The organism is Reyranella sp., assembly GCF_050185545.1.
In the GTDB taxonomy this organism is placed as follows: Bacteria; Pseudomonadota; Alphaproteobacteria; order Reyranellales; family Reyranellaceae; genus Reyranella.
The window spans coordinates 16,069-99,562 of sequence record NZ_JBFWZI010000004.1 but is presented as its reverse complement, the minus strand read 5'-3'; the positions used below and the strand labels follow the sequence as shown (position 1 = coordinate 99,562).

Sequence of the window (83,494 nt, the reverse complement as noted above, 5' to 3'; positions counted from 1 at the left end):
CCCAGAACATCGAGACGCTGCGCAAGTTCCTCGATGAGCGTACCGGCGGAAAGTTCAAGATCCAGATCGGCTACGAGAGCTTCGGCCAGCCCAAGGAGCTGCTCGATCTCCTGAAGGTCGGCAGCCTGGAGATGACCAACATCTGCGCGTCCTACCATCCCGAGAAGCTGCCGGCCTTCTCGGCGCTCGACCTGCCCTTCCTGCCGATCCCCGATCTCGACGTGCAGGAAAAGGTGCACCTGGCGTTCTACAAGCATCCGGTGATCGTCAAGGAGTTCGCCGGCTGGAACGCCATCCCGTACCTGTCGGCAGTGCTGCCGACCAACGAGTTCGTCGGCCGTGGCAAGGCGCCCAGGAAGATCGAGGATTTCAAGGGCATGCGGGTGCGGGCGCTGGCCGGCATCGGAGCTGCCATGACCAAGCTCGGCGCCATTCCGACCTCGGTCGACGCGACCGAGGTCTATACCTCGCTCGAGCGTGGCACTGTCGACGCAGCGGCCTTCCCGACCACCTACGCCCACCAGTCGTACCGCACCTACGAGGTCGGCAAGTGGTACACGGAAAACATGAATCTCGGCAACGTCGCCTGCCCGACGTTGATTCATACCGAGCGCTGGGCCGCGCTGCCGCAGCAGTACAAGGACCTGATGATCGAGGCCGTGCCGCTGGCGCACAAGGCCCTCAAGGTCGCGTACAAGGCAGCGGACGACAAGAATTTCCCGCTGTTCAAGAAGAAGCTCGAGTTCCTCAAGTATTCGCCCGAGGAGCTGGCGGCCTTCCGCAAGGCCGGCGGCGAGCCGGTGTGGGAAGAATGGATCAAGCTGCGCGAGAGCCAGGGCATCCCAGGCCGTGAGCTGCTGAACTTCCTGCTGACCCAGGCCGGCGCCGCGCCGAAGTCGTGATCATGCTCCTCCCCAGCATCTTCGCTGGGGAGGTGTCCGCGTCTTCGCGGACCTGCCTTCGCCGAAGCGAAGCCGCTTCGGCTTCGCGCAGGCAGGCGGAGGGATCATGACTCATGGGACCGCGGGCGTCCCGCCCGCTCATGATTCATGGGAAGAGCGGGCGAGACGCCTGCGGTCCGGAAGACCATGACCCCTCCGCCTGCCTGCGCGAAGCCGAAGCGGCTTCGCTTCGGCGAAGGCAGGTCGCCGTAAAACGGCGACACCTCCCCAGCCGAGCTGCCAGCCTCGCTGGGGAGGAGAGCGACTAACCCGCCGCCTCGAGGATGAAGGTCACGATCTCCGGGAAGGCAGTCAGGAAGCCGATGGTGATAATGTCGGCAAAGATGAAGGGCCAGATGCCACGAAAGATGTCGGCGACCGAGATGTCGGGGCGAACGCCGTTGACCACGAACACCACCAGGCCGACCGGCGGCGACAGGGTGGCAATGCCGTTCAGCTTGACCAGGATGATGCCGAACCAGATTGGATCGTAACCCAGCGCCTCGATCACCGGAAAGACGACCGGCAGGGTCAGCAGGAACATGCCGACGCCTTCCAGGATGGTGCCGAGGATCAGATAGATCGCGTAGATCGCCAGCAGGATGGCGAGCGGCGGCACCTTGAGGCTGGTCACCCATTCGGCGAGCTGCTCGGGCAGGCCGGCGAAGCCCAGGAAGCGCACGAAGATCAGCACCCCCCACACCACGGTGAAGATCACCGCGGTGAGACGCGCTGTCTCGAGCAGCGCGCCGCGCAGCTCGCTCCATTTCATGCGATGGGCGAGGGCGATGACGAACACACAGAGCGCACCGAGCGCACCGGCCTCGGTCGGCGTCGCCCAGCCGAACAGCATGCTGTAGAAGATGATGGCGATCACGAGCACGATCGGCAGCGTTCCGGGCAGCGACTGGAAGCGTTGCGGCCAAGTGTAGCCGCGGATCGGCTTGCCATAGTCCGGGTTGCGCCAGCACATCACCAGGATAATGGCGGTGTAGACGAAAGCCGAGAAGATGCCGGGCGCGAAGCCCGCGACCAGGAGCTTGCCGACCGACTGCTCGGTGATGATGCCGTAGACCACCAGCAGCGCGCTGGGCGGGATCAGCGAATCGAGCGTGGCTCCGGCGGCGACGACGCCAGCCGCCAGGCGCTTGTTGTAGCCGGCCTTGAGCATCTCGGGGATGGCGACCTTGGCGAACACGGCGGCCGCCGCCGTGTTGGCACCCGACACGGCCGAGAAGCCCGCGACGGCATAGACGGTGGCGATCGCCAACCCGCCCGGCAGCCAGCCGAGCCAGCGTCGCGCCGCCTCGAAGGCGGCCTGGGTGATGCCGGCATAGTAGGCGAGATAGCCGATCAGGATGAACATTGGCAGCACGCTCAGCGTGTAGTTCACCACCGAGGCATGGGGCACCACGCCCGCGGTGCGCAGGCCCGGGCCGAAGCCAGAGAGCACACCGAGCCCGAAGGCGCCGATGATCGCCGCGGCAAAGGCTATTCGCACGCCCAGCACGCAGAGCAGGATGAGCAGGCCGCAGCCGATGATGCCGAGAGTCAGCGGATCGAGGCTCATGGCTGCTTCTCCTCGCGACCGATCTCTTCCCGCCCGAGGGCTTCCTCGATCTCGTGCTGCGCCTGCACCTCGATGGTCTCGATCACCGGCACGGCGATCGGCGCGGCATCGGGATGGCGGACCAGCCGGAGGTAGTCGATCGACTGGATCGCCAGGCGAACCCACAGCACGCCCAGCACCAGCGGCACCAGGAGCTTGGTCGGCCAGATCGGCAGCTTGATGTCGATGGTCGAATCGCCGAGCTGCCAGGCGCGCAGGAAGTTCTCCCAGGTCGTCTCGACCAGCACCGTAATCACCACCAGGGCGACCAGCACCGCGAACAGCTCCATGGCCCACATGAAGCGCATCGAGAAGCCGCGCAGCAGCAGGTCCATCCGGATATGGGCGCCGACCCGCTGGGCGTAGGATATGCCCAGGAAGGCGAACAGCGCGCTGGCCTGCTCCATGTAGTCGATGTAGCCGTGAATGGCGGTGTTGAAGGCGGTACGCCCTATCACCTGGAACACACCGACGAACATCAGGAAGAAGATGGCCGCCGCGGCGACGAGATTCATGCCGTCTTCCAGACGCGACCATAGCCGGTGCGCTGCCGCTATCGCGGCGGTGCCGTCTCCTTGCATTGACCCTCCCAGAGCCTGTTCGTTGTCGCCACCGGCCTTTCGCGCAGGCTAACCTCGGCCACGGTTGGGTTCAATGATTGCGGTAGGCGCTCTTCGCGCTCTCCTCCCCAGCTTCGCTGGGGGGTGTCCGCGTCTTCGCGGACGGAGGGGTCATGACTCATAGGACCGCGGGCGTCCCGCCCGATCATTATCTGGTTTGTTTGCGCGGGGGGGACGCCCGCGGTCCCAAGAGTCATGAGCCCCCCGCCTGCCTGCGCGAAGCCGAAGCGGCTTCGCTTCGGCGAAGGCAGGTCGCCGTATGACGGCGACACCTCCCCCGCGAAGCTGGGGAGGACAAGATTCACCCCGTCGGCAATTCCAGCATCGTGGCTTGCTCGCCGCCGCTCAGCAGCGTCAGCAGCGGCGGGCGACCGTGCGGGGTCTGCACGAAATGATCGGCATCGCTGCCAGCGATCGACAGGCGGATGCGGCTGCCCTGGGCGAAGCGCCACGAGGTCGGCAACAGGGCGAAGCGCACGAGCTGCGGCTCGCCGATCGGCATCGGCAGGGCATCCTTGCGGGCATGGCTGCGCCACGGCCAGGTGGCACGGTAGTTGCGCGGCGCCGGCTGCTCGGCGCGATGGATGGCGCGCAGCACGCCTTCCGTCACGTAGCGCGAAGTGCCATCGGCCTCGACCTCGGCGAGATAGACGAACAACGCGGCGTCCGGCTCGCTCGACGCGATCCACAGCGTCACCACGGGGTGCCCGGCAATCTCGAGGGCTGCCGTGAGCGGCGCGCTGGTGAATCCCGCGAGCCTGCCCTCGCGCTCCGTCCAGTCGGCATAGTAGGCCGTCGCGTCGATGCCGGCGATGCGCTCGTAACGGGTCTGGTTGCCGGTCCCGAGCGAGTAGTCGGCCTGTATCTTCTCGGACGTCGCTTCCATCGGCCGATCAGCGACGAGCGCGCGGCCGGAAGCGGTGAACAACCGGCGGCTGCCGCCGACCGGAGGCCACGCCTTCGCCGCCCGCCATTCCTCGGCGTGCATCGTGAAGTAGTGGATCGGGTCCTCCGCCGCGAGCCCGGTGTCTCGCCCGGCGAGATGCTGATCGAAGAAGCGCAGCACCTCCCCCAGCACCGGCAGCTCGGGCTCGACCCGCCCCCGCCACGGCGAGGCGTTGACCCGGGCGCCATGGTCCCACGGGCCCAGCATGATGCGCCGTTCGGCATTGGGCAGGGTCAACCAGCGGGACAGCGTTCCGTTGGCATAGCCCGCCCCGTCCATCCAGCCCGAGATCGCGTAGACCGCGACGTCCCCGGGAATCTCGTCGAGGTAGGTGCACGGGCTGAACGACGTGCCGCTGAAGGTCGGATCGTAAGGCAGCGTGTCGTCGCGGAACTTGAATTCGCCGATGAAATCCGGCATGCGGAAGTTGGCGAGATGGCCCTTCACCGCTTCGCGCACCAGGGCACCGTCGGGGTCGTCGTCGACCGGCATCGGCCCCAGCAGCGCCGGATCGGCGAAGTAGCCGAACCGCGATCGCAGGTCTCGCCGATCGTGGTCGAGCGCCAGCATCAGCTCGTCGTAGACCTGGGCCAGGCGCTTGATCAGCATCCCGCCCGGATAATAGTTGTCGGCCCAGGTGTCCCATACCGCGAACAGCGGCGCGATCGCCTTCACCGCCGGATGGCCGGTGCTGGCCAGGAAATCACAGGCCGCGCCGAGATAGGAGATGCCAGTGGCGCCGATCCTGCCGTCACTCCACGGTTGCGCCACGATCCAGTCGGCGATGGCGCGGTAGTCGGCGCGTTCGCGCGGCGAGCGGAAGGAATCGCGCGTGCCGAAGCTCGCCCCGGTGCCGCGCGCATCGACCACCACCACGGCATAGCCGCGCGGCACGAACATGTCGCGATACTTGAAGCTGTTGGGCGATGGCTCGACATTGCTGCCGGCCGTCACGGCGAAGCGCCTCACATAGGGCGTGAGGATCAGCACCGTCGGCCAGCGCTTCGACGCATCGCCATCCGGCAGGTGAACGTCGACGGCGAGCCGGCAGCCATCCGGCATGGTCACGTAGACCGAGCTCGGCGTCGGCACCCGGTGCTCGGCGGGACGGTTCGCGAGGTAGCGGCTGGGCGGCACCTTCCAGGCCGAACCGAGGTCGTCACGATCCGGCATGATCGGGTCCTTCTTCTGGCATCGCGGATCAAGTCTCGCCATTCGCCGTGCGGCGATCAAGCACGCTGAGGGGCCGGCGCGATGGTGCGCGCAGCTCCGGCCGGAAACGGCCGCATTCGCGAAATATGGGACGGCGCCTCCCTTGTGGTTCGAGGGCCGCCGCGGTCGCCGAGCTAGCACGCCGCCTGGGCGCCGAGCCTGGATCGTTGCACCCCGTGCAACGCGGCAATAGTGATGTATAAGCAGCGTTGCGTTGCGTAGGTGCGTTTCCTCGGCTGTTCCGGCGATCAAGGCTCCGTTCGCGTCACAATCAAAGCGAGCGGAAGCGCAACGCAATAGAGCCTGACAGCCCGGGATGCCGCCAATCAAGAAACTGGTATCCGGGAGGCTTCGGTATGGTCAGGCGTTTTGCGTCGCGTCGTCGCGTGATAGCCGGCATGGCCGGCGTGCTCAGCAGTCCAATGATCGCCTCCGGCATCGCCCGGGCGCAGGCCAACTGGCCTAACAAGTCGGTTCGCTACATCAACCCCTTTCCCGCTGGCGGGGCCACCGATGTCCTGTCGCGCCGCATCTGCCAGGAGCTCAGCGAGCTGACCGGCCAGCAGTTCATCGTCGACAACAAGGGTGGATCGGGCGGCAATGCCGGCACCGACACGCTCGCCAAGTCGGCGCCCGACGGCTACACGCTCGGCCTGCTCAGCATCGCCCCGCATGCCATCGCGCCGACGCTCTATGCCAGGCTGCCGTTCAACGCCGACACGGACTTCACGCCCATCAGCATGTTCTGGTCGCTGCCCAACATCCTGATCGTGAAGCTCGACATTCCCGCCACCACCGTTCCCGAGCTGATCGCGCTCATCAAGGCCAATCCGGGAAAGTACTCCTTCGCCTCCGGCGGCTCGGGCACCACCCCGCACATTTGCGGCGAGATGTTCAAGCAGCGCGCCGGCCTCAACATGTTTCACGTGCCCTATCGTGGCGGCGCGCCGGCGCTGCAGGACCTGCTGGCCGGGCAGATCGACACGATGTTCGACAACATTCCCGGCCCGGCCGCCCAGGTTCGCGCCGGCAAGGTCCGGCCACTCGCTGTCACGTCGACGGAACGAAGCCCGATCGCGCCCGAGGTGCCGACCATGTCGGAATACATGCCGGGCTTCCAGATGACGTCGTGGGGCGGCCTGTGCGGACCGGCAGGCCTGCCGCCGGCGATGGTCGAGAAGGCCTCCGCCCTGGTGAAGAAGGCCCTGCAGAGCCAGGCCCTCGAGACCGCCTTCCTCGCCCAGGGAGCAACGACGCTCTACAGGACCCCGGCCGAGACCGTCGCGTTCCGCCGTTCCGAGGAAGCGATGCTCGCGCCGATCATCAAGGCGTCGGGCGCGAAGGTGGATTGATCGCGCCAACGATCTTCCTCCCCAGCGAAGACGCTGGGGAGGAGAGCATGACGGGACGGGCGGCGGTGCCGCTCGTCACATGCCGAGCTGGCTCACGAACTTGGTGTTGAGGTAGCCCTCGAGCGCCTCGACGCCACCTTCCGAGCCGTAGCCCGAATCCTTGACGCCGCCGAACGGCACTTCCGGCAGGGCGAGGCCGTGGTGGTTGATCGACACCATGCCGCTTTCGAAGGCCGCGCCGATCTGCGCCGCTGTCTTGGTGTTCTTCGTGTAGGCATAGGCCGCAAGGCCCCAGGCCAGGCGGTTGGCTTCCTTGACCACGCCGTCGAGGTCCTTGAACGGCGTGATCGGCGCCAGGGGACCGAACGGCTCCTCGTTCATGATCCTGGCGCTGAGCGGCACGTCGGTCATCACCGTGGGCTCGTAGAAGTAGCCCTTGTTGCCCTTGCGCTGGCCGCCGGTCTGGATCTTGGCGCCCTTGGCGATGGCGTCGCTCACGAACGAGTCCATGGCGTGCAGGCGGCGCTCGGCGACCAGCGGCCCCATCTTGGTGTTGGGCTCGAGGCCGTTGCCCACTTTCATATTCTTGGCAAACGCAGTGAAGCGCTCGACGAACTCGGGATAGACCTTCTCGTGCACCAGGAAGCGCGTCGGCGCGACGCAGACCTGGCCGGCGTTGCGGAATTTGTTGGCGCCCAGCACGTTCACCGCCTGCTCGAGGTCGGCGTCATCGAACACGATGGCCGGCGCATGGCCGCCCAGCTCCATGGTGACGCGCTTCATGTGCGCGCCGGCGAGTGCCGCGAGCTGCTTGCCGACCGGCGTGGAGCCGGTGAAGGTGATCTTCCTGATGACCGGATGGGGAATCAAGTACTCGCTGATCTCCGACGGCACGCCGTAGACGAGCTGGATCACGCCAGCCGGCACGCCGGCGTCGACGAACGCCTTGATGAGCTGGGCGCACGAGCCCGGCGTGTCTTCCGGCCCCTTGATGATGATCGAGCAGCCGGTGGCGAGCGCGGCCGAGGCCTTGCGCACCACCTGGTTGATCGGGAAATTCCACGGCGTGAAGGCGGCGACCGGACCTACCGGCTCCTTGATCACCATCTGGTACACGTTCTCGGCCCGCGCCGGCACGATGCGACCGTAGGTGCGGCGGCCTTCCTCGGCCATCCAGTCGATGATGTCGGCGGCGAGACCGGTCTCGATCTTGGCCTCGTAGAGCGGCTTGCCCTGCTCCGTGGTCATGATGGTGGCGATCTCGTCGAGGCGCTGGCGCATGAGATCGGCTGCCTTGCGCATGATCTTGTAGCGCTCGTAGGCCGAGACCTTGCGCCACTGCTTGAAGCCCTTGTCGGCGGCGGCGAGCGCGCGATCGAGATCGCTCTTCTCGGCATGCGCTACCTGGCCGATCACTTCCTCCGTCGCCGGGTTGATCACGGGAATCGTCCGCCCGTTGGCGCCCTTGGTCCAGGCGCCGTCGATCATCAGCGAGACATCGCCATAGGTCATTTGGAACTCTCCTTCTCCTCTTAAGAGTGTTGCCCTCAGCTGCCGCGATAGGTCGAGTAGCTCCAGGGCGTGCAAAGCAGCGGCACGTGATAATGCCCCTCGGGCTCGGCAATGGAAAAGCGCAAAGGGACGATGTCGAGGAACGGCGGATCGCCGCTGTCGATGCCCCTACTGCGGAAGTGGTTGCCGATGGCGAAGCGCAGCTCGTACCGACCAATTGGCAACGGACGGCCGCCGATCAAGGGACTGTCGGTGCGGCCATCCGCGTTGGTGATGGCGTTCGCGATGCGGTGGGCGCGCTCGCCGGCGAACTCGTACAGCTCGACAGAAATGCCGACGGCCGGCCGGCCGGCGTGGGTGTCGAGCACGTGGGTGCTGAGGCGACCATTGACCTGCGGCATGCCCTCGCCCGTGACCTTGGCGGAAATCCGAAGCCGCGTGATGTAGAACACTTCCTGCAGGGCGGCGGCGAATTCGCTGGCGGCATCGTTGCCAAGGCGGCGTTCGAAGCACGCCAGGATCGAGTCGCGGGTATGCCGGCGCACGCAGATCATGAAGGGAAAGCCGAACCTGGCCTTGTAGGCGTCGTTCAGGCGATGAAAGCGATCGAACTCCTCGTCGCTCAACGTGTCGAGGCCGACGCTCGCCTGCTCGTTCCGCGAATCGCGGGTGACGGCGCCGGCGCGCGCCGCCTTGCCAGCGAGGTCGGGATGGCCGTTCAGGAACGCAAGCTGCTGCGGGCGCGGCGCCGCCCGCACCGCGCCCATCAGCGCCTCGTGCAAGGCGGTTACCAAGGCGAAAGGACGTTTGGTCGCGGCCGCTTCGGCAACCCACGGGGCATGCTCGAAAGTCTCGCCGATCGCGGCAACGAAGGCCGCATCACTCATTCCATTCAGCTCGGACAGGGCCAGCGTCATGCCGGTCGACCTAGCACGGCGGAAGCCCCGTCTCTATAGTCCGCCCGGATTTTCACGGAGCCCGCATGACCCGCCACGATCGCTTCACCCGCCGCCGTCTCGGCAAGGTCGCGCTGGCCGGCGCCACGCTGCTCGGTGCGCCGGTGCCGCTGCGTCATGCGGCGGCTCAGGCGCCCGCCAACCTCAAGGTCGCGCTGCTGCTGCCGACGTCCGGCCTGCAGGCGCAGATCGGCCAAGCCTGCCGGCGCGGTGCCGACGTCGCCAACGACGTGTTCGCCGACATGAAGATGGGTGTGAAGCTCGACATCGTGAACTACGACACCGAGACCAAGCCCGACGTCGCGCGCACCCAGGCCGAGAAGGCGATCGATGCCGGCGCCCACCTGCTGGTCGGCGCCTTCGATTCCGGCCAGACGATCGCCATTGCCCAGGTCGCCGAGCAGCGCGGCATTCCGCTAGTCGTCAACATCGCGGCGGCGCCGCAGATCACCGAGCAGGGCTACAAGTTCGTCGTCCGCAACTTCCCGACGGCGCCGATGCTGATCACCGGCGCGCTGGCGCTGCACAAGGAGGTGTTCAAGGTCTCCGGCACGACGCCCAAGACCGCGGTGCTGATGAGCGTCAACGACACGTTCGGCACGGCGATGGTGAACGGCGTCAAGGCGCTGTTTTCCAAGCTCGACATGCCTTACGAGCTGCTCGACGTGATCACCTATGACGCCGCGGCCAAGGATCTGTCGGTCGAGGTGGCCAAGGCCAAGGCGACCAGGGCCGAGCTGCTGCTGCCGGTATGCCGACTCAACGACGCCAAGCTCCTGGTGCAGGAGATGGTCAAGCAGCGCTGGGAGCCGATGGGCGTGATGAATCCCGGCGCGCCCGGTCTCTACGAGCAGGACTTTCTCAAGACCATGGGCAAATACAGCGACTTCCTGATTTCCAACGTGCCGTGGCTCGATCCGCGGACCGAGATGACCAAGGCGCTGGAGAAGCGCCACCTCGCGAAATTTCCCAAGGACCAGCTCGACCTCAACGGCGGCTTCACCTTCGAGGGCATGCTGGTCGCTGCCCATGCCTGGCTTGCGGCAAAGTCGACCAAGCCCGGGGATCTGATGGAGGCACTGCGCAAGATCAGCATCGACCAGCACGTCATGGTGGGCGGCCCGATCCGGTTCGACGCCAAGGGCCAGAACGTCGACATCAAGGCGGCCGCAGTCGAGAACCTCAAGCGCAAGCCAACCGTCGTCCTGCCGCTCAACTCGGCCAGCGCCCCCCTCGTCTTCCCGATGCCCGGCTGGAACGACAAGCGCCGGACGTGAGGGCTCTTTCATTTTCCTCTCCCGTCTTACGGCGGAGGCGCCCCGTCATACGGGGCGGAGGGGTCATTCCTCTTGGACCGCGGGCGTCCCGCCCGTTCATGTTTATGAGCATGAGCATGAGCGGGCGGGACGCCCGCGGTCCAAGAGGAATGACCCCTCCGTCGCCGTAAGACGGCGCCACCTCCCCAGCAAAGCTGAGGAGGAATGGTAGTGACCTCCGACTTCCTCCTCGCGCTCGCGCAGGCCGTCACCAAGGGGCTGCTCACCGGCATGGTCTACGGGCTGATGGCGCTTGGCCTGTCGGTGATCTTCGGCGTCATGCGGGTGGTCAACTTCGCGCACGGCGAGATGATGGTGGTCGGCATGTATCTCACGTGGATGGGGTTCGAGTACCTGCAGATCTCGCCGGTGTTGAGCCTGCCGCTGATCGCCGCCCTGTTCTTCGGCGCGGGCTACCTGCTGCAGCGCGGGCTGATATCGCCGTTCATCGGCCGGCCCGAGCATCAGCAGTTCCTGCTGCTGCTGGCCGTCGCCATCCTGCTGGTCAATGGCTGCCTCGCCATCGCCGGACCCGACTCGCGCGGCGTGCAGATGGACTCGCAGTTCGATTCCTACGAGCTCGGGCCGCTGGTGCTGGATGCGGTGCGCCTTCATGCGGCGCTGATTGCCGTCGCCATCGCGCTGCTGCTCTGGCTGTTCTTCACCCGCACGCGCACCGGCAAGTCGATCCGCGCCGCCGCCGACAGCAACATGGGGGCGCTGGTGGTCGGCCTCGACGTGCGCCGCCTCTACGCCGTCGCCTTCGGCGTCGGCGCGGCCTGCGTCGGCGCGGCAGGCGCGCTGATGATCACCATCATCCCGGTGACGCCCTTCCTTGCCGCCGAGTATACCCTTCTCGCCTTCGTGATCGTGATCGTGGGCGGCCTGGGCAGCATGACCGGCGCCCTGCTGGGCGGCCTGCTGATCGGCGTCAGCGAGGCCGTGGCGGGCCTGCTGGTGCAGCCGTCGCTCAAGAGCATGGTGAGCTTCGGCCTGCTGATCCTGGTCCTGCTGCTGCGGCCACAGGGACTGCTCGGCAAGAGCAATCCATGACCGGCCTGATGCGACGCCTGCTCGGCGCGGCGGCGCCGCGCACCTTGTGGAGCCTGGGCGTCCTGTTCGTCCTGCTGCTCGCGGCGCCCCTGGCGCTCGGCAAGTACTGGCTCTCGGTGCTGATCCTGATTCTCTACTTCGCCTATGTCGGACAGGCGTGGAACATCCTGATGGGGTTCGCTGGCCAGCTCTCGCTCGGCCATGCGCTCTATGCCGGGCTCGGCGGCTACATCTCGGCCGGCCTGTTCTTCCACTACGGCATCGGGCCGTGGGCCGGCCTGTTCGCGGCCGTCGCAGCAGCCGGCCTCGCCGGCGCGATCGTCGGCTATCTCGGTTTTCGCTTCTCGCTCGCCGGCGTCTACTTCGCGCTGCTGACCATCGCCTTCAGCGAGTTCACCCGCGTCGCCTTCGACCACTGGCCGTGGGCCGGCGGCTCGGGCGGGCTGTTCCTGAAGGTCGAAGCCGGCACCGACGTCGCCAACCTGCGCGGCGGTGCGGTGCTCTTCTACTACGTGATCCTCGGCCTCGCGGTCGGCGCCTTCATCCTCTGCCGCGCCCTGCTCGAAAGCCGGCTCGGCCGCTACTGGCTGGCGATCCGCGAGGATGCCGAGGCCGCCCAGGCGGTCGGCGTGCCGGTCCTGCGCTGCAAGATGATCGCCATCGTGATCTCGGCGACGCTGACCGCGCTGGCCGGCGTGTGGAACGCCTTCTATTACAACAACCTGTTTCCCGAGACCGCCTTCTCGATGGGCCGCTCGATCGAGATCACTCTGGCGCCGATCATCGGCGGGCTGGGCACGCTGTTCGGCCCGATCGTCGGCGCCGTGGTGCTGACCGGGCTGGGCGAGGCTTTCACCGACCTCGGCGAGGTGCTCGGCATCCCCGGCATCAAGCAGATCTTCTACGGCCTCGCCCTGCTGGTGATCGTGATGTACCGGCCGGCTGGCGTGTGGCCGTGGCTGGCGGCCAGGCTCGGCTTCTCGGAGCGCCGCTCATGAGCGGCGCCCGTCTCGAGCTCGATCGGCTCGGCAAGCGCTTCCGCGGCCTGCGCGCGGTGCACGAGGTGAGCTTCGCCGTGCCGGCCGGCGCCATCCATGCCCTGATCGGCCCGAACGGCGCCGGCAAGACCACCATCTTCAACATGATCGCCGGCGTGCTTGCCCCCGATGCCGGCGCGGTCAGGCTCGACAGCCGCACGATCTCGGGACTGCGTCCCGACCATGTGTGCGACGCCGGGGTCGGCCGCACCTTCCAGCTCGTAAAGCCATTCAAGGGCCTGAGCGTGCTGGAGAACGTGACGGTCGGCGCCTTGCATCGCCACCGCGAGCTGGCGGGAGCGCGCGATGCTGCCGCACGGCTTCTGGACCGGCTCGGCCTGCATGACCGCCGTCACCAGCTCGCCGAGAGCCTGACCCTGCCCGACCGCAAGCGGCTCGAGGTGGCGCGCGCGCTGGCGACCGAGCCCAAGCTCCTGCTGCTCGACGAGGTCATGGCGGGGCTGCGGCCGACCGAGGTCGACGTCATGGTGGCGTTCCTGCGCGAGCTCAACGCGCGAACGGGCCTCACCATCCTGCTGATCGAGCACGTCATGCGCGCGGTCATGGCGCTTGCCGCCGAGGTCGTGGTGGTGAGCTCGGGCGAGAAGATCGCCGAAGGCACGCCTCAGGAGATCACGCGTCATCGTGCCGTGCTCGACGTCTATCTCGGCGAGCCGGAGGCGTCATGAGCCCGCCGCTGCTCGAGGTGCGCGACCTCGATCTCTTCTACGGCGACGCGCAGGCCCTGGCCCGGGTCACGCTCGACATCGCCGCTGGGGAGATCGTGGCCATCGTCGGCGCCAACGGCGCCGGCAAGAGCTCGCTGATTCGCGCCATCCACGGCATCGAGAAGCCGGCGCACGGCACGGTCAGGCTCGACGGCGCCGACATCACTGGTTGGCCATCCTTCCGGGTCTGCGAAGCCGGCATCGGCCACGTCGCCGAGGGCCGGCAGGTATTTCCCAACCTGTCGGTGCTCGACAATCTCGAGATGGGCGCCACGCCGCGGCGCGCGCGCCCGGGGGCGAAGCAGACGCTGGCGCGCGTGCTTGAGCTCTTCCCTCGGCTGGCCGAGCGGCGCCGGCAGGCCGCCGGCACCCTGTCGGGCGGCGAGCAGCAGATGCTGGCGATCGGCCGCTGCCTCATGGGCCGGCCGCGCCTCATCATGTTCGACGAGCCCTCGCTGGGTCTCGCCCCGGCGATCGTTCAGGAGGTCTTCCGCATCGTCCGGCTGCTGAACGACGAGGGCATCACCATCCTCCTGGTCGAGCAGAATGTGATGGCCTCCCTCAAGCTCGCCCACCGCGGCTACGTCCTCGAGAACGGCCGCATCGAACTCGCCGGCAGCGGCGCCGAACTCTTGGGCAACGACCGCGTGCGACAGGCGTATCTCGGGCTGTAGATTCTCCTCCCAGCTTCGACAGGGTCATGTCATGGCTGGGAGCGCGCCACTCCTGTGGCGCTCTTCCTGCCGATCAAACATCCGATGAGCGCCACAGGAGTGGCGCGCTCCCAGCGCATGACCTCGCCTATATCTGGCGACGGCATCGTTGACGTCCAAGGGGTGCGTGCAGATCGCCTCGATTGCCGCGCGCACGCCGGCCGCGGCGGTGTCCACCGACATGCTGGGGGCGCCCAGGTTGGCCCCGAGGGTGGCAACCTCCGGCAAATACGGAAGATGGATCCAGCCGGCGCGCACGGCCAGCTTGTTCACCGCGATGTGATGCAGGATGCCGTACATCAGATGGTTGCAGCAGAAGGTGCCGCCGACGTCCGAGATGTCGGCCGGGATCCCGGCGCTGCGCATCGCGCGGACCATCGCCCGGATCGGCAGCCTGGCATAGTAGGCGACCGGTCCCTCGGGCGCAGTCAGCTCGCCCTGGATGGTGCGCTCGTCATTGTCGCGCAGCGCATAGCGGGCGCCGTCGTTCAGGTTTTGCACGATCCGCTCCACCGTCACCGGGCGCGACCGCCGTATTCGCCCATCATCGCGACCGCCTCGGGCCGGCTCTCCTCGATCGCCGCGCAAACGACGTCGATGCACTTGAAGAAGGTGTTGGGAACGACGCGCGACACGACCGTCGCGCCGTCGACTTCCCGGCCGTCGAGACGCCGCGCCACCAGTTCGGCCGGATTGACGGGTGTATGGCCAAAGGCCTCGAATCCCGTGACCAGGATCGTCTTCACGTGCTCGATGGTTCCCCCGGCCCGGAACCCCGTGTCAGTTACCGGCGAGAAACAAGATCGAAGAGGCCGACCGGTTGACGACCTCGCTTCTCGCCTGCAACTCTGCTTGCTTTCACGGAAGGATGCTGCCGCGTGCGGTGCGATTTTGGTCCGGGATGGCCGGGCACTCCCGACGTCGGGATGTCCTGTCTCTCCGGCGTGGAAGGAAGAACATGAATCGTCGCGACATGCTGAAGGCCGGCCTCGCAGCAGGCGCTCTCGGTCTTGCGCCGCGCCTGGCGTCGGCTCAGGCTGCGTATACGCCGATGCCCAAGGGCTGGCGCACCTATCAATTGACCACGAGAGTCGAACCGACGGGCGGCGCCAACCGAGTGTGGGTTCCATTGCCGACCTTCGAGGCAGCGGACTGGCAGCGGCCGGGCAACGTCTCGTGGACCGGCAACGCCAAGGTCGCCGAGAGGGCGCGCGAACCCAGGTACGGCGCGGAGATGCTCAAGGTCGAGTGGGCGGCCGACCAGCAGTCGCCGGTGATCGAGGTCGTCGCCCAGGTGCGAACGCAGGATCGCGCGGTAGAGCCTGGCAAGGGTAGCGCCCCGCCGCTCAGCGATGCCGAGCGCCAGCTCAACCTCGCCGCTACCGAGCTGCTGCCGACCGATGGCCTGGTGAAGGAAACCGCCGAAGGCATCGTCAAGGGCAAGAAGGACGACCTCGCCAAGGCGCGCGCGATCTACGAATGGGTGGTCGACAACACGTTCCGCAACCCCGACACGCTGGGCTGCGGCGTCGGCGACATCACCACCATGATCCGCACCGGCAACCTCAACGGCAAGTGCGCCGACCTAAATGCGCTGTACGTCGGCCTGGCGCGCTCGGTCGGCCTGCCGGCGCGCGACGTTTACGGCATCCGGGTCGTGCCTTCACAGTTCGGCTTCAAGGCGCTGGGTGCGGGCTCGGAGAACGTTACCAAGGCGCAGCACTGCCGTGCCGAGGTGTGGCTCTCCGGCAGCGGCTGGACTCCGGTCGATCCAGCCGATGTGCGCAAGGTGGTGCTCGAGGAACCGCCGGGCAAGCTCGCGCTGACGGATCCGAAAGTGATGGCCGCGCGCAACGCCCTGTTCGGCTCCTGGGAAGGCAACTGGCTCGCCTTCAATACCGCGCACGACGTCAAGCTGCCGGGCTCGAAGGAACCAGCCATCGGCTTCCTGATGTACCCGCAGGGCGAGACCAGGAAGGGCTTCCTCGATTCGCTCGATCCGGACAAGTTCAAGTATCGCATCACCGCGCGCGAGCTGACGGCCTGAAGCAGCCGGCTGTCACGCCGCACGCACCGGGGCGGGCCGACCCGGCCTCGCCCCGTAGGCGTTACTGTAAACTAGATTGCAAAGGGACCTCACCCTGAGGAACGGCCCGGAGAGCCGCGTCTCAAAGGGTCGGCAACAGTCAAGGGCGCTGCGACACGACTCTCCAACGATCTCCTGTGCGGCCCATCCTTCGAGACGCACCCTGCGGGTGCTCCTCAGGATGAGGACTGTGTTGGGCTTTTGGCCAAATTTGACGCCTATGCGGCCTCGCCCCGAGGTGATGTGGAAATCCGCGATCGGCACTGTATCGTGGCGGCAGACCAGGTAAGTACCGCCCGATGAGCGACCCGAAGACACGACGCGAGGTGATCGACGTCAAGGCAGTCGACGCCAGGGCGATCGCGGCGATGCGCCACCGCTATCTCCTGGTGGCGACGTCCTGCGCCGCCATCGATCTCGCCTTCTCGTTCGTGTACTACGCCGTGACCGGCGCCTGGGAGTCCGCGCCCCGCAACATCGGCAGCGGGCTGCTGGTTTTCTTCGTCGCGAACTACTTCCTGTCGAGCCGTCTGTTCGAGCCGATCCGGCGCTATCTCGAAGGGCACGCGACGTTCGAGGAGACGCAGCGGCGCATCACCCAGCTTCCCATCCTGACCGCGCGCAACGTCGGCATCATGGCGGCCGTCCTGGTCGTATTCCGCCTGGTCGCCAGCAACCTCACGCCGAACCCGGTGCCCGTCACGCTGCCCGATCTGGTGACGCTGAGCATCATCCTGCCGATCTTCTATTTCACGTACACGTATTTCATCGTCAGCGACTACCTGGGCGGACTCCTGGGCTTCATCTACCGGCACCATGGGCGAAACCTCGAGCTGTTCTTCGGCAGCTACCGGTCGAAGCTGATCGTCGCCTTGGTGGTGATCTCGATCGCGCCCCTGGCGGCGATCGTCGTCGATCTGTTCTCCTATGACGGGGACCGCCTGCGCCTCGAGATCATCAACGATGTCGTCGTGGCGCTGATGGGCATTGCCATCTCGGCCTTCTTCATCGGCCGTTCCCTGTTGCGGCCGATTCGAATCCTCTCGCTCGCCATGGGCAAGGTCGCGGGCGGCAATCTCACCGTGCGGGCCCCGGTGACGTCCAACGACGACATCGGCGCCCTCACCGGCCAGTTCAACAAGATGGTCGAAGGCCTGCGCGAGCGCGAGCGGATCCGCGAGACGTTCGGGCGCTATGTCGATGAAAGCGTGGCGTCCACCATCCTGCGGCGGCAGGGTGAGGGCGTTCTGTCCGGCGAGACCGGCGAGGCGACGATCCTGTTCACCGACATCGCGGGCTTCACCACCATCGCCGAATATCTCGGCCCAAGCGAGCTGGTGGCGGCGCTGAACGAGTATCTCGAGACCGTCCTGGAACCGATCCGGGCGCATGGCGGCGTCGTCAACACCTTCATCGGTGACGGCCTGTTCGCCTCCTTCAACATGCCGCTCGCCTGCGACAGCCACGCCGCCGCCGCGGTGCGCGCCGCCGTCGACATCCAGCGCGCCGTCGGCGACCGGACGTTCGGCAATCCCGGCATCCACTTCGCCACCCGTATCGGCATCTCGACGGGCAATGTGATCGGCGGGTCGGTGGGCGCCGGCCGGCGCCTCACCTTCACCCTGCTGGGCGATACCGTGAATCTGGCGGCCCGGCTCGAGGAGTTGAACAAGGAGCACGGCACGCGCATTCTGGTCTCGCAGAGCACGCGCGAGGCCTGCGGCGATTCCTTCGTCTTCGCAGCATTGGGCAGTGTCGCGGTGCGCGGCCGCAACGATAAAGTCACCGTCTTCAGCATCGACCCTCACGGCCAGGACAAGAACTCATGAATGCAAACGGATTGACGACCGATCAGGTCGACCTGCAGGCGCGCGCGCGCGAGCTTGCCGCCGGCCCGGTGACCCGCCGCGCCGCCGAGGTCGACCGCACCGAGCAGTACCCGTGGGACAATGTCGGCCTCCTGAAGGACGCCCGGCTGATCGGCATGACGATTCCGCAGCAGTACGGTGGCCAGGGAAGGAGCTGGCTCGACGCGGTGCTGGTGATCGAGGCGCTGTCGTCGGCCTGCGCCGTCACCGGCCGCATCGCCGTCGAAACCAACATGGGGGCGATCAGTGCCGTCATGGCGTACGGCTCGGAGGAGCAGAAAAAGCTCGCCGCCGACATGGTGCTGGCGGGCGACAAGCCGGCGATCTGCATCACCGAGCCCGACGCCGGATCGGATGCCAACGGCATGACCACGCGCGCCGACAAGAAGGGCAACCGCTATGTCCTGAATGGCCGCAAACACTGGATCACCGGCGGCGGCGTCTCTCGCCTGCACCTGATCTTCGCCAAGGTCTACGACGAGCGCGGCAACGAGGAAGGGATCGGCGGCTTCCTCGCGATTCGCGACGAGACTCCGGGCCTCAAGATCACCAAGCGCGAGCCGACCATGGGCCTGCGCGGCATTCCCGAGGCGGTAATCGACTTCGAGGAGATGGAGCTGCCTCCCTCGGCGCTGGTCATCCCGCCGCGCGGCCTGAAGAAGGGTTTCGCCGACCTGATGAACGCCTACAACAGCCAGCGCGTCGGCGCGGCGACGGTGGCGCTCGGCATCGCCGAGGGTGCCTACAGGCTGGCGCTCGACTGGTCCGAGGAGCGCCACCAGTTCGGCCGGCCGATCAACGAATTCCAGGGCCTGCAATGGAAGCTCGCCGACATGTCGATCAAGCTCGCCGCGGCGCAGGCGCTGGTCTATGGCGCCGCGCGATCGGGCGAGGCCGGTTTCCCCGACATGCTGCTGGCCGCCCAGGCCAAGGTGTTCACGTCGGAAAGCGCTATCCAGGTCGTCAACGACGCCCTGCAGTTCTTCGGTGCCCGCGGCTACTCCCGCGAGCTGCCGCTCGAGCGCATGGCGCGCGACGTGCGCATGTTCACGATCGGGGGCGGCACGGCGGAAGTGCTGCGCAACGTGGTAGCAGGGGCATTGCTGAAGAAGAAGCTGCCGCAAACGCGGGATGGGTGGGCCGTCAAGAGCTCATAACTCTTCCGGACCGCGGGCATCTCGCCCGCTCACGATGCCCTCCCCCGTAATCGGGGGAGGTGCCCCGTCATACGGGGCGGAGGGGGAAAGCCGCAGACGAGGCCCATGAGATTCCGACGTTGGAACCTCATGAAGCTCGCTTGAGGCCCCTTGCGCCTCATCGCCCGAACCGGCTCCAGGTACCGTTGTTGGAGCGCATCAGCACGAACTCCTTGCCCTTCTTGCCGCCGCCGTCGCGCGGCGTGCAGGTGACCGAGATCCAGGTTTGGTGATCCCAGCGTGCCGCGCAGCTTTCGCTGTCGCAGGGCAGCTGGAACTCGGCTTCCTTCGCGGCCTCCTCGCCGTCGGGTGCGTGGATGACCAGGGTGCCGCGCGGCGGCTGAAGCGAGCAGCCGATGGTGAGGAACTTCGATTTCTCCGAGGTCCAGACCGGCGCGCCGTCGACCATGAACAGGCGGCCGGTCGGCATCATCACCAGCGCGTACCTGAAGTCGTCAGGCGCCGATTTCCTCACGACGTAGAACCGGCCCGCCCGGTCGTAGCGCTCGTAGAGAAAATGGTAGCCGCCGTCGCCGTAGGGACAGTCGACCAGCTCGATCGACTTGCCGCCATCCAGCGCCAGCCGCAGCCGGTCGCCCTCGCGCGACACCAGTTGCTCGTTGGCCTTGATGCGCCGCGCTTCGCGCGGCCACTCCGCGGCAGTGTCGCTCGCGTAGTGCGGATCGACAGGACGGTCGGCCGGAACGCAGGCCGGCTGCGCGCCTGCCGCCGTCGACACCAGCAGGCTGCCAACAACCGACACCAGGAACACGAGGGTGCGCATCACCGCCTCGATTTCAGCATGGTCTCCAGGCTGATCGAGCGCAAGGTAGCCTCGGCGATCTCGTCGATCTCGCTCAGCACGCGTTGCAGGGCGCGGCCGATGTCGGTGCCCTCGCCCGGCTCGCCGGGGCGTTGCCCAGGCGCCGGCTCGAACAGGGCGACGATGTCCATCAACGTCGTGCGGCGGCGGTTGGCGACGAAGCGATAGCCGCCGGTGGCGCCACGCTCGGCGCGCACCAAGCCCGCCGTCGCCAGGGTGCGCAGCACCTTGGCAAGATGATGGGCCGACACGTCGAAGCGCTCGGCCAGGTCGGCGGCGGACAGGGTGCGCTCGGGCTCGCGCGCCAGTTCCAGCGTGGCGTAGAGGCCGAGCCGGGTCGCCGTCTGCAGCTTCACGAAAGCTCCCTCATCAGAGCTCCATGTCGAGCTGCAGCGAGGGTCCGGCCACCATGCCCTGGGCGCGGAAGAACGACAGAATGAGATTGTCCCGCCGATCGACCAGGGTGCGCACCCGCGTCACGCCCTGCGCCTTGAATCGGCCGATCAGGGCCTCGAACAGGGCGCTGCCGGTCCCCTTGAGGCGCAGCTTCGGGTCGACCTGGATGGCGAACACCCAGCCGGCGGCGGGCTGCCCGAACTCCCAGGCCCGGACCTCGCCGACGATGAAGCCCGCCAGCGCGCCGCGCTCGCTCTCGGCCACGAGAAAATGCCGATCCGGCGGGCCACCGGCGTAGCGCTCGAGCATTGATTGCCAGTAGGCCGCCTTGGCCTCCCCGGTCAGACGGGCGTCGAGCGCGGTGATGGCCGGCAGATCGACCGGCTCGGCGGGGCGGACAACGGGCATTGCAGCCAACAATGAGCTTGCGCCGGGAAAAGTAAATAGGTATTTCAGTACCGAATTACGGATATAGGGACCTCATGGCCGAGCCACCTGTCGATTTCCGCACTTCGCCCGACCGCTACCAGCACTGGAAGCTCGCGCTGGAGGACGGCGTCGCCTACCTCACCATGGACGTGAACGAGGATGGCGGGCTCAAGCCCGGCTACAAGCTCAAGCTCAATTCCTACGATCTCGGCGTCGACATCGAGCTGGCCGATGCAGTGCAGCGCCTGCGCTTCGAGCATCCCGAGATCGGCGCCGTCGTCATCCGCTCGCAGCGCGACCGCATCTTCTGCTCGGGCGCCAACATCAACATGCTGGGTCTCAGCAGCCACGATCACAAGGTGAACTTCTGCAAGTTCACCAACGAGACGCGGCTCGCCATCGAGGACGCCACCGAGCATTCCGGCCAGTCCTACATCTGCTCGATCAACGGCATCGCCGCCGGCGGCGGCTACGAGCTGGCGCTGGCCTGCGAGCATATCCTGCTGGCCGACGACGGCTCGAGCGCGGTCTCCCTGCCCGAGCTGCCGCTGCTCGCCGTGCTGCCCGGCACCGGCGGGCTGACGCGCCTCGTCGACAAGCGACTGGTGCGCCGCGACCATGCCGATTTCTTCTGCACCACCGCGGAGGGCGTACGCGGCAAGCGGGCGCGCGACTGGCGCCTGGTCGACAAGCTGATCCCGCCCAGCAAGCTCGCCGACGAGACGCGCAAGATCGCCGAGGAGATCGCGGGCAAGTCGCAGCGCCCGGCTGGCGCCGAGGGCATCGCGCTGACGCCGATCGAGCGTCGCATCGACGGCGACACGATCCGCTACGGCACGCTCACGGTCGAGATCGACCGCGAGCGCCGCGCCGCACGCCTGCGGGTCAACGGTCCTTCCGCGGCGCCGCCGGCCGACGCGGCGGCGATCCACGCGGAGGGCGCGGCCTTCTGGCCGCTGGCACTGGCGCGCGATCTCGATGACGCGATGATGCATCTGCGCCTCAACGAAACCGAGATCGGTACCTGGGTGCTGCAGAGCCAGGGCGACGCCGCGCTGGTCCAGGCCTACGATGACCTTCTGGCGCGCGAAGCAGCCGACTGGCTGGGGCGCGAGATCGTGCTCTACTGGAAGCGCACCCTGAAGCGCCTCGACGTGAGCTCGCGCAGCCTGATTGCCCTGGTCGAGCCGGGTTCGTGCTTCGCCGGCACCCTGTTCGAGCTCGTGCTGGCGGCAGACCGCTCCTACATGCTCGACGGCACTTTCGACGGCTCCAATCTGCCGGCCGCCACGGTCTCTCTGACGGCGATGAATTTCGGCCCCTACCCCATGGGTAACGGCCTGACCCGGTTGGCGACCCGCTTCCTCGCCGAGCCCGGGCATGTCGACACACTCAAGGACGAGATCGGCGAGTCGCTCGACGCCGAAGCGGCCGACCGGCTCGGCTTGGTGACCTTCACGCCCGACGACATCGACTGGGAGGACGAGGTGCGCCTCGCCATCGAGGAGCGCGCCGGTTTCTCGCCCGACGGGCTGATCGGCATGGAGGCCAACCTGCGCTTCGCCGGCCCCGAGACGATGGAGACCAAGATCTTCGCCCGCCTGTCGGCGTGGCAGAACTGGATATTCCAGCGCCCCAACGCCACCGGCGCGGAAGGCGCGCTGAGGCTTTACGGCACCGGCAAGCAGAGCAAATTCGACCGCAAGCGGGCCTGAGGAGGCAATCATGGCCATCGACTACAGCCAGCTCATTCCCAACAACGTCGACCTCGCGAGCGATCGCCGCCTTCAGCGCGCGCTGGAGAACTGGCAGCCGCGCTTCCTCGACTGGTGGAAAGACATGGGGCCGGACGGCACCAATGCCTTCGACGTCTACCTGCGCACCGCGGTGTCGACCGATGCCAGCGGCTGGGCCAATTTCGGCTATGTGAAAATGCCCGAGTATCGCTGGGGCATCTTCCTCGCCGAGCAGGACCCCAACCGGGTGATCGCCTACGGCGACAACAAGGGCAAGCCGGCGTGGCAGGACGTGCCGGGCGAGCTGCGCTCGACATTGCGCCGCCTGATCGTGACCCAGGGCGACACCGAGCCCGCCTCGGTCGAGCAGCAGCGCCTGCTCGGCAAGACCTCACCCTCGCTCTACGACCTGCGCAACCTCTTCCAGGTCAATGTCGAGGAAGGCCGGCACCTGTGGGCGATGGTCTACCTGCTGCACGCCTATTTCGGCCGCGACGGCCGCGAGGAGGCGGAGGCGATGCTGGAGCGCCATTCGGGCGATCCCGACAAGCCGCGCATTCTCGGCGCCTTCAACGAGAAGACGCCGGACTGGCTATCGTTCTTCATGTTCACCTATTTCACCGACCGCGACGGCAAGTACCAGCTCGCCTCGCTGGCCGAGTCCGGTTTCGATCCGCTGTCGCGCTCCTGCCGCTTCATGCTGACTGAGGAGGCGCACCACATGTTCGTGGGCGAGACCGGCGTCGGCCGCATCATCCAGCGCACCTGCGAACTGATGAAGGAGAACCGGACCGACGATGCGCGCAGCCTCGGCGCCATCGATCTGGCGACCATCCAGAAGTACCTGAACTTCCATTACTCGGTGTCGCTCGACCTGTTCGGCCAGGAGGCGTCGACCAACGCCGCCAACTACTACACGATGGGCGTCAAGGGCCGCTTCCTCGAGACCCGCATCGACGACGACCATGTGCTGAGCGACGCGACCTTCGACATCGACAGCGTGGAGGACGGCCGCATCGTCAGGAAGACCGTGCCGGCGCTGCAGGCGCTGAACGAGCGGCTGCGCCAGGACTACATCGAGGACTGCGCCCGCGGCGTGGCGCGCTGGAACAAGGCGATCGAGAAGGCCGGCATCGATTTCGAGATGAAGCTGCCGCACCGCGCCTTCAATCGCCGCATCGGCGCCTTCGCCAGCCTGCGCGTCTCGCCCGACGGCAAGGTGCTGAGCGAGGCCGACTGGCAGGCCAACCAGGCCAGGTGGTTGCCGACCGATGAGGACCGCGCCTTCGTCATCTCCCTGATGGGCGGCGCCGTGGTCGAGCCCGGCAAGTACGCCAACTGGATCGCCCCGCCGGCCCGCGGCATCAACGGCCAGCCGATCGACTTCGAGTACGTGCGGTTCAACTGATGGTGGTATCTTGCGCGGCACTGCCAATACACTCGCCTTCCCAGGGAGGAAGGCCATGCCGATCACTGACATCGACCTGACTTCGCTCAGCATCGACGAGCGACTGCGCCTGATCGAGCGGCTTTGGGACAGCATCGAGCAATCCGCGGCGGCAGCCAACAGCGAAGCGGCGAAGGTGCTTTCGACGTGGTCTGCCATGGACGAGGACTTCGTGGCAGAGCTGGAGCGTGATGCAGATGAAGCCGAGAAAGACCCGGACAGCACGACATCCTGGGAGAGTCTCCTCGTCGAGCTGAAGCATAAGTAGGGATGAGGTCAGTTCAGCTATCCCGTCGAGCGGCACGCGAGTGGCGAGAGCTCGTCTATCGGCTCGCCGCGAATAGCCCGACTGCACCAGTGGACCTTGCAGCCGATCTGTCGAGGATCTTTCAAGCGATCACAATCTTCCCACGCGGCCTGCCAGAAGTGAGTCGCGGCCTACGTCGCGCGGTCGTTCAGAACTGGTCACTCGGCATTTAATATCGTTTGTCACGCGGGGGATAATGGTCGTTGCAATGATTGACCTGCGCCGTGGCCCCTTTGTCATTCGTTCACGCCTTGGCCTGCACGAGGGCGCCCCTGAATTCGGATTCGGTCCCTTTGCAACTTCCGCAGTATCCGCCGTTGAAGATCGTACGGCGCCTCCACGAGCGGCTACCGAGTCAGCCTGTTCGAAATGAAGGCCGGCGGCATTTCCCTTCATGTCTATGACGTCTCGCGCGGCCTTCCCGCAGCCGGGCTCCGGGTCGAGCTGAAAGGACCGGACGGCGGCACTCTCGCCGCCGGTGCCGTCGGCGCAACGGGCTCGTTCGAACACCCGACAGTGCGCGGCGAAGGGTTGCGCGAGACCGGCCTCTACGAGGCACTTTTCCATATCGGCACCTGGTATCGCAGCCGAGGCATGATGCTGCCGACGCCAGCCTTTCTCGAGATCGTTTCCTACCGCTTCGGCATCGCCGATCTGACGCAGCACTATCATCTGCCGCTCAAGATGACGCCGTGGGGCTTTTCACTTTTTCGTGGTGGCGCGTGACTGTGGGCATGCCGCTTGCTTTGCTTGCGGCATGGAACCGAAGGGGGAAGGCATGATCGCACGCAGGACAATTCTCGGCTCGGCCGCCGCGCTGGCTTTCGCCGGCGGCGCAGAGGCACAGCTGGCTTGGCCGTCCCGGCCGGTCAAGATCATCGTCACCTTCCCGCCCGGCGGCGCGTCCGATGCCGCCGCGCGCGTCATCGCGGGGCCTCTGCATGAGAAGCTCGGCCAGAGTGTGATCGTCGACAACAAGCCGGGCGGCGGCACCACGATCGGCGCCAACTTCGTGCTGCAGGCCAAGGACGACTTTCACACGCTGATGCTGTCCAACAGCGCGCCCATCTCGATCGCGCCCTACCTGTTCGACAAGCCACCCTACGATCCGCTGAAGGACTTCGTGCACGTTGCCTACATCGGCTCCGTGGCCAATGCCTTCGTCGTCCGACCGACCGTGCCGGCCAAGGACATGAAGGAGCTGATCGCCTGGATCAAGGGACAGGGCAAGACCGTGCCCTTCGGCTCGGGCGGCCAGGGCTCGATCGGCCACATCATCGGCGAGATGTTCAAGGCCGAGCTCGGCCTCAACATGGAGCATATCGGCTACCGCGGCGCCGCGCCGATGTTCCAGGACATGATGGCGGGCCAACTCGATTTCGCCGTCGTCACGCTCACCGAGGTCCTGCCGCTCGCCAAGGACGGCAAGCTGCGGATGATCGCGCTCACCTCGACGCAGAAGGCGCCGTCGGCGCCCGACGTGCCCCTGGTGACCGAGCTGGGTTACCCCAAGCTGGTCGCCGAGAATTTCGTCGGCATCTCGGCGCCGGGCGGATTTCCGCCGGCGGCGCAGGCCAGGCTGCACAAGGCCGCGGCCGAGGTGCTGGCCGATCCAAAGATCGTCGAGCGGTTGGGCGAGTTGGGATTCGTCACCAAGCCCATGACGACGGCCGAGTTCACCGCCTTCGTCGCGAACCAGGTGAAGGCCTTCCAGGCGCCGGTAAAGGCTTCAGGCGCCAAGCTCAACTGAGAGTAGCTGGAATTACGGCAGGCTCGAAGATATAGTCTCTTGCATGGCCGCGCAGGAATTCGATCCTAGTTCCTTGAGCGTCGACGAGCGACTGGAACTCATCGGATGAGCATCGCGCTGGATGCCAGGCATGGTGACCAGCGCGCCAGGGGGGCTGTCGATTTTGATCGTCCGCTGGACCCACTCGTGTTGGCTGAGTTCCACCGCCGGGCGGAGGCGCTGATGCGCAATCCCTCCAGCGGCATAGTCCGGGAACAGTTGAACAAGGAACTCAAGAAGAAGTACGGGTGAAGCTCTCCGTCGTCATCGAGCCGGCGGCGCGAAGTGAGCTTGATGAGCGACTTGCCCAGCTGTCTTTTGTAGATCCGACCGCAGCCGGACGGCTGTGTAACGACGTGGCTTCCCTGCTCGACCTCATCAGTGAGTTTCCGGAAATCTACGAGCGCTACGATGCCAAGTTGCGGCGCGCGGGCTACACGAGGATTCGTCAGCTTTTGATCCGGGTTCGACCTCATCCACGCCGTCTTGAACGAGGATGACCAGGGGGTCAGCCCCACTGGACGCCCACCTCGCTGCCACGCCGACTGCTTCTGGCTCTTTGCCTCCAGCCGCGGCACTCGGGCGTTTGACATTGGCGTGAACCGCGGGAACGCGGAACCCCTGCATTTTTGACACGCACGGAACTTTGAAGCACCCGACATTCGACGGTCTGTGAGAAGAACGAACGCGTGACATCCAATGGAACGTTTCGTGTCATATTGATTGCGCCACTTTTTTGACGTCCTGCCACAGCAGCATGATGGGCTACAACAAGCAGGGACATCTCAGCGATGGTGCTTGAACCGGCGGGCTCCGGCCCACGATCCGGTCTGCCGACCGAAGCCGAGAGTCCCCACCGCACCAGCCAGGCAGGTTGGCCGATCGCGCGCTGCTGCCGGTCGTGCTGGTGGGGCTCGTCTTCCTCGCCATGGTGCCGGTGATCGGCATTGCCTACTTCGCCGCGCAGAGCAACTACGATGCCTCGTCACGCCAGATCAACGAGCTCACCATCGACATGATCGGGCAGCGCCTGCAGGCCCATGTCGGACCGGTGCGCGACCAGCTCGCCTACATCAGCGAGGCCGTAGCCAAAGGCGAGATCGACTTCGACGACCGTGCACGATGGAGCAGCTTCGCGCTCGGCACGCTTGCCGCGGCCCCGCAGGCCGTCGGCTTCGTCGTCATCCCTGTCGATGGCGAGCCGGTGCGATTCACGCGCACCGACCGCAGCATGCAGCCGGAGCGGCGCGAGAACCTGCCGTTCACGGATGCGCTGTTCGCCCAGGCCCGCACGCTGAACGGTCCGCAATGGGCCGAGCCGCAATGGTCGCTCATCGTGGGCGAGCCCATCCTGCCTATCATCGTGCCGATCCGCGTGCGCGGGCAGTTCCGCGGCGTCATCGGTGCAGCCATCGGCACGTCGGACCTGTCCCGCTTCCTCAAGAGCCTCGAGCTCGCCGGCGAGCGCAAGCCGTTCATCCTGGCCGGCCGCGACAAGGTGCTTGCCCATCCCTGGCTCGGCAAGGAGCAGGGCAGCGCCGATCAGCGGGCTCGCGGCCGGTTGTCGGGACTGGACGAAGTCAACGATCCGGTGCTGGCCGCGATGTGGACGCCCGAGCCGAACGAGATTTCCTGGCTGAGCGGCGGCAGCACCGTCTCCGGTCATTGGGACTGGGTCGGCGACAGCAGCCATGGCTGGATCTACCGCAAGATCGACGACTACAGGCCGGCCTCGCTGATCATCGGCTATCACCTGGCCGGCCGGGAATCGGCATGGGCGCGCTGGATCGTGCGCGGCATCCTGATCGCGGGCGGCGTGCTCATGCTGCTGACTGCGATCATCGCGATCGTGGTCGGCCGCCGCCTCTCGCGGCCGATCCTGGCGCTCGCCGGCGCCGCACGCGCAGTCGAGCGGCTGGAGCTCGACAAGGTGCCGCGGCTCGGCGACAGCAGGGTCCGCGAGCTCAACCTGGCGAACCGCGCCTTCGAGCGCATGGCGCGAGGCCTCGAGCTCGCCGCCACCTACCTGCCGCGCGCGCTGGTCGAGCGCCTGATCGCCCAGCAGGGCGCGCTGCCGCCGAGCGAGGACCGCGCCATCACCATCCTGTTCTGCGACCTCGAGGGCTATGCCGCCTATACGCGTGGCCGACCGGCGGCCGAGACGGCGAGCTATCTCAACAACCTGCTGGCACGGGTAGGCCCGGCGATCGAGGCGACGGGAGGCACCATCGACAAGTACATCGGCGATGGGCTGATGGCATTCTGGGGCGCGCCGGAGCCCAACGCGGACCACGCCCGCGCCGCCTGCCTCGGCGCGCTGGCGATGGCGCGCGAGGTCGAGGCGTTCAACAACCACCGCCGCTCTGCCGGCCTCGATGCCTGCCGCATGCGGGTGGGCTTGCATACCGGCACGGTGCTGGTCGGCAATGTCGGCTTTGCTGGCCGCGTCGACTACACGGCGATCGGAGAAGCGGTGAATGTCGCCTCGCGCCTCGAGCAGTTTGGCCGGCGTGCGCCACGGCACGGCGAGGTCACGATCGTCGCCAGTGCGAGCTGCCGGACAGCGGCACTGGATGGTTTCCTCTGGCTGCCGCTCGATGGCCGGCCGGCCGACGTCGCGGCCGACGCGGTGCCGCTGTCACTGCTGCGGGGCCGGGCGGACGGCCAATAAGGCGCTTGCGGCGAACTTACTATATAGGTATTTCAGTACCAAATTGCGCAATAAGAAGCGCCAGAAGCCGTGGCGGTGGAGGGATGGAACGGCATGATGAAGGGCATCGAATTCGGATCGGACCTCAAGGTGAGGTTGCCCGCCCGCTTCAACGTCGCCGTGCCGTTCGTCGACCGGCACCTGGCGGAAGGCCGAGGCGCCAAGGTCGCCATACGCACCGCCGTCGAGACAGTCACCTACGCCCAGCTCGCCGAGCGCGTGGATCGTTCCGGAAACGCGCTGCTCGCGGCGGGCCTGCAGCCCGGCGACCGCGTGCTGATGGTCGTCAAGGACTGCCCTGCCTTCTTCTATCTCTTCTGGGGAGCCATCAAGGCGGGGGTCGTGCCAATCCCGCCCAATACCCTCCTGCGGGCGCCAGACTACGCCTACATGTTCGAGGATGCGGGCTGCAGGCTCGTGGTCTACTCGAGCGAGTTCGCCGGGGAGATCGAGCCGGCGCTGGCGCAGTCGCCGGTCAGGTCGCTCACGGTCGACGCGTTCCTGGGCGAGATGGCCAAGGCGTCGGCCACACTGGACGCCCGCCTCGCCAACCCCGACGACGATTGTTTCTGGCTCTACTCCTCCGGCTCGACCGGGCGCCCCAAGGGTGCGGTACACCGCCAGCGCGACATGGTGGTGAGCAGCGAGCTTTACGGCGTGCGGGTGCTCGGTGTGGCCGAGTCCGATGTCTCGTTTTCCGCCGCCAAGCTGTTCTTCGCCTACGGTCTCGGCAACGGCATGACCTTCCCGCTGTGGACCGGCAGTACGGCGGTCCTCGATGATCGGCGGCCGACACCGGACACGACCTTCGAGATGATCGAGCGGTTCAAGCCGACGCTCTACTACGGCGTGCCGGCGCTCTATGCCGCCCAGCTGGCGGCGCTGGAGAAAGGCGGCCGCGACCTGTCGTCCGTACGGGCCTGTGTCTCCGCGGGCGAGGCGTTGCCGGCCGAGATCTTCCGGCGCTGGAAGGAGCGGACGGGCACGATCATCCTCGACGGCATCGGCTCGACCGAGGCGCTTCACATCTTCATCGCCAACCGCCTCGGCGACCACAAGCCGGGCACCAGCGGCCGGCCGGTGCCGGGATACGATGCGCGCATCCTCGACGAGAACGGCAAGCCGGTGCCGGCGGGCGAGAGAGGCCGCCTGTGGATCCGCGGCGAGTCGACGGCCAAGTACTACTGGAACAAGCCGGAAAGGACGGCCGAGACCATGGTCGACGGCTGGCTCAACACCGGCGACACCTATCGCCAGGACGACGAGGGCTACTTCATCTACGACGGCCGCAGCGACGACATGCTGAAGGTTGGCGGCATCTGGTGCTCGCCGGTCGAGATCGAGAGCTGCCTGATCGGCCACAGCGCCGTCCTGGAGGCCGCCATCGTCGGCCATGCCGACGAGCATGCGCTGATCAAGCCCAAGGCCTTCGTGGTCCTGAAGCAGGCCGGCGCCGGCAGCCCGGCCCTGACCGAGGAGCTGATGACACTCTGCCGCAAGACCCTGGCGCCCTACAAGTATCCGCGCTGGGTCGAGTACGTGACCGAGCTGCCCAAGACAGCAACCGGCAAGATCCAGCGTTTCAAGTTGCGTGCTTAGGCTTCAGGCTCGACCGGGTCCGGTCGAGGTTTGGTCCATTGTTGCCGCCGGAATGTCCGGCTGTTATAGCGCCCAATCAGGGACGGGGAACAAGACAGGGAGGCGTATTGTGAATTCCAAATTGTTTGGGGCCGCAACAATCGCGGCACTGGCTTTCGGCCTGCAGCCAGCCATGGCCCAGGCGCCGATCAAGATCGGCTTCGTCAGCACGTTCTCCGGCCCGCAGGCGGCCATCGGCGAGGACATGCGCCGGTCGGTCGAGCTGGCCAAGGAGCATCTCGGCGGCAAGATGGCCGGCCGGCCGTTCGAGATCATCTACGAGGACGACCAGTTCAAGCCGGATGTCGGCAAGCAGCGGTCGGAGAAGCTTGTCCAGCAGGACAAGGTGAATTTCATCGCCGGCTATATCTGGTCGAACGTGCTCCTGGCCTCGCTCAAGACCGTGACCGACGAAGGCGACACGATCCTGATCTCGAGCAACGCCGGGCCGTCGCAGATCGCCGGCGAGCTCTGCAACAAGAACTTCTTCTCGACCTCGTGGCAGAACGACCAGACGCCGATGGCGATGGGCGGCTATCTGCAGGACAAGGGCGTCAAGAGCCTGTACCTGATGGCCGGCAACTACGCCGCGGGCAAGGATATGCTCGCCGGCGTCAAGCGCACCTTCAAGGGAAAGATCATCGGCGAGGACCTCACCAAGTGGCCCGACCAGCTCGACTTCTCCGCCGAGCTCGCCAAGATTCGCGCTGCCAAGCCGGACGGCATCTTCATCTTCTATCCCGGCGCACACGGCGTTCAGTTCCTGACGCAGTACGCCCAGGCCGGCCTGAAGGGGCAGATCCCGCTCTACCAGGTGTTCTCGATCGATGCGATCACCCTGCCGCAGCAGAAGGAGCTGGCGCTCGGGACGATGGGCGCCCAGGAATGGGTCAACGACCTGCCGAACGATCAGAACAAGCGCTACGTCGCCGACTTCAAGAAGAAGCACGGTGTCTATCCGTCGTTCTACGGCGCCCAGAGCTACGATTCGATCATGCTGATCGCTTCGGCCGCCGAGGCCCTGAAGGGCGATCTGTCGAGCAAGGACAAGGTGCGCGCCGAGCTGAAGAAGGCGAACTTCAAGTCGCTGCGCGGCGGGTTCAAATACAACACCAATCAGTTCCCGATCCAGAATTTCTACATCCAGGAAGCGGTCAAGGACGCCGACGGCACCATGACGCTGAAGACCATCGCCACCGCGGTGAAGGACGCCAAGGACTCCTACTACGAAAAGTGTCCGATGAAGTGAGGCCTTCGGCCTGACGATCGACGGGAGCGCGGCGACGCGCTCCCGTTTGTTTTGCCGAGGTGGTGGGGGCGCGACGGGGGAATGGAATATCTGCTGCTCCAGGTGCTGAACGGCGTGCAGCTTGGCCTGTTGATGTTCCTGCTCGCCGCCGGGCTGACGCTGACCTTCGGCATCATGGACCTGGTCAACCTGGCGCACGGTTCGCTCTACATGATGGGCGCCTACATCGCCTGGACGTTCGTCGGCTGGACCGATTCGTTCGTGCTCGGTGCCCTGCTGGCCCTGCCGGCGACGTTCCTGCTGGGCGTCGCCGTCGAGATGGTCGTCGCCCGGCGGCTCTATGCCCGGGACCATCTCGACCAGGTGCTGGCGACCTTCGGCCTGATCCTGTTCTTCAACGAGTTGGTGCGGGTGATCTGGGGCCCCGCCGGCAAGAGCCTGGCCGTCCCCGCCTTCCTCAATCGCACGGTCGAGATCCTGCCGGGCGTGCCCTACCCCGCCTATCGCTTCGCCATCATCGTCGTCGGCGCCATCGTGGCGGTGCTGCTGGCCTGGCTGGTGGCGCGCACGCGTCTCGGCATGCTGATCCGCGCCGGCGCGTCCAACCGGCGCATGATCGGCGCACTCGGCGTCGACATCGAGCTGCTGTTCACCCTGGTGTTTGGCCTGGGCGCGGTATTCGCCGGCCTGGCCGGCCTGATGGCCGCGCCGATCACCTCGGTGAAGATCGGCATGGGCGACGACATTCTGATCCTCGCCTTCGTCATCATCGTCATCGGCGGCATCGGCTCGATCAAGGGCGCCTTCGTCGCCGCCATGGTGGTTGGCCAGATCGACATCGTCGGCCGCGCCTTCCTGCCCGACCTGCTGAAGACCTTCCTCAGCTCCGCGGCCGCCGCGAGCGCCGCCCCGGCGATCTCCCAGGTCCTGATCTACGTCGTCATGGCCGGGGTGCTGGTATGGCGCCCGACCGGCCTGTTCGGGCAGCGGGTGTAGCTGTGTCCGGACGCCTTCCTCATGCGGACCGCGGGCGTCTCGCCCGCCTCATGAATCATGAGCGGGCGAGACGCCCGCGGTCCGAACGAGCATGACCGATCTCGCCGCCGCCCTCCGCACGCCGCGCGGGATCGTCACCCTTGTGCTGCTGGTGCTGCTCGCCGTCCTGCCGCTGCTCACGCAGGCGTTCGACCAGCGCTATCTGCTGTCGGTCGGCACCCGCGTGCTGATCTGGGCAATCGCTGCCGTCAGCCTCAACCTGATCCTGGGCTATGGCGGCATGGTGAGCTTCGGCCATGCGGTGTTCTTCGGCACCGGCGGCTACGCCATCGGCATCCTGGCGCATCACGGCATCGCCAGTGGCTGGATCCAGTGGCCAGTCGCGATCGCCGCGTCGGCCCTGTGGGCGCTCGTGGTCGGCGCCCTGTCGCTGCGCACGCGCGGCCTTTACTTCATCATGATAACCTTGGCCTTTGCCCAGCTCGTCTACTATGTCGGCGTCGGCTTGGAGGCCTATGGCGCCGACGACGGGCTCAACATCAGCCGCAGCCGCTTCGCCGGCCTGATCGATCTGCGTGACAAGGCGGCGTTCTACTGGTTGTGCTTCGCCCTGCTGTGCGCGACGCTGTGGTTCTGCAGCCGCTTCGCCAACTCGCGCTTCGGTCTGGTCATCCGCGGTGCCAAGTCGAACGAGCTGCGCATGGCGGCACTCGGGTTCCCGGTGTTCCGCTACCGGCTTGCCGCCTTCACCATCGCCGGCGCCTTCGGCGGCCTGTCCGGGATCCTGATGGCCAATGATGGCGCCTACATCTCCCCGGCGATGATGTCCTGGGTGAAATCGGGCGACCTTATCGTCATCGTCGTGCTGGGCGGCATGGGCACCCTGTTCGGGCCGATCTACGGTACCATTGCCTTCTTCCTGCTGGAGGAATCGCTGAAGCCGCTGCTCGACCTTCTGCACAGGGGCTGGGGCGAGTACTGGCAGATCGTCTTCGGGCCGATGCTGGTGCTGATCGCCCTCTATGCCCGGGGCGGCATTGATTCGCTGATGGGGCGCAACCGTGGCTGAGCCGCTGCTCTCGACCGATCGCCTGATCAAGCGCTTCGGCGGCCTGGTCGCCACTGACGCAGTCTCGATCGATGTCCGGCCGGGCGAGATCCACGCCCTGATCGGCCCCAACGGTGCCGGCAAGACCACCCTGATCAGCCAGCTCACCGGCAACCTGCGGCCCGATTCGGGCACCATCCACTTCGCCGGCCGCGACGTCACGCGCCTGCCCATGCATGCCCGCGTCCGCCTGGGCCTCGCCCGCTCGTTCCAGATTACCTCGGTGCTGCGCGAGTTCACCGCCCTCGACAACGTGGCGCTGGCGGTCCAGGCGCATGCCGGTCACTCTTTCCGCTTCCTGGCCAACGCCCGCCGTGACGAGAGTTTGCTCGGACCGGCACGGCAGGGCTTGGCCGACGTCGGCCTCGCCGAGCGCGCCGGCACGCCCGCCGCCATCCTGAGCCACGGCGAGCAGCGCCAGCTCGAAATCGCCATGGCATTGGCGGGCGATCCGCGCCTGCTGCTGCTCGACGAGCCGATGGCCGGCATGGGCGTCGAGGAGTCGCAGCGCATGATCGGCTTCCTACAAGGCTTCAAGGGCAAGCGCGCCATGCTGCTGATCGAGCACGACATGGATGCGGTGTTCCAGCTCGCCGATCGAATCACCGTGCTGGTCTACGGCCGGGCGATCGCCAGCGGCACGCCGGCCGAGATCCGCGCCAACCCCGATGTGCGCCAGGCCTACCTCGGCGAGGAGGCGGCGTGATGCTGCGGGTGAAGGATCTGGTCGCCTTCTACGGCGCGAGCCAGGCCCTGTTCGGCATGGAGTTCGCCGTCGATGCCGGCGAGGTCGTGACCCTGATGGGTCGCAACGGCATGGGCAAGACCACAACGGTGAACGCGGTCATGGGCCTGCTGGCGGCGCGCAGCGGCTCGGTGGAGTTCGAGGGCAGCCGCGTCGACGCCCTGCCCGCCTTCCGCATCGCCCGGCTGGGTCTCGGGCTGGTGCCCGAGGGCCGTCAGATCTTTCCCAACCTGTCGGTACGCGAGAACCTGGTCGCTGCAGCCGCCAACCGCACGGCGCGGCAGAATCCCTGGACCCTGGCCCGCGTCTTCGACTTCTTCCCGCGGCTCGGCGAGCGCCAGCGCAATATGGGCAACCAGCTGTCGGGCGGCGAGCAGCAGATGCTGGCGATCGGGCGGGCGCTGATGACCAACCCCAAGCTCCTGATCCTCGACGAGGCGACCGAGGGGCTCGCGCCGCTGATCCGCCAGGAGATCTGGAGCTGCCTCGATCGCCTGAAGCGCGAGGGCCAGGCGATCCTGGTGATCGACAAGAACGTGGCGGCGCTGGTCGGTCTCGCCAACCGCCATTACATCGTCGAGAAAGGCCGCGTCGTTTGGACCGGCACCTCGCAAGCCCTGGCCCGCGACAGCGCCCTGCAGCACCGGTATCTTGGAGTCTGATCCTTCGGAGCCGCCGATGCCCCCCCTCATCCCCGTCTCTGCCGCCGCCCTTGTCTCTGCCCTCATCCTGCTGGCAAGCCCCGTGCTCGGCCAGGGCAAGGTCAACGTCTACAACTGGTCGGACTATATCGCCGAGGGCCAGCTCAAGATCTTCGAGAAGGACACCGGCATCAAGGTCAACTACACGACCTACGATTCCAACGAGATCCTCGACGCCAAGCTGAAGACCGGCCGTTCGGGCTACGACGTCGTGGTGCCGACCGCCTCGCCGTTCTTCGTGCGCCAGCTCGCGGCCGGCCTGTTCCTGCCCATCGAAAGGTCGAAGCTCAAGAACTGGGGCAATCTCGATCCCGAGATCATGGCGGCATTGGCCAAATACGATCCCGGTAATACCCACGCCGTCCCGTGGATGTGGGGCACCACGGGCATCGGCTACAATGTCAGCGAGATCAGGAAGCGCATGCCCAATGCGCCGGTCGATTCGCTCAAGATCATTTTCGACCCTGCGATCGTCGCGAAGTTCAAGGATTGCGGCGTCATGATGCTCGACAGCGCGACCGACGTGCTGCCGGCGGCGCTCAACTATCTCGGCCTCGACCCCGATTCGAAGAAGCCCGAGGACCTTGCGAAGGCGGCCGATGTCGTGAAGGCGGTCCGCCCGTTCGTCCGCAAGTTCCATTCGTCGGAGTACATCAATGCGCTGGCCGGCGGCAGCGTCTGCCTGGTGCTGGGCTTCTCCGGCGACATCTTCCAGGCGCGCGACCGGGCTGCGAAGGCGAAGGACAAGCAGGAGATAGCCTACACCATACCCCGGGAGGGCTCGCTGCTGTGGATCGACGTAGCGGCCATCCCCAAGGACGCGCCCGACCCGGCCGAGGCGCTGCGCTTCCTGGACTTCATGCTCGAGCCCAAGGTCGCGGCAGCGTCGAGCGAGCTCACCGGCTACGCCAACGCCAACACGGCGGCGACGGCGCTGCTGCCCAAGGACATCTCGGGGAATCCGCTGATCTATCCGCCGGCCTCGGTAAGGGCGCGCTTTTACACCATCACCGCCGGCACTGCCGAGCAAGTGCGCGAGCGCACGCGGCTGTGGACCACGATCAAGACGGGCCGCTAGGTTGAGCCAACCGATCGTCCGGATCGAGGGCGTCACCAAGCGCTTCGGCGCGATCACCGCCGTCGCCGGCGTCGATCTCGAGATCGAGCGCGGCGAGCTTTTCGCGCTTTTAGGCGGCTCGGGCTGCGGCAAGACCACCTTGCTGCGCATGCTGGCCGGCTTCGAGACGCCCGACAGCGGCCGCGTGCTGATCGACGGGCAGGACATGGCCGGCGTGCCGCCGCATCGCCGGCCGGTCAATATGATGTTCCAGTCCTACGCCCTGTTCCCGCACATGGACGTGGCGGCGAACGTCGGCTACGGCCTGCGCCGCGAAGGACTGCCGAAGCCCGAGATCGCGACCCGCGTCGCCGAGGCGTTGGCGCTGGTGCAGCTCTCCGAATTCGGGATGCGCCGGCCAGCGCAACTGTCCGGTGGCCAGCGACAGCGTGTCGCCTTGGCGCGCGCGCTCATCAAGCGGCCCAAGCTGCTGCTGCTCGACGAGCCGCTCGCGGCGCTCGATCGCAAGCTGCGCGAGGGCACGCGCTTCGAGCTGGTGCGGCTGCAGGAGAAGCTCGGCCTCACCTTCGTCATGGTGACGCACGACCAGGAAGAGGCGATGTCGATGTCGAGCCGGCTGGCGGTGATGAATCTCGGCCGGATCGTCCAGGTCGGCACGCCGCACGAGGTCTACGAGCGGCCATCGACGCGCTTCGTCGCGGATTTCATCGGCATCGCCAACATCCTGCCGCTCGCCGACGGTCGGCACTGGCTGGCGCTGCGGCCGGAGAAGATCCAGCTCTCTCTCGACCGGCCGGTGACAGCGCACGCCGTGGTCGGCCGCATCATCGACATCGCCTACGAGGGCGACCGCTCGCTCTACCGGGTCGCCACCCGCGACGATGCCGTCCTGCTGGTCTCCGCCACCAATGTCGGCCGATCGGCCGCCCCGCTGCAGCGCGAGCAGGAGGTGTGGCTCGGCTGGGCCGCCGACGCCGGCCACGAGCTGGAGGCGTGAGAGACTACAGTCGTCTTTGATGGCGACGAGTCACCAAGAGGGATCGCGCTCAATCCTTCCCTCCCCAGTCGGGCCGCAATCGGGGGGACATCAGAGTGTCAAGTCGATGCCTCGGCGATCAGCTCGCGGGTCACAGCCGTCAACAGCCCCTCGGGATCGGCCAGGCTTTCGACTGCGACGAAATGATTGGCGCCCGGTTGGTCGACGAAGCGGCCGGAGAGGCCGGCCTGCCGCCAGGCGGCCAGATAGTCGTGGCTCTGGCGAATGAACTCGGCCGGCTCCGCGCTGCCGCAGGTGACGACAAGCGGCGGCGCCTTGGCAGGCAGGTGGAAGAGCGGGCTCTGGCGTTCGATCGTGTCGGCGGTGAGCTGGAGCTTCGGTTGCAGCCAGCTGTGACGCAGCGGCCGGAGATCGAAGACGCCGCTTATCGCAAGGGCGCCCTTCACCACATCGGCCGGCAGGGCATACTGGCCCGGCCAATCGGTGGCCAGCAGCATGCCGACCTGCTGGCCGCCCGCCGAATGCCCGGCGATGAAGATTTGGTCGCGATTGATCCCCAGATCGCCGGCGTTGTGCCACAGCCAGGCGACGGCAGCCCTGTTCTGACGGGTGATCTCGTCGATCGTCACGGCCGGACACAGGGCGTAGTCGGTCACGGCGACGGCAATGCCGTGCGCCGCGGGACCGGCCGCCAGCACGCTGAAGTCGCTCGCCGCACCAAGCCGCCAATAGCCGCCATGGATGAACACCAGGATGGGCGCGCCGCCACGCCCGGGAAAGAAATCGAGGCTTTCCGCGCGGGTGGGCCCGTACTTCAAGCCGAGCCGGCAGGGCAGCTCCTTGCGCACACGGGCGCTTTCGGTCGCGAAATGCCGCATGATGGCTGGCAGATCGAGACCGATATCGGTGCGGTAGTTGGCGTCGATCTCCTCCTGGCTCTGGAAGCTGCGGTAGAGACTCACTTCTCCTCCCTGCGCGACGAAATGGTTCGCGCGATGCTCCGACGTAACCCATCCCCCCGCAAGCTCCGGGTCAAGCGTCGCTCTCACCCGGCGAGAAGCCGCGCCTGTTGCTGCAGTTGATCAACGGAGTGGACACGCCTTCAAGTCCCTCCCCCCCGTCTTCGCAGGGCATTCGCATATGGAAGACATTGCCGTCGTCAGGTCCCCATAGCCTCGGCACCGTCACTCCTGCTAGACACGGCCCCGGGCTCATGCGCTTCGTAATCGCTCTGCCATACGCTTGGCTGGCCGTGTTCTTCCTGCTGCCGTTCGGGCTGGTGCTCGCGATCGCGCTCGGCACCAACGATCCGGATTCGGCGCCGCCGGTCGCGCTGGGCTTCAGCCTGAAAAATTTCGCGCTGCTCTTCACCGACGATCTCTACCTTGCGGCTTGGTTGTCCTCTCTGCGCATTGCCGCCACCGCCACGGTGATTACGTTGCTGCTGGGCTACCCGATGGCCTATGCCATCGCCCGTGCCGAGCCGCGGCGCCGCCCCCTGCTGCTGATGCTGGTGGTGCTGCCGTTTTGGACCTCGTTCCTGATCCGCGTCTATGCCTGGATGGGCCTGCTGGCCGGCAACGGGCCGCTCGACCAGCTGCTGCAATGGACCGGCCTGCTGAGCGGTCCCGCCACCATCCTCGGCACCGAATGGGCGGTGCAAATCGGCATCGTCTACGCCTACCTGCCCTTCATGGTGCTGCCGCTCTATGCCGCGCTCGAGAAGCTCGATCCCGGTTTGCTCGAGGCGGCAGCCGACCTCGGGGCGCGGCCGATCCAGGCCTTCCTCACCATTACCCTGCCGCTGTCCCTGCCCGGCATGGTTGCCGGCTGCCTGCTGGTGTTCATTCCGGCGGTCGGCGAGTTCGTGATCCCCGACCTGCTGGGCGGCACTGAGACGCTGATGATCGGCAAGGTCCTGTGGGACGAGTTCTTCACCAATTCCGACTGGCCGCTCGCCTCGGCGGTGGCAATCTGCCTGCTGGTGCTGCTGGTCGGCCCGATTACGCTGTTCCAGCGCCAGCAAGCGAAAAGCCTGGAGCGCCGCCCATGACACGTCGCCCGCGGTTCGCCCTCACCGTCCTGGCGTTCGGCTATGCCTTCCTCTACCTGCCGATCGGCGTGGTGATCCTCTACTCGTTCAACGATTCGCGCCTGGTCACGGTGTGGGGCGGCTTCTCGCTGAAATGGTGGAGCGCCCTGCTCGCCAACGAGGCGATGCTGTCAGCCGCCTGGCTGTCGCTCCGCATAGGCCTCGTGAGCGCCTCGATGGCGGCGCTGATTGGACTTGCCGCCGGTTATGTGCTGGCCCGCGCGCCCCGCTTTCCCGGGCGAACGCTGTTCGGCAGCCTCGTCATCGGCCCCATGGTCATGCCGGAAGTGGTGATGGGCATCTCCATGCTGCTGCTCTTCGTCGGCAGTGACCGGCTGCTGGGTGGGCCCGAGCGCGGCTTCCTCACCATTGCCATCGCCCACACCACCTTCTCGATCGCCTTCGTCGCCATCGTCGTGCAGGCGCGCCTCGCCGATTTCGACCGCTCGCTCGAGGAAGCGGCGATGGATCTCGGCGCCACGCCCTGGGTCACCTTCCTGACCGTGACCCTGCCGCTGCTCGCGCCGGCGGTCGGCTCGGGATGGCTGCTCGCCTTCACCCTGTCGCTCGACGACCTGATCCTGACGCAGTTCGTGGCCGGCGCGCAGTCGCAGACCCTGCCGATGCGGGTCTATTCCAGCGTCCGCCTGGGCGTCGATCCGCAGATCAACGTCCTGGCCACCCTTATCGTCGCCCTCGCGGCGAGCCTGCTCGCCGTGTCGGGCTGGCTGACGCGGCGAAAGGCCTAGGGTAGAGACTCGCCCATTTTTCCGACCAGACATGCAGGGGCAGCAGGAGCTGCAGCAGCTCCCCGCCCAGGGCCGTGAGACGATAGCCCGTCGCCTCGTCGAGCTCGACGAGCCTCGCCGCGCGCAACTCGGCGAGCCGCGTGTTCACGATGGTCGGGCTGGCGCCGATCAGGCCCTGCAGCTCCCGGAAGCGCAGCGGGGCTTCGCGCAGCTCCCACAGGATGCGCAGCGTCCAGCGCCGGCCCAGCAGATCGAGCAGCACCATGATCGGCCGGCCGGTCCGCGAGCCGCGCACGCGCTTCACCATCTATTTCACTCCGTTACTACAATTTCTGTAGCGTCCACACGTCAGATTCGCTACGGAAACTGTAGCATCCACGGAGGAACCCGACCATGGCCCGCATCGCTCTCGCCGAACCGCCTTACGAGCCGTCGATCGCCGCCGAGCTGGCGCGCATCATGCCGCCTGGCGTGCCGCCGCTGGCGCTGTTCCGAACGATGGCAAGGAGCCCGCGCGTATTCGCAAAAATGTTCGCGGGTGGCCTCTTGGACAAAGGACCGCTCAGCCTGCGCCACCGCGAGATCGTCATCGACCGCACCACGGCGCGGCTCGGCTGCGAGTACGAATGGGGCGTCCACGTCGCCTTCTTCGCCGAGCGAGCAGGCTTCTCGGCCGAGCAGGTGTCATCGACCGCAGTCGGCACGGCCGACGCCGCCTGCTGGGCGCCGGACGAGCAGGCGCTGCTTGCGCTGGTCGACGATCTCGTCGACCAGCGCGCCATATCGGAGGCGACATGGAGCAGGCTCGCGGCGCATTTCGACGACGCCCAGCTCCTCGAAGCGATCTCCCTGGTCGGCTACTACCATACGATCAGCTTCCTGTGCGTCGGGCTGGAGTTGCCGCCGGAGAGCTACGCCGCGAGATTTCCGGCTACGCAGTCGTGATCGATAGGGGGCGCATTTTCTGTGCTCCCCAGCTTTGCTGGGGAGGTGTCCCCGTCTTACGTCGTCTTACGGCGACGGTGGGGTCATAGGCTGGGAGCGCGCCACTCTGTGACGCTCTTCTTGTTGGTCACACGTCCCATGAGCGCCACTGGAGTGGCGCGCTCCCAGCCTATGACCTCTCCGTCCGCGAAGACGCGGACACCCCCCAGCTCCGCTGACGCTCTTCTTGGTCTCCTCAAGCGACTTGCCGGCACGCGCCGCGGTGAGGACCTGGGCGCGCAGATCCTCGAGATAGTTGCGAAAGGCCGTGACGTTCGCCCTGTTGCCGAGCGCGCCATGCCCCGGCGCCAGGATGTCGAATTCAATGCCCTCGACCCTGCGCAGCGATTCGATCCACTCGTCGAGAGAGGCGTCGGAGAAGTCGCGGAACGCCACCGTGTTCGCACGCAAGCGAAAGTAGGTCTCAGACTGGCTCATGCTGGCGTTGATCCACGCCCAGGAATCGCGGGTCACCATCCCGCCGGGCTCGCCGGGCTCGATCACCGTGACGGCGGCGCCCCGGCGAGCGAGATGCCAGGCGATCCAGGCGCCGATGATCCCGGCGCCGATCACGACGACAGTGGGACGCGCCGCCATGCTCAGCGGCCCGGGCGCTCGAGCAGCCGGTCGAGGGCCACCACGGTCAGGCCGAAGCACAGCCCCCAGAAGGCCGAGCCGACGCCGAGCAGCGTCACGCCCGAGGCCGTCACGGCTAGCGTGCCGGCGGCGGCGATGCGATCGCGATCGCCGGCGAGCGCCGTGCCCATGGCGCCGGCCATCGACGCCAGCAGGGCGGTGCCGGCGATCGTCGCCAGCAGGGCTGGTGGCAGGGCGGTGAACAATCCGACCAGCGAGGCGCCGAACAGGGCGATGATCACCCACCACAAGGCATAAAGAGGTCCGGTCTTCCAGCGTTGCGCCGGATCTGGATGCGCATCGGGACCGGTGCAGAGCGCCGCGGAGATGGCGGCCAGGTTGGAAGTGTGCGCGCCGACGAAGGCCGTCACGAGGGACAGCGCGCCGGTGACCGCGAGCACGGGCTGGGTCGGCGGTTGGTATCCCGAGGCGCGCAGCACGGCGAAACCCGGCAGGTTCTGCGACGCCATGGTCACGAGATAAAGCGGCACACCGAGACCGATCAGGGTGGCGACGTCCCACGACGGTGCCAGCAACTCGAGATTGGACAAGGCGATCGGCGGCAACGGCTTCACCAGGCCCAGCGACCAGGCCAGCAATGCGCCGGCCGCCAGAACGATCAACGAAGCAAGCGTCGGCACCAGCCGCCGCGCGACCAGGAACAGGCCGATCAACGGCAGCACCAGCAGAGGGGCGGCCGGCACGTGCTCGACCATCGCCACCACCAGGCGGAGCAGGATGCCGGCCAGCATGGCGGCGGCAATGCTGGCCGGGATTCGCTCGATCAGCCGACCGAGAGGGCGCAGGGCGGCCGTCATCAGGATCAGGGCGGCGGCCACGACGAAGGCGCCGACCGCGGCGCGCATGCCGGGAACGCCCGCAGTCGAGGCAATCAGGGCGGCGCCCGGAGTCGACCACGCCGCTATGATGGGAATGCGATAGAGCAGGCTGAGGACCAGGGTGCTCGCCGCCGTCGCGACGGCGAGCCCGGACACCCACGAGCTGGCCTCGGCCGGGGTCGCGCCAACCGCCTGTGCCGCCGCCAGAACTACCGGCAAGGTGCCACCGACGCCCGCGATCGTCGCCACCAGCGACGCGCTCGCGAGCGACACCCAACCCGACTTCACGCCGAGCCTCTGGATCGACTCATTGCCGGGAGCGCGCCACCAGCAGGAAGCAAACTCTCCCGCTGGGAGCGCGCCATTCCGATGGCGCTCTTCTTGCCGAACACAGATCCCATGAGCGCCATCGGAGTGGCGCGCTCCCAGCCATGAGCGTCCCTCGTCTGGAACGCTCTTGGCCATGCCTCCTCAGGCATCGGCGCGCTCGACCATGGCGTGCAGCAGGATCTGGCAGCCGGCGGCGGCGTCCTGCTGGGTAGCGTCCTCGATCTCGTTGTGGCTGATACCGTCCTTGCACGGCACGAAGATCATGGCCGTCGGCGCGACGCGCGAGACGTAGCAGGCGTCGTGGCCCGCGCCGCTCACGATGTCCATGTGGGCGTGGCCCGCCTGCACCGCGCCGCGGCGCACCGAGTCGACCAGCTCCTTTGCGAAGGGCGATGCCGGAAAGTGCCAGATCTGCTCGATCGCGGCCTCGAGCCGATGGCGCCGGGCGATGTCGGCGGCGGCAGCCCGCAGCTCGGCATCCATCCGGCCGAGCTCGTCATTGTCGGGATGGCGCAGATCGACGGTCATGAAGACGCGGCCGGGAATGGTGTTGCGCGATTGCGGCTGGCTCTCGATGACGCCGACCGTCGAGCGACCGTTCGGCCGTTCGCCGATTCGGCGCAGCGCCACGATCAGCTCGGCCGCGCCCACCAGCGCGTCGCGACGGCCTTCCATCGGAGTCGTGCCGGCATGGCTCTCCATGCCGGTCCAGGAAATCTCGTACCAGCGCTGGCCCTGCGCGCCGGTGACGACCCCGATCGTCCTGGCCTCGCGCTCGAGGATCGGACCCTGCTCGATATGCGCCTCGAAGAACGCCCCGACCTTTCGTCCGCCGACCGGCTCGCTGCCGTCGTAGCCGATCGCCTTCAGCGCGTCGCCGAAGCTCACGCCGTCGCGGTCGGTGCGCGACAGCGCATAGTCGAGCTCGAAGGCGCCGCCGAACACGCCCGACGCCACCATCGCCGGCGCGAAGCGGCAGCCCTCCTCGTTGGTCCACACGGCAACCTCGATCGGCGCCTCGGTGACGTAGCCGGAGTCGTTCAGGGCGCGCACGACCTCGAGGCCGGCCATCACACCGTAGGCGCCGTCGAACTTGCCGCCGGTCGGTTGGGTGTCGAGGTGCGAGCCGGTCATTACCGGCGGCTTCGCCGGATCGCGGCCTTCACGCCGGGCGAAGATGTTGCCCACCTTGTCGACCCGGATCGAGCAGCCCGCCTCCTTCGCCCAGCGCACGAAAAGGTCGCGCCCCTGGCGATCGAGATCGGTGAGCGCGATGCGGCACACGCCACCCTTGTCGGTCGCACCGATGCGGGCCAGCTCCATCAGGCTCGCCCACAGCCGGTCGGAGTCGATGCGCAGGTTGGGTCGGTCGGCAATGGCCATCACGTGCACTCCATTTGTCGTCGGACCATTAACGGACTAAATTGGTTCTTGGACTCAAGGAGCCTACCATGGTGCGTGCCTCCCGGATCAAGCCGATCAGCTATTTCAAGGCCCATGCCGCGGAGATCATCAAGGAGCTGGGCGAGGTCGGCGAGCCCATGATCATCACCCAGAACGGCGAGGCCAAGGCCGTCGTCCAGGATATCGTCTCCTACGACAAGACTCAGGAAACCCTGGCCCTGCTCAAGATCCTGGCCTTGGGCGACCGCAACATCGCGGAAGGCAAGACCGTTCCGCTGGTCGAGGCAATGCGACGAGTCCGCGAGCGCCTCAGAGCGAGACAGTCCGAAAAATGAGGCGCCACGAAGTTCGCCTGGACAGGCAGGCGCTTGTGGACCTGGAGGACATTGCCGACGACATTGCCTGCCGTGGCTCGCTGGCGCAGGCGGAACAGGTCGCCCAACGAATCGAGCAGACATCTCTCTTGCTGGCGGACTCGCCAAGTCGCGGATCGCATCCCTATGAGCTCCTGGAGTTCGGTAATCGCCTGTTCCGGGAAGTACCCTGCAAGCCCTACAGAATCGTTTATCGCATCTACGAGCGAGAGGTCGTGATCATGCTGATCGCCGATGGCCGGCGCGATATGCGGGCGCTGCTGGCCAGACGCCTGCTGGCCGCCTAGAGGGAGGCTGGCCGAAACGGACGGGCGACGCTATCACAGGATCATGCTTCCTCTGTCCGACACGCTCGTTCTCGACCTCACGCAAGTCATTGCCGGCCCGACCGCAGGCCAGATCCTGGGCGACATGGGCGCCGATGTGATCAAGGTCGAGCCGCTCCATGGCGAGCATTTCCGGCCGCATTTCGGCGGTGCCTGGGTGCCGTCGATGAACCGCAACAAGCGCGGGCTCGCGGTCAACCTGCGCACCGCGGGCGGGCGCGACGTGCTGATGCGGCTGGTCCGCAAGGCCGACGTCTTCATGGAGGCCTTCGTTCCCGGCGTGATGGACAAGCTCGGCTTCGGCTGGGAGACGGTCTCGGCGGAGAACCCGCGCCTGGTCTACGCCTCGATCTCGGGCTACGGCCAGACCGGCCCCTATTCCTCGCGTGCCGGCTACGATCCCTGCATCCAGGCCGAGATCGGCCTGATGGATGCGACCGGGCCGGAGAACGGCGAGATGTGCCGTGTCGGCACCGCCTCGATCGACTATTGCACTGGCTCGTTCTGCGCCGCCGGCATCGCCTTTGCCCTGCTCGGCCGCCACAAAACCGGCCGCGGCCAGCGCCTCGACCTGTCGCTGTTCGACGTCGGCATGCACATGATGAGCCACTGGATCACCAACTACGGCCTGACGGGCGAGAACCCGGTGCGCATGGGCACGTCGAACTCCCTGCTGTTCCCGCTGCGCGTGTTCGAGACCAGGACACGGCCGATCTTCATCGCCGGCACCAACGATGCCTTCTGGCGCCTGCTCTGCAGCGCGCTCGGCCGGCAGGACTGGCTCGACGACAAGCGCTTCGCCAGCAACGAGAGCCGCATCGCCCACCGCGCGGTTCTCCAGCCGATGATCGAGGCGCACTTCGCCGCGCACACCGCCGAGGAATTGCTCGACAAGCTGATCCCCGCCGGCATGGCCTGCGGTGCCGCCTACCGGGTAAGCGACGTCATGGAAAGCGACCACGCCAGGGCACGCGGCAGCGTGCTCGAGATCACCTATCCGGGGATCGGCCCGGTGAAGTCGGCCGCCAATCCGATCAAGCTCTCCGACGCGCCGGTCGACACGCGCCGAAAATCGCCGACGGTCGGCGAGCACACGGCGGAGATCATGCGGGAGGTCGGCTACAGCGATGCCGAGATCGCGGCCTTGCGCGACGCCAAGGCTGTCGCAGTGGGTGCGCCATGAAGGTCGTCTATTCCGAACGTCACGCCAGGCACGACCCGCAGACCTTCCTGGTGCGTGGTGTCATCCAGCGCAACGCCGAGCAGCCGGAGCGCGCGCTTCGCCTGCTCGCCGCCGCGCAGGCCGCCGGCCACCCCGTCGAGGCGCCAAGACCGATTGGCCTCGGACCGGCACAGGCGATCCATACGCCCGAGTACCTCGACTTCCTGCAGGTCGCCGCGCGCGAATGGGCGACGCTGCCGGGCTCCGGGCCGGAGGTCGTCCCCAACGTGCATCCCGCGCGCTATCCCGCAACCTACCCCAAGGGGCTGGTGGGGCGCGCCGGCTGGCACCAGGCCGACACTGGCTGTCCGATCGGTCCGCATACCTGGGACGCCGCACTCGCTGCCTGCGAGACGGCAGTCACCGCCGCCGAGCTGGTGCTGGCGGGCGCCCGCGAGGCCTATGCGCTCTGCCGCCCGCCGGGCCATCACGCCTTCGCCGACATGGCGGGCGGCTTCTGCTTCCTGAACAACAGCGCCATCGCCGCCCAGCATCTGCGCCGCGATCATGCCCGCGTCGCCGTGCTCGATGTCGACGTCCATCACGGCAACGGCACGCAAGGCATCTTCTTCGAGCGCGACGACGTGCTCACGGTGTCGATCCACGCCGACCCCAGCACCTACTATCCCTACTTCTGGGGGCACGCGCACGAGACCGGGACCGGCAAAGGCCACGGCTTCAATCTCAACCTGCCGCTGCCGATGGGCTCGCCCGATGCGCCGTGGCTCGAAGCCGGCGACAAGGCTCTGGCGCGCATCAAGGCGTTCGCGCCCACTGCGCTGGTCGTCGCGCTGGGCCTCGACGCCGCCGCGAGCGATCCCCTGCAGGGCCTCAAGGTTACCGGCACCGGCTTCCATGCGATGGCCAGCAAGATCGCGAGCCTCGGTCTGCCCACGGTGCTGGTGCAGGAAGGTGGCTACCTCAGCGACGATCTGGGGCACAATCTCGTTCAGTTCCTCGCCGGATTCGACTCGGGCCGTCGCTAGCCGGTCGGTCCTCTCGGTGGAGGCATGCATGGCGCGTACGATTGCAGATCTGATGGCCGAGACGCTGGCCGTCGCCGGCGTGAAGCGAGTGTACGGCGTGGTCGGCGATTCGCTGAACGGCTTCACCGATTCGTTGCGCAAGCAGGGGAAGATCGACTGGATCCACCTGCGCCACGAGGAGGCTGCCGCCTTCGCCGCCGGCGCGGAGGCCCATCTCACGGGAGAGCTCGCCGTCTGCGCCGGCAGTTGCGGGCCGGGCAACCTGCATCTGATCAACGGCCTGTTCGATTGCCATCGCAGCCGGGTGCCGGTCGTGGCCATCGCCGCTCATATCCCGAGCGGCGAGATCGGCGGCTCCTACTTCCAGGCGACCCATCCCGAGCATCTGTTCGCCGAATGCGCACACTATGTCGAGCTGGTCTCCAACGTCGAGCAGATGCCGCGCATCCTCGACAAGGCGATCCGCATCGCCGTGGCCCAGCGCGGCGTGTCCGTCGTCGTCGTGCCCGGCGATGTCGCGCTGCTGTCGACGGATGCCAGGACTCCCGGCTGGCTGGCTCCCAGGCCCCCGATCATCCGGCCCGACGAGTCGGAGATCGACGCGCTCGCGGCCCTCTTGAACAACGGCAAGCGGGTTACCCTGATGTGCGGCGCCGGCTGCGCCGGGGCCCACGCCCAGGTGACCGCCCTGGCTGAAACCCTCGCCGCGCCGATCGTGCATTCGCTGCGCGGCAAGGAGCATATCGAGTACGACAATCCCTTCGACGTCGGCATGACCGGCCTGATCGGTTTCGCCTCGGGCTACGCGGCGATGAAGGAATGCGACACGCTGCTGCTGCTCGGCACCGACTTTCCCTACCGGCAGTTCTATCCGGAGGGTGCGAAGATCGCCCAGGTCGACATCCGCGCGGAAAGCCTGGGCAACCGCTGCCCGCTCACGCTCGGCGTGGTCGGGGATGTCGCAGCGACGATCGCGGCACTGCTGCCCCGGCTGCAGCGCAAGACCGATCGACAGTTCCTCGACGCCGCGCTCGCGCACTATCGCAAGGCGCGGGCGGATCTCGATGCGTTGGCCGAAGGCAAACCGAGCGGCAGCATCATCCATCCGCAATACGTCGCGCGCCTGGTCAGCGAGCTTGCCGCCGAGGATGCGATCTTCACCTGCGATGTCGGCACGCAGACGGTGTGGGCGGCGCGCTATCTCAGGATGAACGGCAGGCGCCGGCTCATCGGCTCGTTCAACCATGGCTCGATGGCCAATGCCCTGCTGCAGGCGATCGGCGCCCAGGCCTGCAGCCCGGCCCGCCAGGTCGTCTCGCTGTCCGGTGACGGCGGCTTCTCGATGATGATGGGCGACTTCATCAGCCTGACCCAGCTCGGCCTGCCGGTGAAGGTGATCGTGCTGAACAACGGGACGCTGGGCTTCGTCGAGATGGAGATGAAGGCGAGCGGCTTCCTCGATACCGGCACCGGGCTCAAGAATCCCGACTTCGCCGCCATGGCGAGGGCCATGGGCGTGCATGGCGTCAGGGTGGAGGATCCACAGGCGCTGCCGCAGGCGTTGCGCGAGGCGCTGGCCCACGATGGGCCTGCTCTGGTCGATGTCGTGAGCGCCCGTCAGGAGCTCGCGATGCCGCCCAAGACGACGCTCGACCAGGCCGTCAATTTCGGCATCTTCCTCGCCAAGGCGGTGATGGATGGCCGGGCCACCCAGCTGATCGACTTGGCGCGCACCAACCTCAGGATCTGACTCGGGGGCGTCAATCGCCGCCGCTGCCGCCGAGCACGTAGACGGTGAGCTTCTCCGGCAGCTCCTCGCGCACGACCTCGACGGATTGCCGGTCGGGCCAGACGAACTCGGCGTCGAGTTCCTGCATCAGGCCCTGGAACCGCTCGACCTGGGAGCGCCCCCAGTAGTGCATGGGCAGCACCATTTTCGGCTGGATCTGCCTGATGACGTCGACCATCAGGGGCTGGCCCATCGTGTAGGAGCCGTCGATCGGCACCATCAGCACGTCGATGCGGCCGAGCTCCTCGAGATGCTCCTTGGTCAGCCGATGATGCAGATGACCGAGATGGGCGATGCAGAGATCGGCGATGGCGTAGATGAAGATCGAGTTGCCGTTGATGCGGGCCGACGAGCCGCCCCAGTCGCGGGCGTTGGTCGGCACGTTCCACACCTTCATGTCCTTGAAGGCGATGTCGTGCTTGGCCTCAGTCTCGCCGGGCTCGCTCGGCCAGCCGCGCAGCACGTAGGTGATGCCCTCCTCGGGATCGTCGGTGAAATGCGTCGAATGGGCATTGTTCATGGTGACGATGTCGGGCCGGCGGCCGAAACCGTTGACGCCGTTGTAGTCGGTGATGGCCCGTACACCCTGCGGCGAGTCGATCTGATAGCTCGAATGGCCGAGGAAGGTGATGACGGCGCGATTCGGCGAGTTGCCGGCGGCGATCGGCAATCCGTCGAGCGAGGCCACCTGCACCCCGGGCCATGCTCGTTCGACCAGGTTCTGCGAGCAGCGTGCCAGGGCCGGTCCGGTGATCAGGGCGAAGGCCGAGGCCAGCAGGGCGAGCAGCGATACGCGAAAGGTCATCGGACCTCCTTTGCGCCGCATGATGCGGCCTACTTTCACTGCTTCGCAAGCCACGTGCCGGGCAAGGTTTGGCATGCCATGCCTCAAGTTCATTCTATCCACAGGGTCGAGTCGATGGAATTGCCTGTCAGACCGATCGCAGGAACCCGCCTCGCTGATGTGTCGTACGGCGAACGCGCGTGTCCCCTATCCATTGACATCGTTGTGGGAAATGAATAGAACAAAAAGAGAACATCATATTTCTCCCACGCATTAACGCTTTCGAGGGGGCGATGCCCGTCATTTCCCCGAATGCCTTTGCTCCCCCGGCCGCCAACGATGCGGCAGCCCCCGTCGCGGCGGATCTGCGCGAGCGCGTGCGCCGGTTGGAGCGTGCCCACAGCGCCCAGCGGGCCGGCCGCACCGCCGTGCCGCTCGGCATCGCGGCGATCGATGCCCTGTTGCCGGAAGGCGGATTGCTGACCGGCGCCCTGCACGAGATCGAGGCCGGCCCCACCCCGTCCGGCCGGGTAGCCCCCCATGATGGGGCGGCCCTGGGCTTTGCCGCCCATCTGATGGGCCGTTTCGGGCCCGGAACCCTGTTGTGGTGCCGTCAGCCCTCCGCTTCCTTCGATGCACAGCCCTACGCCGCCGCGCTCGCGACCTGGTTCGATCCGGCCCGCCTGCTGATGATCACGACGCGGCGCGACGAAGATTTGTTCTGGGCGATGGAAGAAGGCCTGCGCTGCCCCGGCATCGCCGCCGTGCTGGGCGAGACCCGCGCCGCCGATCCCACCGCCGGCCGGCGCTTGTCGCTCGCCGCCGAGAAGAGTGGCGTGCCCGCCCTGCTGCTGCGGCCCCAGCCGGCGCCGCCGCAAAGCGTCTGCACGACGCGCTGGCGCCTCGCCTCGGCGCCGTCGCGCTCGACGCCCGGCCTCAACGATATCGGCGCGCCGCGCTGGCGCCTCGAGCTGCGGCGCAATCGCTTCGGCACGCCGTCGGTCGACGAATTTCCTTCCTGGCTCGTGGAGTGGAACGATGAAACGCATCGTCTCGCTGTGGTTCCCCAAGCTGTCAACGGATCGGCTGGCCCGCCCCAGGCCGCCGTCGACCGAGAGTCCGACTCCGCGCGACGGGTCGCCCCGCGACTGGTCGGCTAGGGCGGCCGCCACCGTCGTCTGGCGCGACGGCTGCCCGCGTCTCGCCGCCGTCAATCCGCACGCCCGCACCGCCGGCCTGCGGCCGCACATGCGGCTGGCCGATGCGCGGGCGCTGGTGCCGGATTTGATCACCACGGCAGGCGAGCCACAGGCCGACCGCCGCCTGATCGAGGTCATCGCCGGCTGGTGCGAACGCTACACGCCGTGGGTGACGATCGATCCGCTGGGCGGCGCCCTCTCCGAGGAAGGCATGGAAGCCTGCAGCGCCGGCGGCTTCGGCGGCGATGCCGGCCTGCTGCTCGACGTCACCGGCTGCGGCCATCTCTTCGGCCCGGACGAGGCGGGCGAACGCGCCCTGCTGGCCGACCTGGTGGAACGCCTGTCGAATCACGACTTCGCCTGTCGGGCGGCGATGGCCGACACGGCGGGCGCTGCCTGGGCGCTGGCGCGCTATGCCGAACGCCAGGCCGATCTCTTCTGCCCGCGCCACGGCCAGCGGGCCGCCCTGGCGACGCTGCCGGTCGAGGGGTTGCGGGTCGAGGCGCCGATCCTCGAGACCTTCCTGAAGCTCGGCCTGCGGCGCATCGGCGATCTCTACCCCCTGCCGCGCGCGCCGCTGGTGCGGCGCTTCGGCGAGCAGCCGGTCGTCCGCCTCGACCAGGCCCTGGGCGCGCTCGACGAGCCGCTCGAGCCGCGCCGGCCGCCGCCTTCCTTCCGCACGCGGCTCGCTTTCGCCGAGCCGATCGGCCGGCCCGAGGACATCGCCGCCGCGACCAGCCGCCTGCTCGCCGCCCTGTGCCGTCAGCTCGAGCAGGCGGGCGTCGGCGCGCGCACGATCGAGATCGCCCTCTACCGGGTCGACGGCTCGGTCGACCGCACGTCGATCGGCACCAGCCGGCCCAACCGCGACAATCCCAAGCTGATGAAGCTGTTCCAGGAGAAGCTCGGCGAGCTCGATCCCGGCTTCGGCGTCGAGCTGATGATCCTGGCCGCGCCCGAGGTCGAAGCCTGGACCGGCACGCAGGACACGCTGCCCGAGTCAGGTGTCCTGCCGACCTCGCTCCTGGAAGACGGCACGATCGATCTCGCCGACCGGTTGGCCCTGCGGTTGGGTGGGGAGAACGTGGTGCGGCTGTTGCCGCACGACAGCCATCTGCCCGAGCGGGTGCAGACCGCCGCCGGCGTTTCGGTCAGGCCCGCGCCGGCCGGCGCCTGGCGGCGCGTCGCCGATCTCAAGGGCGCGCGACCGACCCGTCTGCTGCAGCGGCCCGAGCCGATCGAGGTCACGGCGTTCGTGCCCGACGATCCGCCGATGACCTTCCAGTGGCGCCGCCATGCTCATCGCATCGTGCGCGCCGAAGGACCGGAACGGCTGGCCGACGAATGGTGGCGGCCGCGCTCCGACGGCAGCCGGCCGCCGGCCAATACGGTGCCCCTGTTCCGCGACTACTACCGGGTCGAGGACAAGGACGGCGTCCGCTTCTGGCTGTTCCGCGACGGCCCTTACGGCACGCCCGCCAACGGCCGCCCGACCGCCCGCTGGTACCTTCATGGGTTCTGTGCGTGATCTTTTTCCTCCCCAACGAAGTTGGGGAGGTGTCGCCGTCTTCGGCGACGGAGGGGTCATGCGTCTTCCGGACCGCGGGCGTCCCGCCCGCTCATGAAGCTTGAGCGGGCGGGACGCCCGCGGTCCAGTCATGACCCCTCCGTCGCCGAAGACGGCGACACCTCCCCAGCGAAGCTGGGGGAGGAGAACTTGGACCACCATGTACGCCGAGCTGCAAGTCACCACCAATTACAGCTTCCTGCGCGGCGGCTCGCATCCGGGCGAGCTCGCGCTGCAGGCGATCGCGCTCGGCCACAGCGCCATCGGCATCGCCGATCGCAACACCCTGGCCGGCGTGGTGCGCGCCTATGCGGCGATCAAGGAATACTACGAGGAGTTCCCCGACATCCCGGCAGGCGAGCGCTGCCGCCTGCTGGTCGGTGCCCGCCTCGAGTCGCGCGACGGTTATTCGCTGCTCGCCTATCCGACCGACCTCGACGCCTACAAGCGCCTGTCGCGCCTGCTGACGGTGGGCAATCGCCGCGCCGCCAAGGGCGCCTGCGATTTCGGCCTAGACGATCTCGCCACCTATGCCGAAGGCCTGCTGGCCATCGTCCTGCCGCCGCGCCGGCCCGACGATCCGGCTTTCCGCGATCGCCTGCGCACGCTCGCCGAGCTGTTCGGCGATCGCTGCTATCTCGCCGGCACCGCGTTGTTTCGCGGCACCGATCAGCGCCGCCTGGCGCTGCTCGACAATCTTGCCGCCGAGACGGGCGTCGGCCTAGTCGCCACCAACGACGTGCACTATCACATCCCCGAGCGACGGGCGCTGCAGGACGTGGTGACGGCCATCCGGCTGGGCTGCACGGTCGACGCGCTGGGTTTCCGCCGCTTCGCCAGCGCCGAGCGGCATCTCAAGGATCCCGTGGAGATGGCGCGGCTGTTCCGCCGCCATCCGCGCGCCATCGAGCGCACGCAGGAGATCGCCGATCGCTGCCGTTTCTCGCTCGACCAGCTCACCTACCAGTATCCGGTGATGTACGAGGGCGGCGAGACGCCCCAGGACAAGCTCGTCCGCCTGACCTGGGAAGGCGCGGCCCGGCGCTACCCCGATGGCATTCCCGACAAGGTCGCCAACGCCCTGCGGCACGAGTTCGAGCTGATCGACAGCAAGAAGATCGCGCCCTACTTCCTGACCGTGCACGAGATCGTGCAGCAGGCCCGCGAGATGAAGATCCTCTGCCAGGGCCGCGGCTCGGCCGCCAACTCGGCCGTGTGCTATTGCCTCGGCGTCACGTCGGTCGATGTCAGCAAGTCGGAAGCGCTGTTCGAGCGTTTCCTGTCCAACGAGCGCGACGAGCCGCCCGACATCGATGTCGATTTCGAGCACGAACGCCGCGAGGAAGTGATCCAGTGGATCTACAACAACAAGGGCCGTTCGCGGGCGGCGCTGGCGGCCACCGTCATTTCCTATCGCAGCCGCAGCGCCATTCGCGAGGTCGGCAAGGCGCTCGGCCTCTCGCCCGACACGGTGGGCGCGATGGCCGATACCGTCTGGGGCATCGGATCGGGCGGCGTCGACACCGATCACGTGCGCGAGGCCGGCCTCGACCCCACCGATCCGCGCCTGCGGCTGGCCCTCGAGCTGTCGGCGACTTTGTGCGGCTTTCCCCGCCACCTGTCGCAGCATGTCGGCGGATTCGTCCTGACCGAAGACCGCCTCGACGAGCTGGTGCCGATCCAGAATGCCGCCATGGAGGACCGCACCGTCGTCGAATGGGACAAGGACGATCTCGATGCCTTGAAGATCTACAAGGTCGACGTGCTGGGGCTCGGCATGCTGACCTGCCTGCGCAAGAGCTTCGACCTGATCGGGAAGCATTACGACCGGCAGCCGACGCTGGGCATGGAAGCCACCGACCCGGCCGTCTTCGACATGCTGTGCAAGGCCGATTCCGTCGGCGTGTTCCAGGTCGAGAGCCGGGCGCAGATGTCGATGCTGCCGCGCCTAAAACCCAGGAAGTACTACGATCTCGTCGTCGAAGTGGCGATCGTGCGGCCCGGCCCGATCCAGGGTGGCATGGTCCATCCCTATCTCAGGAACCGCGGGAAGAGGCCCGAGGACATCGACTATCCGGGCACGCTCAGGAAGATCCTTGAGCGGACCTGCGGCGTGCCGCTGTTCCAGGAGCAGGCGATGCAGATCGCCATCGACGCCGCGGGCTTCTCGCCCGCCAGGGCCGACAAGCTGCGCCGCGCCATGGCGACCTTCCGCCGGGCCGGCACGATCCACAAGCTCAAGGGCGACTTCATCGAAGGCATGGTCGACAGGGGCTACGAGCGCGCCTTCGCCGAAAGTTGCTTCAAGCAGATCGAAGGGTTCGGCGAATACGGCTTCCCCGAGAGTCACGCCGCGAGCTTCGCCATCCTGGTCTACGACTCCTCCTGGGTGAAGCACTACTACCCCGAGGTCTTCGCCGCCGCCCTGCTCAACTCCCAGCCGATGGGCTTTTATGCGCCGGCCCAACTGGTGCGTGACGCGCGCGAGCATGGCGTCGAGGTGCGGCCGCCCGACATCAACGCCAGCGACTGGGACTGCACGCTGGAGCCCGTCGCGGAACGCCGCTGTGCCCTGCGTCTCGGCCTGCGTCAGGTCACCGGTCTTGCCGAGGAAGAAGCCAGACGGCTGGTCGAACGTCGCACCGAGCCCTATCGCGATCCGGCCGATCTGTGGCGACGGTCGGGCCTGTCGAAGCGCCACATCCTGGCGCTGGCCCGCGCCGACGCCTTCGCCTCGCTCGGCCTCTCGCGGCGCGACGTGCTGTGGGCGGTACGTGGTCTTTCGGACGCCCTCTTGCCGTTGCTCGACCAATCACCTCGGGTGCGCGATCTCGAACCTTCCGTCAGCCTGCCGGCGCTCACCCTGGGCGAGCAGGTGGTCGACGATTACGCCGCCCTCTCGATGTCGCTGCGCTCCCATCCGATGGCGCTGCTGAGGCCACGCTTCCACGACCGCGACGTGGCGCCCACCGCCGTGCTGTCGACGTCGAGGAACGGCGATCACTTCATCCTTGCCGGGCTGGTGCTGGTGCGCCAGCGGCCGGGCACCGCCTCGGGCGTGGTGTTCGTCACCATCGAGGACGAGCACGGCATCGCCAATCTCGTGGTCTGGCCCAGGGTCTTCGAGGATTATCGCCGTGTTGTCATGGGCTCGCGCCTGCTCGGCGTGCAGGGCCGCGTGCAGCGCGAGGGGCTGGTGATCCATCTCGTCGCCGAACGCTTGTGGGACTGGTCGGCCGAGCTCGATTCGATTTCCGACATCGACACCTTCCATCTCGATCACGGCCGCGGCGACCAGGTCCGCACCGACTCGCCCGACCATCGCCTCCGCCCACCCGTTCCCGTGCCGGAAGCCAACGCCACGCGCCATCGCGTCAGCAAGGGCCAGCCGGCCAAGCCGGGCTACGACCGCAGCCGCATCGCCCTCGACCGCCCCAAGATCAAGATCGCCTCCCGCGATTTCCATTGAGTGCCGAACCGTCCGGCGACGACGAAACCCCGCTACAGCGTGATCTTGTTTGTCGAAGCACCAAAGAACACATCCTGAGGAGCCACGCGTAGCGTGGCGTCTCGAAGGGTCGGCAACAGACGTGATTTTGCAGCCCCTTCGAGACGCGGCCTGCGGCGCTCCTCAGGGTGAGGTGTCGTTGGTACTTCAAGCAAAGAAAACCTCGCTCTAGTCGAGCAGCAGCAGATTCGTCATCGATCGATCTCGCGCCCACTCTGCGCGTCTGTTTCTTCCTCCAAGACAGGCTTGGTGAGATCCACGCCGCGCTTCACGCGAACAGAACCGCGATGGGCACCGAACAGGGACCCGCTACGAATCACCCCGACGACCTCGAACACCAAGGGCACACCATCGACCTCGGAGGGTAAGGTTTGCCCCTCTGGCATTCGTCCGACATTCACTTTGAGGACCTATCCGCCCTCGCGTTTCGCGATACCGATTCCGACGACATTGACGGACTTTCCAAGAATCCCCTTGGCTCAGCCTTCGCCGCCCGAGCCTGGTCGAGTGAAATGTTCGCGCCAGCCATACTCCCAATTCATATCCGGACACGATACGACTGCAAGGCGCGTCCGTCCGCGCCATCTCGCTCCTACAGCGCCGTCGCCTCCTCGATCAGCTCCTGGGCGGCGATGTCGAGCAGCTCGTCCTCGGCGGTGCCGTCGAGCACACGTTCGCGGCCGATCTCCAGCAGCACCGGCACGGCGAGCGGCGAGATGCGGTCGAGGCGCCGGTATTCGATGCGGCCGCGGGCGCGGCGCAGCAGGTCGCCCAGCCGCTTGAGGTCGGCGAGCTGCCAGGCGGCGTCCTGGCGCGTGGCGCGCAGCAGGATGTGGCCTGGCTCGTGCTTGCGCAGCGTGTCGTAGATCAGGTCGGAGCTGAAGGTGACCTGGCGGCGCGATTTCTCCTCGCCGGGAAAGCGCCGCTCGATCAGGCCGGCGATCACCGCGACGTTGCGGAACGAGCGCCGCAGCATGGTCGATTCGTCCATCCACGATTCGAGGTCGTCGCCCAGCATGTCCTCGTCGAACAGCAGCTCGAGCTGGCGCTTGGTCGGCGGCCTGAGCCCCCACAGGCCGAGCACATAGTCGGTGGCGACAAAGCCCAAGGGCTTCAGCTCCATGCGCTCCATGCGCCGCGTCAGCAGCATGCCCAGCGTCTGATGCGCGTTCCGGCCCTCGAAGCAGTAGGCGACGATGAATTGCTTGCCGCCGCGCGGGAATCCCTCGATCAGCAGCCGGTCGCCGTGCGGCAGGGTCGAGCGGATGCGCTGGATGCGCAACCATTCGCGCACCTCGTGCGGCAGCTTGGGATGGCGCGACGGGTCCTGCAGGATGCCACGCACGCGGTCAGCCAGGAAGGTCGAGAGCGGCAGGCGGCCGCCGCCATAGGCCGGCACCTTGGGATCGCCGCCGCTCGCCGACGAGCACTGCGCCACCAACTCCTTGACTCCCTCGAAGCGCAGCAGCCGGCCGGCAAAGACAAACGTGTCGCCCGGCACGAGTCCCTGAATGAACGATTCCTCGACCTCGCCCAGCACGGGACCACGCCGCATCCTCACCTTGATCAGCGGCAGCTCGACGATGGTGCCGACATTCATGCGGTACTGCCGCGCCACCAGCGGCGAGGCCAGCATCCAGCGGCCGTCGGGCAGCTGTTTCAGGCGATGCCATTGGTCGTAGGCCGCCAGCGCATAGCCGCCGGTGGCGACGAAATCGAACGTGTCGTCGAAGTCCTTTCGCGACAGGTCGCGATAGGGCAGCGCGGTGCGCACCTCCTCGTAGAAGGCCTCTCGATCGATGGGCTGGGCGCAGGCCGTCCCGACGATGTGCTGGGCCAGCACGTCGAGGCAGGCCGGCCGCGGCGGATCGCCGTCGAGCTCGTGCGCCTCGACCGCCTCCAGGGCGGCAAGCGATTCCAGCACCTCGAAGCGGTTGGCCGGCGCGATCATGGCGCGGCTCGGCTCGTCGAGCCGGTGATTGGCGCGGCCGATGCGCTGCATCAGCCGGCTCACGCCCTTGGGTGCGCCCACCTGAATCACCAGGTCGACATCGCCCCAGTCGATGCCGAGATCGAGCGAGGACGTCGCCACCACGGCGCGCAGGCGGCCGCCCGCCATCGCCGCCTCGACCTTGCGCCGCTGCTCGACCGCCAGCGAGCCGTGATGCAGGCCAATCGCCAGGTTGTCCTCGTTGATGCGCCACAGGCCGTCGAATGCCAGCTCGGCCTGCGCCCGCGTGTTGACGAACACGATCGACGTCTTGTGCTGACGGATGATGTTGTAGATCTCGGGCAAGGCATGCCGGCCCATGTGGCCGCCCCACGGCAGCCGCTCGTGGGCGTCGATGATCTTCACGTCGGGCGCCGCGCCCGTCTCGCCCTGCACGATCTCGACCTCGTCCTTGACCGCCAGGAACTCGGCGACCGCGGGCGGATCGGCCACGGTCGCCGACAGCCCGACGAAGCGCACCTGCGGCGCCAGGGTGGCGACGCGGGCCAGGCAGAGCGCCAAGTGATGGCCGCGCTTGCTGGTGGCGAAGGCGTGCAGCTCGTCGACGATCACGCATTTCAGCGTCGCGAAGAACTGTGCGGCGTCGGGATAGCTCAGCAGCAGCGCCATCGATTCGGGCGTGGTCATCAGCAGGTCGGGCGGCCGCTCGCGCTGGCGCTGGCGGCGGCTTTGCGGCGTGTCACCGGTGCGGCTCTCCGCCCGCACGGGCAATGTCATCTCGGCGATCGGCATCTCGAGATTACGCCTGATGTCGGTGGCCAGCGCCTTCAAGGGTGAGATGTAGAGCGTGTGCAGCTCGCCCTTGCCCTTCGCGTGCGCCAGGTCCTCGCCGTTCTGGCGGCGCAGCGTGAGCTCGATCAGCGACGGCAGAAAGCCCGCCAGGGTCTTGCCGCCGCCGGTCGGCGCGATCAGCAAAGCGCTCTTGCCCTGCAGCGCCAGCCCGACCAGCTCGAGCTGGTGCGGCCGCGGCTGCCAGCCCCGGCTTTCGAACCAGCGTGAAAAGAGGTCGGGCAGCCCCATGTGAGAGCCAGTGTTTTCGGGCATTTCAGCGCGTTTTTGGCACTGAGGTGGCACCGAGCGCCACGTTAATCGCGTCGGCCGCTGCACCGTCATCGTTTTCGACGATGGGCGTAGATCTTCAGCGTGATTGCCGGGTTCGCGCGAGGCCGCCTGCGGACATCAGCTCACCGGTTGGAAATCGGGGTCCTTGAGTTCCAGCGCGGCGAAGGCTTCCGCCATCGCGCGATAGATCAGCGGTTGCCGATTGCCGGAAAATTCCTGGTAGGCACCAAAGATCCGACCCATGCCGAAGAGTTCTGGTCTCGGCATGACATAGACCCGAAGCTGGTTCGGCACGGTCTGGGGAAGCTGGCCCATCGCACTTAGAGTCGCGTATGGAATGTCCACTGCCTCGACGTCATGGAAGTCATAGAGCGCTCTCGTCGGACCTTCGATTGCCTCGATCCGACGTGCAGCGATCATCTGTGCCTCTACCACCTCACGCCGGAATATTCCCGAAAAGCGTGTCAACAAGACCCGGTGCTTGTGCTCGAAGAGCAAAGTGAACATGTAGCCTTCAACGGAGCACTGGGGGCCACCGTCGTCAAATCGTCCCAAACACAAAGCCGCGCGCTGCCGACAGGCGCGATCGCCCAGCCGGCCCGGCCCTGCGCGGTGGATTGGTCATGCCGGCAAGGCACTGCGCCGCCGCTTCTGCCCCCAGCGCGTCTAGCGCAGTTCGATCCTCCGGAATGGCCACCGGACAGGACAGCAGGCTGTCAGGGATTGCTTGAATGAGATCAAGGATCCCGCGCAAGTAGGAGGCGTCTTGGGGTTGAACTGAGGCTTGCGGCAGATCATCCCTAGCCCACGGGAAGAATTGGTCAATGACCTGGGCGACTTGGCTTGGCACCACGTCCCTCATGCCGGGCACCCTCCCCTTGGCTGCGCCGACCTGCGCGGCACCTCCCACATTCATCAACATTGGCACCGGAATTGGCACCGGACCAGCGATGATTGGTCGGCACGAGGGGTGACGGGCGCCCGTTGGTGTTAGCGCGAAAGTCCAATAGAAACGGACCTTTCGCGACCATGAGGGACAGTTCGGGGCGTCGCATATTGCCCGGGCAGCCCCATATCTCTTGGGTAGGATGCAACACGCTCAATGGCAACCGCCACGCTGACCCCCCGATCCTGGCTCTACCCGACGCCGCGCGGCCTCTACTGCGAGCCTGGCGGTTTCTATATCGACCCGGCTGTCGCGGTGGATCGCGCCGTGATCACGCACGGCCATGGCGACCATGCCCGGCCCGGCCATCGCGCCGCGCTCGCCACGCCCGAGACGTTGGCGATCATGCGGGCCCGCTTCGAGGACATGCCCGACACGGCCCAGCAATCCCTGAAATACGGCGAGACGGTCCGCCTCGGCGACGTCGAGGTGCGGCTGGCCCCGGCTGGCCACATCCTGGGTTCGGCGCAGGCGGTGCTGACCCACAAGGACCAGCGCATCGTCGTGTCGGGCGATTTCAAGCGCCGGTCCGACCCGACCTGCCCGCCCTTCGAGACGGTGCCGTGCGACGTCTTTATCACCGAGGCGACCTTCGCCCTGCCGGTGTTCCATCATCCCTCCGACGCCGGCGAGATCGGCAAGCTGCTGCGCTCCGTCGCCACCTTTCCCGAACGCTCTCATCTGGTCGGCGTCTACGCCCTCGGCAAGTGCCAGCGGGTGATCAGGTTGCTGCGCGCCGCCGGCTACGACAAGCGCATCTGGCTGCACGGCGCGCTCCTTTCGTTGTGCAGGCTTTACCAGGAACACGGCATCGATCTCGGCGACATCGCGCCGGTGTCGGCCGCGATCCTCGAGACGTTTCGCGGCGCCATCGTGCTGTGTCCGCCTGGCGCCATCGCCGACCGCTGGTCGCGCCGCTTCGCCGAGCCGATCTCGGCGGTGTGCTCGGGATGGATGGGGGTGCGCGCACGAGCGCGCCAGCGCGGCGCCGAGCTACCCCTGGTGATCTCCGACCATGCCGACTGGCCCGAGCTCAGCCAGACCTTGAAGGATGTCGGCGCCCCCAGGGTGTGGGTCACGCACGGCCGCGAGGAAGCGCTCGTCTTCCACGCCCGCTCCCTCGGCATCGAGGCGGAGGCGCTGCATCTCGGCGGCCGCGACGAGGAGGACGCCTGAATGCAGGCCTTCGCCGCCCTGCTCGACGCGCTGTCCTTCCAGCCGGCGCGCAACGCCAAGCTCCGGCTGATCGAGACCTACCTCAGCGAGGTGCCCGACCCGGATCGCGGCTGGGGCCTGGCGGCGCTGACCGGCGGGCTCGACTTTCCGGCGGCCAAGCCCGCCCTGCTGCGCGGCTTCGGCGAGGACAGGATCGGCCCCGAGCTGTTCCATCTCTCTTACGACTATGTCGGGGATCTTGCCGAGACGCTGGCGCTGATCTGGGAGACCGACGCCACGGCCGGGCCACCGCCGACTCTCGGCGAGGTGGTCGACACCCTGCAGCGCGCCAGCCGCAGCGAGACGCCCGGCATCCTGAAGCGCTGGCTCGACGCGCTCGATGCGACCGGCCGCTGGGCGCTGCTCAAGCTGCTCACCGGCGCGCTGCGCGTTGGCGTGTCGGCACGGCTCGCCAAGCAGGCCGCAGCCAACATCGGCAACCAGCCGGTCGAAGCCGTGGAGGAGATCTGGCACGGCCTGTCGCCGCCCTACCGGCCCCTGTTCGACTGGCTGCTGCACGAGGCCCCCAGGCCCAGCAGCAATGCCGGCGGCGCTTTTCTGCCGCCGATGCTGGCCAATCCGATCGAGCAGAGCGAGCTCGAGACGCTCGATCCGGCGCATTTCCGCGCCGAATGGAAATGGGACGGCATTCGCGTGCAGGTCGCCGCGTCGGGCGGCGTGAAGCGCCTCTACAGCCGCGCCGGCGAGGACATCTCGGGCGCCTTCCCCGACATCGTCGAGGCGATCGACTTCGACGGCGCGTTCGACGGCGAGCTGCTGGTCCGTCGCGAGGAGACCGTGGCGCCGTTCAACGACCTGCAGCAGCGGCTCAACCGCAAGAGCGTAACGCCCAGGATGCTGAAGGATCACCCGGCGCACGTGCGGCTCTACGACGTGCTGTGGCTCGACGGCGAGGATCTGCGCAGTCTGCCCTTCGACCAGCGCCGCGCCCGCCTCGAAGCCTGGATGGCGCAGAAGCCGCGCCAGCGCTTCGACGTCTCGCCTCTCGTGACGTTCCGCGACTGGGCCCATCTTGCCGAGCTGCGCGCCGGCATGACCAGCGACGGCATCGAGGGCTTGATGCTGAAGCGGGCCGACAGCGCCTATCTCGCGGGCCGGCCGAAAGGTCCGTGGTTCAAATGGAAGCGCGACCCGATGCTGGTGGACTGCGTGCTGATGTACGCCCAGCGCGGCCACGGCAAGCGCAGCTCATTCTATTCCGACTTCACCTTCGGCTGCTGGCGCGAGGTCGACGGCCGGCGCGAGCTGGCGCCGGTCGGCAAGGCCTATTTCGGCTTCACCGACGAGGAGCTGCGCTGGCTCGACAAGTGGGTGCGCGACCATACGACTAACCGCTTCGGGCCGGTGCGCGAGGTCTCGCCAGAGCTCATCCTGGAGATCGCCTTCGATGGCGTCGCCCGTTCGACCCGGCACAAGTCGGGGGTGGCCATGCGCTTCCCGCGCATCAACCGTATCCGCACCGACAAGCTCGCCGCCGAGGCGGACACGGTGGACGGCCTCTTGCGGTTGGCGGCGTCAATCGCTCCTGACCCTTTGGGGTAGTGTCCTGCTCGACGCTACCCTTTGAATTCCTCGATAACCGGGCATATCACTAGCGATAGGAGGCCAAAGATGAAGGGAAAGGCGTCCAGTCATCGAGCGAGCGCTCGACGCTATCGGGAGCGCATGCGATCCGAGGGGCTACGGCAGGTCAGCCTGTGGGTCTATGATCGCAGTTCGCCGGCTTTTGTCCGGGAATGTCGCCGACAGTCACTTCTGATTTCGAAGGTGGATGCGGCAGCGGATATCGAGCGACTGCTCGATGAGAGCCTGCGCGAGATATACGGTTGGACGGCTTGAACCGCGGTGATGTCGTAACGGTCGCCCTCCCGGGCAATTTCGGGAAACCTCGCCCTGCAGTGATCGTGCAGTCCGACACCTTCAACGCTTCGCACCCGACGATCTCCGTCCTTCCGATTACGAGCACGATCCTGCCGGCACCCCTTGTTCGCATTACCGTAGAGCCAACGGCCGCGAATGGATTGCGCAACGTCTCGCAGATCATGACGGACAAGGTCGTCAGCGTTCGGCGCGAGCGACTGGGTGCCAGAATCGGGATTCTCGACCGCGAAACCATGGCACGCATAGGGCGCTCGTTGGCGCTCTGGTTCGAGTTCGCTTGAGGCCTCAGTGGCTGGCTACCGCACGTTATATCCCTACCGCCACAACGGTCATCCCCTTTCCCTGCGACCCCGTTTGGGGTCGAAAAAGCAGAAAAAGCGCCCTACATTGCCGGCATGATCGACCCGTTCGGCAGGCATATTACCTACCTTCGCGTTTCGGTGACGGACCGCTGCGACTTCCGCTGCGTCTACTGCATGGCCGAGGACATGACCTTCCTGCCCAAGGCGGAAGTGCTGTCGCTCGAGGAGCTGGAGCGGCTGTGCACGGCCTTCGTGCGGCGCGGCGTGCGCAAGCTGCGGCTGACCGGCGGCGAGCCGCTGGTGCGCAAGAACGTGATGACGCTGATTCGCGGCCTCGGCCGCCACCTCGACAGCGGCGCGCTCGACGAGCTCACGCTGACGACCAATGGCAGCCAGCTCGCCAAATATGCCCAGGACCTGGCCGCAATCGGCGTGCGCCGGGTCAATGTGTCGATGGATACGCTCGACAAGGACAAGTTCCGCGAGCTGACTCGCTGGGGCGATCTCGACCAGGTGATGCGCGGTCTCGACGCCGCGCAGCGGGCGGGCCTGCACATCAAGATCAATGCGGTGGCGCTGCGTGGCGTCAACGACACGGAGTTCGACGAGCTGATCCGCTGGAGTCACGGCCGCGGCATGGATCTGGTGCTGATCGAGGTCATGCCGATGGGCGAGATCGGCGAGGAAGCCCGGCTCGACCAGTACCTGCCGCTGTCGCTGGCGCGCGCCGGCATCGCCAAGAACTTCACCCTGACCGAGACCGACTATCGCACCGGCGGCCCGGCACGCTATTTCCTGGTCGAGGAGACCGGCGGACGGCTGGGCTTCATCACGCCGCTCACGCACAACTTCTGTGAAAGCTGCAATCGCGTCCGTCTGACCTGCACCGGCACGCTCTACATGTGCCTCGGCCAGGAGGACGCCGCCGACCTGCGGGCACCGTTGCGGGCCTCGGAGAGCGACGAGGTGCTCGACAAAGCCATCACCGAGGCGATTGCGCGCAAGCCCAAGGGCCACGACTTCATCATCGACCGCCGCCACAGCAAGCCGGCCGTGCCGCGCCACATGAGCGTCACGGGCGGTTGAGGACGACGACTCAAGCGGACCGCGGGCGTCCCGCCCGCTCATCTCATCTGTCATGAGCGGGCGAGACGCCCGCGGTCCGGAAGAACCATGACCCCTCCGTCGCCGAAGACGGCGACACCTCCCCAGCGGAGCCGGGGAGGAGACATGAATCACGACGACGGCCCGCCCTGCGATCCCGCCGACCTTGCCTGGGCCCGGCGGACGGCCTCGCGGTGGGAAATGTACATCGCGCTGCTGAAGATCACGGCGGCGCCGACGAAGGTCCAGACGTCGGGCTTCTGCGTGAACAGGAAGAAGCCCATCAGGGTGTTCCAGATCAGCGACAGGAAGCCGATCGGCTGCAGCAGCGTGATGTCCGCCAGCTGGTAGCCGCGCTGCTGGCAGATGTGGCCGAGCGTGCCGCAGAGGCCCGCCGCCATGAACCACAGCAGGTCGGTCCAGTAAGGCGTCTGCCAGAAGGCCAGGGCGAAGGGCGCCGCGCAGACGACGATCACGGCGTTCTGCCAGATCACGATGGTATTGGCCGAATCGGTACGGGCGAGCGCCTTGGACATGAGGTTGGACGCCGAGAAGATCGGCGTGCTGGCCAGGACGCAAAGGGCGCCGATGCCGATCTCGCCGAAGCCGGGCCGAATGATGATCATGGCCCCGGCAAAGCCAACGGCAACGGCGATCCAGCGGCGGAGCCGGACATCCTCGCCGAGGAACAGGGCGGCGCCGATGGTGACGAATATGGGTCCGGTGAATCCCAGCGCGGTGATCTCCGCCAGTGTGATGAGCGGCAGTCCGATGAACCACAGCATCATGCCCGACGTGTGCAGGGCGCCGCGAAAGATGTGCAGCGGCACACGCCGCGAATGGAACGACCGATAGACACCCAGGCGCAAGATGATGGGCAGCAGGAACAGTGCACCGAAGAGGTAGCGCAGGAACGCCATGACGTAGGAATTCAGGTGTTCCGCCGGGATCAGCGTGAACACGTTCAAAAGGGCGAACAGCACCCCCGAAACGGCAACCCAAAGAATGCCCCGCAGGTTTGGCGGCAGCGCAAGCCAGCGGTCGACGAAGAAAGTCACACCGGCACTATGTCATGCCGGGTGAAATTCCGCACGCCCGCGATCAAGTGTCGGGCGGCGGCGCGAAGATCAGGCTTCGCCGACCCCGTCGCCGTTCAGGCGGACCGTCGGCACGACGTATTCCTCGCCACGCAGGGCCGCGACCCGCCGCACCAGGTCCTCGATATAGGGATCGTGGATCTCCAGCGCCCGCGCGTGCGCGGCGGTGTTGGCAAGATAGTCGCGGCAGGCACCGCGTCGCCCTTCGGCGAAGGCGATGTGATGGGCGGTGCGGTCCATCGAGAGATCGCCGCAATACTGGCAATGGCCGGTGTCGATGGCGAAGGTAACGGCGGTGACGGTGCGGCCGTCCCGCAGCTTGGTCGGGACCCAGCACGGCCGGTAAACGCCGGCCAGCATCTCGCGATTCCAGAGCAGGCCGAGCTCGCTGCGCACCTGATCGGGCGCCAGGCGATAGGCTATGCCCTCGCAGGTTCCGCCCTCCTCCAGTGCCAGCATCAGGCCGGGCAGCTCCGGCGTGCCCCGCCCCATCGGCATCCAGAAGCAGAACGAGCGGCGCCAGCCGTCGACCGTGCAGGCCTGGGCTTCGCTGAACTCGATCGCCGGATTCCACATCAGCGAACCGTAGGCGAAGATCCACGCCTCCTGTCCGGCCGGGTAGCGCTTCATCGCCTCGTTCAGGCTGGCCGCGCGCTGCTCCGACGACAGGAAGAAGTGGTATCCGGCCTTGCGGGCGTCGGCGACGATCTGGTCGACGCGCTCGCTGCTCAGGTCCTCACGTGTCAGCAAAGCCGGACCTCTCAGGCACCGTAGACGATGGACATGGTCTCGGCCACGCAGGCTGGCCGTTCCTGGCCTTCGATCTCGACGGTGACCTGGTTGGTCAAGCGCACCCCGCCCCCCTCCATGGGGTCGGCAGCCATGAGCTTGGCGCGTGCCCGAACCTTGGAGCCGGCCGGAACCGGACTGGTGAAGCGCACCTTGTTGCACCCGTAGTTGATGCCGCGCTTGACGTTGTTGATATGCGAGATCTGGTGGTTGAGCATGGGGATCAGCGACAGCGTCAGGAAGCCGTGGGCGATCGTCTTGCCGCCCGGTATCTCCTTCTTCGCGCGCTCGACGTCGACATGGATCCATTGGTGGTCGCCGGTGGCGTCGGCGAACTGGTTGATGCGGTCCTGGGTCACCTCGACCCAGTCACTGACACCGATCTCCTGACCCACGTACTTATGCATTTCGTTGGGGTGGGCGAACTCCCGTCTTGCCATTTCCTACCTCGGGGGTGTTTGTTTCCGCTTCGCGACTGCAACCTTATCATGAAATCTTTCCAGGCGGTCTATATTCGGCACCCCCAGCCTAGCGGATCGGTCGAGTTTGTATCGTCACCTGCTTTTACCCATCATGCCATCAACAAGAATGCACATGTGGAGGCCCCGAAATGGCGAATCAGACCGTCCTTTGTGACATCGTCGAGGGAATTTGCACTCTTACCCTCAACCGGCCGGACAGGCTCAACGCCTGGACCGCCGAGATGCACGGCGACCTCAAGGACGCCATGTACCGGGCCGGGGCCAATCCGGACGTGCGGGTCATCATCCTGACCGGGGCCGGCAGGGGCTTCTGCGCCGGCGCCGACATGGGCGGCTTGCAGGCAATCGGCGGCGGCGCCAGCCCGGACCGCAAGACCAGGACCCAGCCAGGCCTGCCCGGCGGCAGCACGCTCGCCGAGTTCCGCATGAACTACTCGTACTTCCCGGCAATCCCTAAATTCATCATTGCTGCAATCAATGGTCCGGCCGCCGGCCTGGGGTTCGTCATTCCGCTCTATGCCGATCTGCGTTTCGCCGCCGAATCGGCGGTCTTCACAACCTCGTTCGCCCAGCGCGGCCTGATCGCCGAGCATGGCGTGAGCTGGCTCCTGCCCCGCCTGGTCGGCCTGCCGGCCGCCCTCGACCTGCTCTGCTCGGCCCGCAAGATCCGTGCCCCGGAAGCCCTCTCGCTCGGTCTCGTGAGCCGGGTCATCCCCGACGACAAGCTGATGGCCGAGACCCGCGCCTACGCCCGGCTGATGGCCGACACGGTGTCGCCACGCTCGGTCGCCGTGATGAAGCGGCAGGTCTGGGAGTCCGAGTTCCAGACCATGGCCGAGGCCACCACCCAGGCCAACCACGAGATGGAGCTTTCCTTCCAGACTGCCGACTTCAAGGAAGGCGTCGCCCACTTCCTCGAGAAGCGTGCCGCGCGCTTCACCGGCCGGTAGCCGATCAGATCTTCTCGGTCTCGCCGGCGCGCGGCTGCCAGGTCATCAGCCGGCGCTCGACGCGCCCGACCAGGTCATCGAGCACCAGGGCGAAAACGGTCAGAATCAGGATGCCGGCGAACACGGTGTTGATGTCGAACGTGCCTTCGGCCTGCAGGATCAGGTAGCCGACGCCGCGCGCCGAGCCGAGATACTCACCGACCACGGCACCGACGAAGGCGAGGCCGACGGCATTGTGCAGGCTGGCGAACACCCAGCTCATGGCCGACGGCAGGTAAATCGAGCGCAGCAGCTGGCGCCGCGAGGCGCCGAGCATGCGCGCATTGGCGATCAGGTTGGGGCTGACCTCGCGCACGCCCTGGTAGACGTTGAAGAACACCACGAAGAAGACGAGGGTGACGCCCAGCGCCACCTTCGACCAGATGCCGAGCCCGAACCACACGGCGAAGATCGGCGCCAGGACGACCCTGGGCATCGAGTTCAGGCCTTTGATGTAGGGATCCATCACCGCTGAGGCCGTCGGCGAGAGCGCCAGCCACAAGCCGATGCCCAGCCCGAAGGCAGAGCCGATGACGAAGCCCAGCGCCGTCTCGAGCAGCGTCACGCCGAGATGGATGAAGATGTCGCCGGTCACGAACCAGTCGACGATGACCCAGAAGACCTTCTGCGGCTCGCCGAAGAAGAAGGCCGCGCGATTGTCCTGCTCGAAATAGAACGGCGGGACCAAGCCGGGCGCGGTCAGCACGTACCAGGCGGCAACCAGCACGGCGAGGATCAGGATCTGGAGCGAGCGCAGACGCATGTCAGGCGGCCTTCTGGCGTTCGTAGGCCTTGAGGACTTCGGCCTTCATGACTCCCCAGATCTCGCGATGGAGATCGAGGAAGGCAGGCGTCATGCGGATTTCCGAGACATCGCGCGGTCGCGCGAGGTCGACCTTGAAATCGCCGATCGGATGAGTGGCGGGTCCGGCCGACAGGACGACGACGCGATCCGAGAGCGCGATCGCCTCCTCGAGATCGTGGGTAATGAACAGAACCGATTTCCTGTCTTCTGCCCACAGCGCCAGCAGCTCGTTTTCCATGAGCTGGCGCGTCTGCACGTCGAGCGCCGAGAACGGCTCGTCCATCAGCAGGATGTCCGGGCTCAGGATCAGCGTCTGCGCGAGCGCGAGCCGCTTGCGCATGCCGCCCGACATCTGGTGCGGGTAGCGATCGCCGAAGCCCGCCAGCCCAACCCGGCGCAGCCATTCCTCGCCCAGGGTCCTCGCCTCGCTGGGCGGCACGCCGCGAAACTCCAGTCCGGCCATCACGTTGCCGATGCCCGTCCGCCAAGGCATCAACGCGTCGGCCTGGAACATGTAGCCGGCGCGTCGATTGACGCCGTCGACGACATTGAGGCGCTCGCCGAACACCTCGACGATGCCGGATGACGGTTCGAGCAAGCCGGCGGCGACATTCAGCAAGGTCGACTTGCCGCAGCCGGTCGGTCCGACCACCGAGACGAACTCGCCACGTGCGATGGTAAGCGTCGCGTCTGCGACCGCGGTGTAGGCCTCGCCGCGGCCGTCACGCGAAGCGAAACGGCAGGTGATGTCGGCCAGCACCAGCGCCGGCACCTCTCCGGTCGGCACGATCGGCTAGCTGCGCTTCCTGGCGCGTTCGGCGAACTCGTTGGTCCAGGTCTCGGCCAGCTTGATCTTGGCCGGCTGGATTTTGGGATCACCGTCGGCCAGGAACTTCAGGCAATTGGCCGGACCGTCGGCCGGCATCACGCCGTCCGGCGAGATGGTCTCGCGCACGTTGGAGAAGGCCCGCTCGTAGATCGCCTTGTCGCCCAGCAGGTAGCCCGTCGGAACGCTGGCCGCGACCTCCGCTGGCGATGCGGTTTGCAGCCATTGGTCGGCGCGCACGATCGCCGTCGCGAGGGCCTGCGCCGTGTTGGGTGTCTTGGTGAGCAGAGCCGGCTGCGCATAGAGACAAGCAGCCGGCATCGAGCCGCCGAACAGTTCCTGGTTGCCCTTCATGGTCCGCGTGTCGACCAGGATCTTGATCAGCTTCTTCTCCTGCAGGATCGTCAGTGCCGGGTCGGCCTGCGAGATGCCGTCGACCGACTTGTTCTCGATCGCAGCCACGACCGACGCACCGGCGCCGACCCCGATCGCCACGATGTCGGTCGCCTTCAGGCCGCCCTTGGCCGCCCAGTACGTGACCAGCATCTGGGTCTGCGAACCGGGCGCGGTGACGCCGAACTTCATGCCCTTGATGTCGGCCGGCCCCTTTACCTTGTCGGCAAGGTCACTGCGCACGCCGATGGCGAGTTGCATGCCGCGGCCGATCAGGGCGAAGCCCTTGATCGCCTGACCGCGCTGCTGCATGCGGATGGTGTGCTCGTAGGCGCCGGCCACCACGTCGGCGCTGCCGCCCATCAGGGCTTCCAGCGACTTGGCGCCGCCTTGGAAGTCGTTGATCTCGACGTCGAGGCCGGCCTCCTTGAAGAAGCCCTTGCTCTCGGCAATGGTCAGCGAGAGATAATACAGGGCTGACTTGCCACCGACGGCCAGAACGACCTTGGACTTCTCCGGCTTGCCCTGCGCCCGCGCGATGTGGGGCGCCGCGATCAGCATCGGCGCCGCGGCCAAGACCGCGCGCCGTCGCATATGCAACTTACTCATACGTTACTCCACTCCTTGGATTTCGTTTCCACTTTTCCTGAACCCCGCAGACCTTACTTGAAGGTCCTCTCTTTCCACCACGGGAAATAGCCCGGCATACCGTCGCTCACCTTCATGGGGAACCGGGCCGGCCGTTTCTCCAGGAAGGCCGTCACGCCCTCCTTCACGTCTTCCGACTTGCCCCGGGCGTAGATGCCCTTGGAATCGACCTTGTGCGCCTCCATCGGATGATCAGCGCCCAGCATCTTCCAGATCATCTGGCGATTGAGCGCCACCGCCACCGGCGCCGTGTTGTCGGCGATCTCGCGGGCGAGCGTGTAGGCCGCCGGCAGGAGGTCTCTGGCCGCGTGGATCGATCGCACCAGGCGCCCCTCGAGCGCTTCCTCGGCTGAGAAGACGCGACCGGTCATCACCCATTCCAATGCCTGCTGCGGGCCGACGAGGCGCGGCAGGAACCAGCTCGAGCAGGCCTCCATGACGATGGCGCGGCGGGTGAAGACGAACCCGTAGCGCGCCACCTCGGAGGCGAGCCGGATGTCCATGGCGAGTTGCATGGTAACGCCGACGCCGACAGCCGGCCCGTTGCAGGCGGCGATGGTGGGCTTCAGTGCATCGTAGAGCCTGAGCGTCAGCAGCCCGCCGCCGTCGCGATGACCATCGAGCCCGGGATCGACCGGCCCGCGATTCTCGGCATTGAAGGTGTTGGCGCCACCCGACAAATCGGCGCCGGCGCAGAAGCCGCGTCCGGCGCCGGTGAACACCACGGCGCGCACGTCGTCGTCGCGGTCGGCGCGGTCCATGGCGTCGAGCAGCTCGGACAGCATCCGGCCGGTGAACGCGTTGAGCTTGTCCGGCCGGTTCAGGGTGATGGTGAGGATGCCGTCCTTGCTCGCATACTCGATCTGCTCGTACTCCACCGCCCGCTCCTCACGTCTGGTTGATCAGCACCACGCCGCCCACGATCAGGACGATGCCGCCGATCTGCTTCATGCCGAACGGCTCGCCGAAAAGATAGTGCCCGAGCACCGCCACAATGGCGTAGGACAATGACACGCTCGGGAAGGCGACCGAGACTGGAATCTTGCGCAGCGCAACGATGTAGAGGAAGGCGGCCGAACCGTAGAGCGCGAGACCGGCGAGCGTGGAAGGTCGCAAAACCTGGCTGATGAAATCCGGCGAATCGGCGCCCCACTTCAGCAGCACCTGGCCGCCGATGCCGGCCAAGATGCCGATCGCCAACGCGACGTAGTAGACCATCATCGCCGGGATTCCTCTCGGGAGGGTTCACGATGCGGCTGGCCCGCGGCGCGGGTGTCGGGCCGCGGCAATTCGACGTCGACTCCCGAGGCGCCGTCACCCGTCGCGCGATGGAAGACCTCGCGCACGAGATATTGCGGCTTGCGGTTGACGGCCAGGAACATTCGGCCGAGATACTCGCCGATCAGCCCGACCAGCACGAGCTGCACGCCCGCCAGCACCAGCACCGCGACCATCAGCGATGCCCAGCCCTGCGGCGGCCTGTCGGAGACGATCGCCTCGACCACGACGATGACCGCGCCCAGGGCGCCCATCGCGCCGAAGCCCAGCCCGAACAGGGTGGCGAGGCGTAGCGGCATCACCGAGAAATTGAGAAACATGGCGAGCCACAGCCTGACCAGGCGGCGGAACGTGTAGTTCGAACGCCCCTCCGATCGCGCCAGATGCCCGACCTGAAGACGGCCGACATTCTGCGTCACCTGGAACACCAGCCCGTCGACGTAGGGAAACGGGCCCTCGTAGCCCGCCACGATACGTTCGCGCACGAAGGCCGAGAGACAGCGGAAGCTCGACAAATAGAGACCGGGCGGCTTGTCGATCAGGTGATCGGCGCACCAGTTGGTAAAGCGGCTGCCGAGATTGCGCCACGCAGCGTGCTTCTTCTCGGCATAGTAGGTGTAGACCGCGTCGTAGTTGCCGTCGCGCGCATGCTCGAACAGGCGCTTCACCTCGGCCGGCGGGTTCTGCAGATCGTCGTCCATGGTAATGACGAAGTCACCGCGCGCGCGGGCCAGCCCCGCCATCACCGCATTGTGCTCGCCGAAATTGCGGCTGAGATTCAGCACCGTCACCGGCGCACCGGGTTCGGTGATCAGCCCCTTGCAGACTTCGAGGCTGTTGTCCGGGCTGCAGTCGACCACCAGCACGATCTCGAGCCCACCCTCGATGTCGAGATCACGCAGGGCGCGGACCAGCTCGCCGACAGTGGCGGCGCCGTTGTAGACCGGCACGACGATCGACAGAGCCGGCATCGGGACCGCCGCGTCAGCCATTGCGCGCCGCCACCACGATCAGCGACCCGCCAAACGGCAGGCTGATGCCGAGCCCGATCACGGCACGCTCGACAGCCAGGGCGGCCGAGAACAGCCGGTCGAGCCAGACCGGAAAGTCGCGCACGTCGCTCGCGGCGTCGTCACGTTCCACCAGGCGATGAAGCAGCATCACGGGAAACAGCAGAGTATTCCAATAGCTCGACCGCAAGACACGAAAGCCGTGACGATCGAGCAGTCGACGCACCTCGGCGCCGGCAAAGCGGCGGACATTGTGCACGCGCCTGTCGTGCGCCGACAACAGCCAGCCATAGGCCGGGAGATTGAAGACCGCGATCGCGCCTGGCCTGAGGCAGCGGTGCGCCTCCTCGAGAGCACGTCCCGGGTCGACCCCGCCGTGGCAGAGGACGTCGAGCGAGAGGTACCCCGCCAGTGTGCCGTCGCCGATCGGCATTTCATTCACGGAGCCCGACACGACCGGGCAGCCGGCCTTGGACGCGGCGAGGCCGGCGGCAATGGCGTCATACTCCAGGCCGAACGTGGGATGGCCCGCCCGCGCCGGCCCCAGCGCCCGCAGCATGCCGCCAGTGCCGCAGCCGGCGTCGAGCAGCGGTCCGGCCGCCGTCGAATCGGCCAGAGCCCCGTCGAGCACCTGCGCGACAAGGCGACGCAAGCCGCGATACCACCACATGCGGTCCTCGACCGCGTGCATGCGCTCGTACTCGACCCGCTCCACCTCGCGCCGGCCTCCCGCAAGTGTCGTCTCATCGCCCGCTTATGATATCTTCGGTCCGCCTTGCCAACAGCCTCGACCAAACCCCCGACCATTTCGCCGCGCATCGAGCGGCTGCTGCTGGTCCCGCTGGTGGTCCTGCCCGTCGTCTGGCTGGCCGGCTACTTCTTCCCACCGATCAATCACGATGTCGCGGCGATCATCGACGTTTCGGCGCGCTGGGTCGGGGGCGAGAAGCTCTACGTCGAGATCATCGACGAGAACCTGCCGCTCACCTTCATCGTCCACGCCCTGCCGGTCCTGACGTCGAGGATACTGCCCGGCGCCCCGACCTTCTGGTTCACAGCGTGGGTGGTGGCCGGAGTCTTCGCCTCCTTCTGGGCCTGCCGGCGGCTGGTCCGCCTCGTGCCCTCGGCCGACCATGCCCTTACCGAGGCATTGCTGCCGCCGGTCCTGCTGTTCCTGTTCACCGTGCTGCCGAACGAGCATTTCGGCCAGCGCGAGCACATCATGTTCGTCGCCTGTGCGCCCTACATGATCGCCTCCATGGCACGCGCTGAAGGCGTTTCGCTGACCCGCCTGGCCGCCATCGCAATCGGGCTGGTCGCGGGCGTGGCGCTCGCCATGAAGCCGCATTACCTCGCCATCCCGGCGGCCGTCGAGCTCTACCTTCTGGTCCGCCGCGGCTGGCGTGCCACCTTCACTGATCCGATCCCGTGGTCGATCGGCCTCGTCGCGCTGGCGCATCTAATCGCCATGTACACGATTTTCGCCGATTTCGGCCGGTTCGTGATGCCGCTGGCGATCGAGGCCTATACACCCATCGGCGAGGCGGGCTGGCGCGCCGTGCTGACCAGCAACGTGCTCGGCCCGACCCTGATCGCGCTGCTGATTTTCGGCGTGATCGCCGTAGTCTTCACCAAGACCGTATCGGCGCGCGTGCTGGTGGTGTTCGGCATCGGCGCGGCGGTCTCGGCGGTCGCCCAGGCCAAGGGCTGGCCGTACCACGTGCTGCCAGCCCTGTCCGCCGCCATCCTGCTGGCGGCGCTCACCGTCTCGCAGACCGTCGATCGCTACCTGCCGATCAGCCGCAGCGGCCATCACCTGCCGGTCGCCATTATCTCGGCCACCCTGATGGTCCTGCTCTACTACCAGGCGGCGCTCTATACGCCGCCGTTCTACAAGCAGCGCCAGTTCGAAGCGTCGATCGGCGGCCGCCTGCAGCACATCATCGAGCAGAATGCGCCGCACCGGACCATCCTCGCCCTGTCGCCCGGCATCTACCCGCTCTGGCCGATGATCAACTACATCGACGGCCGCATGGCGATGCGCTTTCTCACCCTGTGGGTGCTGCAGGGCGTCTACGCGACCTGCGACGACTTCCCGGCGCTCTACAATCCGCCCGACACGATGGGCGATTCGGAGAAGTTCGTGTTCGACTCGGTGAGCGAGGATTTCGCCCGCGAGCAGCCCGATCTGCTGATCGTCGACCGCATCGCAGGCATTCCGCGCTGCCAGGGCCGCGAGTTCGACTACCTCGAGTACTTCCTGCAGAACCGCATCTTCGCGGACGCATTCGAGGGCTACGAGCACCTGATGGATTTCGACCGCTACAGGATCTACCGGCGCAAAAAAAAGTAAGCATCATTCTCCTCCCCAGCTTCGCTGGGGAGGTGTCGGCGTCTTCGCCGACGGAGGGGTCATGATTCATGCTATTCCGGACCACGAGCGTCTCCCTCGCTCATATCGCCACGAACGAGGGAGACGCTCGCGGTCCGGAAGAGAATGACCATGACAACATCGCTTTCGCCCCGTCATCAGGCGGAAGCACGGAGCAGCAGCTTGCCGCTGCCCACGTAGTTGCGTGGATGAATGAAGGCGTGCTGGGCTGCGGCATGCATGTCGCGCAGCCGGCGCTGCAGCGGCGAGGTCTCGTATACGGCGCTGCCTCCGGCCAGACCGAAGCATGCGTCGACGGCACGCAGGCACGTCGCAGTGACCCAGACCCCGGCCCGAGTCGCCTCGTCGAGCGACGGTTCGTCCTTCAACGTACCAGCGAGAGCGCGCCGCCACTGAATCTCGGCCTGGACTTGCTGATACGACTCGGCTGCCCTGACATCGGCCGCAACACGGCCAAGCTCGGCCTGAAATATCTCCGATTCGCGCATCGGCACGGCGATGCGCTGTTGCTGATGGCCTCTACCGGCGAGCTGGACGAGCTCGTCGAGCGCTCCCCGCGCCATGCCAATCGCGAACGCTCCGTGGAACAGTGGCAGGAACTCCTGCACTGTCTGATAGAGCGGGCCGGGCAGGGCCTGTGCGCTGCGCTCGATATCGAAGAAGCACTCCGGCGGAACGACCTTGTCCTTCATCACGATGTGATGACTTGCCGATCCCTTCAATCCCGTGGCGTGCCAGGTATCCTCGATCTGCCAGTCGCGAGCGGGCATGAAGAACCCGCGGATCAACGGCGCCTCGGCACCAGCCGGCGCGACAGGCCGCCTGCCGCCCTCGGTCATGATGCAGAAGGCGCCGATCAGGTCGGCGTGCGGGCTTGCGCTGGCGAACGGCCAACGCCCGTTCACACGCCAGCCGCCGTCTGCAGCCTCCGCCGTTCCCGCAGGTTGCGCGACCACGGCAATCACCATGTCGCGCCCGTCGTCGTAGTATCGATCGTATGTCTGGCGCGGCAGCAAGGCGGGAAGAAGATGGGCACCGCTGCCGATCATCGCGGTCCAGCCGAGCGACCCGTCGAGCTTTGCCAGTGCGGTGACGATTTCAAGGCCACTCGGTAAATCGAGCTCCAGCCCGCCATGGCTTTGCGGCACGAACATGCTGAAGACGCCGATCGACTTCAGCACGTCCATGACATCGTCGGGGATGCAACGCAGAGTCTCGAACTCGGGCGCACGCGAGGCAATCACCGGCGTCAGTTCCGCTATGTCGGCGAGCAAGCGCCTGGCGATGCCCGCCTTGCCGACGTCGAAATCTCCGCTGTTGCGCAGCTGCTCGGTCCCAAGACCCATGGAAGACTTGAGCTCCCTCAGCGATATCCTGTTGCTCATAGGATCCCTCCTGTGCGGTGAGCGGTCCGATCGAGAGCGCCGAGACGCGCTGCGATCCGCCAAAGCGGACCCGCCAAGGCGGACAGGTGCATCTCGAAAAGTCCCGTCGGACACCCCTCGCAAGCTGGCCGTCGCAGATGTCGCGAGGATTTCAGCCGTCGGGAATCCGGTTACACTTGAAACGGACCAGCGGTGCGGCCGTCGGCGCGATCATCCCTCGTCCCACCTGCCCATGACCTTCGCGTGCTGATCTTTGGGGATCCTGTCGATGTCGGGAATCTTAAACACTCCCGAGGCCACCAGCACGATCTCGCCGCCGCAGACGAGATCGCAACTGCAGAAGCAGAAATTCAGCGTGCGCCGGGCGATGCGCGCAGTGCCTTCGAGCCATTGGCCGAGCCGGGCGCCGCGTACGAACTCGGTGCTGAGCGAAACCGTCGGATGCGGCCAGCGGATCCCGGTGGCATGGCCGGAGCCCGCGCCCATCACCATGTCGGCCACCGTGACCAGCAGCCCGCCATGCGCCCACCCCAGCGGGTTGCCGTGCCGCGACTCCAACGGCAGGCCGACACGCAGCTTCTCACCTTCGCTCTTGAACCACAGCGGCCCGATCAGGTCGACGAACTGGTCGGGCACCTCGAGCCGGCGAAACCCTTCGGGAATGAGCGTGTCGGTCATGTCGCCAGTCCATTGTCGGAAGCAGCAATTCTTTCGAGCGCGGCACGGACTGCCGGCGAAAACGGCGTGCTGCGATGGGTCGCCTCGTCGAGCGACACCATGATCGCCTTGAGAACCGCCGTGCAGTTGCCGTCGCCGTCGAACAGGCCGTGCCCGATCACGCACTTGCGCGCCTGCACCTCGAGCAGGCGAGCGCAGGCGGTGGCGCGGCCGGGATAGAACATCTGGCGCTTGAAATCGACCTCGAGCCGGCCCACCACGACGCGAAAGCGCGGCAGGCCGGAACGCACGACGGCACGCATGTAGGATACGCGGGCATTTTCAAGGAGCTGCAGGAAGGCGCCGTTGTTGATGTGGCCGTTGGCATCGACGTCGGCGAAACGCAAATGCTCCTCGGTGGCGAATCCGTAGGTTCTCCGGTCGGCCAGGTCGAACGTCACGAGATCAGCGTTCCCTGAATTCCAGGGTGAGATGCGCGGCCTCTGACGGCGGCACGATCAGCCGATCGGCATCGGGCCTGATCACCGTCACGCCGTTGCCGCGCAGCAAGGCCTCGCAGTCGACAAGCGAGTCGACGCGCACCGCAAGCAGCGCGGGATGATCGCCGGGCCGCACCGGCGTCACGCCGGGATAGCGTCGACCATAGGCCTCAGGCGTCAGGTAGTGGATCGGCTGCGTACCGGTGTCGACCACGAGGCCGTCGCCCTCCCGCCGCGCCGATCCGGCACCGAAATACTTCTCCAGCTCGCCGGTCCATTCGTGCGGCTGCCCGGCGATCACGGTGACACCCAGGATGCCGCGGGCGCCGTTGGCGTGGCGGGCCCATTCGGCGCGGTAGACGAACTGCGGCGTCAGGTGATCGCAGACGAAGAAGCCGACCACCGGCATGTGCGTCTTGGGGATGCGCACGGTGCGGAACCGGGCGTGCTCGGTCCTGCCGGCGATCTCGACCGCACGGTCGAAGGACAGCGGCGCGTCAGGCTGCAGTCCCGCGGCCCGGAAGGCGTCGAAGGCGAGATCGGCGCCGTCGGTGGCCAGCGCCACGTTGGCGAGCCCGCCGCCCTCCTTCAGCCATTCGCGCCGCTCGGCGTTGAACGGGGTATCCTCGACGATGCCCAGGATCTCGAAGTAATCCTTCTCGAAGATCATGAGATGATTGGCGGTACCGAGCTTGCGATGGAAGCCGCGCGGCTGGACCTGGAAGCCGAGGCGCCGGTAGGCCGCCTCGGCCGCATCGATGCCGTCGACCATGACGACGACATGATCGAGGCCCCTGACCGCCCGGCTCATACCGGCCTCCGACGCACCATGTTGATCCCCTTGACCGTCACCACGAGTTCTCCGTTCTGGTTGGTGGCGCCCCAGTGCTCGTGAATGATGCCCATCTCGGGACGGCTCCTGGACGGCACCTTGTCGGCACACTCGACCCATGCCGTGAGCGTATCGCCCGGCCGCACCGGCTTCAGCCAGCGGATCTGGTCGAGACCCGGCGAGCCGAGCGCCGTCCGCTGGTCGATGTAGTTGTCGACGAACAGTCGCATCAGCTTGGACGTGACATGCCAGCCCGACGCGATCAGGCCACCGAACATCGACTGGTGGGCAGCGGCGGCATCGACGTGAAAGCTCTGCGGGTCGAACTGGCGGCCGAACTCGACGATTTCGTGTTCCGTGAACGACGTCGAGCCGAGCTCGTACTTCATGCCGACCTGGTAGTCGTCCCAGTAGCGCGGGTCCTTGGACTGCATGCCCTCGCTCTTCGCAGAGCGTGGCCGGTCCTGCAAGCGCGTCCTATGGCCGAGCGGCCGCCCGTCGGTTACCTTGTGCGGAGGTCCAGCGACAGATGAACGAACCCAATCTGGTCAGGCGCCTGACCACGATCGTCGCCGTCGACGTCGTCGGCTTCAGCACCATGTCGGCTCGCGACGAGGAACATGCCCTGGAGCTGCTCGGCCAGCGCATGGCCACCACTGGTTCGATCGTCAAGCACCATCGCGGCCGCGTCTTCAAGGCCACCGGAGACGGCCTGCTGGCAGAGTTCGCGAGCCCGGTCGAAGCCGTGCGCGCCGCGCTCGAAACCCAGGAAGCGATGCGGTCGGCCAATGCCTCCGTCCGACCTGACGACCAGCTGACCCTGCGCATCGGCGTCAATCTCGGCGATGTCGTGGAAAGCGGTGACGACCTGATGGGCGATGCGGTCAATGTCGCCGTGCGGCTCGAATCGATCGCCCCCCACGGCGGCATCTGCGTCTCGTCCTCGATCTACGAGCAGATCGTCGGCAAGCTCACCCTGGGCGCCGAAGACATGGGCGAGCAGCACGTCAAGAACATCCCCCGCCCCATCCATGCCTATCGCCTGACCCTCGAGGGGGCACCGCCCAGGGCACCGCCCGCCAAGGCGGCCAGCGCCACGACAGCGCGCGCGGGATCAACCCTGCTGGTCGCAGTCGGGAGCATCGCCGCCGCCGCCGTGGTTGCTGCGGGTGTCGGCGCGTGGCTGATGCACGACCGCATGGAGCCAGCGCCGCCCGCCGCCGTCCAGGCACCGGCCCGCAGTGCCTCGCCGACCCAGGTGGCGACCGCGGCCCCGGCTCCCACGCCAGCCAACCCGCCATCGCCAGTGCCAGTGGCACCAACCGCCCCGTCACCTGTCGGGAGCACGCCCTCCAACGTGCCGGCCACGGCTCCGGCGCCATCGCCTCCCGTTGCGGCAACGCGCCCCTACGTTGCGGCCGAGGTGCCGTTCGTCGGGGACTTTCGCCGCCGCGCGCTCGAGAACTACGCACGGGCCGAAGGCTCCAAGGCGATGGCGATCACGGTGCGCGGCCATCTGGCCATCGCCACGCGCCGCATCGACGACGCCGCGGCGCGCCGCGTCGCGCTCGAGGAATGCAACAAGGGCGTGAAGCGCGAGGTACCGCAACCGCGCGAAGCCGACCGGTGCATGATCTACGCGATCGGCAACGACGTCGTGTGGACGTTCCGCTTGCCGCCTCTGCCGCCTCCGCCGTATCTGCCGCCCACCCGGCCGTCCCCTCCGATCACGTTCGATCCGGCCGCCGTGCCGCTGATCCGCGAACCGGCCCGTCTCCATCTCGCCGAGCACTACGTCACATCGGAGCGCAAGCGCGCGCTCGTGCTGGGCCGCAATCGCGTCGAGTGGTGGTCGCCCAGCGAGACCGAGCGAGACGCCATCAGGCGCAACCTGCAGATTTGCGGCCACATCACGGGGCGTCCGTGCATCGTGTACTCGGTCGACATGCAGGTCGTCGTGCGCACGCCGCAGCGCTACCGCATCGTCGACGTCCTGACACCGCCCGACCTCGCCGATCTCAATGCCGGCCAGCAGGTCGCCATCGACCGCTACCTGGTCGCCGACGACTGGCGGGCCATCGCGCTCGGCCGCAACGGCCGCCTGGGGATGGCGACGCGCCAGCCGAGCGAGACCGATGCCGTCAACGACGCCTTGCGCGCATGCGCCCAGGCCGGCGGCACCGAATGCGCCGTGGCCGCCGTCGGGCCATTCCTGGTGGCACCGAAGTAGAACTCTAGAAGAGATCATGCGCTGGGAGCGCGCCACTCCGATGGCGCTCATGGGATGTGCAATCAATGAGAAGAGCGCCATCGGAGTGGTGCGCTCCCAGCGCATGACTCTCGTCGACATCAATCCGCCAGCACGGCGCCGAAGCGCTTGGCGATTTCCTCTAGCATCACCTCGGAGGCGCCGCCGCCGATCGCCTGGACGCGGGCGTCGCGCGCCATGCGCTCGACTGCGGTCTCGCGGATGAAGCCCATGCCGCCGTGGAACTGGACGCAGTCGTAGAGCACCTGGTTGACCAGGTCGCCGGCCAGCGCCTTGACCATCGAGACCTGGGCGACGCAGTCCGCACCCTGGGCATCGAGCCATGCCGTGTGATGCACGAGCTGGCGCGCTGCCTCGACCTCGGCGAGCCGCCGGGCCAGGCGCTGGCGGATCGCCTGCTTGTCCCACAGCGGCTTGCCGAAGGCCGCACGATCGTTGACATGCTCGTAGGTGAGCCGGATCGCCTCGCGCGCCTCGGCCATCGCCATGGCGCCGATCACCAGCCGCTCGGTCTGGAAGTTGGCCATGATCGAGTAGAAGCCGCGATTGGGCTCGCCCAGCACGTTCTCGGCGGGGACGCGACAATCCTCGAAGATCAGCTCGGCGGTGTCCGACGAGCGCCAGCCGGTCTTGTCGAGCGCCCGCCCGACTCGGAAACCGGGCGTGCCCTTCTCGACGATGAACATGGTTAGCGCCCGGCTGCCCTTGGCCTCGGGATCGGTGCGCGCCGCGATGAAATAGAGATCGCCGTGGACGCCGTTGGTGATGAACATCTTGGCGCCGTTCAGCACGTAGTCTCCGCCGTCGCGCACCGCGCGGGTGCGCAGGCCGGCGACGTCGGAGCCGGCGCCGGGCTCGGTGACGCCGACGGCGGTGATGGTCGTGCCCGCCATGACGCCCGGCAGGTACTTCTCGAGCTGGCGCCTGGTCCCGAAGCGGACGAGGTGGGGGCTCGCCATGTCGGTATGGACCAGCACGGTGATGGCAAAGCCGCCATGGGTCGAGCGCCCGACCTCCTCGGCCAGCACCACCGAGGCACGCGCATCGAGCCCCGCGCCGCCCAGCGCCTCGGGCACGCGCAGCGAGAACAGGCCGAGCTCGCCCATCTGCTTCAGCACGACGCGCGGCACGAAGCCATCCTCCTCCCACTGCGGGCCGAACGGCTTCACCTGCTCGTCGACGAAGCGGCGCAGCTGACGGCGGATGAGGTCGTGCTCTTCGGTGAAGATCGGATGGGACATGGCGGCGAAATGCTACACTTCGGCCATGTCCCGCGACAAACGCCTGCAGAATCGCTCGATCTACCCCCACTGGTGCACCGACACGGTCCGCTTCTCCGACCAGGATGCCGCCGGCCACGTCAACAACGTGGCGCTGTGCGCCTACATGGAAACCGCCCGCCTCACCTTCATGCGCGACATGGGACTGATGGGCAGCGGCGAAGACGGGACCCGCGGGATCTCGGCCGGCATGACCGTGAGCTTCTTGGCCGAATCGCACTGGCCGGGCCGGGTCGAGCTGGGTACCGGCGTGATGCGCATCGGCACCAGCTCGCTCACCGTCGGATCGGCCGCCTTCAAGGACGATGTCTGCATCGTCGCGGCCGAGATGACCGTGGTCAGGCTGCGCGGCAAGACGCCGCATCCGATCGATGCCGCTTTGCGAACCAAGCTGGAAAAATACGCCCTGTCGGGCTTCTAGAGGATCTTGACCGGCCGCGACCGGCCACTTATTTTTCGCGCCTGCGAGTAAGTCGCATCTGCAAGCTAGGTGGGCACACAGGGATGTACATCTGCATTTGCCGGGCCATTCGGGATCGCGAGGTCGATGCCGCCGTTCGCGCCGGCGCCCGCCGACCAGTCGACGTGTTCCGCGCCTGTGGCAAGAGCCCTCAATGCGGCAGTTGCGCCGGCGACATGCGCGAGCGCATTGCCGAAACCTCCGCGCGCGAGCAGGCAGCCCAGCCAGCTATGCTGGCCGCCGACTGACCCTCTGGCCGGGTCTGCGCGAGCTCCCGCTGCATCATCGTCATGCGCTGGCAGCGCGCCTCATAGGCCCTATCCTGCAAAAGGACCTCACCCTGAGGACCGGCCCGTAGGGCCGCGTCTCGACCAGGGCGAAGTAACCTTCGCCCTTTGGTCGGCGACGCGGCCGGTGCCGCAATCCGGGCTGTTTCACGATTTCCTGTGCGGCCCATCCTTCGAGACGCGCCCTTCGGGCGCTCGTCAGGATGAGGATTTTGCTTGGAGCGACGCCAAGGTCAGCGCCCATATGCGAGCCACCCCAATGGCGCTCATGGACGGTGTGATCGACAAAGAACGCGCCATCGGAGTGGCGCACCCCCAGCGAAGAGCGCCGAGCCGCTCCCCGCGAATGAGCTAACTCGACTCCTTGCCTTCGCCGATCTGCGTCTGCAGGTAGTTCTGCTCGCCGACCTTGTCGACCAAGGAGAGCTCGGTCTCGAGGAAATCGATGTGCTCCTCGGCATCCTCGAGGATGTCGACGACGATCTCGCGG

At 66.9% G+C, this 83,494-nt stretch carries 79 protein-coding genes and 1 pseudogene; 47 read left to right on the top strand and 33 right to left on the bottom strand.

Annotated elements, in window-relative coordinates; genetic code table 11:
* A partial coding sequence (gene dctP, locus AB7O82_RS02240; protein WP_428618542.1) for a TRAP transporter substrate-binding protein DctP occupies positions 1 to 902 on the top strand: 902 nt, incomplete at its 5' end.
* Positions 903 to 1,206: 304 nt separating this feature from the next.
* Here dctP and AB7O82_RS02235 read toward each other — a convergent pair.
* The 3 genes from AB7O82_RS02235 to AB7O82_RS02225 form a co-directional block, all read right to left on the bottom strand.
* A complete protein-coding gene (locus tag AB7O82_RS02235; RefSeq protein ID WP_428537106.1) occupies positions 1,207 to 2,511 on the bottom strand; it encodes a TRAP transporter large permease in 1,305 nt (434 codons plus the stop codon).
* Entirely contained in the window at positions 2,508 to 3,065 is a 558-nt protein-coding gene (locus AB7O82_RS02230; RefSeq protein ID WP_428537103.1) for a TRAP transporter small permease subunit, read from the bottom strand. The genes AB7O82_RS02235 and AB7O82_RS02230 overlap by 4 nt, the downstream gene beginning before the upstream one ends.
* Before the next feature lie 406 nt (positions 3,066 to 3,471).
* Entirely contained in the window at positions 3,472 to 5,289 is a 1,818-nt protein-coding gene (locus AB7O82_RS02225; RefSeq protein WP_428537100.1) for a CocE/NonD family hydrolase, read from the bottom strand.
* Positions 5,290 to 5,684: 395 nt separating this feature from the next.
* On the opposite strand from AB7O82_RS02225, the gene AB7O82_RS02220 reads away from it, so the two are divergent.
* Positions 5,685 to 6,680, top strand: coding sequence for a Bug family tripartite tricarboxylate transporter substrate binding protein (locus AB7O82_RS02220; protein ID WP_428537097.1), 996 nt, complete (start codon positions 5,685 to 5,687; stop codon positions 6,678 to 6,680).
* A gap of 75 nt (positions 6,681 to 6,755) precedes the next feature.
* Here AB7O82_RS02220 and AB7O82_RS02215 read toward each other — a convergent pair whose 3' ends face one another.
* The gene (locus AB7O82_RS02215; RefSeq protein WP_428537094.1) at positions 6,756 to 8,192 is read right to left on the bottom strand and encodes an NAD-dependent succinate-semialdehyde dehydrogenase; all 1,437 of its coding nucleotides are present in this window, start codon (positions 8,190 to 8,192) and stop codon (positions 6,756 to 6,758) included.
* Between the two features lie 35 nt (positions 8,193 to 8,227).
* The gene (uraD, locus tag AB7O82_RS02210; protein ID WP_428537091.1) at positions 8,228 to 9,079 is read right to left on the bottom strand and encodes a 2-oxo-4-hydroxy-4-carboxy-5-ureidoimidazoline decarboxylase; all 852 of its coding nucleotides are present in this window, start codon (positions 9,077 to 9,079) and stop codon (positions 8,228 to 8,230) included.
* 95 nt (positions 9,080 to 9,174) lie between these two features.
* Between uraD and AB7O82_RS02205 the strand changes: the two genes are divergently transcribed.
* The 5 genes from AB7O82_RS02205 (at position 9,175) to AB7O82_RS02185 (ending at position 13,956) form a co-directional block, all read left to right on the top strand.
* A complete protein-coding gene (locus AB7O82_RS02205) occupies positions 9,175 to 10,425 on the top strand; it encodes an ABC transporter substrate-binding protein (protein WP_428537088.1) in 1,251 nt (416 codons plus the stop codon).
* A 210-nt stretch (positions 10,426 to 10,635) separates the two neighbouring features.
* Entirely contained in the window at positions 10,636 to 11,517 is an 882-nt protein-coding gene (locus AB7O82_RS02200) for a branched-chain amino acid ABC transporter permease (RefSeq protein WP_428537085.1), read from the top strand.
* Positions 11,514 to 12,515, top strand: coding sequence for a branched-chain amino acid ABC transporter permease (locus AB7O82_RS02195; protein WP_428537082.1), 1,002 nt, complete (start codon positions 11,514 to 11,516; stop codon positions 12,513 to 12,515). Before AB7O82_RS02200 ends, AB7O82_RS02195 begins: the two co-directional genes overlap by 4 nt.
* Positions 12,512 to 13,243 carry an ABC transporter ATP-binding protein gene (locus tag AB7O82_RS02190; protein ID WP_428537079.1) on the top strand — a complete coding sequence of 244 codons (732 nt, stop codon included), beginning with the start codon at positions 12,512 to 12,514 and terminating at the stop codon, positions 13,241 to 13,243. Before AB7O82_RS02195 ends, AB7O82_RS02190 begins: the two co-directional genes overlap by 4 nt.
* Positions 13,240 to 13,956: an ABC transporter ATP-binding protein gene (locus AB7O82_RS02185; protein ID WP_428537076.1), complete on the top strand. Its 717-nt coding sequence runs from the start codon at positions 13,240 to 13,242 to the stop codon at positions 13,954 to 13,956. Before AB7O82_RS02190 ends, AB7O82_RS02185 begins: the two co-directional genes overlap by 4 nt.
* Before the next feature lie 24 nt (positions 13,957 to 13,980).
* Here AB7O82_RS02185 and pcp read toward each other — a convergent pair.
* Positions 13,981 to 14,675, bottom strand: a pseudogene (gene pcp / locus AB7O82_RS02180) (pyroglutamyl-peptidase I).
* A 278-nt stretch (positions 14,676 to 14,953) separates the two neighbouring features.
* On the opposite strand from pcp, the gene AB7O82_RS02175 reads away from it, so the two are divergent.
* From AB7O82_RS02175 to acdA, 3 genes are all read left to right on the top strand, one after another.
* Complete coding sequence (locus AB7O82_RS02175; protein ID WP_428537073.1) at positions 14,954 to 16,042, top strand: transglutaminase-like domain-containing protein; 1,089 nt, start codon at positions 14,954 to 14,956, stop codon at positions 16,040 to 16,042.
* A gap of 338 nt (positions 16,043 to 16,380) precedes the next feature.
* A complete protein-coding gene (locus AB7O82_RS02170) occupies positions 16,381 to 17,910 on the top strand; it encodes an adenylate/guanylate cyclase domain-containing protein (RefSeq protein ID WP_428537070.1) in 1,530 nt (509 codons plus the stop codon).
* Complete coding sequence (gene acdA / locus AB7O82_RS02165) at positions 17,907 to 19,106, top strand: 3-sulfinopropanoyl-CoA desulfinase (RefSeq protein ID WP_428537067.1); 1,200 nt, start codon at positions 17,907 to 17,909, stop codon at positions 19,104 to 19,106. Before AB7O82_RS02170 ends, acdA begins: the two co-directional genes overlap by 4 nt.
* Positions 19,107 to 19,263: 157 nt before the next feature.
* On the opposite strand, the gene AB7O82_RS02160 is transcribed toward acdA, so the two are convergent.
* Genes AB7O82_RS02160 through AB7O82_RS02150 form a run of 3 tightly spaced genes read right to left on the bottom strand, consistent with a single transcriptional unit; the run spans position 19,264 to position 20,772 of the window.
* Entirely contained in the window at positions 19,264 to 19,929 is a 666-nt protein-coding gene (locus AB7O82_RS02160; RefSeq protein WP_428537064.1) for a hypothetical protein, read from the bottom strand.
* The gene (locus AB7O82_RS02155; protein WP_428537061.1) at positions 19,929 to 20,324 is read right to left on the bottom strand and encodes an Rrf2 family transcriptional regulator; all 396 of its coding nucleotides are present in this window, start codon (positions 20,322 to 20,324) and stop codon (positions 19,929 to 19,931) included. Before AB7O82_RS02155 ends, AB7O82_RS02160 begins: the two co-directional genes overlap by 1 nt.
* A 13-nt stretch (positions 20,325 to 20,337) precedes the next feature.
* The gene (locus AB7O82_RS02150) at positions 20,338 to 20,772 is read right to left on the bottom strand and encodes an N-acetyltransferase family protein (RefSeq protein ID WP_428537058.1); all 435 of its coding nucleotides are present in this window, start codon (positions 20,770 to 20,772) and stop codon (positions 20,338 to 20,340) included.
* Between the two features lie 74 nt (positions 20,773 to 20,846).
* Here AB7O82_RS02150 and boxC point away from each other — a divergent pair, with 74 nt between their 5' ends.
* The 16 genes from boxC to AB7O82_RS02070 all read left to right on the top strand — a co-directional run bounded on the left by boxC (position 20,847) and on the right by AB7O82_RS02070 (position 37,294).
* Positions 20,847 to 22,508 (top strand): 2,3-epoxybenzoyl-CoA dihydrolase, encoded by a 1,662-nt coding sequence (gene boxC / locus AB7O82_RS02145; protein WP_428537055.1) that lies wholly within the window; start codon positions 20,847 to 20,849, stop codon positions 22,506 to 22,508.
* A gap of 10 nt (positions 22,509 to 22,518) precedes the next feature.
* On the top strand, positions 22,519 to 23,937 hold the full coding sequence (boxB, locus tag AB7O82_RS02140) for a benzoyl-CoA 2,3-epoxidase subunit BoxB (RefSeq protein ID WP_428537052.1): 1,419 nt from the start codon (positions 22,519 to 22,521) through the stop codon (positions 23,935 to 23,937).
* 55 nt (positions 23,938 to 23,992) lie between these two features.
* Entirely contained in the window at positions 23,993 to 24,244 is a 252-nt protein-coding gene (locus AB7O82_RS02135; RefSeq protein WP_428537049.1) for a hypothetical protein, read from the top strand.
* A gap of 408 nt (positions 24,245 to 24,652) precedes the next feature.
* Positions 24,653 to 25,009, top strand: a complete 357-nt coding sequence (locus AB7O82_RS02130; protein WP_428537046.1) for a hydroxyisourate hydrolase — start codon at positions 24,653 to 24,655, stop codon at positions 25,007 to 25,009.
* A gap of 52 nt (positions 25,010 to 25,061) precedes the next feature.
* A complete protein-coding gene (locus tag AB7O82_RS02125) occupies positions 25,062 to 26,033 on the top strand; it encodes a Bug family tripartite tricarboxylate transporter substrate binding protein (RefSeq protein WP_428537044.1) in 972 nt (323 codons plus the stop codon).
* 105 nt (positions 26,034 to 26,138) lie between these two features.
* Positions 26,139 to 26,324: a hypothetical protein gene (locus tag AB7O82_RS02120; RefSeq protein ID WP_428537042.1), complete on the top strand. Its 186-nt coding sequence runs from the start codon at positions 26,139 to 26,141 to the stop codon at positions 26,322 to 26,324.
* Entirely contained in the window at positions 26,321 to 26,572 is a 252-nt protein-coding gene (locus AB7O82_RS02115) for a hypothetical protein (RefSeq protein WP_428537039.1), read from the top strand. The genes AB7O82_RS02120 and AB7O82_RS02115 overlap by 4 nt, the downstream gene beginning before the upstream one ends.
* A gap of 374 nt (positions 26,573 to 26,946) precedes the next feature.
* Positions 26,947 to 28,743 carry an adenylate/guanylate cyclase domain-containing protein gene (locus AB7O82_RS02110; protein ID WP_428537036.1) on the top strand — a complete coding sequence of 599 codons (1,797 nt, stop codon included), beginning with the start codon at positions 26,947 to 26,949 and terminating at the stop codon, positions 28,741 to 28,743.
* A gap of 93 nt (positions 28,744 to 28,836) precedes the next feature.
* Positions 28,837 to 30,381 (top strand): benzoate-CoA ligase family protein, encoded by a 1,545-nt coding sequence (locus tag AB7O82_RS02105; protein WP_428537033.1) that lies wholly within the window; start codon positions 28,837 to 28,839, stop codon positions 30,379 to 30,381.
* Between the two features lie 172 nt (positions 30,382 to 30,553).
* A complete protein-coding gene (locus tag AB7O82_RS02100) occupies positions 30,554 to 31,669 on the top strand; it encodes an ABC transporter substrate-binding protein (protein WP_428537130.1) in 1,116 nt (371 codons plus the stop codon).
* A gap of 81 nt (positions 31,670 to 31,750) precedes the next feature.
* On the top strand, positions 31,751 to 32,665 hold the full coding sequence (locus AB7O82_RS02095) for a branched-chain amino acid ABC transporter permease (protein ID WP_428537030.1): 915 nt from the start codon (positions 31,751 to 31,753) through the stop codon (positions 32,663 to 32,665).
* Positions 32,666 to 32,756: 91 nt separating this feature from the next.
* Positions 32,757 to 33,734 (top strand): branched-chain amino acid ABC transporter permease, encoded by a 978-nt coding sequence (locus tag AB7O82_RS02090; protein ID WP_428537027.1) that lies wholly within the window; start codon positions 32,757 to 32,759, stop codon positions 33,732 to 33,734.
* Positions 33,727 to 34,479: an ABC transporter ATP-binding protein gene (locus tag AB7O82_RS02085; protein ID WP_428537024.1), complete on the top strand. Its 753-nt coding sequence runs from the start codon at positions 33,727 to 33,729 to the stop codon at positions 34,477 to 34,479. Before AB7O82_RS02090 ends, AB7O82_RS02085 begins: the two co-directional genes overlap by 8 nt.
* Positions 34,479 to 35,180, top strand: coding sequence for an ABC transporter ATP-binding protein (locus tag AB7O82_RS02080; protein WP_428537021.1), 702 nt, complete (start codon positions 34,479 to 34,481; stop codon positions 35,178 to 35,180). The genes AB7O82_RS02085 and AB7O82_RS02080 overlap by 1 nt, the downstream gene beginning before the upstream one ends.
* Positions 35,181 to 35,196: 16 nt before the next feature.
* The gene (locus tag AB7O82_RS02075; RefSeq protein WP_428537018.1) at positions 35,197 to 36,297 is read left to right on the top strand and encodes a polyamine ABC transporter substrate-binding protein; all 1,101 of its coding nucleotides are present in this window, start codon (positions 35,197 to 35,199) and stop codon (positions 36,295 to 36,297) included.
* A 1-nt stretch (position 36,298) separates the two neighbouring features.
* On the top strand, positions 36,299 to 37,294 hold the full coding sequence (locus tag AB7O82_RS02070) for an ABC transporter ATP-binding protein (RefSeq protein WP_428537015.1): 996 nt from the start codon (positions 36,299 to 36,301) through the stop codon (positions 37,292 to 37,294).
* A gap of 98 nt (positions 37,295 to 37,392) precedes the next feature.
* Here the strand turns inward: AB7O82_RS02070 and AB7O82_RS02065 are convergent, their stop codons facing one another.
* On the bottom strand, positions 37,393 to 38,256 hold the full coding sequence (locus tag AB7O82_RS02065) for an alpha/beta hydrolase (protein WP_428537012.1): 864 nt from the start codon (positions 38,254 to 38,256) through the stop codon (positions 37,393 to 37,395).
* A gap of 251 nt (positions 38,257 to 38,507) precedes the next feature.
* Between AB7O82_RS02065 and AB7O82_RS02060 the strand changes: the two genes are divergently transcribed.
* Entirely contained in the window at positions 38,508 to 39,347 is an 840-nt protein-coding gene (locus AB7O82_RS02060; RefSeq protein WP_428618539.1) for an ABC transporter permease, read from the top strand.
* The gene (locus AB7O82_RS02055; RefSeq protein ID WP_428537006.1) at positions 39,344 to 40,135 is read left to right on the top strand and encodes an ABC transporter permease; all 792 of its coding nucleotides are present in this window, start codon (positions 39,344 to 39,346) and stop codon (positions 40,133 to 40,135) included. The genes AB7O82_RS02060 and AB7O82_RS02055 overlap by 4 nt, the downstream gene beginning before the upstream one ends.
* Here AB7O82_RS02055 and AB7O82_RS02050 read toward each other — a convergent pair.
* Positions 40,071 to 40,442 (bottom strand): winged helix-turn-helix transcriptional regulator, encoded by a 372-nt coding sequence (locus AB7O82_RS02050; protein ID WP_428537003.1) that lies wholly within the window; start codon positions 40,440 to 40,442, stop codon positions 40,071 to 40,073. The two genes, AB7O82_RS02055 and AB7O82_RS02050, sit on opposite strands and share 65 nt — an antisense overlap.
* Before the next feature lie 86 nt (positions 40,443 to 40,528).
* Here AB7O82_RS02050 and AB7O82_RS02045 point away from each other — a divergent pair, with 86 nt between their 5' ends.
* Positions 40,529 to 41,080 (top strand): carboxymuconolactone decarboxylase family protein, encoded by a 552-nt coding sequence (locus AB7O82_RS02045; RefSeq protein WP_428537000.1) that lies wholly within the window; start codon positions 40,529 to 40,531, stop codon positions 41,078 to 41,080.
* Positions 41,081 to 41,146: 66 nt separating this feature from the next.
* On the opposite strand, the gene AB7O82_RS02040 is transcribed toward AB7O82_RS02045, so the two are convergent.
* The 3 genes from AB7O82_RS02040 to AB7O82_RS02030 form a co-directional block, all read right to left on the bottom strand.
* Entirely contained in the window at positions 41,147 to 41,716 is a 570-nt protein-coding gene (locus AB7O82_RS02040) for an NAD(P)/FAD-dependent oxidoreductase (protein WP_428536997.1), read from the bottom strand.
* Positions 41,717 to 41,718: 2 nt separating this feature from the next.
* Positions 41,719 to 42,882, bottom strand: coding sequence for a benzoate/H(+) symporter BenE family transporter (locus AB7O82_RS02035; protein WP_428536994.1), 1,164 nt, complete (start codon positions 42,880 to 42,882; stop codon positions 41,719 to 41,721).
* Between the two features lie 183 nt (positions 42,883 to 43,065).
* Entirely contained in the window at positions 43,066 to 44,307 is a 1,242-nt protein-coding gene (locus AB7O82_RS02030) for a Zn-dependent hydrolase (protein WP_428536991.1), read from the bottom strand.
* Positions 44,308 to 44,375: 68 nt separating this feature from the next.
* Here AB7O82_RS02030 and AB7O82_RS02025 point away from each other — a divergent pair, with 68 nt between their 5' ends.
* The 5 genes from AB7O82_RS02025 to poxB are packed head-to-tail and all read left to right on the top strand — an operon-like array spanning position 44,376 to position 48,986.
* Complete coding sequence (locus tag AB7O82_RS02025; RefSeq protein WP_428536988.1) at positions 44,376 to 44,663, top strand: type II toxin-antitoxin system Phd/YefM family antitoxin; 288 nt, start codon at positions 44,376 to 44,378, stop codon at positions 44,661 to 44,663.
* Positions 44,660 to 44,989, top strand: coding sequence for a type II toxin-antitoxin system RelE/ParE family toxin (locus tag AB7O82_RS02020; protein ID WP_428536985.1), 330 nt, complete (start codon positions 44,660 to 44,662; stop codon positions 44,987 to 44,989). The genes AB7O82_RS02025 and AB7O82_RS02020 overlap by 4 nt, the downstream gene beginning before the upstream one ends.
* Positions 44,990 to 45,032: 43 nt before the next feature.
* Complete coding sequence (locus tag AB7O82_RS02015) at positions 45,033 to 46,211, top strand: CaiB/BaiF CoA transferase family protein (protein ID WP_428536982.1); 1,179 nt, start codon at positions 45,033 to 45,035, stop codon at positions 46,209 to 46,211.
* Positions 46,208 to 47,236: a histone deacetylase family protein gene (locus tag AB7O82_RS02010; RefSeq protein WP_428536979.1), complete on the top strand. Its 1,029-nt coding sequence runs from the start codon at positions 46,208 to 46,210 to the stop codon at positions 47,234 to 47,236. The genes AB7O82_RS02015 and AB7O82_RS02010 overlap by 4 nt, the downstream gene beginning before the upstream one ends.
* 28 nt (positions 47,237 to 47,264) lie before the next feature.
* Positions 47,265 to 48,986 (top strand): ubiquinone-dependent pyruvate dehydrogenase, encoded by a 1,722-nt coding sequence (poxB, locus tag AB7O82_RS02005; RefSeq protein WP_428536976.1) that lies wholly within the window; start codon positions 47,265 to 47,267, stop codon positions 48,984 to 48,986.
* 10 nt (positions 48,987 to 48,996) lie between these two features.
* On the opposite strand, the gene AB7O82_RS02000 is transcribed toward poxB, so the two are convergent.
* Positions 48,997 to 49,830 carry an MBL fold metallo-hydrolase gene (locus AB7O82_RS02000; protein WP_428536973.1) on the bottom strand — a complete coding sequence of 278 codons (834 nt, stop codon included), beginning with the start codon at positions 49,828 to 49,830 and terminating at the stop codon, positions 48,997 to 48,999.
* A 272-nt stretch (positions 49,831 to 50,102) separates the two neighbouring features.
* On the opposite strand from AB7O82_RS02000, the gene AB7O82_RS01995 reads away from it, so the two are divergent.
* From AB7O82_RS01995 to AB7O82_RS01985, 3 genes are all read left to right on the top strand, one after another.
* Positions 50,103 to 50,969 (top strand): ImuA family protein, encoded by an 867-nt coding sequence (locus AB7O82_RS01995; protein ID WP_428536970.1) that lies wholly within the window; start codon positions 50,103 to 50,105, stop codon positions 50,967 to 50,969.
* Positions 50,857 to 52,536, top strand: a complete 1,680-nt coding sequence (locus AB7O82_RS01990) for a Y-family DNA polymerase (RefSeq protein WP_428537127.1) — start codon at positions 50,857 to 50,859, stop codon at positions 52,534 to 52,536. Before AB7O82_RS01995 ends, AB7O82_RS01990 begins: the two co-directional genes overlap by 113 nt.
* Before the next feature lie 199 nt (positions 52,537 to 52,735).
* Positions 52,736 to 56,044: an error-prone DNA polymerase gene (locus tag AB7O82_RS01985; RefSeq protein ID WP_428536967.1), complete on the top strand. Its 3,309-nt coding sequence runs from the start codon at positions 52,736 to 52,738 to the stop codon at positions 56,042 to 56,044.
* A 631-nt stretch (positions 56,045 to 56,675) separates the two neighbouring features.
* Here the strand turns inward: AB7O82_RS01985 and AB7O82_RS01980 are convergent.
* Together AB7O82_RS01980 and AB7O82_RS01975 are read right to left on the bottom strand one after the other, a co-directional pair.
* Positions 56,676 to 59,138, bottom strand: a complete 2,463-nt coding sequence (locus tag AB7O82_RS01980) for a ligase-associated DNA damage response DEXH box helicase (protein WP_428536964.1) — start codon at positions 59,136 to 59,138, stop codon at positions 56,676 to 56,678.
* Between the two features lie 135 nt (positions 59,139 to 59,273).
* Positions 59,274 to 59,663 (bottom strand): hypothetical protein, encoded by a 390-nt coding sequence (locus AB7O82_RS01975; RefSeq protein ID WP_428536961.1) that lies wholly within the window; start codon positions 59,661 to 59,663, stop codon positions 59,274 to 59,276.
* A gap of 595 nt (positions 59,664 to 60,258) precedes the next feature.
* Between AB7O82_RS01975 and AB7O82_RS01970 the strand changes: the two genes are divergently transcribed.
* From AB7O82_RS01970 to moaA, 5 genes are all read left to right on the top strand, one after another.
* On the top strand, positions 60,259 to 61,278 hold the full coding sequence (locus AB7O82_RS01970; RefSeq protein WP_428536958.1) for a ligase-associated DNA damage response exonuclease: 1,020 nt from the start codon (positions 60,259 to 60,261) through the stop codon (positions 61,276 to 61,278).
* Positions 61,279 to 62,880, top strand: a complete 1,602-nt coding sequence (locus AB7O82_RS01965; RefSeq protein ID WP_428536955.1) for a cisplatin damage response ATP-dependent DNA ligase — start codon at positions 61,279 to 61,281, stop codon at positions 62,878 to 62,880.
* A 69-nt stretch (positions 62,881 to 62,949) separates the two neighbouring features.
* Complete coding sequence (locus AB7O82_RS01960) at positions 62,950 to 63,177, top strand: antitoxin MazE-like protein (RefSeq protein WP_428536952.1); 228 nt, start codon at positions 62,950 to 62,952, stop codon at positions 63,175 to 63,177.
* Entirely contained in the window at positions 63,165 to 63,500 is a 336-nt protein-coding gene (locus AB7O82_RS01955; RefSeq protein WP_428536949.1) for a type II toxin-antitoxin system PemK/MazF family toxin, read from the top strand. The genes AB7O82_RS01960 and AB7O82_RS01955 overlap by 13 nt, the downstream gene beginning before the upstream one ends.
* Positions 63,501 to 63,614: 114 nt before the next feature.
* Positions 63,615 to 64,607 (top strand): GTP 3',8-cyclase MoaA, encoded by a 993-nt coding sequence (gene moaA, locus AB7O82_RS01950; RefSeq protein WP_428536946.1) that lies wholly within the window; start codon positions 63,615 to 63,617, stop codon positions 64,605 to 64,607.
* Between the two features lie 149 nt (positions 64,608 to 64,756).
* On the opposite strand, the gene AB7O82_RS01945 is transcribed toward moaA, so the two are convergent.
* The 3 genes from AB7O82_RS01945 to AB7O82_RS01935 all read right to left on the bottom strand — a co-directional run bounded on the left by AB7O82_RS01945 (position 64,757) and on the right by AB7O82_RS01935 (position 66,951).
* The gene (locus AB7O82_RS01945; protein WP_428536943.1) at positions 64,757 to 65,683 is read right to left on the bottom strand and encodes a DMT family transporter; all 927 of its coding nucleotides are present in this window, start codon (positions 65,681 to 65,683) and stop codon (positions 64,757 to 64,759) included.
* 69 nt (positions 65,684 to 65,752) lie between these two features.
* The gene (locus AB7O82_RS01940; protein WP_428536940.1) at positions 65,753 to 66,472 is read right to left on the bottom strand and encodes a gamma-glutamylcyclotransferase; all 720 of its coding nucleotides are present in this window, start codon (positions 66,470 to 66,472) and stop codon (positions 65,753 to 65,755) included.
* 11 nt (positions 66,473 to 66,483) lie between these two features.
* Complete coding sequence (locus AB7O82_RS01935; protein ID WP_428536937.1) at positions 66,484 to 66,951, bottom strand: MaoC family dehydratase; 468 nt, start codon at positions 66,949 to 66,951, stop codon at positions 66,484 to 66,486.
* Positions 66,952 to 67,121: 170 nt separating this feature from the next.
* Here AB7O82_RS01935 and AB7O82_RS01930 point away from each other — a divergent pair, with 170 nt between their 5' ends.
* Entirely contained in the window at positions 67,122 to 67,943 is an 822-nt protein-coding gene (locus tag AB7O82_RS01930; protein WP_428536934.1) for an enoyl-CoA hydratase, read from the top strand.
* A 4-nt stretch (positions 67,944 to 67,947) separates the two neighbouring features.
* Here the strand turns inward: AB7O82_RS01930 and AB7O82_RS01925 are convergent, their stop codons facing one another.
* From AB7O82_RS01925 to AB7O82_RS01895, 7 genes are read right to left on the bottom strand one after another with little or no spacing between them, the layout of a single operon-like run.
* Positions 67,948 to 68,745 (bottom strand): ABC transporter permease, encoded by a 798-nt coding sequence (locus AB7O82_RS01925; RefSeq protein ID WP_428536931.1) that lies wholly within the window; start codon positions 68,743 to 68,745, stop codon positions 67,948 to 67,950.
* 1 nt (position 68,746) lies between these two features.
* Positions 68,747 to 69,574, bottom strand: coding sequence for an ABC transporter ATP-binding protein (locus AB7O82_RS01920; protein WP_428536928.1), 828 nt, complete (start codon positions 69,572 to 69,574; stop codon positions 68,747 to 68,749).
* Positions 69,575 to 69,580: 6 nt separating this feature from the next.
* On the bottom strand, positions 69,581 to 70,615 hold the full coding sequence (locus AB7O82_RS01915; protein WP_428536925.1) for an ABC transporter substrate-binding protein: 1,035 nt from the start codon (positions 70,613 to 70,615) through the stop codon (positions 69,581 to 69,583).
* A 53-nt stretch (positions 70,616 to 70,668) separates the two neighbouring features.
* Complete coding sequence (locus AB7O82_RS01910; protein WP_428536922.1) at positions 70,669 to 71,532, bottom strand: crotonase/enoyl-CoA hydratase family protein; 864 nt, start codon at positions 71,530 to 71,532, stop codon at positions 70,669 to 70,671.
* A 10-nt stretch (positions 71,533 to 71,542) separates the two neighbouring features.
* On the bottom strand, positions 71,543 to 71,875 hold the full coding sequence (locus AB7O82_RS01905) for a DMT family transporter (protein WP_428536919.1): 333 nt from the start codon (positions 71,873 to 71,875) through the stop codon (positions 71,543 to 71,545).
* Positions 71,872 to 72,924 carry a glycosyltransferase family 2 protein gene (locus AB7O82_RS01900; protein WP_428536916.1) on the bottom strand — a complete coding sequence of 351 codons (1,053 nt, stop codon included), beginning with the start codon at positions 72,922 to 72,924 and terminating at the stop codon, positions 71,872 to 71,874. Before AB7O82_RS01900 ends, AB7O82_RS01905 begins: the two co-directional genes overlap by 4 nt.
* Positions 72,917 to 73,657, bottom strand: a complete 741-nt coding sequence (locus AB7O82_RS01895; RefSeq protein WP_428536913.1) for a class I SAM-dependent methyltransferase — start codon at positions 73,655 to 73,657, stop codon at positions 72,917 to 72,919. The genes AB7O82_RS01900 and AB7O82_RS01895 overlap by 8 nt, the downstream gene beginning before the upstream one ends.
* Before the next feature lie 60 nt (positions 73,658 to 73,717).
* Here AB7O82_RS01895 and AB7O82_RS01890 point away from each other — a divergent pair, with 60 nt between their 5' ends.
* Positions 73,718 to 75,295 (top strand): hypothetical protein, encoded by a 1,578-nt coding sequence (locus tag AB7O82_RS01890; RefSeq protein ID WP_428536910.1) that lies wholly within the window; start codon positions 73,718 to 73,720, stop codon positions 75,293 to 75,295.
* 176 nt (positions 75,296 to 75,471) lie between these two features.
* Here AB7O82_RS01890 and AB7O82_RS01885 read toward each other — a convergent pair whose 3' ends face one another.
* The 5 genes from AB7O82_RS01885 to AB7O82_RS01865 form a co-directional block, all read right to left on the bottom strand.
* Complete coding sequence (locus AB7O82_RS01885) at positions 75,472 to 76,719, bottom strand: acyl-CoA dehydrogenase family protein (RefSeq protein ID WP_428536907.1); 1,248 nt, start codon at positions 76,717 to 76,719, stop codon at positions 75,472 to 75,474.
* A gap of 210 nt (positions 76,720 to 76,929) precedes the next feature.
* Complete coding sequence (locus AB7O82_RS01880) at positions 76,930 to 77,397, bottom strand: PaaI family thioesterase (protein WP_428536904.1); 468 nt, start codon at positions 77,395 to 77,397, stop codon at positions 76,930 to 76,932.
* Entirely contained in the window at positions 77,394 to 77,837 is a 444-nt protein-coding gene (locus AB7O82_RS01875; protein WP_428536901.1) for an acyl-CoA thioesterase, read from the bottom strand. Before AB7O82_RS01875 ends, AB7O82_RS01880 begins: the two co-directional genes overlap by 4 nt.
* A 4-nt stretch (positions 77,838 to 77,841) precedes the next feature.
* On the bottom strand, positions 77,842 to 78,687 hold the full coding sequence (locus tag AB7O82_RS01870; protein WP_428536899.1) for a VOC family protein: 846 nt from the start codon (positions 78,685 to 78,687) through the stop codon (positions 77,842 to 77,844).
* Positions 78,684 to 79,142 carry a MaoC family dehydratase gene (locus AB7O82_RS01865; RefSeq protein WP_428536896.1) on the bottom strand — a complete coding sequence of 153 codons (459 nt, stop codon included), beginning with the start codon at positions 79,140 to 79,142 and terminating at the stop codon, positions 78,684 to 78,686. The genes AB7O82_RS01870 and AB7O82_RS01865 overlap by 4 nt, the downstream gene beginning before the upstream one ends.
* Before the next feature lie 95 nt (positions 79,143 to 79,237).
* On the opposite strand from AB7O82_RS01865, the gene AB7O82_RS01860 reads away from it, so the two are divergent.
* A complete protein-coding gene (locus AB7O82_RS01860) occupies positions 79,238 to 80,938 on the top strand; it encodes an adenylate/guanylate cyclase domain-containing protein (RefSeq protein WP_428618536.1) in 1,701 nt (566 codons plus the stop codon).
* Positions 80,939 to 81,057: 119 nt separating this feature from the next.
* Here AB7O82_RS01860 and AB7O82_RS01855 read toward each other — a convergent pair whose 3' ends face one another.
* A complete protein-coding gene (locus tag AB7O82_RS01855) occupies positions 81,058 to 82,218 on the bottom strand; it encodes an acyl-CoA dehydrogenase family protein (RefSeq protein WP_428536890.1) in 1,161 nt (386 codons plus the stop codon).
* Between AB7O82_RS01855 and AB7O82_RS01850 the strand changes: the two genes are divergently transcribed.
* On the top strand, positions 82,217 to 82,678 hold the full coding sequence (locus AB7O82_RS01850) for an acyl-CoA thioesterase (protein ID WP_428618534.1): 462 nt from the start codon (positions 82,217 to 82,219) through the stop codon (positions 82,676 to 82,678). The genes AB7O82_RS01855 and AB7O82_RS01850 overlap by 2 nt on opposite strands.
* A gap of 83 nt (positions 82,679 to 82,761) precedes the next feature.
* On the top strand, positions 82,762 to 82,965 hold the full coding sequence (locus AB7O82_RS01845; protein ID WP_428536884.1) for a (2Fe-2S)-binding protein: 204 nt from the start codon (positions 82,762 to 82,764) through the stop codon (positions 82,963 to 82,965).
* Positions 82,966 to 83,494 lie beyond the last annotated feature (529 nt).

What these genes read in the sequence shown, in the direction of transcription:
- AB7O82_RS02010 (WP_428536979.1), top strand. Translation starts at nt 46,208, where the DNA reads ATGAAGGTCGTCTATTCCGAACGTCACGCCAGGCACGACCCGCAGACC.
- AB7O82_RS02185 (WP_428537076.1), top strand. Translation starts at nt 13,240, where the DNA reads ATGAGCCCGCCGCTGCTCGAGGTGCGCGACCTCGATCTCTTCTACGGC.
- AB7O82_RS01995 (WP_428536970.1), top strand. Translation starts at nt 50,103, where the DNA reads ATGCCCGTCATTTCCCCGAATGCCTTTGCTCCCCCGGCCGCCAACGAT.
- AB7O82_RS01905 (WP_428536919.1), bottom strand. Translation starts at nt 71,875, where the DNA reads ATGATGGTCTACTACGTCGCGTTGGCGATCGGCATCTTGGCCGGCATC.
- AB7O82_RS02235 (WP_428537106.1), bottom strand. Translation starts at nt 2,511, where the DNA reads ATGAGCCTCGATCCGCTGACTCTCGGCATCATCGGCTGCGGCCTGCTC.
- AB7O82_RS02175 (WP_428537073.1), top strand. Translation starts at nt 14,954, where the DNA reads ATGAATCGTCGCGACATGCTGAAGGCCGGCCTCGCAGCAGGCGCTCTC.
- AB7O82_RS01865 (WP_428536896.1), bottom strand. Translation starts at nt 79,142, where the DNA reads ATGCAGTCCAAGGACCCGCGCTACTGGGACGACTACCAGGTCGGCATG.
- boxB (WP_428537052.1), top strand. Translation starts at nt 22,519, where the DNA reads ATGGCCATCGACTACAGCCAGCTCATTCCCAACAACGTCGACCTCGCG.
- AB7O82_RS01960 (WP_428536952.1), top strand. Translation starts at nt 62,950, where the DNA reads ATGAAGGGAAAGGCGTCCAGTCATCGAGCGAGCGCTCGACGCTATCGG.
- AB7O82_RS01870 (WP_428536899.1), bottom strand. Translation starts at nt 78,687, where the DNA reads ATGAGCCGGGCGGTCAGGGGCCTCGATCATGTCGTCGTCATGGTCGAC.
- AB7O82_RS02105 (WP_428537033.1), top strand. Translation starts at nt 28,837, where the DNA reads ATGATGAAGGGCATCGAATTCGGATCGGACCTCAAGGTGAGGTTGCCC.
- AB7O82_RS01850 (WP_428618534.1), top strand. Translation starts at nt 82,217, where the DNA reads ATGGCGGCGAAATGCTACACTTCGGCCATGTCCCGCGACAAACGCCTG.
- uraD (WP_428537091.1), bottom strand. Translation starts at nt 9,079, where the DNA reads ATGAGTGATGCGGCCTTCGTTGCCGCGATCGGCGAGACTTTCGAGCAT.
- AB7O82_RS02230 (WP_428537103.1), bottom strand. Translation starts at nt 3,065, where the DNA reads ATGAATCTCGTCGCCGCGGCGGCCATCTTCTTCCTGATGTTCGTCGGT.
- AB7O82_RS02040 (WP_428536997.1), bottom strand. Translation starts at nt 41,716, where the DNA reads ATGGCGGCGCGTCCCACTGTCGTCGTGATCGGCGCCGGGATCATCGGC.
- AB7O82_RS02100 (WP_428537130.1), top strand. Translation starts at nt 30,554, where the DNA reads ATGGCCCAGGCGCCGATCAAGATCGGCTTCGTCAGCACGTTCTCCGGC.
- AB7O82_RS02015 (WP_428536982.1), top strand. Translation starts at nt 45,033, where the DNA reads ATGCTTCCTCTGTCCGACACGCTCGTTCTCGACCTCACGCAAGTCATT.
- AB7O82_RS01860 (WP_428618536.1), top strand. Translation starts at nt 79,238, where the DNA reads ATGAACGAACCCAATCTGGTCAGGCGCCTGACCACGATCGTCGCCGTC.
- AB7O82_RS02190 (WP_428537079.1), top strand. Translation starts at nt 12,512, where the DNA reads ATGAGCGGCGCCCGTCTCGAGCTCGATCGGCTCGGCAAGCGCTTCCGC.
- AB7O82_RS02075 (WP_428537018.1), top strand. Translation starts at nt 35,197, where the DNA reads ATGCCCCCCCTCATCCCCGTCTCTGCCGCCGCCCTTGTCTCTGCCCTC.
- AB7O82_RS02120 (WP_428537042.1), top strand. Translation starts at nt 26,139, where the DNA reads ATGAGCATCGCGCTGGATGCCAGGCATGGTGACCAGCGCGCCAGGGGG.
- AB7O82_RS02020 (WP_428536985.1), top strand. Translation starts at nt 44,660, where the DNA reads ATGAGGCGCCACGAAGTTCGCCTGGACAGGCAGGCGCTTGTGGACCTG.
- AB7O82_RS01975 (WP_428536961.1), bottom strand. Translation starts at nt 59,663, where the DNA reads ATGTTCACTTTGCTCTTCGAGCACAAGCACCGGGTCTTGTTGACACGC.
- AB7O82_RS01915 (WP_428536925.1), bottom strand. Translation starts at nt 70,615, where the DNA reads ATGAGTAAGTTGCATATGCGACGGCGCGCGGTCTTGGCCGCGGCGCCG.
- moaA (WP_428536946.1), top strand. Translation starts at nt 63,615, where the DNA reads ATGATCGACCCGTTCGGCAGGCATATTACCTACCTTCGCGTTTCGGTG.
- AB7O82_RS02055 (WP_428537006.1), top strand. Translation starts at nt 39,344, where the DNA reads ATGACACGTCGCCCGCGGTTCGCCCTCACCGTCCTGGCGTTCGGCTAT.
- AB7O82_RS02060 (WP_428618539.1), top strand. Translation starts at nt 38,508, where the DNA reads ATGCGCTTCGTAATCGCTCTGCCATACGCTTGGCTGGCCGTGTTCTTC.
- AB7O82_RS02220 (WP_428537097.1), top strand. Translation starts at nt 5,685, where the DNA reads ATGGTCAGGCGTTTTGCGTCGCGTCGTCGCGTGATAGCCGGCATGGCC.
- AB7O82_RS01980 (WP_428536964.1), bottom strand. Translation starts at nt 59,138, where the DNA reads ATGCCCGAAAACACTGGCTCTCACATGGGGCTGCCCGACCTCTTTTCA.
- AB7O82_RS02195 (WP_428537082.1), top strand. Translation starts at nt 11,514, where the DNA reads ATGACCGGCCTGATGCGACGCCTGCTCGGCGCGGCGGCGCCGCGCACC.
- AB7O82_RS02025 (WP_428536988.1), top strand. Translation starts at nt 44,376, where the DNA reads ATGGTGCGTGCCTCCCGGATCAAGCCGATCAGCTATTTCAAGGCCCAT.
- AB7O82_RS01855 (WP_428536890.1), bottom strand. Translation starts at nt 82,218, where the DNA reads ATGTCCCATCCGATCTTCACCGAAGAGCACGACCTCATCCGCCGTCAG.
- AB7O82_RS02125 (WP_428537044.1), top strand. Translation starts at nt 25,062, where the DNA reads ATGATCGCACGCAGGACAATTCTCGGCTCGGCCGCCGCGCTGGCTTTC.
- AB7O82_RS01930 (WP_428536934.1), top strand. Translation starts at nt 67,122, where the DNA reads ATGGCGAATCAGACCGTCCTTTGTGACATCGTCGAGGGAATTTGCACT.
- acdA (WP_428537067.1), top strand. Translation starts at nt 17,907, where the DNA reads ATGAATGCAAACGGATTGACGACCGATCAGGTCGACCTGCAGGCGCGC.
- AB7O82_RS02050 (WP_428537003.1), bottom strand. Translation starts at nt 40,442, where the DNA reads ATGGTGAAGCGCGTGCGCGGCTCGCGGACCGGCCGGCCGATCATGGTG.
- AB7O82_RS02215 (WP_428537094.1), bottom strand. Translation starts at nt 8,192, where the DNA reads ATGACCTATGGCGATGTCTCGCTGATGATCGACGGCGCCTGGACCAAG.
- AB7O82_RS01985 (WP_428536967.1), top strand. Translation starts at nt 52,736, where the DNA reads ATGTACGCCGAGCTGCAAGTCACCACCAATTACAGCTTCCTGCGCGGC.
- AB7O82_RS01935 (WP_428536937.1), bottom strand. Translation starts at nt 66,951, where the DNA reads ATGGCAAGACGGGAGTTCGCCCACCCCAACGAAATGCATAAGTACGTG.
- AB7O82_RS01970 (WP_428536958.1), top strand. Translation starts at nt 60,259, where the DNA reads ATGGCAACCGCCACGCTGACCCCCCGATCCTGGCTCTACCCGACGCCG.
- AB7O82_RS01885 (WP_428536907.1), bottom strand. Translation starts at nt 76,719, where the DNA reads ATGAGCAACAGGATATCGCTGAGGGAGCTCAAGTCTTCCATGGGTCTT.
- AB7O82_RS01900 (WP_428536916.1), bottom strand. Translation starts at nt 72,924, where the DNA reads ATGGCTGACGCGGCGGTCCCGATGCCGGCTCTGTCGATCGTCGTGCCG.
- poxB (WP_428536976.1), top strand. Translation starts at nt 47,265, where the DNA reads ATGGCGCGTACGATTGCAGATCTGATGGCCGAGACGCTGGCCGTCGCC.
- AB7O82_RS02095 (WP_428537030.1), top strand. Translation starts at nt 31,751, where the DNA reads ATGGAATATCTGCTGCTCCAGGTGCTGAACGGCGTGCAGCTTGGCCTG.
- boxC (WP_428537055.1), top strand. Translation starts at nt 20,847, where the DNA reads ATGGCCGAGCCACCTGTCGATTTCCGCACTTCGCCCGACCGCTACCAG.
- AB7O82_RS01965 (WP_428536955.1), top strand. Translation starts at nt 61,279, where the DNA reads ATGCAGGCCTTCGCCGCCCTGCTCGACGCGCTGTCCTTCCAGCCGGCG.
- AB7O82_RS01925 (WP_428536931.1), bottom strand. Translation starts at nt 68,745, where the DNA reads ATGCGTCTGCGCTCGCTCCAGATCCTGATCCTCGCCGTGCTGGTTGCC.
- AB7O82_RS02225 (WP_428537100.1), bottom strand. Translation starts at nt 5,289, where the DNA reads ATGCCGGATCGTGACGACCTCGGTTCGGCCTGGAAGGTGCCGCCCAGC.
- AB7O82_RS02150 (WP_428537058.1), bottom strand. Translation starts at nt 20,772, where the DNA reads ATGCCCGTTGTCCGCCCCGCCGAGCCGGTCGATCTGCCGGCCATCACC.
- AB7O82_RS01845 (WP_428536884.1), top strand. Translation starts at nt 82,762, where the DNA reads ATGTACATCTGCATTTGCCGGGCCATTCGGGATCGCGAGGTCGATGCC.
- AB7O82_RS02160 (WP_428537064.1), bottom strand. Translation starts at nt 19,929, where the DNA reads ATGCGCACCCTCGTGTTCCTGGTGTCGGTTGTTGGCAGCCTGCTGGTG.
- AB7O82_RS02090 (WP_428537027.1), top strand. Translation starts at nt 32,757, where the DNA reads ATGACCGATCTCGCCGCCGCCCTCCGCACGCCGCGCGGGATCGTCACC.
- AB7O82_RS02170 (WP_428537070.1), top strand. Translation starts at nt 16,381, where the DNA reads ATGAGCGACCCGAAGACACGACGCGAGGTGATCGACGTCAAGGCAGTC.
- AB7O82_RS02045 (WP_428537000.1), top strand. Translation starts at nt 40,529, where the DNA reads ATGGCCCGCATCGCTCTCGCCGAACCGCCTTACGAGCCGTCGATCGCC.
- AB7O82_RS02130 (WP_428537046.1), top strand. Translation starts at nt 24,653, where the DNA reads ATGAAGGCCGGCGGCATTTCCCTTCATGTCTATGACGTCTCGCGCGGC.
- AB7O82_RS02030 (WP_428536991.1), bottom strand. Translation starts at nt 44,307, where the DNA reads ATGGCCATTGCCGACCGACCCAACCTGCGCATCGACTCCGACCGGCTG.
- AB7O82_RS02000 (WP_428536973.1), bottom strand. Translation starts at nt 49,830, where the DNA reads ATGACCTTTCGCGTATCGCTGCTCGCCCTGCTGGCCTCGGCCTTCGCC.
- AB7O82_RS02080 (WP_428537021.1), top strand. Translation starts at nt 34,479, where the DNA reads ATGCTGCGGGTGAAGGATCTGGTCGCCTTCTACGGCGCGAGCCAGGCC.
- AB7O82_RS02205 (WP_428537088.1), top strand. Translation starts at nt 9,175, where the DNA reads ATGACCCGCCACGATCGCTTCACCCGCCGCCGTCTCGGCAAGGTCGCG.
- AB7O82_RS01880 (WP_428536904.1), bottom strand. Translation starts at nt 77,397, where the DNA reads ATGACCGACACGCTCATTCCCGAAGGGTTTCGCCGGCTCGAGGTGCCC.
- AB7O82_RS02135 (WP_428537049.1), top strand. Translation starts at nt 23,993, where the DNA reads ATGCCGATCACTGACATCGACCTGACTTCGCTCAGCATCGACGAGCGA.